We start from the raw sequence: 88,564 nt of genomic DNA, 5'->3' as shown, positions 1-88,564 counted from the left end.
TGGATAGTTGGTCACGGATCTCGTCCGGGATGCGCATACCAGACCAACGAGCCCCAGGTCGGGAAGAAACACCTTGATGATCTGCAAGCCCTTAGGGCCTGTATTGGGTTGTCCCGCGGCGTCACGGGGTCTCAGGCGGAGATGCCATCGATCCGGGCCATCGCGTCGTCCGCTCCGAACGGTTGCAGATAGGGCAGCCAGCGCGGGTCGCGGTGGCCCGTGCCGATGATCCGCCAGGCGAGTCCGGTCGGCGGGGCGGGCGGCTGGTGGAGCCGCCAGCCGAGCTCGGGCAGATGCCGGTCGGCCTTGACGTGGTTGCAGCGGCGGCAGGCCGCCACCACGTTCTCCCAGGCGTGCTGTCCGCCGCGGCTGCGCGGAATGACGTGGTCGACGCTGGTCGCGGCGGCGCCGCAGTACATGCAGCGCCCGCCGTCCCTGGCGAAGAGCGCCCGGCGGGTCAGCGGGACGGGCCCCCGGTAGGGGACGCGCACGAACCGCTTCAGGCGGACGACGCTGGGTGCCGGGACGGCACGGGTGGCACTGTGCATGAAGGCGCCGGATTCCTCGAGGCAGATGGCCTTGTTCTCCAGGACGAGGACGAGCGCGCGGCGGAGCGGTACGACGCCGAGCGGCTCGTACGACGCATTGAGAACCAGGACATGCGGCACGGTTGATGCCTCCTTGTACGCCGGCGGCGCGTGGCTCGCGCCGGGACGATCCGATCTCAGTCTCCCCTCCGGCCTGGTCGAAGCGCCACCACGTCCGGGTAACGGGCCGGGAGGATTTTCCTCCGGTCCGTGCCGTCCGTACGACGGGAACGGGCCGGAACAGGCGCTTCAGGGGCCCTGCCACCGACGCCGCGCACCCGATGTGCGATCGGCCACACGCGGGGCCGCCGGCCGGGTCCCTCACCTGTTCCATATCCCCGGGTGAGACGTGTCTCTCCCCTGATCACGGCAACGGAGCACGCCCGATGCCCCGTTAGTGTGGTTGGTCAGCGCTCGCCCAACTGGAGGTTTCACCGTGTCCCTGTCCGCCCTGTTGGCAGCCGCCCAGTCACCCGGGTCCGGTGGCTCGCTGGACGAAGCCGCGAAGCAGGCAGGCAACGCCGCGGGCTGGGTGGAGCAGAACTGGTCCACCTGGCTGAACACCGGTCTGCGGATCGTGCTCATCGCCGCCATCGCGATCGTGTTGCGCACAGCGGTCCGCCGTGCCCTGACCAAGCTCATCGAACGCATGAACCGCAGCGCCCAGGCGGTGGAGGGCACCGCGCTGGGCGGTCTGCTGGTCAACGCGGAGCGCCGCCGCCAGCGCTCGGAGGCGATCGGTTCGGTACTGCGTTCGGTGGCCTCGTTCCTGATCCTCGGCACCGCCGCCCTGATGATCCTGGGCGCGTTCCAGATCAATCTGGCCCCGCTGCTGGCCTCGGCCGGGGTCGCCGGGGTGGCGCTCGGCTTCGGTGCCCGCAATCTGGTCACCGACTTCCTCTCCGGCGTGTTCATGATCCTGGAGGACCAGTACGGCGTCGGCGACACCATCGACGCGGGCGTCGCCTCCGGCGAGGTCATCGAGGTCGGTCTGCGGGTCACCAAGCTGCGCGGCGACAACGGCGCGATCTGGTACGTCCGCAACGGCGAGGTGAAGCGGATCGGCAACCTCAGCCAGGGCTGGTCCACCGCGGGCGTCGATGTGCAGGTGCGCCCCACGGAGGACCTCGAACAGGTCGGCACGGTCATCACCGAGGCCGCCCAGCAGATGGCCAAGGAGGACCCGTGGACCGAGCGCCTGTGGGGCCCGGTGGAGATCCTGGGCCTGGACACGGTGCTGCTGGACTCGATGACCGTCCGGGTGACCGCCAAGACGATGCCGGGCAAGGCCCTGGGCGTGGAGCGCGAGCTGCGCTGGCGGATCAAGCACGCCTTCGACGAGGCGGGCATCCGCATGATCGGCGGCGTCCCGGCCCAGGCCGACGAGCCATCGGCCGCCGACCCGACGGCCTCCATGGCCGCCCCCTCGGCGTACGCCTCGGCCACCTCGCCCCAGTCCCTGGCGACGACCCCGATCGTCCAGCCCCCGAACATCTCCAAGTAGCGAGCGGCCGTACGCCGTACGGGTGAGGGGCGCCCCGCGAGGTCTGCGGGGCGCCCCTCACCCGTTCCCGGCCGAGCGGACCGCCTTCGATGGATCCGGGCCAACTCGGTTCGCCGTCCGCCTTGTTGGGAATGGACTCCGGCGAGGCACCTGCGGGGCGCGGGGCCGCCACCCGCACCACCGGCCCCCGCCCAGGTAACGCTTTGGTTGCCACAGCGGTGCAGACCATTGACGCCCAGGTGACGCGCGCCCTACGGTCCTCTCACCGAATAGGAAACTTTCCTAACAGAGGGCAGGTGCAGTGATCATGGCCGGAACCACGCCGGGTACCCCCCGCGTTCTGCGGGCCATGAACGACCGGGCCGCCCTCGATCTGCTGCTGGAGCACGGGCCCCTGTCGCGGACCAGGATCGGGAAGCTGACGGGCCTCTCCAAGCCCACCGCCTCCCAGCTGCTGGCCCGGCTGGAGGCGGCCGGCCTGGTCGTCGCCACCGGGACCGCGGCCGGGCGTCCGGGGCCCAACGCACAGCTCTACGCCGTCAACGCCTCGGCCGCCCATGTGGCGGGGCTCGACGTCAACGCCCAGCGGATCGTCGCCGCCGTCGCCGATGTGACGGGTGAGACGGTCGGGGAGTTCGAGCTGCGGACCCCGGGGCGGCGCGCCGACAGTGTGGTGCGGCAGGTGGCGGACGCGCTGGACGGGGCGGTCAAGGACGCCGGGCTGACCCGCTCGGACGTGCACCGGCTCGTCATCGGCACGCCGGGGGCCTTCGACCCGGGCACGGGCAGGCTGCGGTACGCCTCGCACCTGCCCGGCTGGCACTCCCCGACCCTGCTGGACGAGCTGGCCGCCTTCCTGCCGATGCCGGTCGAGTACGAGAACGACGTGAACCTCGTCGCGGTGGCCGAACAACGGCTCGGCGCGGCCCGGGGGCACGACGACTTCGTACTGTTGTGGAACGAGGAGGGCCTCGGCGCCGCCCTCGTCATCAACGGCCGGCTGCACCGGGGCTTCACCGGTGGCGCCGGTGAGGTCGGGTTCCTGCCGGTGCCGGGCGCGCCGCTGGTCCGGCAGGTCACCAAGGCCAACTCGGGCGGCTTCCAGGAGCTGGCCGGTGCCCAGGTGCTCGCCAGGCTGGCCCGTGAGCTGGGCATCGACGACGAGGCGGTCCGCGGTCCGGGCACCCACCACGAGGTCGCCGCCGCTCTGGTGGGCCGGGCGGCCGAGGCCGTGGAGCGGGGCGAGGGCGGGCCGTACGGCCGGCTGCTCGATCAGTACGCCACCGGTCTGGCGACCGGCCTCGCCTCCATGCTCGCCGTTCTGGACCCGGAGGTCGTCGTGCTGTCGGGAGAGCTGATCTCGCGCGGCGGGGAACCGCTGCGCGGCCGGGTGGCGGCCGAGCTCGCCGAGCTCGCGGCGTCCCGGCCCCGGCTGATCGCCGGTGAGGTCGCCCACCGGCCCGTACTGCGCGGCGCGCTGGAGAGCGCGCTCGCCACCACCCGCGACGAAGTGTTCGACACCTCGCGCTGAACCCCTTCGCCACCCCCCTGACGTACACCGCCTTCCCGTCCCTGTCCCAACCCTTCATCGGGAGACACCACCATGTCCGGAAACCGCCGGAAGCCGGCCGTCGCACTCGCCGCGACCGCCGCGATAGCCCTGTTCGCCTCCGCCTGTACCGGGCAGAGCAGCTCCGGTGCCAAGGATGATGCGTCCAAGGAGACGACCATCAACTTCTGGCACGGCTGGAGTGCCCCGAGCGAGGTCAAGGGAATTCAGGACACGATCGACGCCTTCGAGAAGGCGCACCCCAACATCCATGTGAAGGTCGTCGGCAACATGACCGACGACAAGATCAACCAGGCGCTCCGCGCGGGCGGTTCCAAGGCCCCGGACGTCGTCTCGTCCTTCACCACGAACAACGTCGGCAAGTTCTGCAAGTCGAAGGCCTTCGTCGACCTCAACCCGTTCCTGAAGAAGGACGGGATCGACGCGGACGCGACCTTCCCGAAGGCGATGAACGAGTACACCCAGTTCGAGGGCGTGCGCTGCACGGTCCCGCTGCTCGGTGACGCGTACGGCCTCTACTACAACAAGGACGCGTTCAAGGCGGCCGGCATCACCAGCCCGCCCAAGACCTGGTCCGAGCTGGCCGCCGACGCGAAGACGCTGACGAAGCAGAAGGGCGACTCGTACGAGCAGCTCGGCTTCATGCCGAACTACCACGGCTACGAGTCGACCACCGAGCACTACCTCGGTGGCTGGGACCCGGAGTACTTCGACGCGGACGGCAAGTCGAACATCGCCAAGGACCCGGCCTTCGCCGACATGCTCACCAACCAGAAGAAGCTGGTCGACTCGCTGGGCGGCTATCAGAAGCTGGAGAAGTTCCGTACCGGCTTCGGTGACGAGTGGGGCGCCAAGCACCCGTTCCACACCGGCCAGGTGGCCATGCAGCTGGACGGCGAATGGCGTCTGGGCATGGCCGAGGAGACCAAGCCGAAGTTCGAGATCGGCGTGGCCCCGATGCCCGTCGCGGACGACCAGGCCGACACGTACGGCAAGGGCTATCTGACCGGGACGATCGCCGGCATCGCCGCCACCTCGTCCAAGCAGAACGCCGCCTGGGAGCTGGTGAAGTTCATGACGACCGACACCGACGCGGTGGTGAACTTCGCCAACGCCATTCACAACGTGCCGTCCACGCTGGCCGCGCTGAAGTCGCCGAAGCTGAAGTACGACCCGCGCTTCAAGACCTTCCTGGACATCGCCGCCAACCCGAAGAGCACCACCACCCCGCCCTCGGTGAACGGCGGCGCGTACCTGGTGTCCCTGCAGAACCTCGGTTTCGACATCGAGAAGGGCAACCAGAAGGACGTCAAGGCGGGTCTGGAAAAGACCGCCAAGGAGATCGACGCCGCGATCGCACAGGCGAAGTAGCACCACGATGAGCACGTACACACTCCGTTCGAAGCGCCGCCGTTCGGCGCTTCGGACGGCGGCCTTCATGTCGCCGTGGCTGATCGGGTTCTGCGTCTTCTTCGCCTACCCGCTGATCTCCACGCTCTATTTCTCCTTCACCAGCTACGACGGTTTCTCCGCCCCGGAGTTCAGCGGGCTGAAGAACTGGTCGTTCGTCTTCAACGAGTACCCGCTGTTCTGGCCCGCGCTGCGCAACACGCTGTGGCTGGTCCTGGTCATGGTGACCTGCCGGGTGGTGTTCGGGCTCGGTATCGGCATGCTGATCACCAAGATCAAGACGGGCACCGGAGTCTTCCGGACGCTCTTCTACCTGCCGTACCTCGCGCCGCCGGTCGCCGCCACGCTGGGCTTCGTCTTCCTGCTCAACCCCGGTACCGGACCGGTCAACTCGATCCTCGGCGAGCTCGGGCTGCCGACCCCGGGCTGGTTCACCGACGCCGCCTGGTCCAAGCCCGCGCTGACCGCGCTCGCGGTCTGGGGGGTGGGCGACCTGATGGTGATCTTCATGGCCTCGCTCCTGGACGTACCCAAGGAGCAGTACGAGGCGGCGGAGCTGGACGGGGCGTCCCCGTACCAGCGGTTCCGCTTCGTCACCCTGCCGAACATCTCGCCGATCATCATGTTCGCCGTGGTCACCGGCATCATCCAGACGATGCAGTACTACACCCAGCCACTCGTGGCGGGGAAAGTCGCCTCGGGTGTCATGGGCGGCTCGGGTCAGCAGTTCGAACCGGGTTATCCCGACAAGTCGACACTGACGCTTCCACAGCTCGTGTACAACCTCGGTTTCCAGCGCTTCGACTACGGCTCCGCCTGTGTGGTCGCGCTCGTTCTCTTCGTCCTCGCCATGGCGTTCACCGCACTGCTGATGCGACGCCGCAGCGGACTGATCCAGGCAGGTGAGTGACGTGGCGCAGGTTCTCGACACCCCGAAGGCCGGCGGGCCGGTGAGCGACCCGATCACCCCGGCCGGGCGCGTCGCACGCCGCAAGGCGGTGCTGCACTGGATCGCCGTGCACTCGCTCGGCGTCGCGGCCGCACTCTTCTTCGTACTGCCGTTCGTCTTCCTCCTCCTCACCTCGCTGATGAGCGACCAGCAGGCACTGACCCGTGACCTGTGGCCGCACCCCTTCGAGTGGAGCAACTACAAGGACGTGTTCAACACCCCGGGCTTCCTGACCTGGTGGAAGAACACCCTGCTGTACGCGGGCCTGGGCACCGTCCTCACGGTGGTGTCCTCGCTGCCCGTGGCGTACGCGCTCGCCAAGTTCCGCTTCCGCGGCCGGCATCTGTCGCTGATGCTCGTCATCTCGATGATGATGCTGCCGCCGCAGGTCGTCGTCATCCCGATGTACCTGTTCTGGGCCAAGCAGCTGGACATGTCCGGCACGCTCTGGCCGCTGATCATCCCGATGGCGTTCGGCGACGCGTTCTCCATCTTCCTGCTGCGGCAGTTCCTGCTGACCATTCCGAACGAGTACCTCGACGCGGCGAAGGTCGACGGCTGCGGCGAGTTCCGCACCCTGCTCCGCGTCGTGATACCGATGGCCAAGCCGGGCATCGCCGCCGTCGCACTCTTCCAGTTCTTCTACGCCTGGAACGACTACTTCGGACCGCAGATCTACGCCTCCGAGAACCCGGGGGCGTGGACGCTGAGTTATGGACTGGAGTCCTTCAAGGGCGCACACCACACCGACTGGAACCTGACCATGGCCGCGACCGTTCTGGTCATGGCCCCTGTGATCGTCGTCTTCTTCTTCGCACAGAAGGCCTTTGTCGAAGGCGTCACACTGACCGGAGTAAAGGGCTGATTCATGAAGCTCGCAGTAGTGGGTGGCGGGTCCACCTACACACCTGAACTGATCGACGGTTTCGCACGGCTGCGGGACACCCTGCCGGTCGAGGAGCTGGTGCTCGTCGACCCGGCGGCCGACCGGCTCGAACTCGTCGGGGGCCTCGCACGGCGGATCTTCGCCAAGCAGGGCCACCCGGGGCGGATCGTCACCACCACGGACATCGACGCGGGCGTGGCCGACGCCGACGCGGTGCTGCTCCAGCTCCGCGTCGGCGGCCAGGCCGCCCGCGGCAAGGACGAGACATGGCCGCTGGAGTGCGGCTGCATCGGCCAGGAGACCACCGGAGCCGGCGGCCTCGCCAAGGCCCTGCGCACCGTCCCGGTCGTCCTGGACATCGCCGAGCGCGTCCGGCGCACCAACCCGAACGCGTGGATCATCGACTTCACCAACCCCGTCGGCATCGTGACCCGGGCGCTGCTCCAGGCCGGTCACAAGGCCGTCGGCCTGTGCAACGTGGCGATCGGCTTCCAGCGCAAGTTCGCCCGGCTGCTCGATGTGACCCCCGGTGAGGTGCATCTCGACCACGTCGGACTGAACCACCTGACCTGGGAACTCGGGGTGCGCCTCGGCGGCCCCGAGGGCGAGAACGTGCTGCCGCGGCTGATCGCCGAGCACGGCGACGCGATCGCGGACGACCTGCACATGCCGCGGGCGATCGTGGACCGCCTCGGCGTCGTCCCCTCGTACTACCTGCGCTACTTCTACGCGCACGACGAGGTCGTGCGGGAGCTCGGCACCAAGCCCTCGCGGGCGGCCGAGGTCGCCGCGATGGAGAAGGAGCTGCTCGCCATGTACGGCGACCCGGCGCTGGACGAGAAGCCCGCGCTGCTCGCCAAGCGCGGCGGGGCCTTCTACTCGGAGGCCGCCGTGGACCTGGCCGCCTCGCTGCTGGGCGGCGGCGGTTCCACGCACCAGGTGGTCAACACGTACAACAACGGGACGCTGCCGTTCCTGCCGGACGACGCGGTGATCGAGGTGCAGGCGAAGGTCGACGGGACGGGTGCGACACCGCTCGCCGTGCCGGAGCTCGACCCGCTCTACGCCGGGCTGATCGCCAACGTGACGGCGTACGAGGACCTCGCGCTGGAGGCCGCGCTGCGCGGTGGCCGCGACCGGGTGTTCAAGGCCCTGCTCGCGCACCCCCTGATCGGCCAGTTCGAGTACGCGGAGGCGCTCACCGACAAGCTGATCGCGCACAACCGGGAGCACCTGGCGTGGGCGTGAACGGTTCGGTCCTCGCGATCGACGCGGGGAACAGCAAGACCGATGTGGCACTGATCGGCCCGGACGGCACCGTGCTGTCCACGGCCCGCGGCGGTGGCTTCCAGCCGCCCGTGGTCGGCATCGGCACGGCCGTGGACGCGCTCGGCTCCGCGGTCGAACGGGCCATGGCCACGGCCGGCGTGGGCGCGGAGAGCGTCGCCCATGTGTCGGCCTGTCTCGCCAACGCCGATCTGCCCATCGAGGAGGAACAGCTGGCCGAGGCCCTGGGCGCCCGCGCCTGGGGCCGCACGGTGGAGGTGCGCAACGACACCTTCGCGATCCTGCGGGCCGGGGTCGACGAACCGCGCGGCGTGGCCGTCGTGTGCGGCGCGGGGATCAACTGCGTCGGCATGGTGCCGGACGGGCGCACCGCGCGCTTCCCCGCCATAGGCCGGATATCCGGCGACTGGGGCGGTGGTGCGGGACTGGCCGAGGAGGCGATGTGGTTCGCCTCGCGGGCGGAGGACGGCCGCGGTGAGCCGACCGCACTGGCCCGTACGCTGCCCGGTCACTTCGGGCTCGACTCGATGTACGCGCTGATAGAGGCGCTGCACCTGGGCCGGATCGAGCCCGAGCGGCGGCACGAGCTGACACCGGTGCTCTTCGCGACCGGCGCGGCCGGCGACGCGGTGGCGCACGGCCTCGTGGACCGGCTGGCGGAGGAGGTCGTGGCCATGGCCTCGGTCGCGCTCTCCCGGCTCGGTCTGCTCGGCGAGCAGGCTCCGGTGGTGCTGGGCGGCAGCGTGCTGGCGGCGCGGCACCCGCAGCTGGACGACCGGATCGCCGCACTCCTCGCGGTACGGGCCCCGAAGGCGGTGGTCCGGGTGGTGAAGGAGTCCCCGGTGCTGGGCGCCGGGCTGCTGGGCCTGGACCACACGGGTGCCGCGCCCGAGGTGCACGACAGACTGCGGGCGCAGTACGCCTGACATTCTGTGAAATAAGTGGGTATCAGGGGCGTTCCGTGGCCTTCGTGCTGCGGGACGCCTCTTCCGTGAGGGAACCGATCAGCCGCCCCGGACGTGTTTCTGGTTGGGGATATCGGTTCACCTCCGGGGGATTACGACATCGATCGCCTTGATCGATGGTGTCGGCCTTGATCGAATGCTGTTGACTGCAGTTGATTGCGTTCACGGACCGGTGCAGGATCCAGGCGTTCGTTGTATGGACGCCGGTCCCTGCGGCCATACTTCTGGCCGGGTACCAGTCCCCCGATCGGCCGGGGGGCGGGCCGCCGTCAGTGACCGAGGGGGAGGTCAAGTGACATACCCGCCGAAAGTGCGCCCGGCGCCGCCGCAACGCGCGCCGGAGCAACTGCCCGCGCCCGTACCGCCGCAGCGCAGCGGCCGCGCGGTGGCGACCGACCGGCTGCGTGCCGCGGCGACCACCGAACCGGGCCGGCTCCAGATCATCGGGGCCGTACTGGCCCTGCTCGTCGTCGCGTTCGGGGCCGTGACGGCGTACCAGGTCTCCGACCGGGCGGCCTCCGCCGACGACGTGGTGAAGCGCAGCCAGCCGCTCAGCGCGGACGCGGCGGACATCTACCGCTCGCTGGCCGACGCCGACGCCGCGGCGGCGAGCGGCTTCCTGGCCGGGCCGCAGGAGCCGCGCGCCGTCCACGACCAGTACGTGGCGGACATCGAGGAGGCCTCCCGGCTGCTGGTGAAGGCCGCGGCCAACACGGACTCGTCGACGAAGTCCGGCCACGAGATCACCAAGCTCAACGAGGAACTCCCGCGCTACACCGGGCTGATCGAGCGCGCCCGCGCGAGCAACCGGCAGGGGCTGCCGCTGGGCGGCGCCTATCTCCGGTACGCGAACCAGAAGATGGCGCGCGACATGCTCCCGGCCGCCGAGCGGCTGTACACGGCGGAGACCGGCCGGCTCGGCCAGGACTACGACTCCGCACGGACCTGGCCGTTCGTCTCGCTCGGCATCGGTGTGATCGCGCTGGCCGTGCTGTTCTGGGCCCAGCGGCGCAACTTCCACCGGACGAACCGGGTGCTCAACCACGGCCTGCTGGCCGCGACCGCGGCCGCGGTCGTGGTCCTGCTGTGGCTGGCGGTGGGGCATTCGGTGGCCCGCTCCGATCTGGCCGACGCCAACACCCGCGGGCAGCAGTCCCTGGATGTGCTCAACCGGGCGCGCATCAACTCGCTGAAGGCACGCGCCAACGAGAACCTCACGGTCGTCGCCCGTGGTGCGGTGCTCACCGCTGACGGCAAGAGCGACAAGTACGAGACCGACTACGGCACGGGCATGAAGGCACTCGTCGAAGAGCTGGGCAAGGCCGCGAAGCTCGCCGAGGACACCGGCGACACCGCGGGAAGCGAACCGGTGGCGAAGGCCATCAAGAACGTCACCGAGTGGCAGACCCGCCACCGGACCGCCCGCAGGACCGACGACAGCGGCGACTACGACGCCGCGCTGAAGCAGATCATCGGGTCGGGGGACTCGACCAAGGGCTCGACCGGTGAGTCGTTCAACCGGGTGGACAAGGCACTGCGGCAGGCGCTCGCCCATGAGCAGGACGAATTCACCCGGGCCGCCAAGGACGGGCGCGGTGCGCTGGGCGGGCTGCCGATCGGCGCGGCGGCACTCGCCGTGCTGGGCGCGGTCGCCGCGATCGTCGGGGTCAACCGCAGGCTCTCGGAGTTCCGGTGACAGGGGGAGCGATGACAGGGAAGGACGAGCCCAGGACGGGGTCCACGGGCCCGCTGCGCAGGCTGCGCGGCTGGGGCGGTGTGACCGCCATGGCCGCGGCCTGCGCGGTGACGGCGTCACTGACCCTGCTGCCGCTCTCCCACAGCGGCGACGACGCCTTCAGCCAGGAGGTCACGGGGCCGGGCGCCGCACGCGGCGTGCAGACGCGGGCCGAGGACTGCGCCGATCCGTACGCCAGCCGGGAACCCTCCGTCGCGGGCGGCAAGACCATCGACCGCATCAAGGCGCGCGGAAAGCTGATCGCGGGCGTCGACCAGAACAGCTTCCAGTGGGGGTACCGCAATCCGGAGTCCCGGGATCTCGAAGGCTTCGACATCGATCTGGTGCGGGCCATCGCCAAGGACATCCTGGGCAACCCGGACGATGTGATCTTCCGGACGATCCCCACCAACCAGCGCATCGCCGCCCTGGAGAACGACAAGGTCGACGTCGTCGTGCGGACGATGACGATCAACTGCGCCCGGCTCGACCAGGTCTCGTTCTCCACCGCCTACTTCCAGGCCGGGCAGCAGGTCCTCGCGCCGAAGGAATCCAAGATCACCGGATACGACTCCTCGCTGGCCGGCAAGCGGGTCTGCACGGCGGAGGGGTCCACGGCGTACGAGGCGCTGGAGAAGCAGTCGTTCGGCTCGGTGTTCAGGGACAAGCACGACGGCACCGACGCGGACGAGGACCTGCTCACCGTCCCCAACCAGCTGGACTGCCTGGTGCGGCTCCAGATGGGCGAGGTCGACGCGATCGTCACGGACAACGCCCTCGCGGCGGGCCAGGCCGCCCAGGACCCGGCCGTGGAGCTGAAGGGCGACAAACCGTTCACCACGGAGTACTACGGCGTGGCCACGAAGAAGGGCGCCGACGACCTGGTGGCGCGGGTCAACCAGGTGCTGGTCGACTACCGCGCCGGGGGCAACGACAGCCCCTGGATGCGGTCGTACCGCAGCTGGCTGCAGGACGGTCTGCCCGGAATCAAGGGGCCGCCGGTGCCCCCGCACAGCAGCAACTAGGGCCTGTCCTTCGGATCAGGCGGATCCTGCCGGGCCCCGTCCGGCAGGGAGATCGGAGAGGTGATCGATGGGCGTCGCGGGCCCCTTCCCCAGCTACGCGGCCCGGCCCCCCGGCCCGGTCATGGACCGGGACGAGGCGGACCGTGCGCTGGCCCGGCTCGGTGCGGAGCACGAGGCGATCGAGACCTCGCTCCTCGCCCTCCAGGACCACGCCGGGCGCCGGCTCCTGGAGGGCGCCGAGCTCACCGGTGTCACCAAGGAGCGCTGGAGCGCCACCGAGCAGTCGATCACGCTGCTGTGGAGCTACTTCGACGCGTACGCGGGGGTGCTGAACGAGGCCCGTGAGGTGCGGGCCCGGCGGCGCCACCCCAACCGGGAGGACCTGGCGGCCCTGACCGAACTGCTGCGCGGCGAGGGCGTCACGGTGGCGCACGCCGCCGCCCGGCCCGATCCGTCCATCACCGGCCCGGCCAGGCTCTCCGAGCGGTTCACGCTCGCGGAGCTGGTCAACCGGATGAACGAGCTGTACGCGCGCTCGCTGGACATGGTCGTCGCCTCCGACTCCGTGTGGTCGGCGATGCCCGCCCGGATAGATCTGCTCGCCGCCGAGCTGCGCCGCACCGGCTCGCTCGCGCACTCGGTCGGGGTACGGCCGGGCGAGCACCCCTCGGGGGACGACCTGGAGGCGATCACCCGGGAACTGACCACGCTGCGGGTGCAGGTGATCTCCGATCCGCTGGCGTTCTGGCTGCCGGGGCCCGGCAGCTCGGCGCCCGGCGGCGGTCGTCCGGACACCGCGCGCTACGACCGGGCGGCCCGCGCGCTGGACGAGGTGCGGCGGGAGATCGAGGCGGTGCTCGCGGTCCGGCAGGACGCCGAGCAGCGGCTGGTCCAGCTGCGCGACGTGCTCTCCAGGGCGGACCGCACCCTGGCCGAGGCCCGCTCGGCGCGCGGCGAGGTACTGGCGAAGATCGCCGCCTCCGAGGTGCCGGCGGTCAACGGTCCGCCGACCGCGCTCCAGGAGCGTCTCGCCACGGCCTCGGAGTACCGCAGGCACGCGCGGTGGCACCGGCTCTCACCGCTCCTGGAGACCCTGGAGCGGCAGGCCGAGGAGGAGTTGCTGCGGGCCAGGGAGCAGCTGACGGCGGTCACCGCCCCGCTCGCCGTGCGGGCGGAGCTGCGTGGCCGGCTGGACGCGTACAAGGCGAAGGTGGCCCGGCACGGGCTGGCGGAGGACCCGGTCCTCATCGAGCGCTACGACGCGGCGCGCCGGATGCTGTGGAGCGCGCCCTGCGATCTGCGGGTCGCCGCGCAGGCGGTGCAGCGTTATCAGGACGCGGCGCTGGAACTGCTGGGGCAGCGGCGCGCGTCCGGACCGGAAGACGGGCGGGGGCGGCCATGAGGCGCCCGGTGCCACCGGGGCACCCGCCGGGCGGGACAGGCAGTGACGGAGAGACGGGGCCGCCGCGGCGGCGGGGCGAACAGGGGGAATGACCATGAGTACGCAGTGCCAGCGCCCCGCGTGCGAGGGCGGTTACGAGGACATGGGCGGCGGTGAGCTGTACTGCGACACCTGCGGTCTCGCTCCGGTCGTCTCACCGATGGGGTCCTCCCCGTCCGAGCCGGGCGGCGAACAGGGGGACGGCATGGTGAGCTCGCCGCCCACCGGCATCGCGGGCGGCGGCAGGGGCAGCAACAGCTCATCGGCGCGCAGCGGTTCGCGGGCGTCGTCGAGGGCGTCCTCGCGGTCCTCCTCGCGCTCGTCGACCTCGCGGCGGTCGGTGTCGGGACGGCTCTCGCGGGCGCTGTCCAGAAGCGGGGCGTCGCGTTCGGTCTCGGTGCGCTCCTCGGGGGCGTCCACCGGTGTCTCGGGCCGGAACCGGCTGGGTGCCGGGCTGGTGCTCGTGCCGGACGTGCCGCGTCCCGATCCGCGCACCGCGGTGATGGAGAACCCGGAGGTGCCCGAGCGGAAGCGGTTCTGTTCGCGTTCGGACTGCGGGGCGCCGGTGGGCCGGGCCAGGGGCGAGCGGCCGGGGCGCACGGAGGGGTTCTGCACCAAGTGCGGCCACCCGTACTCCTTCATGCCCAAGCTCCAGGACGGCGACATCGTGCACGGCCAGTACGAGGTCGCGGGCTGTCTGGCGCACGGCGGGCTCGGCTGGGTCTATCTCGCGGTGGACCGCGCGGTCTCCGACCGCTGGGTGGTCCTCAAGGGCCTGCTCGACACCGGTGACCAGGACGCCATGGCGGCCGCCATCTCCGAGCGCCGCTTCCTCGCCGAGATCGAGCACTCCAACATCGTCCGCATCTACAACTTCGTCGAGCACCTCGACCAGCGGACCGGTTCGCTCGACGGCTACATAGTCATGGAGTACGTCGGCGGCAAGGCGCTCAAGGAGATCGCCAACGAGCGTCGCACCCCGGCCGGGAAGCGGGACCCGCTGCCGGTCGAGCAGGCGTGCGCGTTCGGCATCGAGGCGCTGGAGGCGCTTGGCCATCTGCACAGCCGCAACCTGCTCTACTGCGACTTCAAGGTGGACAACGCGATCCAGACCGAGGACCAGCTGAAGCTGATCGACATGGGCGCGGTCCGCAGGATGGACGACGACGAGTCGGCCATCTACGGCACGGTGGGGTACCAGGCGCCGGAGGTCGCGGAGGTCGGCCCGTCGGTCGCCTCCGACCTGTACACGGTCGCGCGGACGCTCGCGGTGCTCACCTTCGACTTCCAGGGCTACACGAACGTCTTCGTGGACTCGCTGCCCGACCCGGACAACATCGAGGTGTTCCGGACGTACGAGTCGTTCTACCGGCTGCTGGTGCGGGCCACCGACCCCGATCCGGCGCGGCGGTTCGCCTCCGCCTCGGAGATGGCGGAGCAGCTGATGGGCGTGTTGCGGGAGGTGGTGTCGCTCCAGACGGGGCGCCCGCGTCCGGCGCTTTCGACGCTGTTCGGTGCGGAGATGCGGGTCACCGACACGGAGCTGTTCACCCTCCTGACCGGCGAGGTGTCCCGGCTCGGGGCGCGGAACCCGGCGCCTCGCGGGTCCGGGCTCTTCGGCCGGCGCAAGGGCGCCGGGGCGGTCGCGGTGGCGCCGCTCGCACCGCCGCCCGCCGCGGTGGCCCCGCCGGGCGGTGTTCCGGGCGCGCTGCCCGCCGGACCGCCTCCGGCGTTCGCCGCAGGCGCCGGTCCGCTGCCCTCGTCCGCCACACATGTCAGCGGCGGCGCGAACGGCGGCTCCGGGACCGGCGCCGTATCCGCGTACCCGCACCAGCGGCCGCCGGCGGCCGTTCCGGCCCCCCGGTCCCCGCTCCCGGACACCGGCGCCGTATCCGGGGCGTACGGCCCGTACGGCACGGGCGGGCCCCGGCTGGCCGGGCTCGACGTACGGGGGACGGCGCTCGCGCTGCCGGTCCCCCGGGTCGACGCGAACGACCCCAACGCGGGTTTCCTGGCCGGGGTGATGGCGTCGGCACCCGCCGAACTGATCGCCGCGTTGCAGGCCGTACCGGCCGCCTCGCTGGAGACCAGGCTGCGCGAGCTGCGCGCCTTCCTGGAGATGGGCGATCTCGGTGCCGCGCAGGAGACCCTGACCACCCTTGAGCTGAAGCATCCGGACGACTGGCGGGTGGTCTGGTACCGCGGCATCACCTCCCTGGTGACGGGTGACAACGAGAACGCGGCGCTGTCCTTCGACGCGGTCTACGACGCCTTTCCCGGGGAGCCCGCGCCCAAGCTGGCGCTGGGCGTCTGCGCGGAGGTGCTGGGCCAGCTGGACAACGCCGCCGAGTACTACCGGCTGGTGTGGGCGACCGACCCGAGTTTCGTGAGTGCCGCGTTCGGCCTGGCCCGGGTGCAGATCGCCGCCGGGGACCGGGGCGGGGCCGTCCGGTCGCTGGAGTCCGTGCCGGAGGCGTCGATCCACTACACGGCGGCCCGGGTCGCCGCGGTACGGGCACGGCTGCGCGGCCGGGCCCCGGACGACCCGCTGATCGTCGATCTGATGGCGGCCTCGGCCCAGGTCTCGGGGCTGGCCGGTCTCGGTCTGGACGCGGTGCGCCGGGAGCAGTTGTCGACCGAGGTGCTGGGGACGGCGCTCGACTGGGTACTCTCCGGGAGTCCCACGGCTCGCCCGTCGGTCCCGCAGTCGCCCGCGCACGGCGGGACCGAGGGGCCGAGGACGCTGCTCGGCAGTGAGTTGGACGAGCGCGGCCTGCGTTTCGGGCTGGAGCGCTCGTACCGGATGCTCGCCCGGCTTGCGGAGCCCGGCGACGAGAGGATCGAACTGGTGGAGCGGGCCAACCGTTTCCGCCCCCGAACGTGGGTGTGAAGATGTCGCAGAACGACCAGGAGACGGCCTTGCCGAGGTGTCCCGGCTGCGAGGAGCCGCTGGAGCCGGGGGATCTGTTCTGCGGTGCGTGCGGGTACGACCTGTCGGCCGTGCCCGAGCCGCCGCGGGACCGCCCGACGATCGCCATCGCCACCGCGGCGGGCGCCGGTCCCGAAGAGCCGGGTGCGTCCGGCGACTTCGAGCTGGCGGCGCCGGCGCCGGCGCCGGCCGCCGACGGCACGGCGCCCGATCCCCGGGCCGCCGCGGACCCCGTCGCGGCCCCGCCGGCCGGGACCAAGGTGTGCGTGGCCTGCCGGGCCGGCCGGGTCGACAACGACGGCTACTGCGAGAACTGCGGCCATGCCCAGCCCCGCGAGCGGGACCACATGGAGCAGGAGCTCGGCTCGGTCGCCGCGGTCACCGACCGCGGACTGCGCCACCACCGCAACGAGGACTCGTTCGCGATCTCGACGACCGCGCTGCCCGACGGCTCCCCGGCCGTCCTGGCGATCGTCTGCGACGGGGTGTCGTCGGCGAGCCGTCCCGACGAGGCGTCGGCCGCCGCCACGGCCGCCGCCAACGAGTCGCTGCTGGAGTCGCTGCCGCGCGGCACGCATCCGCAGCAGGCGATGCACGACGCGATCGTGGCGGCCGCCGAGTCGGTCAACCGGCTGGCCCTGGAGCCCGGTCGGGCCGCGGAGCAGGATCCGCACCGCCATCAGAACGCCCCGGCGTGCACGCTGGTCGGCGCGATCATGGCCAATGGGCTGCTGTTCGTCGGCTGGGTCGGTGACAGCCGCGTGTACTGGGTGCCCGAGGACCGGAGCAGCCCGCCGGCCCGGCTCACCGAGGACGACTCCTGGGCCGCGCAGATGGTCGCGGCGGGCCTGATGAACGAGGCGGAGGCGTACGCGGACGAGCGGGCCCACGCCATCACGGGCTGGCTGGGCGCCGACTCCTACGAACTGGAGCCGCACACCGCCTCGTTCAAACCGGACCGGCCGGGCATCGTGGTGGTCTGCACGGACGGCTTGTGGAACTACGCGGAGTCCGCGGCCGAGATGTCCGCCGCCGTGCCCGCCGACGCGTACGAACGGCCGTTGCACGGTGCCCAGGTACTGGTGGGGCACGCGCTCGACGGCGGGGGCCACGACAACGTAACAGTGGCTCTGCTGCCGTTCGCCGTACCGGTGCAAGGGGCAGGATCCGCCTACAGCGGCGGTTGAGTCCCGTTCCGTCCGCCCCACGCACCTCCGATGCCTTTGTCCGTAAAACTGTCTTCATCTGACACGTGGAGCCTCAAGGAGCCGATCAGATGGCCAACTTCTCCAAGTCGAACGTGCCGCAGTTCTCCGTCGAGGTGTACCAGAACGAGTTTCTGCCCGAGGGCGGCCGTGAGGTCAACGGCATCATCACCGTCACCTCGACCGGCGGCGGCACCACGGGGGGCGTTCCGCTGAGGAGCGCCGCTCATCCGCCCTCGCACACGGCGGGACGGGCGGCGAGCGCCGCCGTGGTGATCATGGTGGACTGCTCGGGTTCGATGGACTATCCGCCCACGAAGATGCGCAACGCCCGCGACGCGACGGCGGCGGCCATCGACACCCTGCGCGACGGCACCGCCTTCGCCGTGATCGGCGGTACGCACGTCGCCAAGGAGGTCTACCCGGGCAACGGGCGGCTCGCCTCGGCCGATCCGCAGACCAGGGCCCAGGCGAAGGAGGCCCTGCGCCGGCTCGGCGCGGGCGGCGGTACGGCGATCGGGACCTGGCTGCGGCTGGCCGACCGGCTGCTGGGCTCCGCCGAGGTGAGCATCCGGCACGGCATCCTGCTGACCGACGGGCGCAACGAGCACGAGGCACCGGAGGACCTGCGGGCCGCGCTCGACGCCTGCGCGGGCCGGTTCACCTGTGACGCCCGCGGCGTCGGCACCGACTGGGAAGTGAAAGAGGTCACAGCGATCGCCTCCGCACTGCTCGGCACCGCCGATATCGTCGCCGATCCCGCCGGGCTGGCCGCGGACTTCACGCAGATGATGGAGAACGCGATGGGCAAGGAGGTCGCGGACGTCGCGCTGCGGCTCTGGACCCCGGTCGGCGTGGAGATCAAGTACGTGAAGCAGGTCGCGCCGACGGTCGCCGAGCTGACCGACCGCCGCACCGAGGCGGGCCCGCGCGCCGGGGACTACCCCACCGGCTCCTGGGGCGACGAGTCCCGCGACTACCACGTGTGCGTGCAGGTGCCGGAGGCCGGCATCGGGCAGGAGATGCTGGCGGCCCGGGTCTCGCTGATCCTGCCCGACCCGTCGGGCGGGGCGCCTCAGACGCTTTCGCAGGGCCTCGTGCGGGCGGTGTGGACGGACGACATGGTGGCGTCGACCTCGATCAATCCGCAGGTCGCGCACTACACAGGTCAGGCGGAACTGGCACAAGTCATCCAGCAGGGGCTCGATGCCCGCAAGTCGGGAGACTTCGACGGCGCGACGGCCAAACTCGGCCGTGCGGTGCAGTTGGCATCGGCGTCCGGGAACGAGGACACTGCGAAACTGCTTTCGAAGGTGGTAGACGTCGTCGACGCGGCGACCGGTACTGTGCGACTGAAGGCGAAGGTCGCGGATGCGGACGAGATGACACTCGAAACGCGCTCCACGAAGACCGTCCGCGTGAAGAAGTAACCACATATCCGCACTGATGAGCCGCCCGGCCGGACAGGTCCGCCGGGCGGCGAAGCAAGAAAAAATGACGGCCCCCGCGGCCGGACGAGGAGAGGGGGAAGCGCCGACATGCCGACCTGCCCGAACGGACACCAGTCGGGTTCCGAGGACTGGTGCGAGGTCTGCGGCCACCGCATGGCCGGGGCGGGCGGGCCCGCGGGCGCCGTTCCCCCGCCGCCTCCCCCGCCGCCCGCGCCCGGCTACGGATACCCGCAGGGCCCCGGCCCGGACGCGACCGCCCACGCCGAGATCTGCCCGCAGTGCCGCACCCCGCGGGAGGCGATGGCGCCGTTCTGCGAGGAGTGCCGCTGGAACTTCCTCACGAACACGGCGACCTCGTACACACCACTGGCCCCGCAGCACGGCGGACCGAGTGGACCGCCCGGTCCCGGCGGACCGGGTGGCGGCCCCGGAGGTCCTGGCGGCCCCGGAGGTCCTGGCGGTCCCGGCGGTCCTGGAGGCCCCGGCCCCGTTCCCGGTCTCAATCTGCCGCCGGGCTTCCAGGCTCAGCAGCAGCCCGGTGCGCCGCAGCCCCGCGATCCGTTCGAGTACCAGGGTTCGCGCCCCTCGCAGGTGAACCGGCCGGCCGAGCCGCTCTCCTCGGGGCCCGGACAGCCCGGCCCTCCCGGCGGTCCGGGACAGCCGCCGTTCCAGCAGGGCCCGCCGCCCCCGCCGTCGTTCCAGCAGGGCCAGGGTCAGGGCCCGCTGGGCTTCCCGCAGGGGCAGCAGCACGCCCAGCAGCAGGGTTCCTCGCAGGGCTCGCCCCCGCCGCCGTCGTTCCAGCAGCAGAGTGCCGCGCCCGCGTTCCAGCAGACGGCTCCCCCGGTCTTCGAGCAGCCCGGTCCGCCGGCCCCGCCGCAGCCGCAGGCCGCGCAGCCCGGCAACGACGACTGGCTGCTGTCGCCGCCGTCGCAGGCCCAGGGCCCGCAGTCCCCGATGCAGCAGCAGCCGTACCCGGGTCAGAACCAGGGTTCCGGCATGGGTCAGGACCAGGGCCAGGGTCAGGGGTCCACGAGCTGGACGGCGGTCGTCGCTCCGGACCGTGAGTACTTCCTGGCGATGATGCAGCGCAGCGGCCCGGAGGCCACCGGGCTCAACCTGCCCGCGTACTCCCCGGAGCAGCACCTTCCGCTGACCGGCAACCAGATCACCATCGGCCGCCGCCGGCACAGCACGGGCGAGTCCCCCGACATCGACCTGTCGGTGCCCCCGGAGGACCCGGGTGTCTCGCACCAGCACGCGGTGCTGGTGCAGCAGCCGGACAGCAGCTGGGCCGTGGTCGATCAGAACTCCACCAACGGCACCACGCTCAACGGCGCCGAGGACCCGATCCAGCCCTATGTCCCCGTTCCGCTCCAGGACGGCGACCAGGTGCACGTCGGGGCGTGGACGACGATCACGATCCGCCGGGGCTGACGGGCTCCGCACCATGCGCGGCCGGTGAGGGACACCCCTCACCGGCCGCGCACTGCTGTTCCGGGCCGCCGCCCCTCGGTCGCCGGCCGCTGGAATCATGTAGTTCGCAGTACGAATAAGAGTCCTCGCGCCGGGTCCTGACGGTCGCCTTCTGCCGTATTCTGGCCGAATGCGAGAGGCCGAGAATGAGCAGATGGGATTCGTCACCGCACTGGTGCGATCCTCATTTCTGGTGAACGCCGTATATGCCGAATCCGGTCGCGAGCACGGAATCACCGCACAGCAGGGCCAGCTGCTCTGTGTGCTGATGGTGCGGCCGTACGGGATGAGTGAGCTCGGATCGGTGCTGGGGCTGGCGAAGTCCAGCCTCACCGGCCTGGTGGACCGGAGCGTCCGGCGCGGTCTGGTGCGGCGCGAGGCCGACCCCGAGGACGGGCGCGCGGTCCGCGTCGCGCTGACCGCGACGGGCGACGAGCTGGCCGAGGCGTTCCACGCGGAGACCTGCCGGCGCGTGGCGAGGCTGTCGGACGGCCTCGACGAGACCGACCGCGAGCTGCTCGCGCGGCTGCTCGGCCGTCTGGTGCTGGAGAACAAGGTGCCGGTGGTCTTCATGGAGCCGGACGAAGCACCCCCTGCCCCGCTGTGAGGCCTGTCCGGCGGATCACGGCCGGGCAGCCCCCGCCAATGACCACAACCGTACGATTCATGATTACCCGCCCGCAGCGGCCCGGCATAACTCATTCGTGACACGAACCACGCTAGTTCGCGTCACGAACTATGAATACGTACGCCCGGCGAACACCCGCCGCCCGCGGACTCCGGTGCGAGGTGGCGCGATCGGCACACCCGGCCCCCGGTCGCCCGCCGGGGCGTCTGCGACGATGGACGGGTGACTGAGAACCCGCGCGACACGGTGCAGGAGCTGACCTTCTACGAGCTGGTCGGCGGCGAGGAGACTTTCCGGCGCCTGGTCCACCGCTTCTACGAGGGCGTGGCCGGGGACCCGCTGCTGCGGCCGATGTACCCGGAAGAGGATCTGGGCCCGGCCGAGGAGCGGTTCACGCTGTTCCTGATCCAGTACTGGGGTGGCCCGCGCACCTACAGCGACCAGCGCGGACACCCCCGGCTGCGGATGCGGCACGCACCGTTCCAGGTGGACCGGGCCGCGCACGACGCCTGGCTGAGCCATATGCGGGTGGCGCTCGACGAACTGGCGCTGGCCCCCGAGCACGACCGGCAGCTGTGGGACTACCTCACCTACGCGGCCGCCTCGATGGTGAACACCGAAGGCTGAGTTTCCGGCCCGCACATGTGCGGAATCCGGTACTCCGCCACCGGATAACGGTCACGATCCCATCAAGGTGTGGCCGTGGGCGGTATCCCGCGACCGGTGCACTCTGAAAGCATCCATACATCGCCGGGGGGCGTGTTCATGAGATGAGGGTGGGGGCAGGGTGACGGGGTTCGTTTTTCTGCGGGTGAGAGCGCATCGGCTCCTGCTCGCCGCGGCCGTGCTGGCCGTGCTGCTCACCACCTCCGTCCTGGCCGCGCTCACCGCCTTCTCCGGCTCCATCGGCGACGCCGCACTGCGCCACACCCTCACCCACCGGTCCGCCGCCGACGCGTCCCTCCTGATATCGGCGCAGGTCGCGCCCGAACAGCGGGACGCGGCCGACGCCTCGGCGCGCAAGGCCGCCCACGCCACGTTCGACGGACTCCCGGTGACCGTACGGAAGCTGGAGGCGTCGGGCCCGTACGCGCTGCCGCGCAGCCTCCAGACCCCGGCCGCCCGCCGCGGCGACCCCGACCTCACCCACTTCGCCTCGCTCGACCTCAGCCGCGTCCGGCTCACCGCGGGCCGGATGCCCGCCGCCGGGGCGGGGAAGAGCGGCGACCCGGTCCAGGTCGCGCTGCCGGGCACCGCCGCCGAGGCCCTCGGGCTGAAGCCCGGCGCCCGGCTGACGCTCACCGACCGGCTCGGCGGCAAGCCCCTGAAGATCCTGATCACCGGTCTCTACGAGGCCGCGGACCAGGCCGATCCGTACTGGCAGCTGGACGCGGGCGGCGGGCGCGGCATCCGCCGGGTCGTCTTCACGACGTACGGGCCGCTGCTCACCGACCCCGCGGTGCTCGGCTCCGGCCGGACCAGTTCCGGCGAGCTCTCCTATCTGGCGTCGGCCGACTTCCGCGGCCTCACCACGGACCGGATGGCCGCGCTGCGCCACTCGGCGACCGAGGGCCCGAAACAGCTGCTCGCCGCCCCCGAGTTCAAGAACGGGGCGAACGCGCAGACCCAGCTGCCCACCGTTCTCGACCAGATCGACCGGGGGCTGCTCGTCTCCCGCTCGACGATGATGATCGTGGCCGTACAACTGGTGCTGCTGGCCGGGTACACCCTGCTCCTGGTGGCCCGGCTGCTGAGCAGTGAGCGCGGCGGGGAGACCGAACTGCTGCGTGCGCGGGGCGGATCGCGCGGCCGGATCACCTCGTTCGCCGCGATCGAGGCGCTGCTGCTCGCGCTGCCCGCCGCCGTCCTCGCCCCGCTGCTCGCCGGACCGCTGACCCGGCTCCTGGCGGACCGCAGCGAGCTGTCCCGGATCGGGCTGCGGCTCGGCGGGACCGCCACCGGCACGGTGTGGCTGGTGGCCGCCGTCACCGCGCTGGTCTGCGCGCTCGCCGTGGTGGCGCCCGCGCTCGCCGCGAGCGCCGGCGGGCGCCGCTCCACCCGCGCCGCCACGCTGCCCGCGCCGGTGCGCGCGGGGGCGGACATCGGACTGCTGGCGATCGCCGGGGTGGCGTACTGGCAGCTCGACCGGCAGACCGGGGGCGCGGGCAACGGTGCGCTCAGCGACGACCGCGCGGGCGGCCTCGGCATCGATCCGCTGCTGGTCGTCGCGCCCGCCCTGGCCCTGCTCGCGGGCACCGTACTGACGCTGCGGCTGCTGCCGCCCGCGGCCAGGCTCGCGGAGCGCCGGGCGGCCGGCGGCCGGGGGCTGGCCACGGCGCTGGCCGGCTGGCAGTTCAGCCGCCGGCCGCTGCGCGGCGCGGGACCGGTGCTGCTGCTGGTGCTGTCGGTCGCGATGGGCATGCTGGCCATCGGCCAGAGCGCGTCGTGGGACCGTTCGCAGAAGGACCAGGCGGACTTCAGGTCCGGCGCCCCGGTCCGGATGCTGGGCGGCGTCAACGCGGATCCGGCCCGGTCGGGCACGTACGCGCGACTGCCGGGGGTACGGGAGGCGGCGCCCGCGTTCCGTACGACGCTGGAGCTCTCCGGTGGCCGCACGGCCGAGGTGCTGGCCCTGGACACCGCGCACGCCGACGAGCGGATGCTGATGCGCGGCGACCTCGCCGACGGGGAGCAGGGCCGGCTGTTCGACTCCCTCGCACCGCGGCACTCCGCACGGCCGGGACTGCTGCTGCCGCGCGACAGCACGGAACTCCGCCTCGATCTGCGCATATCGTCCGGCACGAAGGACGGCACGAAGGACGGGACAAAGGCCGGCGCGGAGGCCGGGACGCCCTCGCGCTCCGGCATGAGCCCGCTGGTCACCGTGTTGCTGGAGGACCGCTACGGCATTCCGTACCGGGTGGTCGCCGGTTCCGTGCCGGTGGACGGGAAGGCGCACCCGCTCTCGCTGAAGGTGGCCGCGGCCGGTGAGCTGGCGGTGACCGGGTTCGAGCTGGACAGCAGCCAGCCGGTCGGGCGGGACGAGTCGCACCGGCTCACCGTGAGCGGGCTGCGGACCGCGACCGCCGGCGGCACCGAACGGCCGGTCCCGGTGCCCGAAGGGTTCCGCTGGCAGGCGGCCCTGACCACCGACGAGTTCGGGCAGGTGCAGCCGGGCGCCCCGCTGCACCCGGCCGGCTCGGCCGCGCAGCCGCTGACCCTCGACTACCGGACCGGGTTCGTCACGGCCGAGGACGCGGCGGACGCGGTGCCGGCCCTCAATGTGCGGGTCACCGCGGCGCGGGCCCCGGCGGCCGGCCTGAACGGCGTGGCCACGGACGCCTATCTGAAGGCGTCCGGTGCACGGACCGGCCAGAGCGTGGACGTGACGCTGGCCGGTGAGACGGTCCGGGTGAAGATCGTGCGGTCCGTCCACGGGCTCCCGACGACCGGGCCCGGCTCCACCGCCTCCCTGTCCTCCGGCCAGACGCGGGCGGCCCGGGACGGCGGCGCCCTGCTCCTCGACCTCAGGGCCGTCGGCGGGATCTTCGCGCAGCGCCCGAACGCCGTGCTCACCGCGACCGAGTGGTGGCTCAGCACCGCTCCCGGCCGGACCGCCGAGGTCGCGGCCGCGCTCCGGGCCAGGCCCGACACCGATCCGGCGCAGGTGCAGGTCCGGGACGAGGTCGCCGACGAGCTGGTGGGCGATCCGCTGGGCGCGGGCCCGCAGTCCGCGCTGCTCGCGGTGGCGGTCGTGGCGGCGGCGCTGGCCGGGGTCGGCTTCGCCGTGACGGCGGTCGGCTCACGGCGTGAACGGTCCGCGGAATTCGCCGTGCTGCGGGCGCTCGGGGCGCCGCGCCGGCGGCTGGCCCGCATGATCGCCGCCGAGCAGGGGGTCCTGATCGCCATCGGGCTGCTGGTGGGGGCGGTCCTCGGGGCCGTACTGACCCGGGCGGTGGTGCCGCTCGTCGTGCTGACCGGGCAGGCCGCCCGGCCCGTACCGGCCGTGCTGGTGGAACTGCCCGCCGGGCAGGTCGCGGTGCTGCTCGCCTGCTTCGCCGCGCTGCCGCTGGTGATCGTCGCGGTCCTCGCCCTGCGCCGCACCGACCCCGCGATCTCGCTGCGCCACCAGGGGGACAACTGACATGAGCCCGCGTCCGATGTTCTCCGGCAGGACGGCCGCCTGCGCGCCCTGGGTACGGACCCGGCTGCGCACCGCCCCCGGCGCGGCCTGTGCGCTCGGGCTGCTGGTGCTGCTGACCGCGTTCCTGGCCGCCGCCTTCCCACGGGCCGTCGACCGTTACGAGGACGAGGGGCTGCGCCACGATCTCGGTGCCGCCGCCCCCCGGCGCAGCGTTCTGGAGGTCAGCAGCCCGCCGCCGGGTCTGGAGGTGCCCGAGGCGGCGCGCGAGGAAGCGGTGCGGGAGCCGTCGGTGGCCTCCGTGCACCGGACGTTGCTGGCCGGGCTGCCCGGTCCGCTGCGGCCGGACGCCGGCCAGTCCGCGTACGGATTCCGGACGACGAGCCCGATCTCCGCCGGGGAGCGCTGGTTCCCCCGCCCCTACGGCATCGACCCGGAGCTGACGTACACGACGCAGTCGGCGCTGCCGGATCACTCCACCCTGCGGGAGGGCCGGTGGCCGGCCGTGCGCGGCGAGGTGACCGCCGCCACCGAGGAGCTGGAGGCCGCGGTCACCGAGGAGACCGCGAAGGCGCTGCGGATCACAGCCGGTGCGACCGTCTCCGTCCCGTCCGTCAGGGGCGGGCAGTTCACGGTACGGATCACCGGCATCGTCGCCCCGCTGCGTCCCGGAGCCGCCTACTGGTCGGCCGAGCCGCTGTTGCGGACCCCCTCCCTGGTCGCCAAACCGACGAAGACCGAGCCGCTCTACTACTGGACCGCGGCCCTGCTGCTGCCTCCGGACGCGGCACCGGCGCTGCTCGCCACCACCGGTCAGCCCGAGGCGTACTGGCGGATCATGCCGGACGTCTCACGGCTGACCACGCGGGACGTGCCCCAACTCCGCTCGTCGGTGGCTTCCCTGGAGGGCGGCCCCGGGCTGCTGAAGGTGCGCGGGGCCGTCGGGGAGACCGCGACGGTGACGACCGATCTGGACGAGATCGTGGGCGCGTACGAAGGGATGCGGCAGGCGATCCGCCCGGTCGTCACGGTCGCCGCCGTCGGCATCGGGGCCGTCGCCGTCATCGTCCTGCTGATGACGGGCGGGCTGATCGCCGGCCGGCGCCACACCGAACTCGCCCTGCTCCGGGCCCGCGGCGGGTCCCTGCGCTCCATCGGGGGCCGGCTGCTCGCCGAGACCGCGGTGACGGCCGTGCCCGCGGCGGCGCTGGGCCTGCTGCTCGCGGTGACGGCGATCGGCGGGACCAGGCTGTGGCCCTCGGCCGTCGGCGCCGCGGCGGTCGGTGCGCTGGTCTGTGCCGCGCTTCCGGTCCGTACCGTGCTCCTGCACCGCAGACCGCGGCTGCCCGGCGGCCGCGAGGACCTGGTGAGCGTCCGGCCGTCCCGGCGGCGCGCCGTCGCCGAACTCACCGTGCTGGTGCTGGCCGTCGGCGCGGTCGTCGCGCTGCGCCGGCGCGGTACGGGCGGCGCCGGGGGCACCGACCTCCTGGTCAGCGCGGCCCCCGTGCTGGTCGCGCTGATCGCGGCCCTGGTCCTCGTCCGGCTCTACCCGCTGCCGCTGCGGCTCGCCCTGCGCTCCGTGGCGCGGCTGCGCGGCGCGGTCGGATTCCTGGCGCTGGCCCGCGCCGGACGCTCCTCGGCCGCCGGCACCCTGCCCCTGCTCGCGCTGCTGGTCGCGCTGACGACGGCGGCGTTCGGCGGCTCGGTGCTCGCGGGGGTCGCGGACGCCCGCGACACCGCGGCGGTGCTCGCGACCGGCGCGGACGCCCGGATCAGCGGCCAGGCCGACTCCGCACCGCTCTCGGACGGCCTGGTCCGGACGGTGTCCGGGGCGGACGGCGTACGGGAGGTGGCGCGCGTCCAGATCGAGTACGGCGTCTCGCTGCCGCCGCCCGAGCACGGCTTCGAGGACGCGCGGGGCGCCACCCTGATCGGCGTCGACCCGGTCACCTACGCCCGGCTGGCGCGTTCCACCGGCATCGGCACCTTCCCCGCCGACCGGCTGAAGTACACCGGCCCGGCGACGCCGAAGGGCTCGCTGCCCTCGCGGGACCGGGTGCTGCCGGTCCTCGCCTCGCCGTCCGTCGCCCAGCGGCTCGGGGACCGGACGCGCGATCTCCAGTCGATGGCCGGGGACTTCAAGATCCGGGTGGCGGGCACGGTGGCGCACACGCCCGCCGTCACCGACACCTCTTTCATGGTCGTCGACGCCGCCGCCCTCACCCACCGCCAGACCACCGCTCTGCTGCTCACCGGCGACCGGCTGGACGCGAAGGAACTGCGCGCGGCGGCCCACCACGCGGGCAAGGAACTCACCGTCCAACTCCGCTCCGAAGTGCGCGCGGCCTATGTGGACACCCCGATGCAGGTGGGTGCCGAGCGGATCTACACGGCGGCGATCGCGGCCGGCGCGGGCTACGCCCTGCTGGCCGTCCTCCTCTCCCTGCTCCGGACCGCCCCGGAGCGCACCACTCTGCTGGCGCGGCTGCGCACCATGGGCATCGGCACCCGGCAGGGCGGACGCCTCCTCGGCTTCGAGGCGATGCCACAGGCGCTGCTCGCCGCCGCCGGCGGGCTGCTCGTCGGCCGGGCGACCATCGCGCTGCTGGCACCGGGCGTCGATCTGGTGCACCTCGCGCTCTCGACCGGCCCCGGCTCCGGTCTGCTGTACAACGCACCGCTGCGGGCGGACCCGTGGTCGATGGTCCTCCCGGCGCTGGGCGTGATCGTCCTGACCGCCGCGGTGGCCGGCGTACAGGCCTGGTGGGCCGGCCGCCGCGGATCGATCACCGAACTCAGGGCAGGAGACTCCCGATGACGACGCAGTCGACCGATTCCACGCTGGCGGAGCTCGAACAGCGGGCCGCCGCACGCCGCGACCGGCCCTCCTACGGGCACGACGCGCTGATCTCCTGCGACCGGCTGGTGCGCATCTTCACCACGGACGGAGTGGAGGTGCAGGCCCTCCAGGGTCTGGATCTGCTGGTCAACGAGGGTGAGTTGCTGGCGCTGGTCGGCGCGTCCGGCAGCGGCAAGTCGACGCTGATGAACATCCTGGCGGGCCTCGACGTGCCCACGGCCGGGGCGGCGAAGGTGGCGGGCTGCGATCTGCTGTCCATGGGGCAGAAGGAGCGGCTGCGTTACCGCCGGGACGTCGTCGGGTTCGTCTGGCAGCAGACCGCCCGCAATCTCCTGCCGTACCTCACCGCGATCCAGAACATCACGCTGCCGATGCAACTGCGCGGCGGCGGGCGCAACCGCGAACGGGCCGCCCGCGCCGAGTCGTTGCTCGCGATGCTGGACGTGGCGGAGTGCCGCGACCGGCGCCCGCAGCAGATGTCGGGCGGCCAGCAGCAGCGGGTGGCGATCGCGGTCTCGCTGGCCAACTCCCCCTCGGTCCTGCTCGCGGACGAGCCGACCGGGGAGCTGGACTCGGCCACCGGCGAGCAGGTCTTCGCCGCCTTCCGCCGCGCCAACGAGGAGCTCGGCACGACGATCGTGATCGTCACGCACGACCAGGCGGTCGCGAACGAGGTCCGCCGCACGGTCGCCATCCGCGACGGCCGCACGTCGTTCGAGGTGCTGCGCCGCACGGAGGTCGACGCGGCGACGGGCCAGGAGTCCCAGGTGGCACGCGAGTACGCGATGCTCGACCGCGCGGGCAGGCTGCAACTGCCCGCGGACTACACGGAGTCGCTGGGCATGGAGCACCGCGTGATGCTGGAACTGGAACAGGACCACATCGGGGTGTGGCCCGACGCCCCGGAGCCGGAGTGAGCGGGCCTGCCCGGGGGCGTGCCACGGCCCGCTATAGGATCCGCGCATGGCGACACACGAGCACGAGATCACCGAGCCTGTCGATCTCTGCCTGCCCGACGGCAGCCTCGATCCGGCGGCGGTCGGCTGGTCGCGGGTGCCGCTGCACCGCGCCAATCTGCGCGGCTGGGGCCGGACGAAGCGCTGGGAGTACTGGTGCGTGACGACGCCCACCCATCTGGTGGCGCTGACCGTCAGTGATCTCGACTTCCTCGCCCTGAACACGGTCTATCTGCTCGAATACGCCCCGGGCGGCCTGGAGTCGGAGCGCACCGCGATCATCCCCGGCGGCTTCGGCGTCGGGCTCCCCGACACCGTGGCCGGCGCCCCCGGATCCGAGGACGTGGTGGTCGGGCCCGCGCGGCCGTCCGGCGGCAAGGTGCGCATCGAGATCCGCGACGAGAACGCCGGCACCCGGCTGAGGGCCCGTTGTCTGACGGCGGACCGGTTGCCGCTGGAGGTGGACCTGCTGGTCGCCCGGCCGCCGGGGCACGAATCGCTGTCCGTCGTGGTGCCGTGGAGCGATCAGCGCTTCCAGTACACCTCCAAGCACACCGCGCTCCCGGCGTCCGGCCAGGTCAGGATCGGCACGGAGTTCCTGGAGTTCGACGGGGACGACACCTGGGCCGTTCTGGACCACGGCCGCGGCCGCTGGCCGCGTACGGTCGACTGGAACTGGGGCGCCGCCTCCGGACGCACCGGCGGGCACACGGTGGGCCTCCAGTTCGGCGGACGCTGGACGGCGGGCACCGGCTCGACCGAGAACGGGCTCTGTGTGGACGGCCGGCTCACCAAGATCGGCGAGGAGCTGGACTGGCGCTGGTCGACGGCCGACCTCCTCGCCCCCTGGACCATCCGTACGCCCTCGTCCGGCCAGGTCGACCTGACGTTCACCCCGTTCCACAACCGGTCGGCACACACGGAGGCCGGTTTGATCGCCAACCGCACCGACCAGTGCTTCGGCCACTACGACGGCAGTATCCGCACCGACGACGGCAAGGAGATCGTGGTGGAACGGCTGCTGGGCTGGGCCGAGGACGTTCACATGCGCTGGTGACTCACTGGTTCACACGCCGGCACGTCGGCACGTCGGCACGTCGGCACGTCGGCACGTCGGCACGTCGGCACGTCGGCACGTCGGCACGTCAAGAGCGGAACTCCTACCCGCCCACCGAGACATCGAGCATCCCCAGCCCGCCCCCGGCACCGGCCCGCCGCAAGGCGATCGCGCCGAACGGGGTGCGCAGCCGCAGCCACGCTCCCGACGCGAGCAGCGCGACGGGAAAGTCCGGTGCGGACCGGAGGAAGCCCAGGGCCTGCGCCGCGTGCACGGCCCGCAACGGCAGCTCCGTGCCACCGACGGTCCGTGACCAGATGTCGCGCCCGATGAGGTCCCGCTCCGCCCGCGTACGCCGGTCCTCGGGCAGGCTCTCGTCGCGCGCCCGGAACTCCGCCACGGCGGCGGTCAGCGCCGTGCGCAGGGCGACGGGATCCGGCAGACCCTGGCACTCCTGCCAGCCGCCGCGCGGGGGCAGCACGCCCGTCCAGGGCGGTCCGGTCACCGGCGAGGGCAACACCCCCGCACCGGCTTCCGGTCCCTCGACGTCCAGCGATTCGAGGAGTTCACCGGCCGACACCGTGACATCGAAGTCATGTGTGTCCGCGAGCCGCACCGCCCGGACCGCCAGGACCTCGAACGACGGCGGCCGGCCGAACACGGCGAGCGCCCCGCCGCCCGCCTGGAGGCGTACGGCGGCGGCCCGGTCGTAGTGGAGCAGCCGACCGAGGAAGCCCGCGAGATCCGCGGCCTCCCTCGCGTCGGCGAACAGCAGCGACTGCACGGGCACGGTCATGCCGCCGCGGACTCCTCGGCCAGGTACTTCTGGAGGAAGAGCTTCTCCTCGGCGGAGATCCGCCGCGGGCGTTCCTCGGCCAGGTCGTACGGCACGACGATGGTCGACGCCCGTACGTACACCTGCTCGGGATCCTTGATCTCGTAGGCGATCGTCAGCGACGCGGCGCCGATCTTCGTGACCCAGGATTCGACGGTCACCGGCGAGTGCCGGTGGACCAGCGGCCGGACGTAGTCGATCTCGTGCCGGGCCACGACGGAGCCGCCCGCGAACGACGGCGAGCCGTCCCCCGGCGCCAGCCGGAACATGAAGTCGATGCGCGCCTCCTCCAGATAGCGGAGGAAGACCACGTTGTTGACGTGGCCGAAGGCATCCATGTCCGACCAGCGCAGCGGGCAGCTGTAGATGTGACGAGCCAAGACGATCAGCCTCGCGTGAGCTTCTTGTACGTGGCGCGGTGCGGACGGGCCGCGTCCGCACCGAGACGCTCGACCTTGTTCTTCTCGTACGACTCGAAGTTGCCCTCGAACCAGTACCACTTGGAGTCGCCCTCGTACGCCAGGATGTGCGTGGCGACGCGGTCCAGGAACCAACGGTCGTGGGAGATGACCACGGCCGCACCCGGGAACTCCAGGAGTGCGTTCTCCAGCGAGGAGAGGGTCTCGACGTCGAGGTCGTTGGTGGGCTCGTCGAGGAGCAGCAGGTTGCCGCCCTCCTTGAGCGTCAGCGCCAGGTTGAGGCGGTTGCGCTCACCACCGGAGAGCACACCGGCCGCCTTCTGCTGGTCCGGGCCCTTGAAGCCGAACGCGGAGACGTACGCCCGCGACGGCATCTCGACCTGGCCGACGTTGATGTAGTCCAGCTCGTCCGACACGACGGCCCAGAGGGACTTCTTCGGGTCGATGTTGGCGCGGGACTGGTCGACGTAGGAGATCTTGACCGTGTCGCCGACCTTGATGGAGCCGGAGTCCGGCGTCTCCAGGCCCTGGATCATCTTGAACAGCGTGGTCTTGCCCGCGCCGTTCGGGCCGATGACGCCGACGATGCCGTTGCGCGGCAGCGTGAACGACAGGTCGTCGATGAGGACCTTGTCGCCGAAGGCCTTCGAGAGGTTCTCGACGTTGACGACGATGGAACCGAGCCGCGGGCCCGGCGGGATCTGGATCTCCTCGAAGTCCAGCTTCCGCATCTTGTCCGCCTCGGCCGCCATCTCCTCGTACCGGGCGAGACGCGACTTGGACTTGGTCTGCCGGCCCTTGGCGTTGGAGCGGACCCACTCAAGCTCTTCCTTGAGCCGCTTCTGCCGCTTCTCGTCCTTGCGGCCCTCGACCTTGAGCCGGGTGGACTTCTTCTCCAGGTACGTGGAGTAGTTGCCCTCGTAGGCGATGGCACGGCCGCGGTCGAGTTCGAGGATCCACTCGGCGACGTTGTTCAGGAAGTACCGGTCGTGAGTGACGGCGATGACACAGCCCGCGTACTTCGAGAGGTGCTGCTCCAGCCAGTTCACCGACTCGGCGTCGAGGTGGTTGGTGGGCTCGTCGAGCAGGAGCAGGTCCGGTGCCTCGATGAGCAGCTTGCAGAGCGCGACGCGGCGCTTCTCGCCACCGGAGAGGTTGACGACGGGCCAGTCGCCGGGCGGGCAGCCCAGGGCGTCCATGGCCTGCTCCAGCTGCGCGTCCAGGTCCCACGCGTTGGAGTGGTCCAGGTCCTCCTGGAGCTTGCCCATCTCGTCCATGAGCGCGTCGGTGTAGTCGGTCGCCATTTCCTCGGCGACCTCGTTGAAGCGCTTCAGCTTGCCCATGATCTCGGCGGCGCCGTCCTGGACGTTCTCCAGCACGGACTTCGACTCGTCGAGCTTGGGCTCCTGCATGAGGATGCCGACGCTGAACCCGGGCGACAGGAAGGCGTCACCGTTGGACGGCTGCTCCAGGCCCGCCATGATCTTCAGCACCGTGGACTTACCGGCACCGTTGGGACCCACCACACCGATCTTCGCGCCGGGCAGGAAGCTCAGCGTCACGTCGTCAAGGATGACCTTGTCGCCGTGCGCCTTGCGTGTCTTGCGCATCGTGTAGATGTACTCAGCCAAGAGAAACCGTCCGGCAATCGATGAGTGGGCAGATACACCCCATCTTGCCTGACGGCCACCCCCGGATGGAAACCAGTCCGGTCCGCGGTACGCCCGTTCCCGGCCCCCGGAATGCGCTGGCCCGGCCCCGCGGTACGCGGCGGCCCCGGTACGCGGGTGCGTACCGGGGCCGCCATCAGCACATCGTGACCGTGTGCCTACGGTTCATCACTCGCCGGAGGGCTGGCCCTTGCGCCGGCGGAGGAAGAAGACCGCGCCGCCGCCGATGACGACCAGGGCGATCGCGATTCCCGCGATGACCGGGGTGGCGTTGGAGCTGCCGGTCTCGGCGAGGTCTCCCTCGGCGCCCGAGGAGCTGCCGCCGGCCGTGGCGGTGGTCGTGTTGGGCTGGTCGGCGGTCTGGGTGTCGAGGCCGCCGGTGGTGGTGCTGCCGCTGGTCTTGCAGTCCAGCACGCCCTTGAACGTCTTCGTGAACCCGCCCGGCCCGGTGATCGTGAAGTCGTACGCCTGGTCCTCGGCGACCGGCACGGTCACGGTCGCGGACTTGCCCGCCTCGACGGTGTGCTCCGCCCCGGCCAGCTCGAAGGTGAACGCCTCGTCGCCCTTGTTGCTCGCGGTGACGTCCACACCGCCCTTGGCGCAGTTCTTCTTCGCGGAGAGCGCCGGCATCGCGCCCTTCTTGGCCCAGGTCGCGGTGGCGCTCGCCGAGACCGTGGACTCGCTGGAGCCTGCCAGGATCTGGGTCTGGCTCCTGGTCACCCCGGCGAAGGCGCGGCCGACCGGCACCGAGGTGGTGGCCTGGAGGGTCAGCGAGGCCGAGCCGTCGGCGGAAGCGGCCGGGACGTCGAAGTAGAGCTCGGAGCCGTTGGCCGCCGTGGTGACGGCCTTGCCCTTCTTGTCGGTGACCTTGATGCCGCTGGCGGAGTCGGCGGGCGGGGCCACCGAGACCTGACCGGCGTTGGTGCGGACGGTGACCGGCCCCAGCCGCTCACCGGACCGGCCGGACACGGCGGCGGGGTCCAGGGCGAGGGATGCCTTGGGCTCCGCCGTGTCGGTGGCGGACTTCTCCAGCCAGTCGGCGAGCTTCTCCGCCTGGCCGTCCGACGCGTCGACGTCGGCGTCGTCCGAGAAGCGCCAGATGGCGACCTGGGTACCCGCCGCCGCGGTCTTCTCGGTGAGCGGCCCGGTGCCCGCCGCCTCCGCGAGTGCCGAGAGGTCGTCGATCTGCGGGTAGGAGTGCTCAAGGATCCAGCGGATCCGGCCGGCGTTCTTGTTGCCGCCCAGCGAGGTCTCGGCCCAAGGGGTCTCCAGGTACTTCGCCTGGTCCTGGGTGGGGTTGTGAATGTCGATGCAGTACGTCTTGAGCTTCCCGCCGCCGTCGACGGTCATCTCGAAGAGCCCGGCGGGCAGTCTCTGCTCCTTGCCGTCCGCGTGGAGCACCGCGACGTCGTACGTCTTCAACCCGTCCAGTACCGCGCTCGCGCCGCCCTGGTGCTGGGGCGCCTCGTCGGCAGCCGCGCCGCCGGCCCCCGCGAGGGTGCCGGCCATGACCAGACCGGATGCCACCACCGACGCGGCCAAGCGGGATATGCCCCGCATCCGTCGGGAACTGACCGTCGTCCTTGATGACGAGGCGGTCGATGAAGAAGCAAAAAACACAGAATTCCCCTCCGGGCGAGACCCTCGCGCCTGGTGCGCGTGTGGGGAATGTCCCGCCTGCCGACTCAAGTGCCCTGTGAGTACTGGGGAATCCTAAGGACGAAGCGAAGCACAGTCCCCCGTCATACCGTCGGACAACCATTCCGACTCGGAATCGTTATCCCCGGTAACACTTGGGCCAGAGGCGGTTGGTGCGGCCGGTCAGGGTGCGGACACGAGTTCGGGGCCGCTTTTCCTGCGAACCACCCGACGCCTGGACGCTGGGCGTTCCGGTTGATCCGGTTGATCCGACTCGCCTGTCCGGGGCGGCTGATTCGGCCCGCCTGGCTGACCCGATCGAGCTGACTGATCCGGCTGTTCCGGTGTTTCTCGTGTCTCCGGCCGGAACTCCCCCTGCACAGGCACACGCGCGGGCGTCTGTGCCTGTGCAGGGGGCTGGTCCCTGGCGGACACCTCGCGCACAGCCCATCGGTCCGGCTCCGCCGCCCCCGGGCCGGACGTACGCGACACCAGCCCTGGTTCGGCCCTGACCACCCGTCGGAACGCCGATGTGCCCCGGGTCAGATCGTGGCCCACCGCCGTCGCCTCGATGTCCACGAACGTCCTTCGCTGCCCCTCCCGTTCCTCCTCGCGCACCTTCAGCCTGCCGTGCACCACCAAAGGCTCCCCGACGGATACGGAACCCGTCAGATTCGATGCCAGGGTCCGCCATGCCCACACCGTGTAGAAGCTGGTGTGCCCGTCCGCCCAGAGCTGTTTCTCCCGGTCCCACCGCCGGGGCGTCACCGCGAACCGGAATCGCGCCATTCCCCCGCTCGCGGTCTCCCGGAACTCCACACCGGTGGCCGCATTGCCCACCAGCGTCACCAAGGTCTCGTTCATGGCTCCGCCTCCCCTTCGGTCTGGATTCAGTGACCCGCGCCCTCGCGTCCGGTCACTGATCCCATGGTGAAGGGGAGGCGGAATTCCTGCCGGAACCTGTGGACTAACGGCCCGTTGTGGAAAACTCCGTCACCGCCACATAGCGCTCCCGCACCTCGCGATAGCGCACCAGTTCCGCCGACACCGGATCGAGCACCCTGGCCCGCCCGCAGGCGGCCGCGGCCTCGCGCAGCCGGCGCTCCGCCTCCTGGCCGTACCGTCGTGCGGGCCCCCGGGCCGCCGCCGCGCACGACCACTCCACCAGCGGGCCGCCGATGATCCCCGCCAGCATCACCAGCGCGGGCGTCAGCAGTCCCGGTTCGAGCACGCCGATGATCTGGCCGATCAGCCACAGGCCCCCGAAGATCTGCAGCAACGTCATCGCCACCTGCGCCAGTACGGCCGCGGGCCACCAGGCCGGACGCGGGGGCCTGCCGCCGCGCCCCCGGTGCGTGCCGGTCCGCCCGCCGGGTTCCGCCGGCTCGCCGCTGTCGGCGTCCGCGCCCCGCCCCGGCGCCGCGCCGGCCCGCTCGGCCAGTTCGTCGAGCGCCTCGGGCAGCCCCTGCGCCCCGTGCACCGCGGCCTCGCGCACCGCTTGCGCCCACGGCCCCGGCAGCCCGTCCACGGCGTCGTCCGCGACCGTGCGTACCGCCTGTTCGACCCGCTGGCGTGCGGTGAGCCGCTCCTCGGGCGGTGTGGTGAGTGCCGCCCGGTCCAGGCCTCTCGGCTGCCTGGTGGACTCGTACCAGCGCCAGAGCCGCAGCCACGGCGTCCCGCAGGCCCGGCCTGCGTTGCGGCGCCATTCGCGCTCCGCCGCCTGGCCGGCCGCGGCGGCGCCGACGGCCTCCGAGAGCCGGTCGGCGAACTCCTCCCGGGCCCGCTCCCCCAGCCCCGGCCGCCCCTCGGCGACGTACACCGGACGGAGCCTGGCCGCCGCCGCGTCCACATCGGCGGAGAGCCGGCGCGTCGCGGCCGTGCGCTCCTGGACGAACCGGCCGAGGAGTTCGCGCAGTTCGCCCACCCCGTCGCCGGTGAGCGCGGACAGGGGCAGGACGGTGGCGCCCGGTTCGCCGTGTTCGCCCAGGGCCATGCCGTCCTCGTCGAGCAGCCGGCGCAGGTCGTCCAGGACCTGGTCGGCGGCCTCGCCCGGCAGCCGGTCGATCTGGTTGAGGACGACGAAGGTGACCTCCGCGTGTCCGGCGAGCGGCCGCAGATAGCGCTCGTGCAGGGCGGCGTCCGCGTACTTCTCCGGGTCCACGACCCAGACCACCGCGTCGACCAGCGCCAGTACCCGGTCCACCTGTTCGCGGTGTCCGGCCGCCGCCGAGTCGTGGTCGGGCAGATCGACCAGGACGAGCCCCTGGAGCGCCTCGTCGGCCCCCGTACCGCTCTGCTGCGGCCTGCGCCTGAGCCGTCCCGGGATCGCCAGCCGGTCCAGCAGCCCCGCGGCGCCATCCGTCCACGAACAGGCGATGGGCGCGGCGGTGGTCGGCCTGCGCAGCCCGGCTTCGGAGATCTGCGCGCCCGCGAGGGAGTTGAAGAGCGTCGACTTGCCGCTGCCGCTCGCTCCGGCGATGGCGACGACGGTGTGCCGGGAGGAGAGCCGCTGCCGGGCGGCGGCCTCGTCGAGCACCCGGCCCGCCTCGGCGAGGTCGGTCCGGTCGAGCCGGGCCCTGGAGAGTCCGACGAGTTCGCGCAGTGCGTCCAGGCGGGGGCTGAGCGGGCTGCCGGAGGGAACGTACGCCTCGACCTGGGGGCGTCCGTCGTCCTCCGGGGCGGCTGCCGGTGCCTCCTGGGGTACGGCTGCGGCGGCGCGGCGGGCGATGAGCCCGTCGTCCCAGCCCCTGGCCTGCCTGCCCCGGTCCTTCTCCAGGCCCTCGCCCGGGGCGGGGCCCTCGTCCGGGCTCCGCCCCGGCTCCGGCTCCGGTCCCTCTCCCTGTCCCTGTCCCCGGCCCGGACCTTCGTCAGTGACGGCAGTCATCGCTGCCACCTCTCCTTCTGCAGTACGGACAGCGCGGCGATCAGTTCGGCCTGCGGCTCGGGGGCCACGTCGAGTGCGTCCAGTGGGGCGAGGCGCCGGTCGCGTTCGCCGCCCAGCACCTGGTCGAGATAGCTGCTGAGCAGTGCCCCGCCCTTGTCGCGCAGCCGCAGCGCGCCCTGGACGCCGATGCGTTCGGCGAGCTGTTCGCCCGCGGTGCGGGCCCGGCGGCCACCCAGCAGGGCGGCGGCCAGCAGGGCGGCGACGGTCTCCGGGTCGGGCGCGGCGTTGCGTTCCATGAGGCGCACCTCTTCCTCGGCCAGCTCCTCCAGGACCCTGCGCCAGCGCCGTACGGTCATGGCGATCCGGCCCCGGATGTCTTCGGCGGGTCCCCATCCGCCCTCTTCCCGGCCCACCGTCTCGAAGCCGAACACCGCGGCCGCCGGCTCCCGCTGCCAGGTCGTCCGGATCTGTTCGTCGGCGGCCGCCACCGCGCACTCAAGGAGTGCGGCGAGGCTCTCCACCAGGGCTTCGAGGACTTCTTCCGAGGTGCTGTACAGCGGGTATCCGCGCCACCGGGTCCGGGCGTCCCCGGCGAGCGCGCCGCCGTTCTGCAGCCGCCGCCGGACCCGTGCGCCCTCCTTCCGGTACGCCTCCTCGACCACGCCGGTCAGCCGCACGGCGGCCGCGTACTGGGCCGCGACGGCCCCGGCCAGCGCCGGCATCCGGACATCGAGCGAGTCGATGACCCCGGCGGCCGTCCGTCCGACCGCCTGCTGACGGGCCGCCGGGTCCTGCGCGCGGTGGGTGAGCCAGGCGCGCAGCGGGGCGACCGCCGTGGTGGGCAGCAGTCCGCTGCCGCCGCCCGCCGACTCGGGCAGTTCGGGGATGGTGAAGCGGGGCACCTCGCCGAGACCGGCCTTGGTGAGGAGCGCCCCGTACTGCCGCGACACCTCGGCGATCACCTGGTGCGGTACCCGGTCCAGGACGGTGACGAGCGAGGCGTCGTACTCCTTGGCGGTACGCAGCAGATGCCAGGGCACGGCGTCGGCGTACCGGGCGGCGGTGGTCACCATCACCCAGACGTCCGCCGCGCAGACGAGTTCGGCGGCCAGTACCCGGTTGCGCACGACGAGCGAGTCGATGTCGGGGGCGTCGAGCAGGGCGAGCCCGCGCGGCAGACCGGCGGCGGTCTCGACGCGCAGCGCGGTTCCGTCCTCTGCCGCGTGGCCGTCGAGTCCGTCGAGGTCGTCGCACTGGCCGGGGTTCGCGGACTCCTCGGGCGGCAGCCAGACCCGGGTCAGCTGCGGGAGCACCCGGATGTCCGCGAACCAGTGATGATCATCCGGATGGCAGACCAGCACCGGGGTGCGTGTGGTCGGCCGCAGTACCCCGGCCTCACTGACCCGGCGCCCCACAAGGGAGTTGAGGAGCGTCGACTTGCCCGCGCCGGTGGACCCGCCGATGACGGCGAGCAGGGGTGCCTCGGGGTCCTTGAGGCGGGGCAGCAGATAGTCGTCGAGCTGGGCGAGCAGCTCGATCCTGGTCTGCCTGGCGCGTGGAGCACCCGGCAGCGGGAGTGGAAGACGCACGGCAGCGACACGGTCGCGCAGGGCGGAAAGTGCGTCGATGAGCTGAGGCCGTACGTCCAAGGTCACCACATGCGAAGAATGCCCAATTTTGGCGCCTTTTTGAAGCGTATAGACCCCTCTGCGCGGCGGTTCCTCCTCTGGACAGAGGGGACGAGTGGGGCGCAGGCATAACGAGTGCACAACACCCGTGACGTGAGGCGCCAAAAGCGATGCGTGAATCGCACCTACCTGCGATTATCGTTTCGCTTCACCGAACCTCCACATCGTGCCACGCAGGTGAAGCAACCGGGTCCAGGCGATCGGAGCCCTATCCTTGTCCCGGCAGGTCACGGACCGCCCGGGTCCCAGGGCTCCAGGTCACCGAGGCCACCACCCGGCCCCCGTAGCTCAGTGGATAGAGCAGGCGCCTTCTAAGCGCTTGGCCGCAGGTTCGAGTCCTGCCGGGGGCGCTTCAGCCCAGCCGATGTCGGGCCCTCCCTCGGGAGGGCCTTTTTGCTGGTCGCAGGGACGTTAGCGGGCACGGCGTAGTGACGGCGTAAGGCTGGACGGACCCCCTGATGAGGAGGGTGGCAGCCCGTCCGGGAGTGGTTGCCCGCGAGCCCCGACGGGTAATTCCCCCGAGGGCCCTCCGGACCGGACGCGGCCCCGCGCGGCCCACCGGACAGCCCCGCGCCGCGGGAACACGGCGGTGGAGGCGTGAAGTCGGCGACCGGTACGCGGGCGGGCAGTTCAACGACATTAGCTCGCATACAGAGCTAAAATGGACGGGTGAAGGCGAGCGATCTCCCTGATGAGCTCGCCGGACTTCTGCCCCGCATCCAGCGGCTCGCCCGGCGCAGACTGTGGAACGGCATGTCCGCTCCCCGGCTGCGCGGGGCGCACGCCGAACTGCTGCGGCTGGTGGCCACCGAGCCCGGCGTGCGGGTCTCGACGGCCGCACGGAGCCTCTGCCTCGCGGCCAACTCGGCCAGCACACTGGTGAGCCACCTGGTCGCGGAGGAACTCCTGCGGCGGGAGAAGGACCCCGGAGACGGGCGGGCCGCCCTGCTGTATCCCACCCCCGCGGGGGTGGAGAAGCTGCATGAGTGGCACGCCCGCCGTGAGGCACTCTTCCGCCGGCACCTGGCCGGACTCGACGCCGACGACCGCACGGCACTCGCCGCCGCGCTCCCGGCCCTGCACAGACTCGCCGCGTCACTGCGCGAGGGGGATGAGACCGAGTGACCACAGAAACCGCGCCCGCCGTCCGCTGCACCGCTCTGACCTACAGCTTCGGCAGCTCGAAGGCCGTCGACGGCCTCGACCTGCTGGTCCGGCCCGGTGAGGTGTTCGGGCTCCTCGGTCCCAACGGCGCGGGCAAGACCACCACCATGCGCGCCATCACCACCCTGCTGCCCGTGCCGACCGGCGTCGTCGAGGTGTTCGGCCACGACGCGGCCCGGCAGCAGATGACGGTGCGGCGGCTGCTCGGTTACGTACCGCAGCAGTTGTCGGCCGACGCGGGGCTCACCGGTCTGGAGAACGTCCAGCTCTTCGCCCGCGTGTACGACGTGCCCCGCCGCGAGCGTGCGGCACGGGTCGCCCAGGCCCTGGACGCCGTCGGCCTCGGCGATGTCGCGGGCCGGCTCGCCGGCACGTACTCCGGCGGCATGGTGCGCCGCCTCGAACTGGCCCAGGCCCTGGTCAGCGCCCCCCGTCTGCTGATCCTGGACGAGCCGACGATCGGCCTCGACCCGATCGCCCGGGACAGCGTCTGGGACCGGATCAACGAGATCCGGACCGGCACCGGGATGACCGTGCTGGTGACCACGCACTCCATGGACGAGGCCGACCGCCGCTGCGACCGGCTCGCCCTGATGCACCTCGGCAGGCTCCGCGCGCTCGGCACCCCCACCGAGCTCAAGAACGAACTGGTCGCCCACCGCCGGGAAGCCGGCGAACCCACCTCACCGCCGCCGTCCCTGGAGGACGTCTTCCGGTACCACTCCGGAAGCGGACTGGACGACCCCGGGTCCGAGGAAGAGAAGGGAGCGTTCAACGATGTCCGCCGCACCCGCCGCACCGCAACCCGCCGCGGCTGAGCCCGACCCGCGCTTCGCCCTGCTGCTCACCCCGCCACCGCCCCGCACCGGCTGGCAGGTCGTACCGGCCCGGGTCGGCGCGATGTGCGCCGTCGAACTGCAGAAGCTGATGCACGACCGTACCGAGATCTACACCCGTGCCGTCCAGCCGGCGCTCTGGCTGCTGATCTTCGGCACGACGTTCTCCCGCATCCACGCCATCCCCACCGGCGGCGTCCCCTATCTCGACTTCCTCGCGCCCGGGATCATCGCCCAGTCGGCCATGTTCATCGCGATCTTCTACGGCATCACGATCATCTGGGAGCGCGACTCCGGCGTCCTCACCAAACTCATGGTCACACCGACCCCCCGGCCCGCCCTCGTGACGGGCAAGGCGTTCGCCGCCGGGGTGAAGGCCGTGATCCAGGCCGTCGTCGTCATCGTGATCGCCGCCCTGCTCGGCGTCGGCATGAGCTGGAATCCGCTGCATCTGCTCGGCGTGGTCGCGGTGGTCGTGCTCGCCTCGGCGTTCTTCTCGTGCCTGTCGATGTCGATCGCCGGGATCGTTCTCACCCGTGACCGGCTGATGGGCATCGGCCAGGCGATCACCATGCCGCTGTTCTTCGCCTCCAACGCGCTCTACCCGGTCGCCCTGATGCCCGGCTGGCTCCAGGCGATCAGCAAGGTGAACCCGCTGAGTTACCAGGTCGACGCCCTGCGCGGCCTGCTCATCGGCACGCCGTCCCATCTCGGCCTGGACTTCGGCGTGCTGGCCTTCGCCGCCGCGGTCGGCATCGCGGCCGCCGGCTCCCTGCTCGGCCGGCTCGCCCGCTGAGGACGAAGCGCCGTACCGCACCGGCACGGAACCCCCGCACCGCTCCCGTGGGAGCCGTGCGGGGGTTCCGTGCCGGTGCGGCAGCCACGTATGTGAATCGATTCACCAGGACGGAAGAGAACTGGCCCGTCAAGGCGCCGTCGAGGACCCCTACCCACCCGACCCGTCTGCATCCATTTTCCCTCCGCACCTCCCCCCAACCTCAGGAAATTCCCGCTGCCCACCCATTGACTACGCCTGCAATCCCCGTCTAGCTTCCGAGGAGCCCGATTGAAACCTTTCACGACGTGTGGGTCCCTACGGCCTTCCGCCGGCTCGGTCCACCGCTCAGGAGCCCCTCATGAACAAGTCCGCCAAGGGCCCGGACTCGGCCCCGGAGCCGGCCCCGGTTCTGGCGCTGAAGGGTGTGAGCAAATCCTTCGGTGCCGTACGGGCTCTGCAGGACGTGTCACTCGAACTCTTCCCCGGTGAGGCGCACGCACTCGCCGGGGAGAACGGCGCGGGAAAGTCCACCCTCATCAAGGCGCTCGCCGGGGTGCACCGCCCTGACAACGGTGTCGTACTGCTCGACGGGCAGCCCGTCGTCTTCAACGGGCCCGCCGCCGCCCGCGATGCGGGCATCGCCGTCATCTACCAGGAGCCGACGCTCTTCCCCGATCTGTCGATCGCCGAGAACATCTTCATGGGCCGCCAGCCCCGGCGTTCCTTCGGCCGGATCGACCGCAGGGCCGTGCACGACACGACCGCGGGGCTGATGCGCCGGCTCGGTGTGGACCTGGCCCCCGACCGGCCGGCCCGCGGGCTCTCCATCGCCGACCAGCAGATCGTCGAGATCGCCAAGGCGCTGTCCTTCGAGGCCCGCGTCCTGATCATGGACGAGCCGACCGCCGCGCTCACCGGCAGCGAGACGGCCAGGCTGTTCTCCGTCGTACGGGCGCTGCGCGCCGAGGGTGCGGCCGTGCTGTTCATCTCGCACCGGCTGGACGAGATCTTCGAGCTGTGCCAGCGCGTCACCACCCTCCGCGACGGCAGGTGGATCTCCTCCGAACCGCTGGACGGGCTCACCGAGGACGGCCTCGTGCGGCTCATGGTCGGCCGCGACCTCGACGACCTCTACCCGAAGCAGGACGCCGCCGTCGGCGAGGTCGCCCTCGCCGTGAGCCGGCTGACCCGGGAGGGCGTCTTCCACGACGTGTCGTTCGAGGTGCGCCGGGGCGAGATCGTGGCGCTGGCCGGGCTCGTCGGGGCCGGCCGTACCGAGGTGGCCCAGGCCGTCTTCGGCGTCGACCGCGCCGACGCGGGCGAGGTACGGGTGAACGGCACCGCGCTGCGCCCCGGTTCGCCCACCGCGGCGATGGCCGCCGGGCTCGCCCTCGTACCGGAGGACCGCAGGCAGCGCGGGCTCGTCATGGAGATGTCGATCGAGCGCAACATCGGCCTCACCGGGCTCGACGAGGTCCGCCGCGGCGGACTGGTCAGCCGGGCCCTGGAGCACGACCGGGCCGCCGACTGGGCGCTGCGCCTCCAGCTCAAGTACAACCGGCTGGCCGACACCGTCGGCGTCCTCTCCGGCGGCAACCAGCAGAAGGTCGTGCTGGCCAAGTGGCTGGCCACCGAACCCTGCGTACTCATCGTCGACGAACCCACCCGCGGCATCGACGTCGGCACCAAGGCCGAGGTCCACCGGCTGCTCTCCGCACTGGCCGCCGAAGGGCTCGCCGTGCTGATGATCTCCTCCGACCTGCCCGAGGTGATCGGCATGGCCGACCGGGTGCTCGTCATGCACGAGGGCCGGCTCGTCGCCGAACTCCCGCGCACGCAGGCCACCGAGGAGACGGTCATGGCGGCGGCGACCGGACTCGGCGAAAGGAACGCGGCATGACCACCACCGTCGTAAGCCCGCCGGACGGCGGCCCGAAGGCGCCGGCCCGCAGCGCGGCCTCGCTCGTGGACACGGTCTTCCGGGCCCGCGAGATCTCCATCGCCGGGGCGCTGATCCTGCTGATCCTCGGCACCTACCTGGCCAACCCGCGCTTCCTGTCCGACCAGGGCATCAAGGACCTGCTGCTCAACTCCTCGATCCTGGTGCTGCTCGCGGTCGGCCAGTCGGCCGTCGTCATCACCCGCAACATCGATCTGTCGGTCGGCTCCGTCGTCGGGCTCTCCGCCTTCGCCTGCGGCAAGTTCGTGGCCGGCACCGATCACGGCGTGCTCACCGTCATGCTGCTGGGCATCGCCATCGGAGTGGTCTGCGGGCTGGTCTCCGGCGCGCTCGTCAGCTTCGGCAGGGTGCCGGCGCTCGTCGTGACGCTCGGCATGCTCTACATCATCCAGGGCGTCGACTACTGGTGGGCGCAGGGCGACCAGATCGGCGCGGCCGAGGTCCCCGACCAGATCCTCGGCCTCGGCAGCGGGAGCCTCCTGGGCGTGCCGTATCTGCCGCTGATCACCGTGGTGCTGCTCGCCGCGACCGCGTACTTCCTGCGCAGCTACCGCTCGGGGCGCGAGCTGTACGCGATCGGGTCGAGCCCGGAGGCCGCCGTGCTCGCCGGGGTGCCGATCCGGCGCCGGATCCTGGCCGCGTACGCCTTCTCGGGGGCCGTCGCCGGTTTCGCCGGCACCCTGTGGCTCGCCCGGTTCGGCACGGTCGTCGCGGACAACGCGCACGGCTGGGAGCTGACCGTCGTGAGCGCCGTCGTCGTCGGCGGTGTCGCCATCACCGGCGGCACGGGAACGGTCTGGGGCGCCGCACTGGGCGCCCTGCTGCTCACCACCATCGGCAGCGTGCTGGTGGTCCTGAAGGTCGACTCGTTCTGGCAGGGCGCCATCACCGGCGCGCTGCTGCTCCTGGCCATCAGCATCGACCGAATCGTGAACCTGCGGATGACCGCCGCACTGAGGAAGAGGAGCGCCCGGCATGGCAATGGCGCCTGAGACCGAGAAGGCGGTGCCCGCGGCCCCGCGGGGGTCCGCCAGGACCAAGAGTTCGCTGCGCGGCCTGGCGCTGCGCTGGGACACCGCGGTCGGGGCGCTCCTGGTGGCGGTCGTCGTGGTCGGTCTCGGCACCACCGACGGCTTCGGCTCGGGCGACAACCTCGCGTTCGCCTTCAACGACATCGCCGAAGTCGCCCTCATCGCCCTGCCGATGACACTTCTGGTGGTCGCCGGACAGGTCGACCTGTCGGTCGCCTCGATGCTGGGCCTGGGCAGTGCGCTGACCGGTGCGCTGTGGGACGCGGGGTGGGCGTTCGAGACGATCGTGCCGGTGGTGCTGCTGGTGGGCGTCGCCGGAGGGCTGCTCAACGGCTGGCTGGTCACCAAGGTCGGGCTGCCGTCGCTGGCCGTCACCATCGGCACCCTGGCGCTCTACCGGGGCCTGGCCTCGGTGGCGCTCGGCAGCGACGCGGTGACCGACTTCCCGCAGACGTACTCCGACTGGGCCGTCGACACGACCACCGTGCCCGGCACCTTCCTCACGTACCCCGTCCTGCTGTTCATCGTGCTCGCCGTGGTCACCGCGATCGTGCTGCACGCGACCGGCCTGGGGCGTTCCCTGTTCGCGATCGGGGCGCAGGAGGAGGCCGCGTACTTCGCGGGCATCCGGGTCAAGCGGATCAAGCTGCTGCTGTTCGTCGTCACCGGGCTGTTCTCCGCCTTCGCGGGGATCGTCTTCACCCTCCGCTACGGAAGTGCCCGCGCCGACAACGGGCTCGGCTTCGAAATGCTCGTCATCGCCTCCGTGCTGCTCGGCGGCATCGACTTCGACGGCGGAAAGGGCACGCTCTTCGGCGCGGTCGCCGGGGTGCTGCTCATCGGTGTCCTGAAGAACCTGCTGACCCTCAATGACATCGCCAACGAGGTGCAGGTCATCGTGACCGGTCTGCTGCTCGTGGCGTCCGTCCTCACCCCACGCGTCATCGCGGCCGTGGTCGAACGACGCCACCGGCGCGCCGCCGGCGCCCGCCCCTGATCCCTCCCTCTTCTCCTTCCTTCTCCTTCTCCGCCTTCTCTGTGCTTCTCCTCCTGCTTCGTCCTCGTACGTACTCCTCGAAAGGCACACCGCCGTCATGATGCTCCGCAATGCCGCTGGGCGCCGCGCCGTCGCCACCGCCGCCACCGCGCTCTCGCTCGCCCTCGCCCTCAGCGCCTGTTCCGGCACCACGAAGGACAGTTCCGACAAGGAGTCCACGAAGGCCGAGGCCACGGCGAAGGCCGATCCGGACGCGGCACTGAAGAAGGGGCTGAAGCTCGCCTTCCTGCCCAAGCAGATCAACAACCCGTACGAGAAGATCGTCGACGACGCGGGGATCGCGGCGACCAAGGAGTACGGCGGTACGGGCAAGGAGGTCGGCCCGTCCGACGCCAGCGCCTCCTCCCAGGTCAGCTACATCAACACGCTGATCCAGCAGCGCCAGGACGCGATCCTGGTCGCCGCCAACGACCCGAACGCGGTGTGTGGCCCGCTGAAGCAGGCCATGAAGAAGAACATCAAGGTCGTGGCGTACGACTCCGACACCGCGAAGGAGTGCCGCCAGCTCTTCATCAACCAGGCGAGCTCCGAGGAGATCGGCCGCAGCCTGGTGCAGCACCTCGGTGAGCAGCTCGGCTACAAGGGCAAGATCGCGATCCTCTCGGCCACCCAGAACGCGACGAACCAGAACACCTGGATCGAGTTCATGAAGGAAGAGCTGAAGCTGCCCAAGTACAAGGACATGAAGCTGGTGAAGGTGGCGTACGGGGACGACGCGGACCAGAAGTCGTTCCAGCAGACCCAGGGCCTGATGCAGGCCTACCCCGACCTGAAGGGCATCATCTCGCCCACCACGGTCGGCATCGCGGCGGCCGCCCGCTACCTGAGCGACTCCTCGTACAAGGGCAAGGTCGTGCTGAACGGCCTGGGCACGCCGAACCAGATGCGCAAGTACGTCAAGGACGACACCGTCGAGCAGTTCTCGCTGTGGAACCCGGAGGAGCTCGGATACCTCGGTTCGTACGCCGCGGCGGCGCTGGCGTCCGGTCAGATCACCGGCGCGGAGGGCGAGAAGTTCAAGGCGGGCAAGCTCGGCGAGTACACGATCGGCAAGGACGGCGAGGTCATCCTCGGCAAGCCGACCGTGTTCGACAAGAAGAACATCGACAAGTTCAACTTCTGAGCCCTCGCCGCCACTTCACCCACCGGAGCGCCTGACCCCATGCAGCGTGTCTGCTTCCTGCTGAACGTACGCGCGGACGCCTGGCGTGAGGCACCGCGGGCGGGCCCGGGTTCCCAGGGGATCCGGGCCTGCCCGCACACGCCCTAGGGCCTGTATTGGGTTGTCCCGCGGCGTCGCGGGACAACCCAATACAGGCCCTAGTTCGCGGCGACGGTCAGCAGGATGAAGGCGGCGAGCGAGAGCGCGGTCCGGACTTGGTGGAGGATGTTCCAGCGGGCCTCGAACGCGGTACGGGCCGCGCTGTCGCCGCCCTCGCCCTCGCCCTCGCCCGGTGCCATGGGCGTCCGCGCCTGTGACGGTGATTCCGATGCGGCGAGCGCCTTGTTGAGCGGGATGTTGCCCGCGATCGTGACCAGGTGCGAGCCGATGGCGCAGACCAGCGCCGCGGCCACCGGGGGCCGGCCCCATACGTCCGTCTCGGCGACGAGCACGGCGGCCGGGAAGGCGATCACGCCGAGGAAGATGACCAGGAACACGGGTCCGGGGACCTTCTCGTTGAAGCGGCGCATCGCGGCCGTGAAGTCACCGTCCGGCAGGACCGCGAGGCCGGGCATGATCGCGATCAGGAACGTCAGCAGGAAGCCCGCGTAGAGGCCGGTCGCGATCACGGCGAGGGAGAGGAACAGGGAGGCCATGGGCTCATCATGGCGCAGCGGACCCGGCCGCACAGCCTGATTTCGCACTGCTGTACGATCAAAGGTCCGCTGCCGGTTCCGGCCTCGGCGCGGGCGGCCCGGGTCAGCCCATCTCGCCCTCTCCCGAACTCGTTCCGGTGTCCTCGTGGCCGCCCCTGAGCCGGTCCGCGCGGCCGATCGCGGTGGCCAGTTTCGCCACAGAGTCGTCCTCCGTCGCGGCGGCCAGCGCCTTGGCCCTGGAGGCGAGTTCGCCGAGTCCGGGCGTGCCCGGGAGCCCGCCGCCGCGCAGGGTGTCGGCGAAGTAGGCGGCCACGGCCGTCACCTGGAGCCGGGTGCTGCGGCCGCCCCAGAGCCTCCCCTCGATCGCCCCGGTCCCCACCGAACCCGTCTCCTCGTGCGCGGCCCGGGACTTGGGGTCCAGCCAGCGCACCGTCGCGGTGGCCACATGGCCCGAGGCACCGTCCCGCAGACGCACGGCGTAGAGCGCCGTCACCGTGTGGCCGGGGCCGACCTCGCCGCCGTCCACGCTGTCGTCGCGGAAGTCCTCGTCGGCGACCTTGCGGTCCTCGTAGCCGATCAGCCTGAACTTCTCGACGGTCTTCCGGTCGAAGGCCACCTGCGCCTTGGCGTCGCGCGCCGTCAGTTCGAGGTGCGCGGGCAGCTGGTCGACGAAGACCTTGCGGGCCTGCTCCTCGTCCGCGATGTACGTGGTGTGGCCGTCGCCCTTGTCGGTGAGCCGCTCCATCAGCTCGTCGCCGTAGTCGCTGCCGACCCCGACCCCGAAGAGGGTGATGCCGTACTCGCGGCGGGCGGAGCCGATCCGTTCGAGGATCGCGTCGGCGTCGGTCTCCCCGGTGTTGGCGAGCGCGTCGGAGAGCAGGACGACCCGGTTGTTGGCGCCCTTGCGGTGGCCGTCCACCGCCTCCTCGTATCCACGCCGGACGCCTGCCGCCACATTGGTGGAATCGGTGGCCTCCATGGAGTCGACGGCGTCGTGGATCTTTCCGCGGTGGTCCCGCAGCCGGGTCATCGGCAGCACGGTCTCCGCCTCGTCGCTGAAGGTGACCAGGGAGACCGAGTCGTCGTCGCGCAGTTCGTCGGTGAGGATGCCGAGCGAGGTCTTCACCAGGCCGAGCCGGTCCGCCGAGGCCATCGAGCCGGAGATGTCGACGACGAAGGTGAGGGCGGCGGGCGGCCGTTCGGCGCTGCTCGGCGCGGCCCTGGTCGCCAGGCCGACCCGTACCAGCGACCAGTCGCCGCCCTCGGCGCCGGCCCGTGCCCCGTCGACGGAGACCGTGAAGCCATTGCCCTGCGGGCGCCGGTATCCCTGGCGGAAGCTGTTGACGAACTCCTCCGGCCGTACGGTCTCCGGCTCCGGCAGTCTGCCGTCCGAGAGCGTGCGGCGCGCGTATCCGTAGGACGCGGTGTCGACGTCCAGGGCGAAGGTGGACAGGTAGTCGGGCGGTGCGGACTCCTTCAGCCCGTCCGCCTTCTTCGCACGGTCCTGAGCTGTGCCGCCCGCCCTGCCCGCCCCGCCCGCCCCGCCCGCCCCGCCCGTTGCGGCCGGGGCGGGGGCGGGCGCTCCCCGGCGGTCCGAGGCGACGCTCTTGCCGCCGGATCCCTCCCCCGACCCCGTGCAGCCCGTGAGCAGCACCCCGCCCGCCAGGAGCAGCCCCAGCGCCCCCCGGTACATCCGTGTCCGCCGTTCCATCCCCGTACCCCCTGCCTCGTCGTGTCCACGTGTGAATGTGACGTGCGAGCGGGGCCTCGGGAGCCGGCGCAGACGTTGCGGAAGCATCTCGATGCGGCAACGACGGGCGGCAACGACGGGCGGCAGTTCAGCGGAATATCAGGTTCAGGAAACGGGTGAGAGAACGGGTCAGGAAACGGGTGAGGGAACGGGCCAGGAAACGGGTGAGGGAACGGGCCAGGACACGGGTCAGGAGACGATGTCCTTACGGCTGAACCCGCGGAAGGCGAAAGCGAACAGGATCAGGGCGTACGTCACCGAGATCGACGCGCCCTTCACCATGCCGCCCCACTCCAGGTCGGGCTGGAGCGCGTCCGCCCAGGCGAACTGCCAGTGGGCGGGCAGGAAGTCGCGCCAGGAGCCGAGTGCGGTGACGGCGTCCAGCACATTGCCGACGATGGTCAGCCCGACCGCGCCGCCGACCGCGCCCAGCGGAGCGTCCGTCCTGGTCGACAGCCAGAACGCCAGCCCGGCGGTGACGAGTTGGGAGACGAAGATGAACGCGACGACGAGCGCGAGCCGCGGCACGGTGTCCCCGGTCGCGAGCGCGCCGCCGGTGGGCAGTTCGAGCGGCCCCCAGCCGTACGCGGCGGCTCCCGCGGCCAGGGCGACGAGCGGCAGCAGCACCATCGCGGCGAGGCTGAAGCCGAGCGCGACGACGAGCTTGCTCCACAGCAGCCGTGCCCGGGGCACGGGCGCCGCCAGCAGATAGCGCAGCGAGGACCAACTGGCCTCGGAGGCGACGGTGTCGCCGCAGAACAGCGCCACCGGGACCACGAGCAGGAACCCGGCCGAGACGAACAGGCAGGTCGCGGCGAAGTTCGCGGCGGACTGCGTCGCGGTGTCCATCAGGGTGAGCCGACCGCCGCCCCCGGGCCCGCCGTCCGGGGTGCCGCCGATCGCGAACGCGATGATCAGGATGAACGGCAGCGCGGCCAGCACCCCGCCCATGAGCAGGGTGCGCCGCCTGCGCAGTTGCCGTGCGGCCTCCACCCGCAGCGGGAGGGTGTGCCGGGCGCGGTATCCGGGCGCCTGGGGGGCCTCGGTGACTTCGGCTGCGGTACTCATGCGGAGCCTCCGGAGATCAGGGTGAGGAACGCGTCCTCCAGGCGGCGGTGCGGCCCGACACCGGTCAACGGCACGTCCAGCCTGACCAGTTCGGCGATCAGTTGCGGGGAGGTCACCCCGTCGAGCCGGACCAGGAGCCCGTGCCCGTCGTCCGTGCGGACGGCGGAGCCGATGCCCGGCAGTGCGGCGATCTTCTCCACGAGGGGTTCGGTGAGCTCGTCCGCCGAGGTGACGAGCAGCATGTCGCCCGAGCCGGTGATCTCGGCGACCGGGCCCGCCTGGACGAGCCGGCCCCGGTCCATGACCACCAGGTGGGTGCAGGACTGTTCGACCTCGGACAGGAGGTGGCTGGAGACGATGACGGTCCGGCCGCCGGCCGCGTACCGGATCATCACGTCGCGCATCTCGCGGATCTGTGGCGGGTCGAGGCCGTTGGTCGGTTCGTCGAGGATGAGGAGGTCCGGCATGCCCAGCATGGCCTGGGCGATGGCGAGCCGCTGCCGCATGCCCTGCGAGTACGTGCGGACGGCCCGTGCCAGTGCGTCGCCGAGGCCGGCGATCTCCAGGGCCTCCTCGATGTACGAGTCCGCGGCGGGCCGCCCGGTGGCCTGCCAGTACAGCTCCAGGTTGGCGCGGCCGGACAGGTGCGGCAGGAATCCGGCGCCCTCGACGAAGGACCCGACCCGTGACAGCACGGGCGCCCCGGGCCGGATGGCCCGCCCGAAGACCCTGATCTCTCCGTCGTCGGGGGTGATGAGCCCCATCAGCATGCGCAGCGTGGTGGTCTTCCCCGCGCCGTTGGGTCCCAGCAGCCCGAGCACCTGGCCCTTCTCGACCCGGAAGGACAGCTCCCGGACCGCGTACCGGTCGGCGGACTTGGCGTACTTCTTCGACAGGCCGGTGATCTGGAGCGGTACGTCGGTGAGTGCGGGGTCGGGGGCGGGGCCGGCGGTCCGGCGCCGCATGGTGAGCAGCAGGGCGGAGGCGATCACGACGGCGGCGGCCGGGAGCCCCCAGGTCCACCAGGGCAGGGCGGCCGACGCGGTCGTGAGGCCGGGTGCGGTGGGAACGGTGAGTGGGCCGTCGAGGGAGACGGTGTACGTGGCCGGCGCGGCCGGGGAGGCGTAGCCGAGGTCGGTGGCGGCCAGCACGAGCCGGAGCCGGTGTCCGGAGTCGAGTGCGTGGTCGACGGCGGGCAGCGTCAGCGTCAGGGGCTTGCCCTGCTGGTCGGGGGTGATCCGGTAGGGGGCGACGAGCTGGGAGGGCAGCACCTGCTGCTTGCCGTCCGGCGACACGTCGTACACCTTGCCGAACAGGACCGCGTCGCCCTGCCCCGCCTTCACGTTCACGCGCACGGTCGGCGAGCCGGTGATGTGCAGCCCGGTCTTCAGCGGGGCGGATTCGAAGCGGGCGTTCTGCCCGGGGAAGTCGACGGAGAGCCCGACGCCGAGCGTGGACAGCTGGGCGAGGCCGCCGCCGATGCCGGGCACGGCGGAGATGGCGGGCGGGCTCGCCCCGGCGGGGTTGGTGAACGTCTGGGTCCGCCGGCCCCGCAGCTCGATCCGCTCCTCCCCGCTGGTCAGCCCCGGGTAGGTGTCGCCGCTCGCGCCGCGGGTGAGCGCGGCGCCGTCGGTGGAGTCGATGCCTCCGGTCCGGGTGACGCGGAAGGCGGGTCCGGTGTCGGCGCCCTTGTCGCCCTTCAGGTAGCGGTCGAACCAGTGGCCGACCCGCTGCCGCACCCGGTGGGACTCCTTGTCGCCGCCGTCGTGTCCGCCGGTGACCCAGTCGACGGAGACGGGCGCGCCGTTGGCCTTGATGGCCTTCGCCATGGCGTCGGCCTGTCCGAGCGGGAAGAGGGAGTCGGTCTGCCCCTGCATGATCAGCGTCGGCACCTTGATGCGGTCGGCCACGGCGCTCGGTGACCGCTCGGTGAGCAGCGCACGGGCGGCGGCGTCCGGTTTCCCGCTGACGGCGACCCGCTCGTACATCTCGCAGAGCCGCTTCTCCAGGTTCTGGCAGCCGCCGCCGGTGGTGACGAAGAGGCCGGCCCAGAGTTTCTTGAACACCCCGTCGGGGAACAGCGCGTCGGCGAGGTTCCAGTACGTCATCTCCGGGGCGATGGCGTCGACGCGCCGGTCGTACCCGGCGGCGAGGAGCGAGATCGCTCCGCCGTAGGAGGCGCCCGTGACCCCGACCCTGGGGTCGCCCGCGGCGTCGAGCTGAACCTCGGGCCGGTCCGCCAGCCAGTCGATCAGCCGGGAGACGTCCTTCACCTCGGCGTCGGGTGCGTTGAGCGCGACCTTTCCGCCGGACTTGCCGAAGCCGCGGGCGGACCAGGTCAGCACCGCGTATCCGTCCGCCGCCAACTGCTGGGCCTGCGACCGGGTGTCGGCCTTGCTGCCGCCGAAGCCGTGCCCGATGAGCACTGCGGGCCGGCGCCGTGAACCGCCGGTGGTGAAGTACGAGGTGTCGATGGACACCCCGTCGATGCGCATCATCCGGTCCTGGCGGTGCACGGCCGGCGCGCTGTCGTCGGCCACGGCGGTCCAGGTGCCGGCCCCGGCCAGCACGACGAGTGCGGCGATACCGGCGGCCCACCGGCCGCGACTGCGGGGCAGCAGGCGCCGCCACCGGGACGTACGCGCGTGAGGGGTCTCCATGTGTCGAGCCTAAGCGGGCCCCCACCACGTCCACGCAGCCGCCAGGGGGAGGTACCCGGCCTCCTCAGGGCGTACGGCGCTCCGCGGTCGTACTCCCCCTGCGGTATGCCCGGCCCCCGGGGCGTTGCCGGCCAGTGCTCACTCGCTGGATGCCGCCGCCAGCCAGGTCCGCCAGACGTGACGCGTATTCGGCACCTCGGGGCGGTCCAGGAGCCGGAGAACGTACCCGGCATGGCGCCGGGCCCATGGGTTGTCCGAACGGGACGCCGTTTCAAGCCTGCCGCGCAGGTCGTCACTGTCCACGGCCCTGGCCACGCGCACGTACTCGCGGTCCTTGCAGCGATAAGGCCGCTGGACGACGATCATGATCAGGTCCGCAAGCCTGGCTCTGACCGTCTCGTCGTGGTGAGCGACAGCCACGTCTCGAATGAGGCCCTCCTTCGTGCCCCATGCCTTGGCATGCCGTGTCCACTCCTGCGGATATTCCGCCTCCCACTCCAGGAAGAGCAGTCCGTAGGGAAGACCCGGCCACGCAGCGATGTCCGAACCGGCCGGCCGGTCCCACAGCCCCTCGGGCAGCGAATACCTCCGGACCTCCTGGTAGTTCCTGTGCGCCGCCTTCCGCCCCAGCGAATACCGCCGTCGCCACGTCTTGGTGTACCGATCCCGAGCGTCCCGGGTGTTCCGCTCGGTGTCAGCCAGACGGACAAGCGCCGCAGCATGTTCAACCGGATCGCTCGCTATCAGCCCGTACGCCCAACCCAGCCGCTCGTGCCACACGTCGGCACCATCGACGTTCCCGCCCGTATCCGCTTCCCTCGTCACCCGGTAGATCATGCTCCGCCCCAAGCCGAAACCTGACTTCATTTTTCCCGGTGAAACACGGCACACCGTCCGTCGTACGGCGGCAACGGGACAAGGCGGGGGCGGTCCACCAGTTCCGGTGAGCGGCCAGTTCTCCGGCACCCCACAGGAGCACCTAGGGTGAGAGTCCGAGGCTGGAGGGCGAGGCCGCAGACCACAATTGGTTCATTTCGGAGGGGGAAACCTATGCCTGCACAAAGGATGCAGACGTGGAAGAAGCGCTCGATTCTGGGGGCTTGCCTGGCTGTTTTCCTCGGCTGGATTGTGTGGATCTGCGTCGCCATCACCAATGAACCTGCCGAGGGGGCGGACTCGTTGACCGCGCTGCGGGACGGCGCACGGACCGCGGTACAAGGGGAAGACGCCGAACACCTTCAGCGCTTGTTCGACGAGGACAGCGTGGCTGACGATTACGCGGAGACCTTCATCGACCGCCTCAAAGACGCTGACGCGTTGAACGCCGAGCTCGTTCTTGAGAAGCGGGAGAAAACAAGCTACCTCGTGGTGAAGGGAAATGACCGCGACGGTGCAGCGGTATGCACTCCCTGGATGGTGACCACGAAGGACTCTCGCTGGTATCTCGATGGCACGCCTCCGACAGTCGGAGATCTCTGCCAGTAGTCGGGCTTCGAGCTGAAACTGCGCGGCGAGAGCAAGGGCGAGTGGGGGCGGTTCAAGTGCAGGTCGCACTCCCGCCCCGACTGGGATACAACGCGGGGCCGGGCGACACCGCGCTCAACTTCCGCACCAACCACGAGCACGCCCGCGGCTGCGAGATACCGCCGCCGCGGAAGCTGCTACCTCAGCGTTATCTGTTGTCGCCCAAGGAATGAGTCGACATTCCGGACAGTCGACCTCGGAGGCCCGGCAGGTGCCCGGGAGCCGCGTACGGCGCCTCCCCCGGCAGCAACCGCGCGGCCGCCCCGTCCCGGCCCTCCCGCACCAGCCCATGGATCTCCCTGGCCAGCGGCGTGACATCGCGGACGGACACCGTCCACTCGTCCGCGTAACACCGCGCCGCCTCCCCCGACAGGCCGAGCTGGAGGGAGCGGTACGGGAGGCGGTTCAGGTGCAGATCGCGTTCGGGGTCCCACTGGACCCGCGTCGGGGCGCGGCGCAGGCTGCGTTGCCAGGTGGCGAGGTCGGGGTGCACGCCCCGTTCGTAGTGCGAGAGTTCGGCGTTCGCGAGTGCCCAGTCGAAGCCCTCACGGGCGATCTCTACGGCCAGGACCGTCTCCTGGCCCTCCTTCATGGCCCAGCCGCAGCGATACATCATCCACAGAAAACTGGGCTTGATCCACGTCATGCGGTCACGCTTCCAGGCGGGCGGGAAGCGTCCGTCGCGGGCGGCGGGGAGACCGAGGGACGGGGAGTACGCCTGGTAGACGGTGATGGTGGTGTCTGTGTGGAGCGCGCGGATCTCGTGCTGCTGTGGGGTCGGTGCGGTCATGGCCTCATCACAGCACCGCCGGTGTGCCGTCGGCGAACGGGTTTCCGTGCGGCCTCGTCGTGTGTCATCCGCGGACACTGTGTGGCGCTCCTCGGTGAGTGCGCGGTGCGGGCCGTGGGGGCGTACACCGTGCTGGTCAAGACGATGGTGTGGGCCGGCCAGCTGGTCCTGGTGGCCGCGATGGTGGCCGCGTTCGTCATCTCGGCCGCCCCCGGGGGAGCGGCCCTGCAGTTCTGTCCGGGTCCGGGTGGCAGTGGGCGCCGCTTGCGCGGACCGCTGCCACCCGGTGGAACTACTTTCGGGAAGAGCGCGAGAAGATCAGATAGAGAATGAATCCAATCGGAAGGTGAACTTCCAGCGTCGCCGCCGGAGAGAGAACCACCGATAACTCGATCAGGTCGAACATTTTCGGACCTCCGCCTCAGAACGCTCCGACGCCCCAAGGGCGTTCTGGGCATTTACATCGACTTCGCGGCCTCTTCGGCCCACGGTCCGGACAGCTCGGATCCCTCGGCCTGCACGGCGTTCACGGTCTCGACGGCCCGTACGGGGCTTGATGTCCCCATAACAGCGCGGGAGCACGGAAGCGCGCAGGGCTCACAAGGGGGCTCACAACTCGCGCACCCTGCCTGTGGGGTCCGTGGCGTCGGTACGCTTCGAGAGAAAGGAGGCGGAATGACGGAAGCCCGGAGAAGTGAGCGTCAGGGAAATCCAAGCCTTGAGGAGATCGTCGCCCGATCGGGTGCGAGCCATAAGCGACTTGCTCACCGGGTGAACGAACTCGCCTCCCGGGAAGGACAGTCCACCCAGTACACGCACACGTCCGTGGCGAACTGGTGCCGCCGCGGCATGGTCCCGAAGCCGCCGACCCCACGGCTCATCCGCATCGCCCTGTCCGAGCTGCTGGGCAGACCGGTGTCTCTCGCGGAGATCGGGATGCAGAGCTCGGAGCGTGACACGAGCGGGCTGGGCCTGGAGTTCGCCCGTCACCAGGACGACGCAGTGAACGAAGCATCGGCCTATTGGAGCGCTGTGAACCGCCGTCAGTTCCTCACCAGCCAGACGTTCGCCATCTCCGCCTTCGCCACCCCGTTCACCCGCTGGCTCATCGATCCGGCGGATTCCACCCGTGCACGCACCGCCGGGCCCTCCGTCGACCGGGAGCACATCGCGGAGCTCAGGGAGGCCGCCGACAGCGCCCGGCTGTGGGACTCCCGCTTCGGCGGGGCGAACAGGAAGTCGACGTCCCTCACGGAGTACCTGTACGGGCGCGTCGCACCGCTGCTCCGCGGCAGTTACTCGGAGTCGGTGGGGCGTGATCTGTTCCGGGTCACCGCGGAGATGGCGCGGCTGGCCGGCTGGACGGCCTTCGACGCGGGACAGCACAGCATCGCCCAGCGTCACTTCATCCAGGCGTTACGGCTGGCACGGGCCGGCGGCGACGCCGATCTGGGCGCGTACGTCCTCACCACCATGGCGATGCAGTCGCTGATGCGCGGATTCACCTCGGAGGCCATCGACATGGCCCAGGGCGCGTACCAGCGCGGGAACACCCTCGATCCGCGGGTGGCGGGCTTCGCCAAACTGATCGAGGCCCGGTCGCACGCCCGCGCGGGCGACGAACGGGCGACGAGCGCGTGCATCGCGCGGTCGGAGCGGCTGGCGGAACGCGGCTCGGACAGCGAGGGACCCGCCTGGATCGGGTTCTTCAACCAGCAGCGGATCATCACCGACGCGACCGAGGCCTTCCGCGACCTCGGCAACCACAAGGCCACCTTCGCCTGGAACGCCATCGGCCCCATGCCGTCGGACGCGTTCGCCCGCTCGCGGAGCGTCCGGCTCTCGGTCCTGGCATCGGCGCACGCCCAGAACGGCGACCTCGCCCAGAGCCTGTACCTGGGGCGCGAGTCGCTGAACCTCTTCACCCGGCTGGGGAGCCTGCGCGGAATGGAGTACCTGCGCGTGTACGGCCGTTCGCTGGAGCCCTGGCGCGGGGACCCGCAGGTCGTCACCTACCTGTCGGACGTCCGGAAGGCGACGCGCTCGCTGACGGCGGCCTGAACCGGGTTCGGAGTACGGGACCGGAGTACGGGACCGGCCGGGACCGGAGTGCGGTCCCGGCCGGTCCTGACGGTCCCGGCCGGTCCTGACGGTCGGTGGAGCTGACGGTCGGTGGAGCTACCGGGTCAGTGGTTGCTGGGGAAGCCCAGGTCCACGCCGGCCGGGGCGTCGGCCGGGTCCGGCCAGCGGGTGGTGGTGACCTTGCCGCGGGTGTAGAAGTGCACTCCGTCGTTGCCGTAGATGTGGTGGTCGCCGAAGAGCGAGTCCTTCCAGCCGCCGAAGGAGTGGTAGCCCACCGGCACCGGGATCGGGACGTTGATGCCGACCATGCCGGCCTCGATCTCCAGCTGGAAGCGGCGGGCGGCGCCGCCGTCGCGGGTGAAGATCGCGGTGCCGTTGCCGTACGGCGAGGCGTTCATCAGCGCGACGCCCTCCTCGTACGTGTCGACGCGCAGCACGCACAGGACCGGGCCGAAGATCTCGTCCTTGTACGCGTCCGAGTCGGTCGAGACGTTGTCGAGGAGCGAGAGGCCGATCCAGTGGCCGTCCTCGAAGCCCTCGACCGTGTGGCCGGTGCCGTCGAGGACGACGTCGGCGCCCTGGGCCGCGGCGCCGGTGACGTAGGAGGCGACCTTGTCGCGGTGGACGGCGGTGATCAGCGGGCCCATCTCGGACGCCGGGTCGTTGCCGGGGCCGATCTTGATCTTCTCGGCGCGGTCCTTGATCCGGGCGACGAGGTCGTCGGCGATCGCGCCGACGGCGACGACCGCGGAGATCGCCATGCAGCGCTCGCCGGCGGAGCCGTACGCGGCCGAGACGGCGGCGTCGGCGGCGGCGTCGAGGTCCGCGTCCGGCAGCACCAGCATGTGGTTCTTCGCACCGCCGAGCGCCTGGACGCGCTTGCCGTTGGCGGAGGCCGTGGCGTGGATGTAGCGGGCGATCGGGGTCGACCCGACGAACGAGACGACGGATACGTCCGGGTGGTTCAGCAGCCCGTCGACGGCGACCTTGTCACCGTGCAGGACGTTCAGGACGCCGTCCGGCAGACCGGCCTCGGAGGCCAGTTCGGCCAGCAGGTTGGCGGCCGACGGGTCCTTCTCGCTGGGCTTGAGCACGAACGTGTTGCCGCAGGCGATGGCGAGCGGGAACATCCACATCGGCACCATGGCGGGGAAGTTGAACGGCGTGATGCCGGCGACGACACCGATCGACTGACGGATCGAGGAGACGTCGACGCGGGTGGACACCTGGGTCGACAGCTCGCCCTTGAGCTGGGTGGTGATGCCGCAGGCCAGCTCGACGATCTCCAGACCGCGGGCCACTTCACCCAGCGCGTCGGAGTGCACCTTGCCGTGCTCGGCGGTGATCAGCGCGGCGATCTCGTCCCGGTGGGCGTCCAGCAGAGCACGGTAGCGGAACAGGATCGCCGTGCGGGCGGACAGCGACGACGTGCCCCACGTCGCGTACGCGCCCTTCGCCGCGGCCACCGCGGCGTCGACCTCGTCCGGGGAGGCAAGCGCGACCTGGGTGGTGACGGCGCCGGTGGCCGGGTCGGTGACCGGGCCGTAGTTGCCCGACGCGCCCTCGACGGTCTTGCCACCGATCCAGTGGTTGACGGTCTTCATGCTGTGACTCCTTCAGAGGTGGCTGCGTCGGTCGGTGACGTGACGTTCGTACTCTTCCCGGGCTCTTGCCGCCGACGGGCGAGTGGCCGTCTCGGCCACGGGAACATCCCACCACGCCTGTGCCGGAGGGGGCCCCGACACTGTGTCTGCCGTTTCGGTCTCGACGTAGACACAAGTGGGACGGTCCGCCGCCCGCGCCTCGGCAAGGGCTTCCCGCAGGTCACGCACTGTCCTCGTACGCAGTACCCGCATGCCGAGGGAGGCCGCGTTCGCCGCGAGATCGACGGGGAGCGGCGGGCCGGTGAAGCCACCGTCCGCCGACCGGTGGCGGTAGGCCGTACCGAAGCGTTCGGCGCCGACGGACTCGGAGAGTCCGCCGATCGACGCGTACCCGTGGTTCTGCAGGACGACCAGTTTGACGGGCAGGTTCTCCTGGACCGCGGTGACGATCTCGGTGGGGTTCATGAGGTATGTGCCGTCGCCGACGAGCGCCCAGACCGGGGTGCCGGGGGCGGCCAGCTGGACGCCGATCGCGGCGGGGATCTCGTATCCCATGCAGGAGTAGCCGTACTCGACGTGGTACTGCCGCGGCGACCGGGTCCGCCAGAGTTTGTGCAGGTCGCCGGGGAGTGAACCGGCCGCGTTGATCAGGATGTCGTCGTCGGTGACCAGTTCGTCGAGGAGGCCGAGTACCTGGGCCTGGGTGGGGCGGGCGTCCGGGTCGGGGGTGGCGTACGCGGCGTCGACGCGCTGCTCCCAGCGGGCCTTGGCACCGGTGTACTCGCTCTCGTACGCGGCGTCGGTCCGGTGGCCGTCGCCGCCGGCCAGGGCGGTGGTGAGGGCTTCGAGTCCGGCGCGGGCGTCGGCCACGAGCGGGAGTGCGCCGAGCTTGTGGGCGTCGAAGCCGGTGATGTTGAGGTTGAGGAAGCGGACGTCCGGGTTCGCGAAGAGGGTGGCCGACGCGGTGGTGAAGTCGGTGTAGCGGGTGCCGGCCCCGATCACCAGGTCGGCGGTGCGCGCCAGGGCGTCGGCGGTCGCGGTGCCGGTGTGGCCGATGCCGCCGACGTCGGCGGGGTGGTCGTGCCGCAGGGAGCCCTTGCCCGCCTGGGTCGTGGCGACGGGGATCCCGGTGGCGGCGGCGAAGGCGGCCAGGGCCTCCTCGGCCGCGCTGTGACGGATTCCGCCGCCTGCCACGATCAGCGGCCGGCGGGCGGCCCGCACCGCCCGCACCGCCCGGTCGAGTTCATCCGGGTCGGGGGCCGGTCTGCGTACGTGCCAGACGCGTTCGGCGAAGAACTCGGCCGGCCAGTCGTACGCCTCGGCCTGGACGTCCTGCGGCAGCGCGAGCGTGACGGCGCCGGTCTCCGCCGGGTCGGTGAGGACCCGCACGGCCCGGAGCGCGGCCGGGATCAGCGCCTCGGGGCGGTTGATCCGGTCGAAGTAGCGGGAGACGGGGCGCAGGCAGTCGTTGACCGAGATGTCGCCCTGGGAGGGGACCTCCAGCTGCTGGAGCACGGGCTCGGCGGGGCGGGTCGCGAAGGTGTCGCCGGGCAGCAGCAGGACCGGGAGGTGGTTGATGGTGGCGAGGGCCGCACCGGTGACGAGGTTGGTGGCGCCCGGACCGATGGAGGTGGTGACGGCGTGCGCGGAGAGCCGGCCGGACTGGCGGGCGTACCCGACGGCCGCATGCACCATGGCCTGCTCGTTGCGGCCCTGGAGGTAGGGCATGGCGGCCCCTGCCTCCAGGAGCGCCTGCCCGACGCCCGCGACGTTGCCGTGGCCGAAGATCCCCCAGGTGGCGCCGATCAGCCGATGGCGGCTGCCGTCGCGTTCGGTGTACTGCACGGCGAGGAAGTCCACCAGTGCCTGTGCGGTGGTGAGACGGCGCGTACTCACGCGTGATCCTCCGGTCCGTGGAGCGGGAGCCTGGGGTCCATGGGCTGGGACGGCCAGGTGTCACGGATCCAGCCGTGGTCGGGGTGGTCGCGGATCAGCCACTGCCGCTCCTCCCCCGGGCCCGCCATCACGTTCAGGTAGTACAGCGTGCGGCCGGGCGCGGCGATGGACGGGCCGTGCCAGCCGTCCGGGATGAGGACCGCGTCGCCGGTGCGGACCTCGGCCAGCACGTCCGTACCGCCGGGGCGGGACGGGGACACCCGGTGGTAGCCGAGGCCGTCGTCCGCCACCTCGAAGTAGTAGATCTCCTCCAGGACGGACTCCTCGCCGGGGTGGTGCTCGTCGTGCTTGTGCGGTGGGTAGGAGGACCAGTTGCCCCCGGGGGTGAGGACCTCGACGGCGATCAGCCGGTCGCAGTCGAAGGTGTCGGCGGCGGCGAAGTTGTGGACCTGGCGGGAGCAGTTGCCGGAGCCGCGCAGCTCGACGGGTACCTCCGGCGCGGGGCCGTAGCGAGCGGGGAGTCGTCGCTCGCACTTCGCTCCTGCCAGGGCGAAGCGGCCGCCTGCGCCGGAGGCGATCTGTGCATGGGCGTCACGCGGTACGTACGCGAAGTCGGATACCCCGCTGAACACGCTTTTCCGGCCCAGCAGTTCAAAGATCTCATCTGAGATGTGCACCGTACAGGCACCCGTCAACGGCAGCACGATCCACTCGCTCTCCCCGGTGACAAGTGTGTGAACTCCTCCCGGTTCGAGCTCCACCACACGCAGGCTCGACCGTTCCCAGCCGGCCTGTTCCGGACCGATGTCGAGGGCGTAGGGACCGCGCGCCGCACTGCCGGCGGTCACGTGGTACCTCGGTTCTCCGCGCATGGTCATTCCCCTTCCCTTTCCCTACCCGTTTCCCCACCTGTTTCCCCACCCGTCGCGCCCGGTTCGAGCAGTGATACGGCCGTGTCGACCGCGGCGCCCACGTCCCCGTCGGACGGGTAGAGCAGCGACCGCCCCACCACCAGCCCCCGGACGGTGGGCAGTCGCAGCGCGGTGCGCCATCTCTCGTACGCGCCGTCCTGGTCCTCGCCCACCTCGCCGCCCAGCAGCACGGCGGGCAGCGTGGAACTCTCCATGACCTGCGCCATGTCCTCGGGCTTCTCGGTGACAGGGACCTTGAGCCAGGTGTACGCGGAGGTGCCGGCGAGTCCCGAGGCGATGGCGATGGAGGTGCTCACCGCCGCGGCGCTCAGGTCGTTGCGGACCTTGCCGCCGGTGCGGCGGCAGAGGAACGGTTCGACGAAGACCGGCAGCCGGTGCGCGGCCATGGCGTCGATCGCGCGGGCGGTGGTGTGCATCGTGTCGAGGGAGCCGGGGTCGTGGTAGTCGATCCGCAGCAGGAGCTTGCCCGCGTCGAAGCCGAGCCGGGCGAGGTCCTCGGGGCGGTGGCCGGTGAACCGGTCGTCCAGCTCGAAGGCGGCACCGGCCAGCCCGCCCCGGTTCATCGAGCCGATGACGACCTTGTCCTCCAGCGCGCCCAGGAGCAGCAGGTCGTCGAGGATGTCGGCGGTGGCGAGGACTCCGTCGACGCCGGGCCTGGAGAGCGCCAGACAGAGCCGGTCCAGCAGCTCGAACCGGTTGGCCATGGCGAGTTCACGGTCGCCGACGGCGAGGGAGCCGCGGGCCGGATGGTCGGCGGCGATGATCATCAGCCGCCCGCTGCTGCCGACGAGCGGCCGTCTGCGCCGCCGGGTGGCGGCCTCCGCGACGGCTTCCGGATGGCGCATGCGCAGGTGGACGAGGTCGGAGACGGAAGAGGCCGGGGCCGTCATGAGGCCGCCCCGGATTCGGTGGGGGCAGTGGGGACGCTGGCGCCGGGGCGTGGGGCCGTGGCGGTGACGGAGCCCGCGGCGAGGGCCGCTTCTACCTCGTACGGGAACGGCATCGCGGAGGAGCAGGCGAGCCTGGAGGCGACGATGGCGCCGGCGGCGTTGGCGTACCGCATGATGCGGTCGGTCTCCCAGCCGGCGAGCAGGCCGTGGCAGAGCGCGCCGCCGAACGCGTCGCCGGCGCCCAGGCCGTTGACCACCTCGACGGGGAGCGGCGGGACATCGGCCACCGTGCCGTCGCGGTGGACCGCGAGGACGCCCCCGGGGCCCTGCTTGACGACGGCCAGCTCGACCCCGGCGGCGAGGAGGGCGCGGGCCGCGGCGTACGGTTCGCGCTCGCCGGTCGCGATCGCGCACTCGTCGAGGTTGCCCACGGCGACGGTGGCGTGGGCGAGTGCCTCGCGGTAGCGGGCGGAGGCTACGAGGTGGGGTGGGGTGGGGGCCGGCGGGGTGTGGGCCAGCGGGGTGTGGGGTGGGGTGTCCGGTGGCGCATTCGTTGCGGTGTCCGGTGGGGTGTCCGTTGCGGTGTCCGGTGGGGCTTCCCAGAACATCGGGCGCCAGTCGAGGTCGAAGACGGTGATGCCCGAACGGTTCCTGGCCCGCAGCGCGGCGAGCGTCGCGGAGCAGCTGGGTTCGGCGCAGAGTCCGGTGCCGGTCATCCAGAAGACCCGGGCGGATCCGATGGCCTCCAGATCCAGTTCCGACGCGTGGATCTCCAGGTCCGGGGCCTTGGGCTGCCGGTAGAAGTAGAGCGGGAAGTCGTCGGGCGGGAAGATCTCGCAGAAGGTGACCGGGGTCGGGTACTCCTCGACGGCCGTCACCCATCGGTCGTCCACCCCGAACTCCCTGAGCTGCTGGTGGAGGTACTCCCCGAACGCGTCCTGCCCCGTCCGGGTCACCACCGCGGCGCGCCGGCCGAGACGGGCCGCCGCGACAGCGACGTTGGTGGGCGAACCGCCGAGGAACTTCCCGAAGGCGTCCACCCTGGCGAGCGGCAGGCCCGTCTGCAGAGGGTAGAGATCCACTCCGATCCGGCCCATGGTGATCACGTCGTACGGCTCAGGCATCTGTGTCCCTTCGACGACCGGTACGGCAGCTGGCGGACGCAACTGTCGCCCCCGGTCTAACTTCTCCCCCGAACGCTGTCAATGATTGGTCCGGACATACGGACTAATGCTTGACACTCATCTCCCCGGACGGTGAGGCTGGACCGCATGACCACCTCCGCATCCGCTCCGGCCCGCATCCGCATCGGCTCCGCGCCCGACTCCTGGGGGGTGTGGTTCCCCGACGATCCGCAGCAGGTGCCCTGGCACCGCTTCCTCGACGAGGTCTCCACCGCCGGTTACGAGTGGATCGAGCTCGGCCCGTACGGCTACCTGCCGACCGACCCGGCCCGCCTCGCCGACGAGACCCGCAGCCGCGGGCTCACCGTTTCGGCAGGCACCGTTTTCACCGGATTGCACCACGGTCCGGGCGTCTGGGAACGGACCTGGGCGCATGTCGCCGAGATCGCGGAACTCACCCGGGCGATGGGCGCGGACCATCTTGTGGTCATCCCGTCGTTCTGGCGCGACGACAAGACGGGCGAGGTGCTGGAGGACCGCACCCTCACGGCGGAGCAGTGGAGTGACCTCACCACCCAGACCGAGCGGTTGGGCCGCGAGGTGCGGGAACGCTACGGTCTGCGCATCGTCGTCCACCCGCACGCCGACACCCATATCGACAGCGAGGAGAACGTCAGCCGCTTCCTCGACGCCACCGACCCGGCCCTGGTCTCGCTCTGCCTCGACACCGGGCACTACGCCTACTGCGGCGGCGACAGCGTCAAACTGATCGAGACCTACGGTGAACGGATCGGCTATCTGCACCTCAAGCAGGTCGACCCGGAGATCCTGGCCGAAGTGGTCGCGAACGAAGTGCCGTTCGGGCCCGCCGTGGCACGCGGGGTGATGTGCGAACCGCCGGGCGGGGTACCCGCCCTCGCGCCGGTCCTGGACGCCGCCCGCCGGCTGGACGTCGACCTGTTCGCGATCGTCGAGCAGGACATGTACCCGTGCCCGCCCGACAAGCCGTTCCCGATCGCCCGCCGGACCAGGGAGTTCCTGCGCTCCTGCGGCACCGGTCAGCGCCCTGGCACGCCTGACAGCTGAGGGCGACGCCCCTTGCACCGGCCGCTGCCCGCCGGGCACACCTCCGTGGGGAGCGAGTGCGGGTGCGGGTGCGGGTGTAGTGGTGAGTCGGCGGTCACGGGTGGAGTCTGGTGCAGTGCCGCCCGTCATTGCCTCCGGTTTACGGGGCGGCCGGCTCCGCTGCCTGGGCGGCCTCCGCGTCCTTCGACAGGTTCACCGCCTGGAGCAGGCTCAGCCCCCGCTCGGCCTTGCGCAGCGCCTTGATCGCGGCCACGGTGTGGGGCGGCCCGTCGTAGCCGGTCGACGCCATCCTTCGCAGGGCCCAGCGGCCGCGCAGTTCCGCGTCCGGAACCGCAGCGGCCTCGGCGGTGAGCGCCATGGCCCTTTCCAGGCCGGGGCGTTCCTCGGCGGACGCGGTGTCCAGAGCCCGCCGGAGCACGGTGCTGATGTCGTCCGCCTCGCGCAGTACGAGGACGGTCATGTTCTGCTTCCCGAAACCAGTCATGGACCGATCATGCCCGGAGCCGGCGCCAGTATGACCTGAGTTGAGGCACATCTGAGGGTATGGAAGGCGGAACGCCTGCCCCTTGGGGCAGGCAACCACCATTTGCCCCATTGTGCTGCTTCCGTCACAGAGATCACTCCTTCGTCATGGATATCTCCATTGCGCGAGATTTCTGTCACAGGCGCTCGACAGCCCCTCCCCGTCTCTCACTGTCCTCGTTCACCGGACACAGGCTGGGTGTCCGTCAGCGTCCGTTCCGCAGCTCGCCCGGCGGAGCCCAGGCTGCCGCTGCGGTGCAGAGAGGTGTTCACTTATGACGGACAGAAGGCTCTGGTCCTACAAGGACATCGCCGCACACATCCAGGTGCAGCCGGACACCGTTCGCTCCTACCGCAAACACGGTCTCCTCCCGTCACCGGATCATGTGGAGGGCGGCAAGCCCTACTGGTACGCGGACACCATCCGTGCCTGGGTCGCCACCCGTCCCGGCAACCGGGGCCGCCGGGACTGACCCGCCCCGCACCGCTCGGGCGCTCAGCGCGGGGGTTCGATGACCGTCGCTCCGGCCGCCTGTGCCGTGCCCATCGCCGCGAGTGCCGCCGGGGCCGCGTCCAGCCCGATGGTGGAGGTCACCAGCAGGTCGGGGCGGAGGCTGCCGGACCGGACCATGTCCATCATCGGCGGGTAGGCGTGCGCGGCCATCCCGTGGCTGCCGAGGAGCTCCAGCTCCAGGCCGATCACCCTCGCCATGGGGACGACGGGGTCACCGGCCGCCGGCGGGAGCAGCCCGACCTGCACATGGCGCCCCTGGCGGCGCAGGCTCCGGACCGAGGCGGCACAGGTGACCGGCGACCCCAGGGCGTCGAGGGACAGGTGGGCCCCGCCGCCCGTGAGTTCACGCACCGCCTCGTCGGCGCCTGCCGGATGCGCCGAGGCGTCCACGCACTCCACCGCGCCGAACGTCCGGGCCAGCCGCAGGGCGCCGGGCGAGACGTCGACCGCGACGACCCGGGCGCCGCAGGCCACCGCGATCATCACGGCCGAGAGCCCGACCCCGCCGCAGCCGTGCACGGCGACCCATTCCCCCGGCGCCACCCGGCCGCGGGCCACCACGGCCCGGAACGCCGTGGCGAACCGGCATCCCAGACCGGCGGCCGTGGCGAACGACATCCCGTCGGGGACGGGGACCAGATTGACGTCGGCCTGTTCCAGCGCGACGTACTCGGCGAACGAACCCCAGTGGGTGAACCCCGGCTGGGTCTGCCGCTCGCAGACCTGCTGGGCCCCGGCCGCGCAGGCGGAGCAGCGGCCACAGGCGCAGACGAAGGGCACGGTGACCCGGTCACCCGGTCGCCGGTTGACCACGTCCCGGCCCACCGCTTCGACCACACCGGCCAGTTCATGGCCGGGTACGTGCGGCAGGGTGATGTCCGGATCGTGGCCCATCCAGCCGTGCCAGTCGCTGCGGCACAGCCCGGTGGCCTCCACCCGGACCACCACCCCCTGCCGGGAGGGGCTGGGATCCGCCACGTCCTGGACCCGGGCTTCCTTTCCGAACTCCTCGAACACCACTGCCCTCATACGCCCCGCCCCTCGTCCGCGCCCGTTCTCCGGACGCCCGAATCTACGCTCTGCTCTACGCCCTGCCGGCCGTCACTCTGTCCCGCTCGTCGGCGGGCTCCGGTATCTCCTCGGCCGCCGGCTGTGCGGGCTCGCCCTCGCTCAGGCCGAATCTCCGGTGGAACGCCCGCAGCGGTGCCGGGGCCCACCATGTCGCCCGGCCCATCAGCTTCATCACGCTCGGGACCAGCAGGCTGCGCACGACCATGGCGTCCATCAGCACGGCCAGCGCGATGCCCAGGCCCAGCATCTTGGTGTTGGTCACCCGGGACGTGCCGATCGCGACCATGACCACGGCCAGGATCACGGCCGCGGCGGTGATCAGACCGCCCGTGTGCCGCAGCCCGAAGGTGACCGACCTCTCATGATCGCCCGTGCGGTCGTACTCCTCCTTGATCCGGGAGAGCAGGAACACCCCGTAGTCCATGGAGAGCCCGAAGGCGACGCAGAACATCAGCACCGGCAGCGTCGTCTCGATGTCCCCCGTGCTGGTGAAGGAGAGCGGCCCGGAGAGATGTCCGTCCTGGAAGACCCAGACGACCGCTCCGAACATCGCCGTGAGGCTCAGGGCGTTGAGCACGACCGCCTGGAGGGGGATCAGCACGCTGCCGGTGAGCAGGAAGACCAGAAGCAGCGTCACCACGACGATGATGCCCAGCGCCCAGGGCAGCCGGTCCGCGATGGCGGTCTTCGAGTCGACCAGCACGGCCGCGGTCCCGGTCACCGAGGTGTCGAAGGGAGCGGGCTCGGCCCGGAGGTCCTTCACGAGCGCCTGGGACTCCTCCCCCACCGACTCCTCCTTCGGCAGCACGCTGAAGTAGGCCGAACTTCCCTCGACGACCGGGCCGTCGACCCGCAGGGCGCCGGGAAGCGCCGCGATCCGGCTGCGGTACTCGGCGTACTGGGCCGGTGTCGCGGCCCCTTCCGCGAGGACTTCGAGGCCTCCGCCGGGGCTGCCGGGGAAACCGTCCCTGATGTGCTGCTGGACCACGCGCGACTCGGCGGAGACCGGCAGCTGGCGGTCGTCGGCGGTACCGAACTTCACCCCCAGGAACGGCAGCCCGAGCAGCACGAGCCCCACGCTCGTGACGACGGCGAAGAGCGGCGCCCTGCGCATCACCAGCGCGGCGAACCGGCCCCAGCCCCTGCCCGACCCGGTTGCGGCGGACGGCTCCGCACGCCCCCGGCGCAGCAGCCTGCGCAGGTCGAGGGAGTTGACCCTCGGGCCGAGCAGCATCAGCGCGGCCGGGAGGAGGATGAGCGCGGCAGCGGCGGCGAGCAGCACCACGGCGATCCCCGCATAGGCGAAGGAACGCAGGAAGTACTGCGGGAAGACCAGCATCGCGGCGAGCGAGACCGCGACGGTCAGCGCGGAGAACAGCACCGTCCGCCCCGCGGTGCGCAGGGTCGTGCCCACCGCCGCCCGGACCTCCGCCCCGGCCGCCAGCTCCTCGCGGAACCGGCGCACGATGAACAGGGCGTAGTCGATGGCGAGCCCGAGGCCGAGTGCGGTGGTGAGGTTCTGGGCGAAGACCGAGACATCGGTGAATTCGGTGATGCCGCGCAGCACGGCGTTGGTGCCCAGGATCGCGACGATGCCGACCCCCAGCGGCAGCAGAGCCGCGACGGCGCTGCCGAAGACCATGACGAGCAGCACGAGCGTCACCGGCAGGGCGATCATCTCGGCCCGCAGCAGGTCGTCCTGGATGATCGTCTGCATCTCGTGCTTCACGGCGACGGGGCCACCGACCGAGACATCGACCGGTCCGTGCGCACCGCGGTATGCCGGGGCTATCCGGTCCAGGACCTCCCCCACCGCCTTGTCGTCGCCCTCGATCCGGGCCGCTATCAGCGCTTCCCGTCCGTCCTCGGCGCGCAGCGCGGGTGCCTTGCTCTGCCAGTACGAGCCGACGCCCGTGACATCCTTCTCGCCGGCCAGCCGCTCCGTGAGGCGCGCCGCCTCTGCGGCCACGGCGGGATCGTCTACGGAGACACCGCCACTGTCGAGGAGCAGCAGCAGATTCGGCTGGGACGCCGGGAACTCGCGCTCCAGCGCCTTGGTCGTATAGGTCGATTCGGCATTCGGGGACTCCCAGCCACCGCTGCCCATCCGGTCGGCGACCCCGCTGCCCGCGAAGACCGCGAGCGCCGTGATGACCAGGGCCGCCAGCAGTGCGAGCCGTGGCCGCGCGGTGACGAAGCGGGTCCAGCCCCCGATGCGCTCCGGGCCGTTGACTTGAGGCATGGTGCGGCGTCCCCTTTTCCCCCGGATCCAGGCGCTTGGGCGGCTGCGCGAGGCGGCCGCACAGGGCAGCATGGATCAGTCATTGCCACATACACTGGCAAACACGAGCCATCGCTCGCGTTCCACAAGAATGCGAGCGACCACTCGCGTTTGTCAACCGCGCACGAAAGCTGGGGATACACCGTGTCGGAGGCCAGAACCGAGGGCACCGGAGGCGCAGGGGCCACGGGAGCCGCAAGAGACACAGGGGTCATGGGGATCACGGGAGCCGCAGAAGGCGCAGGGTCCGAAGCGGCAGCGGCAGCGGGAGCCGCGAAGGATGCGAAAAGAGCCCGAGGCGCCGGAGATGCAGCGGCCACCACTGGCGCGGCGGCCGACGCCACCCCCACCCGCCCGCGCCGCCGCCAGGCCCGTGGCGAGGCGCGCATCGCCCAGCTCCTCAAGGCCGCGTCCCGCGTCTTCTGCACGAACGGCTACACCGCCGCGAGCACCAACGCCATCGCCCGGGAAGCCGGGGTCTCACCGGGCACGCTCTACCAGTTCTTCCCCAACAAGGAAGCCATCGCGGTCGAGCTGGGCGACCAGCTACTGAACCGCTGGCGCGAGACGTACGGGGCCGCGTTCCTCCCGAACCACCTCGAACTCCCGCTGGACCGGATGCTCGACGCCATCCTCGATCCACTCATCGAGTTCAACTGCGAGAACCCGGCCTTCACGGTCCTGATGCACGGTTCCGAAATCCCCGGCACGATCACGCAGGACCACGACGCCGTCCACACGACGATGCTCAGCCGCGTCGAGACGATCCTCACCGACTACCTCCCGGACACCCCTCCCGCCGAGATCAACCGCGTCGCCACGATGATCTTCATCCTCTTCAAGGCGGGGCTGGACGTGATCATGGCGCACGAGGGCGCGGAGCGAGAGGCCTACATCAAGGAGCTGAAGACGGTCCTCTTCCGCTACATCGAACCGATGGTCTGCGACGTCGCCCCCCTCGCAGCACCCCTCGACGCACCCTCCACTCCCCCGAATGGCCGGTAACGGTCCCGGACCGCTCGCATTTATACCCCCTAGGGGTATAGTTTGATGAGTGTGGAGGCGCACCGGCCTTCCCGGAAGCCTCCTGGGCCCCTGCCTCCACACCCACAAGTGCCCGTCGAAGAGGAGAAAACGATGACCGCCGAGACCCAGCTCCCCCAGGCGACCGGCTCCTGCTGCTCGCCCTCCGGCTCCTGCCACGACGGCGCGAGCGCCGACGCGACGACGCAGGGCGGCGTGACCACGGTCTACCAGGTGACCGGCATGACCTGCGGCCACTGCGAGGGCGCCGTTTCCGCCGAGATCTCCGAGATCGAAGGGGTCACCTCCGTAAAGGCCGTGGCGTCCACCGGCCAGGTGACGGTGACCTCCCAGGCGCCGCTGGCCGAGGAGGCGGTACGCGCCGCCGTCGACGAGGCCGGCTACGAGCTCGCCGGCCAGGCCTGAGCACCCCGGGATCCACTCCCACCCGCATCACCCGCATCACCCCCTTCGCCGCCGGGCCGGACCGACCAGCAGATACTGGTGGGGTACGGCCCGGTCGGCGTTTCAGGAGTTCGGACATGCACAGCGCGACAGAGACCGAAACCCCGGCAGCGGAGAGCTCGGAGGCCGAGCTCACGATCGGCGGGATGACCTGCGCCTCCTGCGCGGCCCGCGTCGAGAAGAAGCTGAACCGGATGGACGGGGTCACCGCCACCGTCAACTACGCCACCGAGAAGGCCCGGGTCGTCTTCGGCCCGGAGACGGGCGTCGCGGATCTGATCGCGACCGTCCGGAAGACGGGCTACACGGCGGAGCCGGTACACCGCCCCGCACCGACCCCGTCGACGACACCAACGCCTACACCGCCCGCACCGGTGTCGGCCACGGACTCCCCGGACTCCCCGGACTCCGCAGACGTCCCCGACAGCCCCACGAGCCCCGACAGCCCCGACACCGCCCTCGCCTCGTTGCGTCAGCGGCTCACCGTGTCGGCCGTCCTCGCCGTCCCCGTCGTCCTGCTCGCGATGATCCCGGCCCTCCAGTTCGACACCTGGCAGTGGCTCTCCCTCACCCTGACCGCCCCCGTCGTCATCTGGGGCGGACTGCCCTTCCACCGGGCGACCTGGACCAACCTCCGGCACGGCGCGGCCACCATGGACACGCTCGTCTCGGTCGGCACCCTCGCCGCCTTCGGCTGGTCGCTCTGGGCGCTGTTCCTCGGCAACGCCGGGATGCCCGGCATGCGGCACGGCTTCGACTTCACGGTCTCCCGCACGGACGCCTCGTCCACGATCTATCTGGAGGTCGCCGCCGGAGTCGTCACGTTCATCCTGCTGGGCCGCTACCTGGAGGCGAGGTCCAAGCGGAAGGCTGGTTCCGCCCTGCGGGCACTGATGCATCTGGGCGCCAGGGACGTCGCGGTCCTGCGGAACGGCGCCGAAGTACGTATCCCTGTCGGCCGGCTCGCTGTCGGGGACCGCTTCGTGGTCCGCCCCGGCGAGAAGGTCGCCACCGACGGCACCGTCATCGAGGGCGCGTCGGCGGTGGACGCCTCCATGCTCACCGGAGAGTCGGTCCCGGTCGACGTGGGTGCCGGCGACTCCGTCACCGGCGCCACCGTGAACGTCTCCGGCCAGCTCGTCGTCGAGGCCACCCGCGTCGGCGCCGACACCCAGCTGGCCCGGATGGCCCGGCTCGTCGAGGACGCGCAGAACGGCAAGGCCGAGGTGCAGCGCCTGGCCGACCGGATCTCCGCGGTCTTCGTCCCCGTGGTCCTGCTGATCGCCCTGGCCACCCTGGTCGCGTGGCTGCTGATCACGGACGACGTGACGGCCGCGTTCACCGCCGCCGTCGCCGTACTGATCATCGCCTGCCCCTGCGCCCTCGGCCTCGCCACACCCACCGCCCTCATGGTCGGCACCGGACGCGGCGCCCAGCTCGGCATCCTGATCAAGGGCCCCGAAGTCCTGGAGACCACCCGCCGCGTCGACACCATCGTCCTCGACAAGACCGGCACCGTCACCACCGGCAAAATGACCCTCCAGACCATCCACACCACCCCCGGCACCACCGAAACCGACGTCCTCCGCCTCGCCGGCGCCCTCGAACACGCCTCCGAACACCCCATCGCCCAAGCCGTCGCCACCGGAGCCACCGAACGCACCGGCGAACCACTCCCCACCCCCGAGGACTTCACCAACGTCCCCGGCCTCGGCGTCCAGGGCATCGTCGAGGGCCACGCCGTCCTCGTCGGCCGCGAACAGCTCCTCGCCCAGTGGGAAATCCACCTTCCCGAGGAACTGACGCGGCGCAAGGCCGAGGCCGAGACCGCCGGACGCACAGCGATCACCGTCGCCTGGGACGGCGAAGCACGCGCCGTCCTCGAAGTCGCCGACGCCGTCAAGGACACCAGCGCCGAAGCAATCAAGAAACTCCGCGCACTCGGCCTCACACCCATCCTCCTCACCGGCGACAACCGAGCCGTGGCGGAGTCCGTGGCCCGCGCGGTCGGGATCGACGAGGTCCGGGCCGAGGTGCTCCCCGAGGAGAAGGCGCACGTCATCGAGCGGTTGCAGGCCGAGGGACGTGCCGTCGCGATGGTCGGTGACGGGGTCAATGACGCCGCCGCACTGGCCACCGCCGACCTCGGTCTGGCGATGGGCACCGGCACGGACGCGGCCATCGAGGCGAGCGATCTGACGCTCGTTCGTGGAGATCTCAAGGTGGCCGCCGATGCCATCCGGCTCTCCCGGCGCACCCTGGCCACCATCAGGGGCAACCTTTTCTGGGCATTCGGTTACAACGTTGCTGCTCTACCCCTTGCGGCATTTGGCCTGCTCAACCCTATGATTGCGGGAGCGGCGATGGCCTTCTCCTCGGTCTTCGTCGTAACGAACAGCCTGCGCTTGAGGTCCTTCACGTAATTTCCACAAAGAGACCTAGATCACATCGATTTCGGGGTAACCATTCGGTGGGTTCGCGAGTCTAAGAGTGCGATGCCAAGGGATGTCTTGGGGGACATCCGACGGAGGGTCTTGGGGGACGCTCCGGGGCAAGCGTTGGCCGGGGCACGTGCACCGGGGAGCTTTGAGCGGCCCTCCCGTCGGTACGTACCCCGGCAGACCGCCGGCAGGAGGCCGTACGCAGGAAGGCTGTACGAGAGGTAAGCGCAGGACACGCAGTACCCGAGGAAAACCCAGGAGCTTCGGCTCCCACAGAACGCCCGGCCGGATCCCGTGGGGGGAATCCGCTCCGGGATATGGGAAGCGCCTCGCTGTCGGCCCGTGGGGGGATCGATGGCGGGGCGCTTCTCGCATGTCCGGACGCACCGCGGACCGAAGACATCCCGCCCAGGCAGTGAGCACCAGGCCGTGAGCACCAGACAGTGAGCCCAGGCAGTGAAGCCCAGGCAGTGCCGCGTCCGGGCAAGCAAATCGCCCCGGACACCGCGCTCTGTGCGAAAGCGCGGCAGTCGGGGCGAAGGCAACCGGCCGAGAGGGCCCGGGGTGAAGCAGAGGTGACGCAGAGGTGACGCAGGGGTGGTGCGGGGGTGGTCCGGGGCTCAGCGGCCCTCGACCGGGACGAAGTCGCGCAGGACCTCGCCGGTGTAGATCTGGCGCGGGCGGCCGATGCGGGAACCCGGCTCCTTGATCATCTCGTGCCACTGGGCGATCCAGCCCGGCAGCCGGCCGATCGCGAAGAGCACCGTGAACATCTCGCTCGGGAAGCCCATGGCCCGGTAGATCAGACCGGTGTAGAAGTCCACGTTGGGGTAGAGGTTGCGCGAGACGAAGTACTCGTCGGAGAGCGCGTGCTCCTCCAGCTTGAGCGCGATGTCGAGCAGCTCGTCGGACTTGCCGAGCGAGGAGAGCACATCGTGGGCCGCGGCCTTAATAATCTTGGCGCGCGGGTCGAAGGACTTGTACACCCGGTGGCCGAAGCCCATCAGGCGGACGCCGTCCTCCTTGTTCTTCACCTTGCTGATGAAGGAGTCGACGTCGCCACCGTTGGCCTGGATGCCCTCGAGCATCTCCAGCACCGACTGGTTGGCGCCACCGTGCAGGGGGCCCCACAGCGCCGAGATACCGGCGGAGATCGAGGCGAACATGTTCGCCTGCGAGGAGCCGACCAGACGCACGGTGGAGGTCGAACAGTTCTGCTCGTGGTCCGCGTGCAGGATGAGCAGCTTCTCCAGCGCCGAGACGACGACCGGGTCCGGCACGTACTCCTGGGCGGGGACCGAGAAGGTCATGCGCAGGAAGTTCTCGACGTAACCGAGGTCGTTGCGCGGGTAGACGAACGGGTGACCGATCGACTTCTTGTACGCGTACGCCGCGATGGTCGGCAGCTTGGCCAGCAGCCGGATCGTCGAGAGGTGACGCTGCTCCTCGTCGAACGGGTTGTGGCTGTCCTGGTAGAACGTGGACAGCGCGCTGACGACCGAGGACAGCATGGCCATCGGGTGGGCGTCGCGCGGGAAGCCGTCGAAGAACCGCTTGACGTCCTCGTGCAGCAGCGTGTGCTGGGTGATCTCGTTCTTGAAGTCCGACAGCTCGTCGGCCTTCGGAAGCTCACCGTTGATGAGCGTGTACGCGACTTCGAGGAACGTCGATTGCTCGGCGAGCTGCTCGATCGGGTAGCCGCGGTACCGCAGGATGCCCTGTTCGCCATCGAGGTAGGTGATGGCCGATTTATACGCAGCGGTGTTGCCGTATCCGCTGTCCAGCGTCACCAGGCCGGTATTCGCCCGGAGCTTCCCGATGTCGAAGCCCTTGTCGCCGACGGTGCTGTCGATCACCGGGTAGGTGTACTCGCCATCGCCGTACCGCAGTACTACAGAGTTGTCGCTCACGTCATCCCTCACCGACGTAGTGCCTCTTCACGAGGTTCCCTGACTGTCCCTACCCTCCCCCATTTGGCTCAGGAGAGTGCACTCGGGGTCGTCCATTGGACCTACTCGCGGCACTGAGTGCCGCGAACTTATTCATCCTGCCCCCTTGACTGCGGTTCCGGAAGCCCTCCGTGATGTTTCCCACCGATTTGATCGATCATTTTTTCGGCGGATCCTCCTTCCGGACCTCCCCTCAGCCGGTAATCCAGCGCTGTACAACGTCTGCCCGCGGAAACCGTGCGGACCGCCTGTCCGATCGCCTGCCTGGAGCCGACCAGCACGACAAGCTTCTTGGCCCTCGTCACAGCCGTGTAGAGCAGGTTCCGCTGGAGCATCATCCAGGCGCTCTTGGTGACCGGGATGACGACGGCCGGGTACTCGCTGCCCTGGGAGCGGTGGATCGTCATGGCGTACGCGTGGGACAGCTCGTCGAGCTCGTCGAAGTCGTAACCGATCTCCTCGTCCTCGTCCGTGAGCACGGTCAGCTTCTGCTCGTCGACGTCGAGGGCGGTGACCACGCCGACCGTGCCGTTGAAGACGCCGTTCTCGCCCTTGTCGTAGTTGTTGCGGATCTGGGTGACCTTGTCGCCCACCCGGAACACCCGGCCGCCGAACCGCTTCTCGGGCAGATCGGGGCGGGCGGGCGTGATGGCCTGCTGGAGCAGGCCGTTGAGATGGCCCGCACCGGCCGGGCCTCGGTGCATGGGAGCGAGTACCTGCACGTCACGGCGGGGGTTCAGGCCGAACTTCGCGGGGATGCGGCGGGCCGCGACATCGACCGCGAGCACGCCCGCGTCCTCCGTCTCGTCCGCCACGAAGAGGAAGAAGTCGCTGAGCCCCTGGGTGAGCGGCGGTACGCCGGAGTTGATCCGGTGGGCGTTGGTGACGACGCCGGACTGCTGGGCCTGGCGGAAGATGGTGGTCAGCCGGACCGCCGGGACGGGTCCGCCGTCGGCGAGCAGATCCCGCAGCACCTCCCCCGCGCCGACCGACGGCAGCTGGTCGACGTCCCCGACGAGCAGCAGATGGGCACCGGGTGCCACCGCCTTGACGAGCTTGTTGGCGAGCAGCAGATCGAGCATCGACGCCTCGTCGACGACGACCAGATCGGCGTCCAGCGGGCGGTCCCTGTCGTACGCCGCGTCGCCGCCCGGCTTCAGTTCGAGCAGCCGGTGCACGGTGGAGGCCTCGGCCCCGGTCAGCTCGGAGAGCCGCTTCGCCGCCCGGCCGGTGGGTGCGGCGAGCACCACCTTGGCCTTCTTGGCGCGCGCCAGCTCCACGATGGACCTGACGGTGAACGACTTCCCGCAGCCGGGCCCACCGGTCAGCACGGCGACCTTCCGGCTGAGCGCGAGCCGCACGGCGGCCTCCTGCTCGGGCGCGAGCTTCGCTCCGGTCCGGCCCGCGAGCCACTTCAGGGCCTTGTCCCAGTCCACGTCACCGAAGGCCGGCATCCGCTCCTCGGGCGTCCGCAGCAGCCTGCGCACCTGGGCGGCGAGGGCGATCTCGGCACGGTGGAAGGGCACCAGATAGACGGCGGTGACCGGCTCGCCGCCCTCGGGCGAGGGCACCTTCTCCCGTACGACGCCCTCCGGGTCCTCGGCCAGTTCGGCGAGGCACTCGATGACAAGGCCGGTGTCCACCTGGAGCAGCTTCACCGCGTCGGCGATCAGCCGTTCCTCGGGGAGGAAGCAGTGGCCCTGGTCGGTGGACTGCGACAGCGCGTACTGGAGTCCGGCCTTGACCCGCTCCGGGCTGTCGTGCGGGATGCCGACCGCCTGGGCGATCTTGTCGGCGGTGAGGAAGCCGATGCCCCAGACGTCGGCGGCCAGCCGGTAGGGCTGGTTCTTCACGACGGAGATCGAGGCGTCGTCGTACTTCTTGTAGATACGGACGGCGATGGAGGTCGAGACGCCGACGCCCTGGAGGAAGACCATGACCTCCTTGATCGCCTTCTGCTCCTCCCAGGCGGCGGCGATCATCTTCGTCCGCTTCGGGCCGAGGCCGGGGACCTCGACGAGGCGCTTGGGCTGCTGCTCGATGATGTCGAGGGTGTCGACGCCGAAGTGGGTGGTGATCCGGTCGGCCATCACCGGACCGATGCCCTTGATCAGGCCGGAGCCGAGGTAGCGGCGGATGCCCTGGATGGTGGCGGGCAGGATCGTCGTGTAGTTCTCGACGGTGAACTGCTTGCCGTACTGCGAGTGCGAGCCCCAGCGCCCCTCCATCCGCAGCGACTCGCCGGGCTGTGCGCCCAGCAGCGAGCCGACCACGGTGAGCAGATCGTTGGCACCGCGTCCGGTGTCGACGCGGGCGACCGTGTACCCGTTCTCCTCGTTGGCGTAGGTGATCCGCTCAAGGACCCCTTCGAGGACGGCCATGTTCGGTTTGGACGACGCCGTGGAGGACATGGTGGACATGCCCGTGACGCTACCGGGCGGCGCCGACATCGTGGGGGCCCACCCGGAGGGGTGGCAACCCGCACCGGCCCCACGACCATCCGTAACACTTGGTATTACCGTGATGGCATGGCAACCGAGCGCCTTTCCATCAGCATGTCGGCCGAGGTCCGGGACGGGATCAGAGAGCACTCCGCCGACGCCGGGCTCGACGTCTCCACGTTCCTCACGGTCGCCGCACAAGCGCAGTTGGATCAGCAGGACCGCGTCCGGAGAACCTTCCCTCCGGACGCGGAAGCCCGCACGGAGGCCGAAGAACAAGCAGGCACCGGTACTTGGGCGGGCGACGAGATCGAACCGGCCGGGGAAGAGCGGGCTGAGGTCGAAGCGATCCTCGGCCGGCCCTCCCGGGACGTGGCCGGTGTCGGCGGGTGCGTGCTCCGGTACGTGCTCCGGTGAGTACGCCCCCAGCGACACCGGCCGCGCCGGCGGCTCCTTAAGGGCGCCGCCCCTTCGCATCCACCACGGCGCGGTCGAGGACGGCGGAGGTGAACATCACCTGGCCGGCCTCGATGCTGTCGGTGGCCTTCGTCGCGACGCTGCGGCTGCCGATGAGTTCCAGGGTCTTCCTGTCGAAGATCAGCTCGTCACGGACCCCGTCGTTGTACGCGTCGTAACGGGTGACGGCCACGCCGTGCCGACCGGCCGCGTTCACGGCGTCAGGCACCACGACCACCCCCCGGATCCTCGCGGCGGCGCGGAAGAGGGCGGCGCCGACATCCGGCGGCATCAGCGACTCGTTGAGGAGATCCCCGACGCGTACGAACGCGTCCTGGTCGGAATTCCGCCCCTCGCCCCCCGAGCCCCCGGAGTCCGGCTGGGAGCGGAGCCACTTCAGCATCGCGTCCGTGGTGGTGGGCAGGGTCTGGAGGTGCCGGTAGTTGGTGCTCTCCTGGTAACCGGGCCTGCCGGGCGCGGGGTCGTGCTCCAGCTCCTCGTTGTCCAAGCCGCCGCCCGGTTCACGGAGCAGCCCCGGGCGGGTCCCGTCGACGGACAGCCACACCTCGCGCCCGTGCAGGGCGGCGAGCTTCGTCTCCACTCCCTCCCCCACGGTGGCGGCGGCCACCCTGCTGCGGATGTAGACGAACTGGTCGTCGCGGACGGTGTCTCCCGCCGGCGAGTGCGCCGCGACCGTCGCGATGCGGTCGAGCAGCTCGGCCGCCCCGCCTGTGGTGTCACCGTTCACCTTGGGGGCGAACGCGTAGGTCGCCCTGCCGTCCTTTCCCACCGGTGCCGCCGTACCGTCCGAACCGGTCACCGCGATCCCCGCGATGACCGCGAGGGTGAGCGCTCCCGCGAGCGCCGGTCCGGCGACGGCCGGCCGGAGCCACTTCCTGCGGCGGGCGGCCCGCTGGTCCTCGTCGCCTGTGGGGGTCTGCCGGATCTCGCGCATCAGGTGCTCCTTGAGATGACGGTGACGGCCCGGCGGAAGGTCCTTCTCGGGGAGCGACGTGGTGTCGTTCATCGGTTTCCCTCCTGGATGGGCTGGGCCGCGGTCGTGCGGCCATCTCTTACCTGTCGCGGGCGGCCGGGCGGTTCCCCGTTCGCGGTGACCTTTCCGGCGGCCTTCGCGAGTTTCCTCCTGGCTCTGGAGAGCCGGGAGCGCACCGTGCCCCGGGGGATCCCGAGCGCCTCGGCGGCGGCCGCGTAGTCGAACCCGGACCACACGCAGAGCGCGAGCACCTCCCGTTCGCCACGCCGAAGGGTGTCCAGGGCCAGCCGTACGGCGGCCAGCAGCTCGGCGTCGTCGACCCGGCTCGCGACCTCGTCGGCGAAGTCGCTCACCGGGCTCGCCGGAGGCAGCCGCGCCATCGCCGTTGCGTGCCGGGCTGCCGCGCGCCGGGTGTTGCGCACGACGTTCGTCGCGATCCCCAGCAGCCAGGGGCGCACCGACCCGCCTTCGGCGTCCACCCGGCCGCGCAGCCGCCAGGCTTCGAGGAACGTCAACGAGACGACGTCCTCGGCGGTCGACCAGTCCCCCGTCAGCCGGTACGCGTGGTTGTACACGGAGCGTGCATACCGGTCGAACAACTCCGCGAAGGCGTCGTCGTCCCCGTCCCGGATCCGGGCCCGCAGTTGTGTCTCCATGTCCTCTGACCTGTCCGGGAGTTCAGGGGTGGTTCCCGTGACCCGCCTCACAGCGGCGGCGGTCGGCCTCCGTTGTCGATGAAACCGGTCAACGGCGGAGACGGGCGGACGATTCGACCTACTTGAACGTATACGAACAGGGCTTGCTCTCGCCCTCCTTGGTCTCGACGACCGTCTTGCCGTCGACGGTGATCGAGCACCCCGCCGCGACGAGCCTGCCGTCGGGCCGGGTCACGTTGCCGGGTGTGAGGATCACCAGCCGGCCGACCTCCCGTTCGGCGCCCCGCGCGGCGATGGTGGCTGTCTTCTTCCAGGGAAGGGTCACCTGCTCGAAGTTGTCTTTTTCGAGGGTGTACATGACGGAGCCTGCGCCTGTGCCCTTGACCTCGATCGTCACCTCGTGAGGAGTGCCTTCCTCGACGGTGTCCCCTGAGTCCTCCGACGTGTGCGACCGCTGAGCGGCGGGGCTCTTCCCCTTGCTCTCGGCCGCCGATTCGTCGGCGCCACCGCCGCCACCGCAGCCCGTCAGCAGGACCGCGGCCGCGACGAAGGCAGCCCCGGTGAGTGTCTTGTGCACTACATCCCCCATGATCGTTCTCCCCCGACGGTGTTCGGCCCGTCAGGGATCCCGGGAGATCCTAAACAGCTCCTGCCCGGCTCGTTCCGGGCGAGGGCGAGTCAGCCCGCCACCGCCGTCAGCGAGCGATGGTGCTTCGGGGTCTCGATCTCGTCGATCAGCGCGACCGCCAAGTCCGCGTAGGGGAAGGTGGTTTCGCCGTCAGCGGCGGGCAACACCTCATTTCCGCCGATCCGGTAGTGGCCGGTCCGCGGGGCCTCGGCGTCCAGGAAGACGGGCGGCGGGGCGAGCACCAGCCAGTCGATCTCCGTCTCAGCCGCCCGGAGCACGTCGAGTTCCGCCGCATGCCCGAGGGAGAAGGCGAGCCCCTCCTCCGGGAATCCGGGGGTCTCGTGCACCGCCACTCCGGGCGCGACCTCCAGCGTGGTGCCGATCCCGATCAGCACCAGCCGGCCCACACCCGCACGGCCCAGACCGTCCAGCAGGGCGTGCGCCGCGCTCACGTAGAACTCATCCGCCGGCATGTCGAGCCGGCCGGCGGCACTGATCGCCGCGTCGTGCCCGGCCGCGACCTCCGCGACGCTGTCCGCCCGCGTGACGTCACCGGCGACCACGCTCACGCCGTCACCGGCCAGATCCCGGTACTTGGCCACGTCCCGCACGACCGCGGTGACCTGATGGCCACGGGAGACAGCCTCGGCGACCGCGTGCCGGCCCGCGCGTCCGCCCGCTCCGAAGATGACGATCCTGCTGCTCATGGAGTTCCCCTCGCCAAGGCCCGCGGACCGCCGGCCGATGCAGCGGACGCTAGCCCCGCACCCCATGGTTTCCGCAACGATAGTTACGTACGCTGGCCAGGGTGAGCCAACCACTTGATCCCGAAATGTTCACCGGCTGCTCCCACGTCGCCTCGCCGCTCCGGATCGGCGGCAAATGGACCCCGAAGATCATCAGGTGCCTGGAGGGCGGTCCGCGGCGCTTCTCCGAACTGGAGGTCCCGCTGCGCGGCATCACACCCAAGGTCCTGACCGAGACCCTGCGCGCGATGGAGCGGGACGCGCTGATCACCCGTACCGTCCACGCGGGCACCCCGGCCCCGGTCACCTACGAACTGGCCCCGCTCGGCCGCACCCTGCTCGTACCCATGGCCGCCTGCTGTGCGTGGGCGGCGGAGCACCTGCCGACACTGCTGGACGCACGGGACGCGTACGAGGGCCTGGCCACCGCGCCGCGATGAACTGGATGCCGGAAAGGTGCGCGCCTGACCGGCCACGTACCCCCTTCGGCGGGAGATGTGCCGTCGTGGAACACGATGCCCAGTACAACTCCCCGGCCCTCAGGGGCTACAGACCTATACGGTGAGCGTCCTACCGAACTGCCGAAAGGTACCGCCAATGCTCCGCCTCCGTGCTGTGACCCTGCCCCTCATAGCCCTGATCACCGCTTCGGTGACCATGACCGGCTGCTCCTCGAACGACGATTCCGGGAAGAGCGGAGCGGACAACAGCGCAGGAAGTACCGCCGCCGGCACCCCGGCCGGTGATGCCGTGAAGGATTCGGGCAAGGGCACCGCCCATCTCACGTACAGCGGTGGCGACACCGGTGAGTTCACCATCAAGAGCGTGGCGTGTGCCGTGGTGAAGGGGAAGATCACCGCCATCACCGCTCCGGATGTCAGCGACACGAAGGCCTCCACGACACCGGCGTTCACCGCCGTCGTCACCGACGGAGAGGCGTTGGCCACGCTCGTCACGCCGGGCAAGAAGAGCTACGTCCACACCGCCGCGTCCGGGATCACCAGCCAGAAGACCAACGGCGCGTGGGTCGCCACCGTGGCCGGGGTGAAGCTGGGTCCGACCGACGTGGAAGGTGACTCGATCACCGTCGACGGCACCATCACCTGCGGGAGCGTGGCCGGTTCGTAACGGCCGCCCCCGCGCGGCGAATCGGGGTCCGGTCGCTCGACCGGACCCCACTCAGTTCCTGTCCGGATCGGCCTCAGCCGCAACCCAGCCGCGCACCCCGGCTCTCCGCGACGCGCTTGACCTCCCGCAACGACTCGGTCAACCGGCTCGCGAGGAAGTGGATCTCCGTGCCGGTGGCCTTCCGGTCCGTCAGGAGGCTATCGGCGTGGCCGAGCAGGTCGTCCGCCATGTCGAGCTGGATGCTCTCGATGTCGTCCGCCATGCGTGACACGTACCCGTTGCCCTCCCCGAGGACGTAGCACGGCTTGCCCTCCGCCCCGGTCCACGGCAGCAGCCTGATGGTGTCGGGTCCGTGTTCCTCACGTCGCTTGCCGTTCATGCGGCGACCTCGACTCCGTGCACGGCGAGCCGGAGGGTGCGGGGGTACGCGTGCGGGGCGGCGTCCCGCTCCTGCGGATGCCGCTGCCCGGAACGGGTGTTCGGGAACCGCAGCAGCGGCTCGAAGAGTCGGGCGATAGCGTGCTTCACGTCAGCCTGCTTTCTCAGGGTGGCCACGCCCCCGGGCCGTTCACATCGGTCGCGGGGGTCTGTCGCGGCGCGGATTCGCTGCTTTCTGTAGCGAACTCATCACAGAGTGGGGTCAGGTGTCGCTACGCTTCCAGGGGGTCGGGGATGACAGCGCGTCCGTCAAGACGGGGAGTTGGACCACGTGGGAACGAAGCGAAGGCCGCGTACGCCGAGGGAAAAGTACGGCGAGGAGCTGAAGCTGCGGCGCATCGCGGCGGGGCTGACGCAGGAGGCCCTGGGCGAGATCGTGGTCTGCTCGCCCACGCTGATCAGCCACTGGGAGGCGGGGCGGCGGCTACCGAAGCCGGATGACGCTCGGCGCATTGATGCCGCCCTTGGCACCGACGGCTTCTTCGCCCGGTGGCTGGAGGACTTGGATACGAAGTTCGCCCAGTTCTTCGCTCCGGTGGCCGAGTTGGAATGTGAAGCCACGGAGGTGCGCCTGTATGGCCTGTCCCTCATCCCCGGCCTTCTCCAGACCAACGCATACGCTCGTGCCGTGTTCCAGGCGTACCGCCCCAACTACCGGGCGGATGAGCTAGACAAATTCATTGTCAACCGCATGGAGCGCGGCCGGGTGCTCAGGGAGTCAACGACCCCGATCGCCTGGGTGCTTCTCGACGAGGCATCGCTGCGACGGCGCATCGGAGGCCCGCAGGTCATGGCGGAGCAGCTGCGTAAGGTCGCGGACATGGCGGAATCCGGGCGCCTGCGTCTGCACGTGCTGCCTTTCGCGGCAGGAGCGCACGCGCTTCTGGAGAGTGCGCTCTACCTGCTGGACTTCGCGGACGCCGCTCCACTTGCGTACGTCGAGGGCCTTCGCACAGGGAATCTGATGGACGATCCGACATTGGTGGCCGCCTGTCAGGCGTCCTACACTCTCGCCCTGAGCGAGGCGGCCTCCCAACGGAATTCGGTGGACCTCGTCAGGGCCATCGCAGAGGAGCACGAACATGCACAGCATCAACCACACCGTCGCTGATGCAAGAGCGCTGACCGGTTGGGTCAAGTCCAGCTACAGCGGGGGGTCCAACGGCGACTGCCTTGAAGTCGCCACCGGCCACACCGCCGTCCCGGTCCGCGACAGCAAGGCCCTCTCCGGCCCCGCCGTGGTCTTCTCCCCCGCCGGCTGGTCGTCGTTCGTCGAGGCGATCAAGGACGGGCGGCTCAGCGCCTGAGCAACACCACTCCCCGGCGAACTCGTGCTCAACACATTCGGGTTCGCCGGGGTGCTGTCACGCGCGGGCCAGAAACGCCTTCCGCAGGTCCTGGTCCCGGAGGAGCCCGAGGGTCTCCTCCTCGCCGTCGAAGAGCAGCTCTGCGGCCGGGTGGCCGGACTGGTGGAACATCCCGGCCAGGACGTCCGCGAGCGGGCGGTCCCAGGCCACCCGGACAACCTCCGCCGCCTTGCTGTGCTGCCCCCGGTCCGTGGCAATGCGCCACAGCTCGATCGACTGTTTGGCGGTCCCGTAGGCCGTTCGTCGCCCGTTGACGAGGACACCGCGTGAGTTGAGTCCGAATACGTCAATGCACGCCTCGCCTTGTGGCGTCAGCCCCTTGTACGTGCACAGCGGCAGGACCAGCCGCAGGTGTTTCAGTGGATCCTGGAGCGTGGGGTCGACAAGGAGCGGGCTGCAGTCCTCCTCGGATCGGGGAAAGGTGTTCCGCTTCTGGTTGCTGTTGCAGTATGCACAGGCCAGCAAGTGGTTGAGCCACTCGAAAGTACGCACCGGGGCGAGGCTCTTCGGCTCGAAGTGGTCGATGTCCGTGCCCTGGCTGTCACCGCAGTACATGCAGCGCTGGTGTCCTGGCGCCATGTCGGCGAGGGAGGCCAGCAGGCCGTCGCGTACGCGCCTGCGGACCGTGGTGTGGGCCCACAGGCGGGCTGCCCTGACCTTGCGGGCGTCTTCGGCGGTCCGCTCGATCTGCTGGGTGTACGCCTTGAGGCCTGCCGCTGTGTCCGCCGGCAGATCGGTGCGTGCCAGCCGGATCACTCCGTCTCGCCGTCCTCTCCGTCCCCGATCTCTCCGGCGATGCGGTGGAGTTGGGCGGACATCTCCTGGACACGCGCCGCCGGGGAGCTGCTGAGCAGGTGCTTGAGCTCCTGGAATCGCTCGATCGTGTCCGGTGACGTGTCCCCGTCGTACACCTTGGACTCCAGCGCGACGAACTCGGCACGGGCGTGCTCGGCGCGCTCGGAGTACGGGGTGTCGAGGCCGAAGAGGTCGGACAGGACCGCGTCGTCACCGCTGCCGTAGACGACCCGCTCGTACAGGTCCTCCGATACGACATCGGGCGCGGCGTCCTCGTCCACACCCGGCAGGCGGATCAGGCCTCCGGGATCGGCCGCCTGGCAGATGTACGGGCTGTGGGTCGTGACGATGAACTGGATGTTCGGAAAGTGTGTGGTCAGCCAGGGGCCGATGCGGCGCTGCCAGGTGACGTGGAGGTGCGCGTCAATCTCGTCGATGATCACTACGCCGGGAACCTGGAGGGGGCCGGGCCCGCCTCCCGTTCCGCCGAACGCCTCGTCGCCGAAAGCGTCATGGATCTGCTTCAGCAGGTCGACAACAAGCGCGGCCACGGTACGGAACCCGTCGCTCATCTCGCGCAAGGGGTAGCGGTCCCCGTCGCGTGCAACCCACAACCCCTCGGAGTCGACATCCTCGACGTGATAGCCGTCGGGAAGGAGCTCGTCGCCCAGAACGGAGAGCGCCGCCGCCTTCAGCTCTGCTGCGCCCTCCCGGCCTTCGAGCGCGCGTAGATGCTGCTCGATAAGCCAGGCGACTCCTTCGGCCAATGAGGCATCCTCGTGGAACAGGCTCGCCTGGCGGGCCACCGGGCCGGAGGCCAGCATCAGACGCTGCACCTCGCCCGAGCCCCCGGCCATACGCCGGAACGGCCCGTACGCGGCACAGAACCAGCCCACCGGGTTGTCGGCCCACGGACCGCGCTGGGCAGGGCTGGCACTCTTCGCTCTGGGGCTGTACCTGACTTCTCCCAGCGCCGGCTGGACAATCCTCCGTCCTCCGACACCGTCGCCGGGGGATGTCCATCGCATACCCGTCCAGAAGTCGTTCTGGGTCCGCCCTGAGGCAGTGAATCTGTCGAAGGCCGCGTCCCTGACGATTTCTGCCTCAGCGGTGCCCGAGTCCGCCCCTCGCGTGACCCAGTTGTCGAAGCTCTGGACCAGGCCCCGCGCCGCCGCCGGTCCGCTCAGGCTCAGGGCCAGCGCCCGAAGCAGTGTCGTCTTTCCCGCTCCGTTCCGTCCTGCGAGGACCGTCCAGCCGGCGTGAGAACCGTCCGGGCGGGTGAGTGTCAGGTCGACGACGCGCGGGCCGCTGAACGACCTGATGTTCTCGACGTGCACGCGGGAGACGTACATGGGTGGTGATTCCGTCCGATGTAGGGGGCGGGTCTATTCCGGTTCCGCGTCGGCCGGGACCTCGCCGCCCAGGGCCTCGGCGATCGCCGCGCACTCGCTGCGAACGCCATTCTCCAGCCGCCACAGCTGCTCGTACGTGAACTCGACGCCCGCCTGGCGCTGCCGCAGCAGCCGGCCCTCGAAGCGCTCCGCGACCACCGTACGGTACGGGCGCAGCTCACTGTCGGACCGCCCGCAGGAAGATCACGCGTTGCAGGGCACGGACGTCCGTGCCCGTGGCGATCATGTCGACCGTGACGGCGACCCGCGTCCGGGGGGAGCTCCGGAGGTCGTTGATCAGATCGTCGGCGCCGAACGGGGCCCGGCCGCAAGGCCGGGCCCCTCTCGCTTTCCCCCTCCGCCGGGTCTTCCGTTTCCCCCCGGAATCCCCCCGGAAGCAACCCGACACCGCATACGACAGAGGAGGGCATCGAAGGGTTGCACGCCTTTGTCCTTCCTTTACCCGGCGGCCCGTTCTCGTCTGCCGGACCGACCCGCCAGGAGGCCGGAACGCTCCGCTACCATCCCGCCCATGGGTAGATCGAAGCACGTCATATCGGCGCTCACGACCACCGCGTTCGGGGCCCTGCTTCTCACGGGATGCTCGTCCGACGACGCGGACGCGGAGGCCAGGGAGCCGGCGGCGTCGTCCCCCGCCGAGTCCGCCTCCTCTCCTGCGGCGGAGGCGAGTTCGACCTCCGGGTACACCACTCCGGCCGCGTGCGCGGACGTGCCGCTGGAGTCGGACGCGACGATTCCCGGCAAGGATCTGGCGGCCTGTGTGACCGCCGCGATGGAGGCCTACGGCACCGGCACCGAGCACGTGACCTCCGGCGACCAGGAGAGCACCACACGGTTCCGGTTCGGGGACGATCCGGCGATGGCGGGGGACGTTGCCGGGGAGGCCGCGGAGAGCTCGTTCGTCTTCCTCGGCGACGAGGAGTGGGTCAAGAGCGACGGGAAGTGGGTCAAGGGCGACCCGGCCGGAGACACCCAGGAGACATTGGTCGCCTCGGTCGGAAAGGCCTACCGGGCGCTCGCGGATCCGCAGGTCACCGCAGACATCATCGCCTCGTCCCCGGTCTGGAAGGTCGACACCGAGAAGGCGCTGATCTCTCTGGAGAACGGCAAGGACACCCACGCGTGGCGCATCACCAGCGCGAAGCCGTTCGACTGGCACGGCGCGGAGATGAGCGAGTACATCGTCTGGCTTGAGGACGACGCCACCCCGGTGGGGGCACAGGGCACGTCCACCATGGGCGGGGCGCCCAGCACCACGGTCCAGCACTTCTACGACCTCGGGAAGCCCGTCACCATCGAACCGCCCGCGTAGCACGGGCCCCGGTCACGACCCGCCGGACCCGCCCCGGGGCCCGGCCCGCACGACCGGGCCCCGGACGCGGGTTCAGCAGGCGTGTTCCAGGTAGCGGGCGGCGACCTCGGCCAGTACCTCGGAGCCGTCGCGCGCCCACAGTTCCTCGTTGAAGATCTCCACCTCGATCGGGCCGTCGAAGCCGGTGGCCTCGACCGCCGTACGGAAGGCGCGGAAGTCCACGCATCCGTCGCCGAGCTGGCCCCGGCCGACCAGGACGCCCGCCGGGAGCGGGGTGATCCAGTCGGCGAGCTGGAAGGAGTGGATGCGGCCGCCCGCGCCCGCGCGGGCGATCTGGGCGGGTGCCTGGTCGTCCCACCAGAGGTGGTAGGTGTCGACGACGACCCCGACCCGGTCGGCCGGGAAGCGCTCCGCGATGTCCAGGGCCTGGGACAGGGTGGAGACGACGCAGCGGTCCGAGGCGAACATCGGGTGCAGTGGCTCGATGGCGAGGCGTACGCCGCGCTCGGCCGCGTACGGGGCCAGCTCGCCCAGGGCGTCCGCGATGCGTTCGCGGGCGCCGTACAGGTCCTTGCTCCCGGCCGGGAGGCCGCCCGAGACCAGGACCAGGGTGTCCGTGGACAGGCCCGCCGCCTCGTCGAGCGCCGCGCGGTTGTCGTCCAGGGCGCGGGCCCGTCCGGCC

74 protein-coding genes, 1 tRNA gene and 1 pseudogene (1 of these 76 only partly in view) are annotated in these 88,564 nt (G+C 70.9%); 42 read left to right on the top strand and 34 right to left on the bottom strand.

What is annotated here, in order from left to right; all coding sequences use genetic code 11:
- Positions 1-131: 131 nt before the first annotated feature.
- Positions 132-668, bottom strand: coding sequence for an HNH endonuclease (locus ACZ6S6_RS13240; protein WP_123471109.1), 537 nt, complete (start codon positions 666-668; stop codon positions 132-134).
- A gap of 355 nt (positions 669-1,023) precedes the next feature.
- Here ACZ6S6_RS13240 and ACZ6S6_RS13235 point away from each other — a divergent pair, with 355 nt between their 5' ends.
- From ACZ6S6_RS13235 to ACZ6S6_RS13140, 20 genes are all read left to right on the top strand, one after another.
- The gene (locus ACZ6S6_RS13235; RefSeq protein WP_362962444.1) at positions 1,024-2,091 is read left to right on the top strand and encodes a mechanosensitive ion channel family protein; all 1,068 of its coding nucleotides are present in this window, start codon (positions 1,024-1,026) and stop codon (positions 2,089-2,091) included.
- A gap of 307 nt (positions 2,092-2,398) precedes the next feature.
- Positions 2,399-3,622 (top strand): ROK family transcriptional regulator, encoded by a 1,224-nt coding sequence (locus ACZ6S6_RS13230; RefSeq protein ID WP_362962446.1) that lies wholly within the window; start codon positions 2,399-2,401, stop codon positions 3,620-3,622.
- Positions 3,623-3,694: 72 nt separating this feature from the next.
- On the top strand, positions 3,695-5,032 hold the full coding sequence (locus tag ACZ6S6_RS13225) for an ABC transporter substrate-binding protein (protein ID WP_469705573.1): 1,338 nt from the start codon (positions 3,695-3,697) through the stop codon (positions 5,030-5,032).
- Between the two features lie 7 nt (positions 5,033-5,039).
- Positions 5,040-5,981, top strand: coding sequence for a carbohydrate ABC transporter permease (locus ACZ6S6_RS13220; protein WP_362962450.1), 942 nt, complete (start codon positions 5,040-5,042; stop codon positions 5,979-5,981).
- Position 5,982: 1 nt separating this feature from the next.
- On the top strand, positions 5,983-6,885 hold the full coding sequence (locus tag ACZ6S6_RS13215; protein ID WP_469705570.1) for a carbohydrate ABC transporter permease: 903 nt from the start codon (positions 5,983-5,985) through the stop codon (positions 6,883-6,885).
- Between the two features lie 3 nt (positions 6,886-6,888).
- Positions 6,889-8,154, top strand: coding sequence for a 6-phospho-beta-glucosidase (locus ACZ6S6_RS13210; RefSeq protein ID WP_469705568.1), 1,266 nt, complete (start codon positions 6,889-6,891; stop codon positions 8,152-8,154).
- Positions 8,145-9,119 carry an N-acetylglucosamine kinase gene (locus ACZ6S6_RS13205; RefSeq protein ID WP_362962456.1) on the top strand — a complete coding sequence of 325 codons (975 nt, stop codon included), beginning with the start codon at positions 8,145-8,147 and terminating at the stop codon, positions 9,117-9,119. The genes ACZ6S6_RS13210 and ACZ6S6_RS13205 overlap by 10 nt, the downstream gene beginning before the upstream one ends.
- A 331-nt stretch (positions 9,120-9,450) precedes the next feature.
- Complete coding sequence (locus tag ACZ6S6_RS13200) at positions 9,451-10,854, top strand: hypothetical protein (protein WP_469705565.1); 1,404 nt, start codon at positions 9,451-9,453, stop codon at positions 10,852-10,854.
- Between the two features lie 11 nt (positions 10,855-10,865).
- Positions 10,866-11,918: a glutamate ABC transporter substrate-binding protein gene (locus ACZ6S6_RS13195; protein WP_469705563.1), complete on the top strand. Its 1,053-nt coding sequence runs from the start codon at positions 10,866-10,868 to the stop codon at positions 11,916-11,918.
- Between the two features lie 67 nt (positions 11,919-11,985).
- Entirely contained in the window at positions 11,986-13,320 is a 1,335-nt protein-coding gene (locus tag ACZ6S6_RS13190) for a hypothetical protein (RefSeq protein WP_362962458.1), read from the top strand.
- A 94-nt stretch (positions 13,321-13,414) separates the two neighbouring features.
- On the top strand, positions 13,415-16,249 hold the full coding sequence (locus tag ACZ6S6_RS13185) for a serine/threonine-protein kinase (RefSeq protein WP_469705560.1): 2,835 nt from the start codon (positions 13,415-13,417) through the stop codon (positions 16,247-16,249).
- Positions 16,246-17,475, top strand: a complete 1,230-nt coding sequence (locus ACZ6S6_RS13180; RefSeq protein ID WP_469705558.1) for a PP2C family serine/threonine-protein phosphatase — start codon at positions 16,246-16,248, stop codon at positions 17,473-17,475. Before ACZ6S6_RS13185 ends, ACZ6S6_RS13180 begins: the two co-directional genes overlap by 4 nt.
- Positions 17,476-17,564: 89 nt before the next feature.
- Positions 17,565-18,923 (top strand): vWA domain-containing protein, encoded by a 1,359-nt coding sequence (locus ACZ6S6_RS13175; protein ID WP_362962462.1) that lies wholly within the window; start codon positions 17,565-17,567, stop codon positions 18,921-18,923.
- A 108-nt stretch (positions 18,924-19,031) separates the two neighbouring features.
- Complete coding sequence (locus tag ACZ6S6_RS13170) at positions 19,032-20,378, top strand: FHA domain-containing protein (protein WP_469705556.1); 1,347 nt, start codon at positions 19,032-19,034, stop codon at positions 20,376-20,378.
- Between the two features lie 193 nt (positions 20,379-20,571).
- Positions 20,572-21,024, top strand: a complete 453-nt coding sequence (locus tag ACZ6S6_RS13165) for a MarR family winged helix-turn-helix transcriptional regulator (RefSeq protein WP_469705633.1) — start codon at positions 20,572-20,574, stop codon at positions 21,022-21,024.
- A 243-nt stretch (positions 21,025-21,267) separates the two neighbouring features.
- Entirely contained in the window at positions 21,268-21,672 is a 405-nt protein-coding gene (locus ACZ6S6_RS13160; protein ID WP_362962467.1) for a globin, read from the top strand.
- A 160-nt stretch (positions 21,673-21,832) separates the two neighbouring features.
- Positions 21,833-25,189, top strand: a complete 3,357-nt coding sequence (locus tag ACZ6S6_RS13155) for an ABC transporter permease (protein WP_469705553.1) — start codon at positions 21,833-21,835, stop codon at positions 25,187-25,189.
- A 1-nt stretch (position 25,190) separates the two neighbouring features.
- On the top strand, positions 25,191-28,004 hold the full coding sequence (locus tag ACZ6S6_RS13150) for an ABC transporter permease (protein ID WP_469705551.1): 2,814 nt from the start codon (positions 25,191-25,193) through the stop codon (positions 28,002-28,004).
- Entirely contained in the window at positions 28,001-28,963 is a 963-nt protein-coding gene (locus ACZ6S6_RS13145) for an ABC transporter ATP-binding protein (RefSeq protein WP_362962472.1), read from the top strand. The genes ACZ6S6_RS13150 and ACZ6S6_RS13145 overlap by 4 nt, the downstream gene beginning before the upstream one ends.
- 46 nt (positions 28,964-29,009) lie before the next feature.
- On the top strand, positions 29,010-30,059 hold the full coding sequence (locus ACZ6S6_RS13140; protein ID WP_362962474.1) for a DUF2804 domain-containing protein: 1,050 nt from the start codon (positions 29,010-29,012) through the stop codon (positions 30,057-30,059).
- A 103-nt stretch (positions 30,060-30,162) separates the two neighbouring features.
- On the opposite strand, the gene ACZ6S6_RS13135 is transcribed toward ACZ6S6_RS13140, so the two are convergent.
- The 7 genes and pseudogenes from ACZ6S6_RS13135 to ACZ6S6_RS13105 all read right to left on the bottom strand — a co-directional run bounded on the left by ACZ6S6_RS13135 (position 30,163) and on the right by ACZ6S6_RS13105 (position 39,154).
- A complete protein-coding gene (locus tag ACZ6S6_RS13135) occupies positions 30,163-30,855 on the bottom strand; it encodes a DUF8010 domain-containing protein (RefSeq protein WP_469705548.1) in 693 nt (230 codons plus the stop codon).
- A complete protein-coding gene (locus ACZ6S6_RS13130) occupies positions 30,852-31,274 on the bottom strand; it encodes an acyl-CoA thioesterase (protein ID WP_362962478.1) in 423 nt (140 codons plus the stop codon). Before ACZ6S6_RS13130 ends, ACZ6S6_RS13135 begins: the two co-directional genes overlap by 4 nt.
- Before the next feature lie 5 nt (positions 31,275-31,279).
- Entirely contained in the window at positions 31,280-32,944 is a 1,665-nt protein-coding gene (gene ettA / locus ACZ6S6_RS13125) for an energy-dependent translational throttle protein EttA (RefSeq protein ID WP_362962480.1), read from the bottom strand.
- A gap of 207 nt (positions 32,945-33,151) precedes the next feature.
- Entirely contained in the window at positions 33,152-34,603 is a 1,452-nt protein-coding gene (locus tag ACZ6S6_RS13120) for an LAETG motif-containing sortase-dependent surface protein (protein ID WP_469705546.1), read from the bottom strand.
- A gap of 474 nt (positions 34,604-35,077) precedes the next feature.
- A pseudogene (locus ACZ6S6_RS13115) lies at positions 35,078-35,485 on the bottom strand (single-stranded DNA-binding protein); the annotation flags it as partial.
- 103 nt (positions 35,486-35,588) lie between these two features.
- Positions 35,589-37,505, bottom strand: a complete 1,917-nt coding sequence (locus ACZ6S6_RS13110) for a GTP-binding protein (protein ID WP_362962484.1) — start codon at positions 37,503-37,505, stop codon at positions 35,589-35,591.
- Positions 37,502-39,154, bottom strand: a complete 1,653-nt coding sequence (locus tag ACZ6S6_RS13105; protein ID WP_362962553.1) for a dynamin family protein — start codon at positions 39,152-39,154, stop codon at positions 37,502-37,504. Before ACZ6S6_RS13105 ends, ACZ6S6_RS13110 begins: the two co-directional genes overlap by 4 nt.
- A gap of 316 nt (positions 39,155-39,470) precedes the next feature.
- Between ACZ6S6_RS13105 and ACZ6S6_RS13100 the strand changes: the two genes are divergently transcribed.
- The 8 genes from ACZ6S6_RS13100 to rhaS all read left to right on the top strand — a co-directional run bounded on the left by ACZ6S6_RS13100 (position 39,471) and on the right by rhaS (position 47,142).
- Positions 39,471-39,543: transfer RNA gene (locus tag ACZ6S6_RS13100), tRNA-Arg, on the top strand.
- A 319-nt stretch (positions 39,544-39,862) separates the two neighbouring features.
- Positions 39,863-40,318 carry a MarR family winged helix-turn-helix transcriptional regulator gene (locus ACZ6S6_RS13095; protein WP_469705543.1) on the top strand — a complete coding sequence of 152 codons (456 nt, stop codon included), beginning with the start codon at positions 39,863-39,865 and terminating at the stop codon, positions 40,316-40,318.
- Positions 40,315-41,175, top strand: coding sequence for an ABC transporter ATP-binding protein (locus tag ACZ6S6_RS13090; RefSeq protein ID WP_362962488.1), 861 nt, complete (start codon positions 40,315-40,317; stop codon positions 41,173-41,175). The genes ACZ6S6_RS13095 and ACZ6S6_RS13090 overlap by 4 nt, the downstream gene beginning before the upstream one ends.
- The gene (locus ACZ6S6_RS13085; RefSeq protein ID WP_469705540.1) at positions 41,135-41,989 is read left to right on the top strand and encodes an ABC transporter permease; all 855 of its coding nucleotides are present in this window, start codon (positions 41,135-41,137) and stop codon (positions 41,987-41,989) included. The genes ACZ6S6_RS13090 and ACZ6S6_RS13085 overlap by 41 nt, the downstream gene beginning before the upstream one ends.
- Positions 41,990-42,329: 340 nt before the next feature.
- Positions 42,330-43,871, top strand: a complete 1,542-nt coding sequence (locus ACZ6S6_RS13080) for a sugar ABC transporter ATP-binding protein (RefSeq protein WP_362962492.1) — start codon at positions 42,330-42,332, stop codon at positions 43,869-43,871.
- Entirely contained in the window at positions 43,868-44,923 is a 1,056-nt protein-coding gene (locus tag ACZ6S6_RS13075) for an ABC transporter permease (RefSeq protein ID WP_362962494.1), read from the top strand. The genes ACZ6S6_RS13080 and ACZ6S6_RS13075 overlap by 4 nt, the downstream gene beginning before the upstream one ends.
- The gene (locus ACZ6S6_RS13070) at positions 44,907-45,959 is read left to right on the top strand and encodes an ABC transporter permease (protein ID WP_469705537.1); all 1,053 of its coding nucleotides are present in this window, start codon (positions 44,907-44,909) and stop codon (positions 45,957-45,959) included. Before ACZ6S6_RS13075 ends, ACZ6S6_RS13070 begins: the two co-directional genes overlap by 17 nt.
- A 97-nt stretch (positions 45,960-46,056) precedes the next feature.
- The gene (gene rhaS / locus ACZ6S6_RS13065; RefSeq protein WP_362962498.1) at positions 46,057-47,142 is read left to right on the top strand and encodes a rhamnose ABC transporter substrate-binding protein; all 1,086 of its coding nucleotides are present in this window, start codon (positions 46,057-46,059) and stop codon (positions 47,140-47,142) included.
- Positions 47,143-47,339: 197 nt separating this feature from the next.
- Here the strand turns inward: rhaS and ACZ6S6_RS13060 are convergent, their stop codons facing one another.
- From ACZ6S6_RS13060 to ACZ6S6_RS13040, 5 genes are all read right to left on the bottom strand, one after another.
- On the bottom strand, positions 47,340-47,837 hold the full coding sequence (locus ACZ6S6_RS13060) for an anthrone oxygenase family protein (protein WP_362962500.1): 498 nt from the start codon (positions 47,835-47,837) through the stop codon (positions 47,340-47,342).
- A 103-nt stretch (positions 47,838-47,940) separates the two neighbouring features.
- Positions 47,941-49,548 carry a vWA domain-containing protein gene (locus ACZ6S6_RS13055; RefSeq protein ID WP_469705534.1) on the bottom strand — a complete coding sequence of 536 codons (1,608 nt, stop codon included), beginning with the start codon at positions 49,546-49,548 and terminating at the stop codon, positions 47,941-47,943.
- Positions 49,549-49,776: 228 nt separating this feature from the next.
- Positions 49,777-50,655 carry an ABC transporter permease gene (locus tag ACZ6S6_RS13050; protein WP_362962504.1) on the bottom strand — a complete coding sequence of 293 codons (879 nt, stop codon included), beginning with the start codon at positions 50,653-50,655 and terminating at the stop codon, positions 49,777-49,779.
- Complete coding sequence (locus tag ACZ6S6_RS13045) at positions 50,652-53,315, bottom strand: alpha/beta fold hydrolase (RefSeq protein WP_469705531.1); 2,664 nt, start codon at positions 53,313-53,315, stop codon at positions 50,652-50,654. The genes ACZ6S6_RS13050 and ACZ6S6_RS13045 overlap by 4 nt, the downstream gene beginning before the upstream one ends.
- A 138-nt stretch (positions 53,316-53,453) precedes the next feature.
- Positions 53,454-54,152: a hypothetical protein gene (locus ACZ6S6_RS13040; RefSeq protein ID WP_469705529.1), complete on the bottom strand. Its 699-nt coding sequence runs from the start codon at positions 54,150-54,152 to the stop codon at positions 53,454-53,456.
- Between the two features lie 228 nt (positions 54,153-54,380).
- On the opposite strand from ACZ6S6_RS13040, the gene ACZ6S6_RS13035 reads away from it, so the two are divergent.
- Positions 54,381-54,800, top strand: coding sequence for a hypothetical protein (locus tag ACZ6S6_RS13035; RefSeq protein ID WP_469705527.1), 420 nt, complete (start codon positions 54,381-54,383; stop codon positions 54,798-54,800).
- A gap of 187 nt (positions 54,801-54,987) precedes the next feature.
- On the opposite strand, the gene ACZ6S6_RS13030 is transcribed toward ACZ6S6_RS13035, so the two are convergent.
- On the bottom strand, positions 54,988-55,629 hold the full coding sequence (locus tag ACZ6S6_RS13030; RefSeq protein WP_469705525.1) for a DUF4291 domain-containing protein: 642 nt from the start codon (positions 55,627-55,629) through the stop codon (positions 54,988-54,990).
- Between the two features lie 81 nt (positions 55,630-55,710).
- Here ACZ6S6_RS13030 and ACZ6S6_RS13025 point away from each other — a divergent pair, with 81 nt between their 5' ends.
- Both ACZ6S6_RS13025 and ACZ6S6_RS13020 read left to right on the top strand, forming a co-directional pair.
- The gene (locus tag ACZ6S6_RS13025; RefSeq protein ID WP_469705523.1) at positions 55,711-55,962 is read left to right on the top strand and encodes a hypothetical protein; all 252 of its coding nucleotides are present in this window, start codon (positions 55,711-55,713) and stop codon (positions 55,960-55,962) included.
- A 438-nt stretch (positions 55,963-56,400) separates the two neighbouring features.
- A complete protein-coding gene (locus tag ACZ6S6_RS13020; RefSeq protein WP_469705521.1) occupies positions 56,401-57,690 on the top strand; it encodes a sporulation protein in 1,290 nt (429 codons plus the stop codon).
- Between the two features lie 125 nt (positions 57,691-57,815).
- Here ACZ6S6_RS13020 and mmsA read toward each other — a convergent pair whose 3' ends face one another.
- The 5 genes from mmsA to iolC are packed head-to-tail and all read right to left on the bottom strand — an operon-like array spanning position 57,816 to position 64,157.
- Positions 57,816-59,315 (bottom strand): CoA-acylating methylmalonate-semialdehyde dehydrogenase, encoded by a 1,500-nt coding sequence (mmsA, locus tag ACZ6S6_RS13015; RefSeq protein ID WP_469705519.1) that lies wholly within the window; start codon positions 59,313-59,315, stop codon positions 57,816-57,818.
- A 12-nt stretch (positions 59,316-59,327) separates the two neighbouring features.
- Positions 59,328-61,211: a 3D-(3,5/4)-trihydroxycyclohexane-1,2-dione acylhydrolase (decyclizing) gene (gene iolD / locus ACZ6S6_RS13010; RefSeq protein ID WP_469705517.1), complete on the bottom strand. Its 1,884-nt coding sequence runs from the start codon at positions 61,209-61,211 to the stop codon at positions 59,328-59,330.
- A complete protein-coding gene (gene iolB, locus ACZ6S6_RS13005) occupies positions 61,208-62,089 on the bottom strand; it encodes a 5-deoxy-glucuronate isomerase (protein WP_362962522.1) in 882 nt (293 codons plus the stop codon). The genes iolD and iolB overlap by 4 nt, the downstream gene beginning before the upstream one ends.
- The gene (locus ACZ6S6_RS13000) at positions 62,086-63,033 is read right to left on the bottom strand and encodes a Cgl0159 family (beta/alpha)8-fold protein (RefSeq protein ID WP_362962524.1); all 948 of its coding nucleotides are present in this window, start codon (positions 63,031-63,033) and stop codon (positions 62,086-62,088) included. Before ACZ6S6_RS13000 ends, iolB begins: the two co-directional genes overlap by 4 nt.
- Entirely contained in the window at positions 63,030-64,157 is a 1,128-nt protein-coding gene (gene iolC, locus ACZ6S6_RS12995; RefSeq protein WP_469705513.1) for a 5-dehydro-2-deoxygluconokinase, read from the bottom strand. Before iolC ends, ACZ6S6_RS13000 begins: the two co-directional genes overlap by 4 nt.
- 147 nt (positions 64,158-64,304) lie before the next feature.
- Between iolC and ACZ6S6_RS12990 the strand changes: the two genes are divergently transcribed.
- Positions 64,305-65,243 carry a sugar phosphate isomerase/epimerase family protein gene (locus ACZ6S6_RS12990; protein ID WP_362962528.1) on the top strand — a complete coding sequence of 313 codons (939 nt, stop codon included), beginning with the start codon at positions 64,305-64,307 and terminating at the stop codon, positions 65,241-65,243.
- A gap of 139 nt (positions 65,244-65,382) precedes the next feature.
- Here ACZ6S6_RS12990 and ACZ6S6_RS12985 read toward each other — a convergent pair whose 3' ends face one another.
- Positions 65,383-65,727, bottom strand: a complete 345-nt coding sequence (locus ACZ6S6_RS12985) for a hypothetical protein (RefSeq protein WP_469705510.1) — start codon at positions 65,725-65,727, stop codon at positions 65,383-65,385.
- A gap of 313 nt (positions 65,728-66,040) precedes the next feature.
- On the opposite strand from ACZ6S6_RS12985, the gene ACZ6S6_RS12980 reads away from it, so the two are divergent.
- On the top strand, positions 66,041-66,238 hold the full coding sequence (locus tag ACZ6S6_RS12980) for a helix-turn-helix transcriptional regulator (RefSeq protein WP_362962531.1): 198 nt from the start codon (positions 66,041-66,043) through the stop codon (positions 66,236-66,238).
- A 23-nt stretch (positions 66,239-66,261) separates the two neighbouring features.
- On the opposite strand, the gene ACZ6S6_RS12975 is transcribed toward ACZ6S6_RS12980, so the two are convergent.
- A complete protein-coding gene (locus ACZ6S6_RS12975) occupies positions 66,262-67,308 on the bottom strand; it encodes a zinc-dependent alcohol dehydrogenase family protein (RefSeq protein ID WP_469705507.1) in 1,047 nt (348 codons plus the stop codon).
- A 55-nt stretch (positions 67,309-67,363) separates the two neighbouring features.
- Positions 67,364-69,592: an MMPL family transporter gene (locus ACZ6S6_RS12970; RefSeq protein WP_469705505.1), complete on the bottom strand. Its 2,229-nt coding sequence runs from the start codon at positions 69,590-69,592 to the stop codon at positions 67,364-67,366.
- A gap of 252 nt (positions 69,593-69,844) precedes the next feature.
- Here ACZ6S6_RS12970 and ACZ6S6_RS12965 point away from each other — a divergent pair, with 252 nt between their 5' ends.
- The 3 genes from ACZ6S6_RS12965 to ACZ6S6_RS12955 all read left to right on the top strand — a co-directional run bounded on the left by ACZ6S6_RS12965 (position 69,845) and on the right by ACZ6S6_RS12955 (position 73,542).
- Complete coding sequence (locus tag ACZ6S6_RS12965) at positions 69,845-70,636, top strand: TetR/AcrR family transcriptional regulator (protein WP_362962537.1); 792 nt, start codon at positions 69,845-69,847, stop codon at positions 70,634-70,636.
- A gap of 132 nt (positions 70,637-70,768) precedes the next feature.
- On the top strand, positions 70,769-71,080 hold the full coding sequence (locus tag ACZ6S6_RS12960; protein WP_469705502.1) for a heavy-metal-associated domain-containing protein: 312 nt from the start codon (positions 70,769-70,771) through the stop codon (positions 71,078-71,080).
- 116 nt (positions 71,081-71,196) lie between these two features.
- The gene (locus ACZ6S6_RS12955; protein WP_469705500.1) at positions 71,197-73,542 is read left to right on the top strand and encodes a heavy metal translocating P-type ATPase; all 2,346 of its coding nucleotides are present in this window, start codon (positions 71,197-71,199) and stop codon (positions 73,540-73,542) included.
- Positions 73,543-74,180: 638 nt separating this feature from the next.
- Here ACZ6S6_RS12955 and ACZ6S6_RS12950 read toward each other — a convergent pair.
- A complete protein-coding gene (locus ACZ6S6_RS12950; RefSeq protein WP_362960017.1) occupies positions 74,181-75,470 on the bottom strand; it encodes a citrate synthase in 1,290 nt (429 codons plus the stop codon).
- A 128-nt stretch (positions 75,471-75,598) separates the two neighbouring features.
- A complete protein-coding gene (gene recD2, locus ACZ6S6_RS12945; RefSeq protein ID WP_469705629.1) occupies positions 75,599-77,920 on the bottom strand; it encodes an SF1B family DNA helicase RecD2 in 2,322 nt (773 codons plus the stop codon).
- A gap of 117 nt (positions 77,921-78,037) precedes the next feature.
- On the opposite strand from recD2, the gene ACZ6S6_RS12940 reads away from it, so the two are divergent.
- Entirely contained in the window at positions 78,038-78,367 is a 330-nt protein-coding gene (locus tag ACZ6S6_RS12940; RefSeq protein WP_469705497.1) for a hypothetical protein, read from the top strand.
- Positions 78,368-78,404: 37 nt separating this feature from the next.
- Here ACZ6S6_RS12940 and ACZ6S6_RS12935 read toward each other — a convergent pair whose 3' ends face one another.
- The 4 genes from ACZ6S6_RS12935 to ACZ6S6_RS12920 all read right to left on the bottom strand — a co-directional run bounded on the left by ACZ6S6_RS12935 (position 78,405) and on the right by ACZ6S6_RS12920 (position 81,391).
- Positions 78,405-79,433, bottom strand: coding sequence for a CU044_5270 family protein (locus tag ACZ6S6_RS12935; RefSeq protein ID WP_469705495.1), 1,029 nt, complete (start codon positions 79,431-79,433; stop codon positions 78,405-78,407).
- Positions 79,430-80,056 (bottom strand): RNA polymerase sigma factor, encoded by a 627-nt coding sequence (locus ACZ6S6_RS12930; RefSeq protein ID WP_469705493.1) that lies wholly within the window; start codon positions 80,054-80,056, stop codon positions 79,430-79,432. The genes ACZ6S6_RS12935 and ACZ6S6_RS12930 overlap by 4 nt, the downstream gene beginning before the upstream one ends.
- Before the next feature lie 118 nt (positions 80,057-80,174).
- Positions 80,175-80,645: a hypothetical protein gene (locus tag ACZ6S6_RS12925; protein WP_469705491.1), complete on the bottom strand. Its 471-nt coding sequence runs from the start codon at positions 80,643-80,645 to the stop codon at positions 80,175-80,177.
- An 89-nt stretch (positions 80,646-80,734) separates the two neighbouring features.
- Positions 80,735-81,391: an NAD(P)-dependent oxidoreductase gene (locus ACZ6S6_RS12920; protein ID WP_469705489.1), complete on the bottom strand. Its 657-nt coding sequence runs from the start codon at positions 81,389-81,391 to the stop codon at positions 80,735-80,737.
- 101 nt (positions 81,392-81,492) lie between these two features.
- Between ACZ6S6_RS12920 and ACZ6S6_RS12915 the strand changes: the two genes are divergently transcribed.
- A complete protein-coding gene (locus ACZ6S6_RS12915) occupies positions 81,493-81,870 on the top strand; it encodes a winged helix-turn-helix transcriptional regulator (protein ID WP_362960000.1) in 378 nt (125 codons plus the stop codon).
- A gap of 157 nt (positions 81,871-82,027) precedes the next feature.
- Positions 82,028-82,558, top strand: a complete 531-nt coding sequence (locus ACZ6S6_RS12910) for a hypothetical protein (RefSeq protein WP_362959998.1) — start codon at positions 82,028-82,030, stop codon at positions 82,556-82,558.
- 73 nt (positions 82,559-82,631) lie between these two features.
- Here the strand turns inward: ACZ6S6_RS12910 and ACZ6S6_RS12905 are convergent, their stop codons facing one another.
- On the bottom strand, positions 82,632-82,937 hold the full coding sequence (locus tag ACZ6S6_RS12905) for a hypothetical protein (protein WP_362959995.1): 306 nt from the start codon (positions 82,935-82,937) through the stop codon (positions 82,632-82,634).
- Positions 82,934-83,086 carry a hypothetical protein gene (locus ACZ6S6_RS12900; protein WP_362959993.1) on the bottom strand — a complete coding sequence of 51 codons (153 nt, stop codon included), beginning with the start codon at positions 83,084-83,086 and terminating at the stop codon, positions 82,934-82,936. Before ACZ6S6_RS12900 ends, ACZ6S6_RS12905 begins: the two co-directional genes overlap by 4 nt.
- A gap of 181 nt (positions 83,087-83,267) precedes the next feature.
- Here ACZ6S6_RS12900 and ACZ6S6_RS12895 point away from each other — a divergent pair, with 181 nt between their 5' ends.
- Both ACZ6S6_RS12895 and ACZ6S6_RS12890 read left to right on the top strand, forming a co-directional pair.
- Positions 83,268-84,107: a helix-turn-helix domain-containing protein gene (locus ACZ6S6_RS12895; RefSeq protein ID WP_469705485.1), complete on the top strand. Its 840-nt coding sequence runs from the start codon at positions 83,268-83,270 to the stop codon at positions 84,105-84,107.
- Positions 84,079-84,303 carry a DUF397 domain-containing protein gene (locus tag ACZ6S6_RS12890; RefSeq protein WP_469705483.1) on the top strand — a complete coding sequence of 75 codons (225 nt, stop codon included), beginning with the start codon at positions 84,079-84,081 and terminating at the stop codon, positions 84,301-84,303. The genes ACZ6S6_RS12895 and ACZ6S6_RS12890 overlap by 29 nt, the downstream gene beginning before the upstream one ends.
- Positions 84,304-84,360: 57 nt before the next feature.
- On the opposite strand, the gene ACZ6S6_RS12885 is transcribed toward ACZ6S6_RS12890, so the two are convergent.
- From ACZ6S6_RS12885 to ACZ6S6_RS12875, 3 genes are read right to left on the bottom strand one after another with little or no spacing between them, the layout of a single operon-like run.
- Positions 84,361-85,119 carry an HNH endonuclease family protein gene (locus ACZ6S6_RS12885; protein ID WP_469705481.1) on the bottom strand — a complete coding sequence of 253 codons (759 nt, stop codon included), beginning with the start codon at positions 85,117-85,119 and terminating at the stop codon, positions 84,361-84,363.
- Entirely contained in the window at positions 85,116-86,510 is a 1,395-nt protein-coding gene (locus tag ACZ6S6_RS12880) for an AAA family ATPase (RefSeq protein WP_469705479.1), read from the bottom strand. Before ACZ6S6_RS12880 ends, ACZ6S6_RS12885 begins: the two co-directional genes overlap by 4 nt.
- A 33-nt stretch (positions 86,511-86,543) precedes the next feature.
- Entirely contained in the window at positions 86,544-86,708 is a 165-nt protein-coding gene (locus ACZ6S6_RS12875; RefSeq protein WP_469705477.1) for a hypothetical protein, read from the bottom strand.
- A 373-nt stretch (positions 86,709-87,081) separates the two neighbouring features.
- On the opposite strand from ACZ6S6_RS12875, the gene ACZ6S6_RS12870 reads away from it, so the two are divergent.
- The gene (locus ACZ6S6_RS12870; RefSeq protein WP_469705474.1) at positions 87,082-87,882 is read left to right on the top strand and encodes a hypothetical protein; all 801 of its coding nucleotides are present in this window, start codon (positions 87,082-87,084) and stop codon (positions 87,880-87,882) included.
- Between the two features lie 72 nt (positions 87,883-87,954).
- Here ACZ6S6_RS12870 and ACZ6S6_RS12865 read toward each other — a convergent pair whose 3' ends face one another.
- A protein-coding gene (locus ACZ6S6_RS12865) for a sugar phosphate isomerase/epimerase family protein (protein ID WP_362959975.1) crosses the window boundary here: on the bottom strand, positions 87,955-88,564 show its 3' portion. Its footprint extends 233 nt past the window's final position; the window shows 610 of its 843 coding nt (coding positions 234-843); its start codon lies off the right edge, out of view; it ends in the stop codon at positions 87,955-87,957.

It is taken from the genome of Streptomyces sp. NPDC048671, assembly GCF_055587045.1.
This window is presented reverse-complemented; position numbering and strand designations above follow the sequence as displayed.

What these genes read in the sequence shown, in the direction of transcription:
- ACZ6S6_RS13230 (WP_362962446.1), top strand. Translation starts at nt 2,399, where the DNA reads ATGGCCGGAACCACGCCGGGTACCCCCCGCGTTCTGCGGGCCATGAAC.
- ACZ6S6_RS13225 (WP_469705573.1), top strand. Translation starts at nt 3,695, where the DNA reads ATGTCCGGAAACCGCCGGAAGCCGGCCGTCGCACTCGCCGCGACCGCC.
- ACZ6S6_RS13220 (WP_362962450.1), top strand. Translation starts at nt 5,040, where the DNA reads ATGAGCACGTACACACTCCGTTCGAAGCGCCGCCGTTCGGCGCTTCGG.
- ACZ6S6_RS13210 (WP_469705568.1), top strand. Translation starts at nt 6,889, where the DNA reads ATGAAGCTCGCAGTAGTGGGTGGCGGGTCCACCTACACACCTGAACTG.
- ACZ6S6_RS13195 (WP_469705563.1), top strand. Translation starts at nt 10,866, where the DNA reads ATGACAGGGAAGGACGAGCCCAGGACGGGGTCCACGGGCCCGCTGCGC.
- ACZ6S6_RS13190 (WP_362962458.1), top strand. Translation starts at nt 11,986, where the DNA reads ATGGGCGTCGCGGGCCCCTTCCCCAGCTACGCGGCCCGGCCCCCCGGC.
- ACZ6S6_RS13185 (WP_469705560.1), top strand. Translation starts at nt 13,415, where the DNA reads ATGAGTACGCAGTGCCAGCGCCCCGCGTGCGAGGGCGGTTACGAGGAC.
- ACZ6S6_RS13175 (WP_362962462.1), top strand. Translation starts at nt 17,565, where the DNA reads ATGGCCAACTTCTCCAAGTCGAACGTGCCGCAGTTCTCCGTCGAGGTG.
- ACZ6S6_RS13170 (WP_469705556.1), top strand. Translation starts at nt 19,032, where the DNA reads ATGCCGACCTGCCCGAACGGACACCAGTCGGGTTCCGAGGACTGGTGC.
- ACZ6S6_RS13165 (WP_469705633.1), top strand. Translation starts at nt 20,572, where the DNA reads ATGGGATTCGTCACCGCACTGGTGCGATCCTCATTTCTGGTGAACGCC.
- ACZ6S6_RS13150 (WP_469705551.1), top strand. Translation starts at nt 25,191, where the DNA reads ATGAGCCCGCGTCCGATGTTCTCCGGCAGGACGGCCGCCTGCGCGCCC.
- ACZ6S6_RS13145 (WP_362962472.1), top strand. Translation starts at nt 28,001, where the DNA reads ATGACGACGCAGTCGACCGATTCCACGCTGGCGGAGCTCGAACAGCGG.
- ACZ6S6_RS13140 (WP_362962474.1), top strand. Translation starts at nt 29,010, where the DNA reads ATGGCGACACACGAGCACGAGATCACCGAGCCTGTCGATCTCTGCCTG.
- ACZ6S6_RS13135 (WP_469705548.1), bottom strand. Translation starts at nt 30,855, where the DNA reads ATGACCGTGCCCGTGCAGTCGCTGCTGTTCGCCGACGCGAGGGAGGCC.
- ACZ6S6_RS13110 (WP_362962484.1), bottom strand. Translation starts at nt 37,505, where the DNA reads ATGACTGCCGTCACTGACGAAGGTCCGGGCCGGGGACAGGGACAGGGA.
- ACZ6S6_RS13085 (WP_469705540.1), top strand. Translation starts at nt 41,135, where the DNA reads ATGTCCGCCGCACCCGCCGCACCGCAACCCGCCGCGGCTGAGCCCGAC.
- ACZ6S6_RS13080 (WP_362962492.1), top strand. Translation starts at nt 42,330, where the DNA reads ATGAACAAGTCCGCCAAGGGCCCGGACTCGGCCCCGGAGCCGGCCCCG.
- ACZ6S6_RS13075 (WP_362962494.1), top strand. Translation starts at nt 43,868, where the DNA reads ATGACCACCACCGTCGTAAGCCCGCCGGACGGCGGCCCGAAGGCGCCG.
- ACZ6S6_RS13070 (WP_469705537.1), top strand. Translation starts at nt 44,907, where the DNA reads ATGGCAATGGCGCCTGAGACCGAGAAGGCGGTGCCCGCGGCCCCGCGG.
- rhaS (WP_362962498.1), top strand. Translation starts at nt 46,057, where the DNA reads ATGATGCTCCGCAATGCCGCTGGGCGCCGCGCCGTCGCCACCGCCGCC.
- ACZ6S6_RS13060 (WP_362962500.1), bottom strand. Translation starts at nt 47,837, where the DNA reads ATGGCCTCCCTGTTCCTCTCCCTCGCCGTGATCGCGACCGGCCTCTAC.
- ACZ6S6_RS13055 (WP_469705534.1), bottom strand. Translation starts at nt 49,548, where the DNA reads ATGGAACGGCGGACACGGATGTACCGGGGGGCGCTGGGGCTGCTCCTG.
- ACZ6S6_RS13050 (WP_362962504.1), bottom strand. Translation starts at nt 50,655, where the DNA reads ATGAGTACCGCAGCCGAAGTCACCGAGGCCCCCCAGGCGCCCGGATAC.
- ACZ6S6_RS13045 (WP_469705531.1), bottom strand. Translation starts at nt 53,315, where the DNA reads ATGGAGACCCCTCACGCGCGTACGTCCCGGTGGCGGCGCCTGCTGCCC.
- ACZ6S6_RS13040 (WP_469705529.1), bottom strand. Translation starts at nt 54,152, where the DNA reads ATGATCTACCGGGTGACGAGGGAAGCGGATACGGGCGGGAACGTCGAT.
- ACZ6S6_RS13035 (WP_469705527.1), top strand. Translation starts at nt 54,381, where the DNA reads ATGCAGACGTGGAAGAAGCGCTCGATTCTGGGGGCTTGCCTGGCTGTT.
- ACZ6S6_RS13030 (WP_469705525.1), bottom strand. Translation starts at nt 55,629, where the DNA reads ATGACCGCACCGACCCCACAGCAGCACGAGATCCGCGCGCTCCACACA.
- mmsA (WP_469705519.1), bottom strand. Translation starts at nt 59,315, where the DNA reads ATGAAGACCGTCAACCACTGGATCGGTGGCAAGACCGTCGAGGGCGCG.
- iolB (WP_362962522.1), bottom strand. Translation starts at nt 62,089, where the DNA reads ATGACCATGCGCGGAGAACCGAGGTACCACGTGACCGCCGGCAGTGCG.
- ACZ6S6_RS13000 (WP_362962524.1), bottom strand. Translation starts at nt 63,033, where the DNA reads ATGACGGCCCCGGCCTCTTCCGTCTCCGACCTCGTCCACCTGCGCATG.
- iolC (WP_469705513.1), bottom strand. Translation starts at nt 64,157, where the DNA reads ATGCCTGAGCCGTACGACGTGATCACCATGGGCCGGATCGGAGTGGAT.
- ACZ6S6_RS12990 (WP_362962528.1), top strand. Translation starts at nt 64,305, where the DNA reads ATGACCACCTCCGCATCCGCTCCGGCCCGCATCCGCATCGGCTCCGCG.
- ACZ6S6_RS12985 (WP_469705510.1), bottom strand. Translation starts at nt 65,727, where the DNA reads ATGACTGGTTTCGGGAAGCAGAACATGACCGTCCTCGTACTGCGCGAG.
- ACZ6S6_RS12980 (WP_362962531.1), top strand. Translation starts at nt 66,041, where the DNA reads ATGACGGACAGAAGGCTCTGGTCCTACAAGGACATCGCCGCACACATC.
- ACZ6S6_RS12975 (WP_469705507.1), bottom strand. Translation starts at nt 67,308, where the DNA reads ATGAGGGCAGTGGTGTTCGAGGAGTTCGGAAAGGAAGCCCGGGTCCAG.
- ACZ6S6_RS12970 (WP_469705505.1), bottom strand. Translation starts at nt 69,592, where the DNA reads ATGCCTCAAGTCAACGGCCCGGAGCGCATCGGGGGCTGGACCCGCTTC.
- ACZ6S6_RS12965 (WP_362962537.1), top strand. Translation starts at nt 69,845, where the DNA reads ATGGGGATCACGGGAGCCGCAGAAGGCGCAGGGTCCGAAGCGGCAGCG.
- ACZ6S6_RS12960 (WP_469705502.1), top strand. Translation starts at nt 70,769, where the DNA reads ATGACCGCCGAGACCCAGCTCCCCCAGGCGACCGGCTCCTGCTGCTCG.
- ACZ6S6_RS12955 (WP_469705500.1), top strand. Translation starts at nt 71,197, where the DNA reads ATGCACAGCGCGACAGAGACCGAAACCCCGGCAGCGGAGAGCTCGGAG.
- recD2 (WP_469705629.1), bottom strand. Translation starts at nt 77,920, where the DNA reads ATGTCCTCCACGGCGTCGTCCAAACCGAACATGGCCGTCCTCGAAGGG.
- ACZ6S6_RS12940 (WP_469705497.1), top strand. Translation starts at nt 78,038, where the DNA reads ATGGCAACCGAGCGCCTTTCCATCAGCATGTCGGCCGAGGTCCGGGAC.
- ACZ6S6_RS12935 (WP_469705495.1), bottom strand. Translation starts at nt 79,433, where the DNA reads ATGAACGACACCACGTCGCTCCCCGAGAAGGACCTTCCGCCGGGCCGT.
- ACZ6S6_RS12930 (WP_469705493.1), bottom strand. Translation starts at nt 80,056, where the DNA reads ATGGAGACACAACTGCGGGCCCGGATCCGGGACGGGGACGACGACGCC.
- ACZ6S6_RS12925 (WP_469705491.1), bottom strand. Translation starts at nt 80,645, where the DNA reads ATGGGGGATGTAGTGCACAAGACACTCACCGGGGCTGCCTTCGTCGCG.
- ACZ6S6_RS12920 (WP_469705489.1), bottom strand. Translation starts at nt 81,391, where the DNA reads ATGAGCAGCAGGATCGTCATCTTCGGAGCGGGCGGACGCGCGGGCCGG.
- ACZ6S6_RS12910 (WP_362959998.1), top strand. Translation starts at nt 82,028, where the DNA reads ATGCTCCGCCTCCGTGCTGTGACCCTGCCCCTCATAGCCCTGATCACC.
- ACZ6S6_RS12905 (WP_362959995.1), bottom strand. Translation starts at nt 82,937, where the DNA reads ATGAACGGCAAGCGACGTGAGGAACACGGACCCGACACCATCAGGCTG.
- ACZ6S6_RS12890 (WP_469705483.1), top strand. Translation starts at nt 84,079, where the DNA reads ATGCACAGCATCAACCACACCGTCGCTGATGCAAGAGCGCTGACCGGT.
- ACZ6S6_RS12880 (WP_469705479.1), bottom strand. Translation starts at nt 86,510, where the DNA reads ATGTACGTCTCCCGCGTGCACGTCGAGAACATCAGGTCGTTCAGCGGC.
- ACZ6S6_RS12870 (WP_469705474.1), top strand. Translation starts at nt 87,082, where the DNA reads ATGGGTAGATCGAAGCACGTCATATCGGCGCTCACGACCACCGCGTTC.